Origin of the sequence: Bradyrhizobium sp. LMTR 3 (genome assembly GCF_001693485.1) — a bacterium.
Lineage (GTDB): Bacteria > Pseudomonadota > Alphaproteobacteria > Rhizobiales > Xanthobacteraceae > Bradyrhizobium.
In genome coordinates this window covers 224540-338599 of sequence record NZ_MAXC01000046.1, presented here as the reverse complement: position 1 = coordinate 338599, position 114060 = coordinate 224540, and the positions used below count along the sequence as shown (strand labels likewise).

103 protein-coding genes, 3 tRNA genes and 3 pseudogenes (1 of these 109 running past the window's edge) are annotated in these 114060 nt (G+C 60.0%); 53 read left to right on the top strand and 56 right to left on the bottom strand.

All coding sequences use genetic code 11. The features are described from left to right. Positions 1-1043 carry the 5' portion of an acyl-CoA dehydrogenase family protein gene (locus LMTR3_RS27725; RefSeq protein ID WP_065748143.1) on the bottom strand. It extends 190 nt beyond the left edge of the window, so 1043 of the gene's 1233 nt are visible here — the first part of the coding sequence; its start codon is at positions 1041-1043; its stop codon lies beyond the left edge, outside the window. Between the two features lie 306 nt (positions 1044-1349). Here LMTR3_RS27725 and LMTR3_RS27720 point away from each other — a divergent pair, with 306 nt between their 5' ends. Then, on the top strand, positions 1350-2042 hold the full coding sequence (locus LMTR3_RS27720; RefSeq protein WP_065748142.1) for a TetR/AcrR family transcriptional regulator: 693 nt from the start codon (positions 1350-1352) through the stop codon (positions 2040-2042). A gap of 838 nt (positions 2043-2880) precedes the next feature. Here LMTR3_RS27720 and LMTR3_RS27715 read toward each other — a convergent pair. Continuing rightward, positions 2881-4191, bottom strand: coding sequence for a CAP domain-containing protein (locus tag LMTR3_RS27715; protein WP_065748141.1), 1311 nt, complete (start codon positions 4189-4191; stop codon positions 2881-2883). 442 nt (positions 4192-4633) lie between these two features. On the opposite strand from LMTR3_RS27715, the gene LMTR3_RS27710 reads away from it, so the two are divergent. Next, the gene (locus tag LMTR3_RS27710; RefSeq protein WP_065748259.1) at positions 4634-4960 is read left to right on the top strand and encodes a hypothetical protein; all 327 of its coding nucleotides are present in this window, start codon (positions 4634-4636) and stop codon (positions 4958-4960) included. A 161-nt stretch (positions 4961-5121) separates the two neighbouring features. Here the strand turns inward: LMTR3_RS27710 and LMTR3_RS27705 are convergent, their stop codons facing one another. The 3 genes from LMTR3_RS27705 to LMTR3_RS27695 form a co-directional block, all read right to left on the bottom strand. Next, positions 5122-6348 carry a CaiB/BaiF CoA transferase family protein gene (locus LMTR3_RS27705; protein ID WP_065748140.1) on the bottom strand — a complete coding sequence of 409 codons (1227 nt, stop codon included), beginning with the start codon at positions 6346-6348 and terminating at the stop codon, positions 5122-5124. A 271-nt stretch (positions 6349-6619) separates the two neighbouring features. Continuing rightward, positions 6620-8986 (bottom strand): ABC transporter substrate-binding protein, encoded by a 2367-nt coding sequence (locus LMTR3_RS27700; RefSeq protein ID WP_245320013.1) that lies wholly within the window; start codon positions 8984-8986, stop codon positions 6620-6622. Between the two features lie 323 nt (positions 8987-9309). Next, entirely contained in the window at positions 9310-9684 is a 375-nt protein-coding gene (locus LMTR3_RS27695) for a YbaN family protein (RefSeq protein WP_065748139.1), read from the bottom strand. 673 nt (positions 9685-10357) lie between these two features. On the opposite strand from LMTR3_RS27695, the gene LMTR3_RS27690 reads away from it, so the two are divergent. The 15 genes from LMTR3_RS27690 to LMTR3_RS27625 all read left to right on the top strand — a co-directional run bounded on the left by LMTR3_RS27690 (position 10358) and on the right by LMTR3_RS27625 (position 28557). Continuing rightward, positions 10358-11551 carry a hypothetical protein gene (locus LMTR3_RS27690; RefSeq protein ID WP_141686838.1) on the top strand — a complete coding sequence of 398 codons (1194 nt, stop codon included), beginning with the start codon at positions 10358-10360 and terminating at the stop codon, positions 11549-11551. Between the two features lie 68 nt (positions 11552-11619). Continuing rightward, positions 11620-11880, top strand: coding sequence for a helix-turn-helix transcriptional regulator (locus tag LMTR3_RS36865; protein WP_084029845.1), 261 nt, complete (start codon positions 11620-11622; stop codon positions 11878-11880). After that, positions 11864-13255 (top strand): AAA family ATPase, encoded by a 1392-nt coding sequence (locus tag LMTR3_RS27685; RefSeq protein ID WP_176722003.1) that lies wholly within the window; start codon positions 11864-11866, stop codon positions 13253-13255. The genes LMTR3_RS36865 and LMTR3_RS27685 overlap by 17 nt, the downstream gene beginning before the upstream one ends. Before the next feature lie 256 nt (positions 13256-13511). Beyond that, positions 13512-14420 (top strand): replication initiation protein, encoded by a 909-nt coding sequence (locus LMTR3_RS27680; protein WP_176722002.1) that lies wholly within the window; start codon positions 13512-13514, stop codon positions 14418-14420. Positions 14421-15209: 789 nt separating this feature from the next. Beyond that, on the top strand, positions 15210-15431 hold the full coding sequence (locus LMTR3_RS27675; protein WP_065748136.1) for a hypothetical protein: 222 nt from the start codon (positions 15210-15212) through the stop codon (positions 15429-15431). Between the two features lie 480 nt (positions 15432-15911). Then, positions 15912-16577, top strand: coding sequence for a ParA family protein (locus LMTR3_RS27670; protein ID WP_084029843.1), 666 nt, complete (start codon positions 15912-15914; stop codon positions 16575-16577). A gap of 2 nt (positions 16578-16579) precedes the next feature. Continuing rightward, complete coding sequence (locus LMTR3_RS27665; protein WP_065748134.1) at positions 16580-16963, top strand: hypothetical protein; 384 nt, start codon at positions 16580-16582, stop codon at positions 16961-16963. A gap of 243 nt (positions 16964-17206) precedes the next feature. Then, a complete protein-coding gene (locus LMTR3_RS27660; protein WP_502686674.1) occupies positions 17207-18118 on the top strand; it encodes an AAA family ATPase in 912 nt (303 codons plus the stop codon). Beyond that, a complete protein-coding gene (locus LMTR3_RS27655; RefSeq protein ID WP_084029842.1) occupies positions 18118-20607 on the top strand; it encodes a S8 family peptidase in 2490 nt (829 codons plus the stop codon). Before LMTR3_RS27660 ends, LMTR3_RS27655 begins: the two co-directional genes overlap by 1 nt. Positions 20608-20804: 197 nt before the next feature. Next, a complete protein-coding gene (locus LMTR3_RS27650) occupies positions 20805-22589 on the top strand; it encodes a ParB/RepB/Spo0J family partition protein (protein WP_065748132.1) in 1785 nt (594 codons plus the stop codon). A gap of 119 nt (positions 22590-22708) precedes the next feature. Beyond that, on the top strand, positions 22709-23155 hold the full coding sequence (locus tag LMTR3_RS27645) for an MbcA/ParS/Xre antitoxin family protein (RefSeq protein ID WP_065748131.1): 447 nt from the start codon (positions 22709-22711) through the stop codon (positions 23153-23155). Beyond that, the gene (locus LMTR3_RS27640) at positions 23152-23865 is read left to right on the top strand and encodes an RES family NAD+ phosphorylase (protein ID WP_065748255.1); all 714 of its coding nucleotides are present in this window, start codon (positions 23152-23154) and stop codon (positions 23863-23865) included. The genes LMTR3_RS27645 and LMTR3_RS27640 overlap by 4 nt, the downstream gene beginning before the upstream one ends. Further along, entirely contained in the window at positions 23862-24677 is an 816-nt protein-coding gene (locus tag LMTR3_RS27635; RefSeq protein WP_065748130.1) for a restriction endonuclease, read from the top strand. The genes LMTR3_RS27640 and LMTR3_RS27635 overlap by 4 nt, the downstream gene beginning before the upstream one ends. Before the next feature lie 150 nt (positions 24678-24827). Beyond that, positions 24828-27854, top strand: coding sequence for a type ISP restriction/modification enzyme (locus LMTR3_RS27630; protein WP_245320012.1), 3027 nt, complete (start codon positions 24828-24830; stop codon positions 27852-27854). Between the two features lie 124 nt (positions 27855-27978). Further along, a complete protein-coding gene (locus LMTR3_RS27625; protein WP_065748128.1) occupies positions 27979-28557 on the top strand; it encodes a hypothetical protein in 579 nt (192 codons plus the stop codon). A gap of 88 nt (positions 28558-28645) precedes the next feature. On the opposite strand, the gene LMTR3_RS27620 is transcribed toward LMTR3_RS27625, so the two are convergent. From LMTR3_RS27620 to LMTR3_RS27580, 10 genes and pseudogenes are all read right to left on the bottom strand, one after another. Continuing rightward, positions 28646-29503, bottom strand: a complete 858-nt coding sequence (locus LMTR3_RS27620; protein ID WP_065748127.1) for a hypothetical protein — start codon at positions 29501-29503, stop codon at positions 28646-28648. Between the two features lie 29 nt (positions 29504-29532). After that, complete coding sequence (locus LMTR3_RS27615) at positions 29533-31389, bottom strand: hypothetical protein (protein WP_141686837.1); 1857 nt, start codon at positions 31387-31389, stop codon at positions 29533-29535. A 174-nt stretch (positions 31390-31563) separates the two neighbouring features. Then, a complete protein-coding gene (locus LMTR3_RS27610; protein ID WP_065748125.1) occupies positions 31564-35106 on the bottom strand; it encodes an ATP-binding protein in 3543 nt (1180 codons plus the stop codon). Between the two features lie 3 nt (positions 35107-35109). Beyond that, positions 35110-36384 (bottom strand): metallophosphoesterase family protein, encoded by a 1275-nt coding sequence (locus LMTR3_RS27605; protein WP_065748124.1) that lies wholly within the window; start codon positions 36382-36384, stop codon positions 35110-35112. A gap of 188 nt (positions 36385-36572) precedes the next feature. Then, complete coding sequence (locus tag LMTR3_RS27600) at positions 36573-39650, bottom strand: efflux RND transporter permease subunit (RefSeq protein ID WP_065748123.1); 3078 nt, start codon at positions 39648-39650, stop codon at positions 36573-36575. Beyond that, positions 39647-40861 carry an efflux RND transporter periplasmic adaptor subunit gene (locus tag LMTR3_RS27595; RefSeq protein WP_210184733.1) on the bottom strand — a complete coding sequence of 405 codons (1215 nt, stop codon included), beginning with the start codon at positions 40859-40861 and terminating at the stop codon, positions 39647-39649. Before LMTR3_RS27595 ends, LMTR3_RS27600 begins: the two co-directional genes overlap by 4 nt. 132 nt (positions 40862-40993) lie before the next feature. Continuing rightward, the gene (locus LMTR3_RS27590) at positions 40994-41851 is read right to left on the bottom strand and encodes a DUF3313 domain-containing protein (RefSeq protein WP_065748121.1); all 858 of its coding nucleotides are present in this window, start codon (positions 41849-41851) and stop codon (positions 40994-40996) included. Between the two features lie 5 nt (positions 41852-41856). Then, entirely contained in the window at positions 41857-42150 is a 294-nt protein-coding gene (locus LMTR3_RS40395) for an MBL fold metallo-hydrolase (RefSeq protein ID WP_502686673.1), read from the bottom strand. A gap of 61 nt (positions 42151-42211) precedes the next feature. Continuing rightward, a pseudogene (locus LMTR3_RS40390) lies at positions 42212-42700 on the bottom strand (MBL fold metallo-hydrolase); the annotation flags it as partial. A 374-nt stretch (positions 42701-43074) separates the two neighbouring features. Next, positions 43075-43956 (bottom strand): DUF3108 domain-containing protein, encoded by an 882-nt coding sequence (locus LMTR3_RS27580; protein ID WP_065748120.1) that lies wholly within the window; start codon positions 43954-43956, stop codon positions 43075-43077. A gap of 210 nt (positions 43957-44166) precedes the next feature. On the opposite strand from LMTR3_RS27580, the gene LMTR3_RS27575 reads away from it, so the two are divergent. Then, positions 44167-44790, top strand: coding sequence for an NAD(P)-dependent oxidoreductase (locus LMTR3_RS27575; protein ID WP_065748119.1), 624 nt, complete (start codon positions 44167-44169; stop codon positions 44788-44790). A 100-nt stretch (positions 44791-44890) separates the two neighbouring features. Next, positions 44891-45877: a hypothetical protein gene (locus LMTR3_RS27570; RefSeq protein ID WP_065748118.1), complete on the top strand. Its 987-nt coding sequence runs from the start codon at positions 44891-44893 to the stop codon at positions 45875-45877. Between the two features lie 43 nt (positions 45878-45920). Here the strand turns inward: LMTR3_RS27570 and LMTR3_RS27565 are convergent, their stop codons facing one another. The 5 genes from LMTR3_RS27565 to LMTR3_RS27545 form a co-directional block, all read right to left on the bottom strand. Then, positions 45921-46550 carry an FAD-dependent oxidoreductase gene (locus LMTR3_RS27565; protein ID WP_065748117.1) on the bottom strand — a complete coding sequence of 210 codons (630 nt, stop codon included), beginning with the start codon at positions 46548-46550 and terminating at the stop codon, positions 45921-45923. 175 nt (positions 46551-46725) lie between these two features. Further along, positions 46726-47076, bottom strand: a complete 351-nt coding sequence (locus tag LMTR3_RS27560) for a hypothetical protein (protein ID WP_065748116.1) — start codon at positions 47074-47076, stop codon at positions 46726-46728. Positions 47077-47169: 93 nt separating this feature from the next. After that, entirely contained in the window at positions 47170-48048 is an 879-nt protein-coding gene (locus LMTR3_RS27555) for an SDR family NAD(P)-dependent oxidoreductase (RefSeq protein ID WP_141686836.1), read from the bottom strand. 19 nt (positions 48049-48067) lie between these two features. After that, positions 48068-49261: an alpha/beta hydrolase family protein gene (locus LMTR3_RS27550; RefSeq protein ID WP_065748114.1), complete on the bottom strand. Its 1194-nt coding sequence runs from the start codon at positions 49259-49261 to the stop codon at positions 48068-48070. Between the two features lie 426 nt (positions 49262-49687). Continuing rightward, positions 49688-50335: a TetR/AcrR family transcriptional regulator gene (locus tag LMTR3_RS27545; RefSeq protein ID WP_065748113.1), complete on the bottom strand. Its 648-nt coding sequence runs from the start codon at positions 50333-50335 to the stop codon at positions 49688-49690. 101 nt (positions 50336-50436) lie between these two features. Between LMTR3_RS27545 and LMTR3_RS36860 the strand changes: the two genes are divergently transcribed. Beyond that, the gene (locus tag LMTR3_RS36860) at positions 50437-50700 is read left to right on the top strand and encodes an SNARE-associated domain-containing protein (RefSeq protein WP_084029839.1); all 264 of its coding nucleotides are present in this window, start codon (positions 50437-50439) and stop codon (positions 50698-50700) included. A gap of 443 nt (positions 50701-51143) precedes the next feature. Here LMTR3_RS36860 and LMTR3_RS27535 read toward each other — a convergent pair whose 3' ends face one another. The 3 genes from LMTR3_RS27535 to LMTR3_RS36855 all read right to left on the bottom strand — a co-directional run bounded on the left by LMTR3_RS27535 (position 51144) and on the right by LMTR3_RS36855 (position 54501). After that, a complete protein-coding gene (locus LMTR3_RS27535; protein WP_065748112.1) occupies positions 51144-52745 on the bottom strand; it encodes a tail fiber domain-containing protein in 1602 nt (533 codons plus the stop codon). A 351-nt stretch (positions 52746-53096) separates the two neighbouring features. Then, positions 53097-53765, bottom strand: coding sequence for a hypothetical protein (locus LMTR3_RS27530; protein WP_065748111.1), 669 nt, complete (start codon positions 53763-53765; stop codon positions 53097-53099). A 493-nt stretch (positions 53766-54258) separates the two neighbouring features. Then, positions 54259-54501: a hypothetical protein gene (locus LMTR3_RS36855; RefSeq protein WP_141686834.1), complete on the bottom strand. Its 243-nt coding sequence runs from the start codon at positions 54499-54501 to the stop codon at positions 54259-54261. Between the two features lie 156 nt (positions 54502-54657). Between LMTR3_RS36855 and LMTR3_RS27525 the strand changes: the two genes are divergently transcribed. The 3 genes and pseudogenes from LMTR3_RS27525 (at position 54658) to LMTR3_RS38015 (ending at position 56471) form a co-directional block, all read left to right on the top strand. Then, entirely contained in the window at positions 54658-55014 is a 357-nt protein-coding gene (locus LMTR3_RS27525) for a DUF6876 family protein (protein ID WP_065748110.1), read from the top strand. Between the two features lie 405 nt (positions 55015-55419). After that, positions 55420-55599, top strand: a pseudogene (locus LMTR3_RS36850) (tyrosine-type recombinase/integrase); the annotation flags it as partial. Positions 55600-55715: 116 nt separating this feature from the next. Then, a complete protein-coding gene (locus LMTR3_RS38015; RefSeq protein ID WP_141686833.1) occupies positions 55716-56471 on the top strand; it encodes a S1 family serine peptidase in 756 nt (251 codons plus the stop codon). A 268-nt stretch (positions 56472-56739) separates the two neighbouring features. Here the strand turns inward: LMTR3_RS38015 and LMTR3_RS40385 are convergent, their stop codons facing one another. Genes LMTR3_RS40385 through LMTR3_RS27500 form a run of 3 tightly spaced genes read right to left on the bottom strand, consistent with a single transcriptional unit; the run spans position 56740 to position 58535 of the window. After that, a complete protein-coding gene (locus LMTR3_RS40385) occupies positions 56740-57165 on the bottom strand; it encodes a twin-arginine translocation signal domain-containing protein (RefSeq protein ID WP_141686832.1) in 426 nt (141 codons plus the stop codon). Between the two features lie 7 nt (positions 57166-57172). Further along, positions 57173-58072, bottom strand: a complete 900-nt coding sequence (locus LMTR3_RS27505) for a hypothetical protein (protein WP_065748106.1) — start codon at positions 58070-58072, stop codon at positions 57173-57175. A 58-nt stretch (positions 58073-58130) separates the two neighbouring features. Next, positions 58131-58535: a hypothetical protein gene (locus LMTR3_RS27500; RefSeq protein WP_065748105.1), complete on the bottom strand. Its 405-nt coding sequence runs from the start codon at positions 58533-58535 to the stop codon at positions 58131-58133. Positions 58536-58826: 291 nt separating this feature from the next. Here LMTR3_RS27500 and LMTR3_RS27495 point away from each other — a divergent pair, with 291 nt between their 5' ends. The 3 genes from LMTR3_RS27495 (at position 58827) to LMTR3_RS27485 (ending at position 60281) form a co-directional block, all read left to right on the top strand. Then, positions 58827-59444 carry a tyrosine-type recombinase/integrase gene (locus LMTR3_RS27495; protein ID WP_065748104.1) on the top strand — a complete coding sequence of 206 codons (618 nt, stop codon included), beginning with the start codon at positions 58827-58829 and terminating at the stop codon, positions 59442-59444. 415 nt (positions 59445-59859) lie between these two features. Beyond that, positions 59860-60075 (top strand): hypothetical protein, encoded by a 216-nt coding sequence (locus tag LMTR3_RS27490; RefSeq protein ID WP_065748103.1) that lies wholly within the window; start codon positions 59860-59862, stop codon positions 60073-60075. Further along, positions 60072-60281, top strand: coding sequence for a hypothetical protein (locus tag LMTR3_RS27485; RefSeq protein WP_065748102.1), 210 nt, complete (start codon positions 60072-60074; stop codon positions 60279-60281). Before LMTR3_RS27490 ends, LMTR3_RS27485 begins: the two co-directional genes overlap by 4 nt. A gap of 50 nt (positions 60282-60331) precedes the next feature. Here LMTR3_RS27485 and LMTR3_RS27480 read toward each other — a convergent pair whose 3' ends face one another. After that, positions 60332-60844, bottom strand: coding sequence for a hypothetical protein (locus LMTR3_RS27480; RefSeq protein WP_141686831.1), 513 nt, complete (start codon positions 60842-60844; stop codon positions 60332-60334). A gap of 41 nt (positions 60845-60885) precedes the next feature. Further along, the gene (locus LMTR3_RS27475) at positions 60886-62268 is read right to left on the bottom strand and encodes a type IV secretory system conjugative DNA transfer family protein (protein ID WP_176722000.1); all 1383 of its coding nucleotides are present in this window, start codon (positions 62266-62268) and stop codon (positions 60886-60888) included. Between the two features lie 270 nt (positions 62269-62538). Between LMTR3_RS27475 and LMTR3_RS27470 the strand changes: the two genes are divergently transcribed. Beyond that, positions 62539-63126, top strand: coding sequence for a MobC family plasmid mobilization relaxosome protein (locus tag LMTR3_RS27470; protein ID WP_141686830.1), 588 nt, complete (start codon positions 62539-62541; stop codon positions 63124-63126). Then, complete coding sequence (locus LMTR3_RS27465) at positions 63050-64453, top strand: relaxase/mobilization nuclease domain-containing protein (RefSeq protein ID WP_176721999.1); 1404 nt, start codon at positions 63050-63052, stop codon at positions 64451-64453. Before LMTR3_RS27470 ends, LMTR3_RS27465 begins: the two co-directional genes overlap by 77 nt. On the opposite strand, the gene LMTR3_RS27460 is transcribed toward LMTR3_RS27465, so the two are convergent. The 3 genes from LMTR3_RS27460 to LMTR3_RS27450 all read right to left on the bottom strand — a co-directional run bounded on the left by LMTR3_RS27460 (position 64450) and on the right by LMTR3_RS27450 (position 66400). Then, positions 64450-64881 (bottom strand): DNA N-6-adenine-methyltransferase, encoded by a 432-nt coding sequence (locus LMTR3_RS27460; protein ID WP_065748097.1) that lies wholly within the window; start codon positions 64879-64881, stop codon positions 64450-64452. The two genes, LMTR3_RS27465 and LMTR3_RS27460, sit on opposite strands and share 4 nt — an antisense overlap. A 188-nt stretch (positions 64882-65069) precedes the next feature. Beyond that, entirely contained in the window at positions 65070-66188 is a 1119-nt protein-coding gene (locus LMTR3_RS27455; protein ID WP_065748096.1) for a tyrosine-type recombinase/integrase, read from the bottom strand. Between the two features lie 138 nt (positions 66189-66326). Then, positions 66327-66400 (bottom strand) — tRNA-Gly (locus tag LMTR3_RS27450). A gap of 356 nt (positions 66401-66756) precedes the next feature. Here LMTR3_RS27450 and LMTR3_RS27445 point away from each other — a divergent pair. The 3 genes from LMTR3_RS27445 (at position 66757) to LMTR3_RS27435 (ending at position 69677) form a co-directional block, all read left to right on the top strand. After that, positions 66757-67152 (top strand): YciI family protein, encoded by a 396-nt coding sequence (locus LMTR3_RS27445; protein WP_065748095.1) that lies wholly within the window; start codon positions 66757-66759, stop codon positions 67150-67152. Positions 67153-67477: 325 nt separating this feature from the next. Further along, on the top strand, positions 67478-68707 hold the full coding sequence (locus LMTR3_RS27440; RefSeq protein ID WP_065748094.1) for an ABC transporter substrate-binding protein: 1230 nt from the start codon (positions 67478-67480) through the stop codon (positions 68705-68707). A gap of 235 nt (positions 68708-68942) precedes the next feature. After that, on the top strand, positions 68943-69677 hold the full coding sequence (locus tag LMTR3_RS27435; RefSeq protein ID WP_065748093.1) for a Crp/Fnr family transcriptional regulator: 735 nt from the start codon (positions 68943-68945) through the stop codon (positions 69675-69677). 35 nt (positions 69678-69712) lie between these two features. On the opposite strand, the gene LMTR3_RS36845 is transcribed toward LMTR3_RS27435, so the two are convergent. Together LMTR3_RS36845 and LMTR3_RS27430 are read right to left on the bottom strand one after the other, a co-directional pair. Further along, a complete protein-coding gene (locus tag LMTR3_RS36845; protein WP_502686672.1) occupies positions 69713-69898 on the bottom strand; it encodes a GIY-YIG nuclease family protein in 186 nt (61 codons plus the stop codon). Positions 69899-70063: 165 nt separating this feature from the next. Next, positions 70064-70149: transfer RNA gene (locus LMTR3_RS27430), tRNA-Tyr, on the bottom strand. Between the two features lie 206 nt (positions 70150-70355). Here LMTR3_RS27430 and rlmB point away from each other — a divergent pair. Next, a complete protein-coding gene (gene rlmB / locus LMTR3_RS27425; RefSeq protein ID WP_065748092.1) occupies positions 70356-71183 on the top strand; it encodes a 23S rRNA (guanosine(2251)-2'-O)-methyltransferase RlmB in 828 nt (275 codons plus the stop codon). 56 nt (positions 71184-71239) lie between these two features. On the opposite strand, the gene LMTR3_RS27420 is transcribed toward rlmB, so the two are convergent. Together LMTR3_RS27420 and LMTR3_RS27415 are read right to left on the bottom strand one after the other, a co-directional pair. Beyond that, positions 71240-71635 (bottom strand): hypothetical protein, encoded by a 396-nt coding sequence (locus LMTR3_RS27420; protein ID WP_065748091.1) that lies wholly within the window; start codon positions 71633-71635, stop codon positions 71240-71242. A gap of 31 nt (positions 71636-71666) precedes the next feature. After that, positions 71667-72113: a hypothetical protein gene (locus LMTR3_RS27415; RefSeq protein ID WP_065748090.1), complete on the bottom strand. Its 447-nt coding sequence runs from the start codon at positions 72111-72113 to the stop codon at positions 71667-71669. 254 nt (positions 72114-72367) lie between these two features. Here LMTR3_RS27415 and LMTR3_RS27410 point away from each other — a divergent pair, with 254 nt between their 5' ends. Beyond that, positions 72368-74005: an alkaline phosphatase family protein gene (locus LMTR3_RS27410; protein WP_065748089.1), complete on the top strand. Its 1638-nt coding sequence runs from the start codon at positions 72368-72370 to the stop codon at positions 74003-74005. Between the two features lie 26 nt (positions 74006-74031). Here the strand turns inward: LMTR3_RS27410 and LMTR3_RS27405 are convergent, their stop codons facing one another. Next, positions 74032-75048, bottom strand: coding sequence for a helix-turn-helix transcriptional regulator (locus tag LMTR3_RS27405; protein ID WP_065748088.1), 1017 nt, complete (start codon positions 75046-75048; stop codon positions 74032-74034). Between the two features lie 211 nt (positions 75049-75259). Here LMTR3_RS27405 and LMTR3_RS39880 point away from each other — a divergent pair, with 211 nt between their 5' ends. The 5 genes and pseudogenes from LMTR3_RS39880 to LMTR3_RS27385 all read left to right on the top strand — a co-directional run bounded on the left by LMTR3_RS39880 (position 75260) and on the right by LMTR3_RS27385 (position 79619). After that, entirely contained in the window at positions 75260-75625 is a 366-nt protein-coding gene (locus LMTR3_RS39880; protein ID WP_084029834.1) for a helix-turn-helix domain-containing protein, read from the top strand. Positions 75626-75832: 207 nt separating this feature from the next. Further along, positions 75833-76501, top strand: a complete 669-nt coding sequence (locus LMTR3_RS27400) for a hypothetical protein (protein ID WP_245320024.1) — start codon at positions 75833-75835, stop codon at positions 76499-76501. 155 nt (positions 76502-76656) lie between these two features. After that, positions 76657-78084 carry a DUF1254 domain-containing protein gene (locus LMTR3_RS27395; RefSeq protein WP_065748087.1) on the top strand — a complete coding sequence of 476 codons (1428 nt, stop codon included), beginning with the start codon at positions 76657-76659 and terminating at the stop codon, positions 78082-78084. Between the two features lie 240 nt (positions 78085-78324). Continuing rightward, positions 78325-79049: pseudogene (locus LMTR3_RS27390) on the top strand (SphA family protein); the annotation flags it as partial. A gap of 294 nt (positions 79050-79343) precedes the next feature. Further along, complete coding sequence (locus tag LMTR3_RS27385) at positions 79344-79619, top strand: hypothetical protein (protein ID WP_065748086.1); 276 nt, start codon at positions 79344-79346, stop codon at positions 79617-79619. Positions 79620-79683: 64 nt separating this feature from the next. Here LMTR3_RS27385 and LMTR3_RS27380 read toward each other — a convergent pair whose 3' ends face one another. Further along, positions 79684-79908 (bottom strand): hypothetical protein, encoded by a 225-nt coding sequence (locus LMTR3_RS27380; RefSeq protein ID WP_065748085.1) that lies wholly within the window; start codon positions 79906-79908, stop codon positions 79684-79686. 367 nt (positions 79909-80275) lie between these two features. On the opposite strand from LMTR3_RS27380, the gene LMTR3_RS27375 reads away from it, so the two are divergent. Both LMTR3_RS27375 and LMTR3_RS27370 read left to right on the top strand, forming a co-directional pair. Beyond that, on the top strand, positions 80276-81025 hold the full coding sequence (locus tag LMTR3_RS27375) for a hypothetical protein (RefSeq protein WP_141686829.1): 750 nt from the start codon (positions 80276-80278) through the stop codon (positions 81023-81025). A 147-nt stretch (positions 81026-81172) separates the two neighbouring features. Then, positions 81173-82105, top strand: a complete 933-nt coding sequence (locus LMTR3_RS27370; protein WP_065748084.1) for an alpha/beta fold hydrolase — start codon at positions 81173-81175, stop codon at positions 82103-82105. 13 nt (positions 82106-82118) lie between these two features. Here the strand turns inward: LMTR3_RS27370 and LMTR3_RS27365 are convergent, their stop codons facing one another. The 4 genes from LMTR3_RS27365 to LMTR3_RS27350 all read right to left on the bottom strand — a co-directional run bounded on the left by LMTR3_RS27365 (position 82119) and on the right by LMTR3_RS27350 (position 85673). After that, positions 82119-82745 (bottom strand): methyltransferase family protein, encoded by a 627-nt coding sequence (locus LMTR3_RS27365; RefSeq protein WP_065748252.1) that lies wholly within the window; start codon positions 82743-82745, stop codon positions 82119-82121. Positions 82746-82758: 13 nt separating this feature from the next. After that, positions 82759-83811 carry an NAD-dependent epimerase/dehydratase family protein gene (locus tag LMTR3_RS27360; protein WP_065748083.1) on the bottom strand — a complete coding sequence of 351 codons (1053 nt, stop codon included), beginning with the start codon at positions 83809-83811 and terminating at the stop codon, positions 82759-82761. A 32-nt stretch (positions 83812-83843) separates the two neighbouring features. Continuing rightward, the gene (locus tag LMTR3_RS27355) at positions 83844-84356 is read right to left on the bottom strand and encodes an Mpo1 family 2-hydroxy fatty acid dioxygenase (RefSeq protein ID WP_065748082.1); all 513 of its coding nucleotides are present in this window, start codon (positions 84354-84356) and stop codon (positions 83844-83846) included. Positions 84357-84695: 339 nt separating this feature from the next. Beyond that, positions 84696-85673 carry an AraC family transcriptional regulator gene (locus LMTR3_RS27350; RefSeq protein ID WP_065748081.1) on the bottom strand — a complete coding sequence of 326 codons (978 nt, stop codon included), beginning with the start codon at positions 85671-85673 and terminating at the stop codon, positions 84696-84698. A gap of 150 nt (positions 85674-85823) precedes the next feature. Here LMTR3_RS27350 and LMTR3_RS27345 point away from each other — a divergent pair, with 150 nt between their 5' ends. Continuing rightward, positions 85824-86897, top strand: a complete 1074-nt coding sequence (locus tag LMTR3_RS27345) for a class I SAM-dependent methyltransferase (protein ID WP_065748080.1) — start codon at positions 85824-85826, stop codon at positions 86895-86897. A gap of 265 nt (positions 86898-87162) precedes the next feature. On the opposite strand, the gene LMTR3_RS27340 is transcribed toward LMTR3_RS27345, so the two are convergent. From LMTR3_RS27340 to LMTR3_RS27325, 4 genes are all read right to left on the bottom strand, one after another. Further along, on the bottom strand, positions 87163-88311 hold the full coding sequence (locus tag LMTR3_RS27340; protein ID WP_065748079.1) for a CapA family protein: 1149 nt from the start codon (positions 88309-88311) through the stop codon (positions 87163-87165). A 24-nt stretch (positions 88312-88335) separates the two neighbouring features. Next, on the bottom strand, positions 88336-89340 hold the full coding sequence (locus LMTR3_RS27335; protein WP_065748251.1) for a ribonuclease Z: 1005 nt from the start codon (positions 89338-89340) through the stop codon (positions 88336-88338). 273 nt (positions 89341-89613) lie between these two features. After that, positions 89614-90588, bottom strand: coding sequence for a Bug family tripartite tricarboxylate transporter substrate binding protein (locus tag LMTR3_RS27330; protein WP_065748078.1), 975 nt, complete (start codon positions 90586-90588; stop codon positions 89614-89616). A gap of 59 nt (positions 90589-90647) precedes the next feature. Next, positions 90648-91343, bottom strand: coding sequence for a sulfite exporter TauE/SafE family protein (locus LMTR3_RS27325; RefSeq protein ID WP_065748077.1), 696 nt, complete (start codon positions 91341-91343; stop codon positions 90648-90650). Between the two features lie 561 nt (positions 91344-91904). Here LMTR3_RS27325 and LMTR3_RS27320 point away from each other — a divergent pair. Continuing rightward, positions 91905-91979 (top strand) — tRNA-Thr (locus LMTR3_RS27320). A gap of 49 nt (positions 91980-92028) precedes the next feature. On the opposite strand, the gene LMTR3_RS27315 is transcribed toward LMTR3_RS27320, so the two are convergent. Further along, on the bottom strand, positions 92029-92751 hold the full coding sequence (locus LMTR3_RS27315) for an addiction module antidote protein (RefSeq protein WP_176721998.1): 723 nt from the start codon (positions 92749-92751) through the stop codon (positions 92029-92031). 1158 nt (positions 92752-93909) lie between these two features. Then, positions 93910-95400 (bottom strand): porin, encoded by a 1491-nt coding sequence (locus LMTR3_RS27305; protein ID WP_065748074.1) that lies wholly within the window; start codon positions 95398-95400, stop codon positions 93910-93912. A 384-nt stretch (positions 95401-95784) separates the two neighbouring features. Here LMTR3_RS27305 and LMTR3_RS27300 point away from each other — a divergent pair, with 384 nt between their 5' ends. Next, a complete protein-coding gene (locus LMTR3_RS27300) occupies positions 95785-96324 on the top strand; it encodes a MarR family winged helix-turn-helix transcriptional regulator (RefSeq protein ID WP_084029832.1) in 540 nt (179 codons plus the stop codon). 19 nt (positions 96325-96343) lie between these two features. On the opposite strand, the gene LMTR3_RS27295 is transcribed toward LMTR3_RS27300, so the two are convergent. Then, entirely contained in the window at positions 96344-97450 is a 1107-nt protein-coding gene (locus LMTR3_RS27295; protein ID WP_065748073.1) for an alpha/beta hydrolase family protein, read from the bottom strand. A gap of 386 nt (positions 97451-97836) precedes the next feature. Here LMTR3_RS27295 and LMTR3_RS27290 point away from each other — a divergent pair, with 386 nt between their 5' ends. From LMTR3_RS27290 to LMTR3_RS27280, 3 genes are all read left to right on the top strand, one after another. Next, on the top strand, positions 97837-98085 hold the full coding sequence (locus tag LMTR3_RS27290) for a hypothetical protein (RefSeq protein WP_065748072.1): 249 nt from the start codon (positions 97837-97839) through the stop codon (positions 98083-98085). Positions 98086-98268: 183 nt separating this feature from the next. Beyond that, complete coding sequence (locus tag LMTR3_RS27285; protein WP_065748071.1) at positions 98269-98691, top strand: hypothetical protein; 423 nt, start codon at positions 98269-98271, stop codon at positions 98689-98691. 534 nt (positions 98692-99225) lie between these two features. Then, positions 99226-99480: a hypothetical protein gene (locus tag LMTR3_RS27280; protein ID WP_028349117.1), complete on the top strand. Its 255-nt coding sequence runs from the start codon at positions 99226-99228 to the stop codon at positions 99478-99480. 86 nt (positions 99481-99566) lie between these two features. Here the strand turns inward: LMTR3_RS27280 and LMTR3_RS27275 are convergent, their stop codons facing one another. From LMTR3_RS27275 to LMTR3_RS27255, 5 genes are all read right to left on the bottom strand, one after another. Next, the gene (locus tag LMTR3_RS27275) at positions 99567-99806 is read right to left on the bottom strand and encodes a hypothetical protein (protein WP_065748070.1); all 240 of its coding nucleotides are present in this window, start codon (positions 99804-99806) and stop codon (positions 99567-99569) included. Between the two features lie 180 nt (positions 99807-99986). After that, a complete protein-coding gene (locus LMTR3_RS27270) occupies positions 99987-100700 on the bottom strand; it encodes an outer membrane protein (RefSeq protein WP_065748069.1) in 714 nt (237 codons plus the stop codon). A 178-nt stretch (positions 100701-100878) separates the two neighbouring features. Continuing rightward, the gene (locus tag LMTR3_RS27265) at positions 100879-101169 is read right to left on the bottom strand and encodes a hypothetical protein (protein WP_065748068.1); all 291 of its coding nucleotides are present in this window, start codon (positions 101167-101169) and stop codon (positions 100879-100881) included. A 121-nt stretch (positions 101170-101290) separates the two neighbouring features. After that, positions 101291-101713, bottom strand: coding sequence for a hypothetical protein (locus LMTR3_RS27260; protein ID WP_065748067.1), 423 nt, complete (start codon positions 101711-101713; stop codon positions 101291-101293). A 211-nt stretch (positions 101714-101924) separates the two neighbouring features. Beyond that, positions 101925-102173 carry a His-rich protein BRANT gene (locus LMTR3_RS27255; protein WP_141686828.1) on the bottom strand — a complete coding sequence of 83 codons (249 nt, stop codon included), beginning with the start codon at positions 102171-102173 and terminating at the stop codon, positions 101925-101927. Between the two features lie 295 nt (positions 102174-102468). Here LMTR3_RS27255 and LMTR3_RS27250 point away from each other — a divergent pair, with 295 nt between their 5' ends. Further along, positions 102469-103005: a tetratricopeptide repeat protein gene (locus LMTR3_RS27250; protein WP_065748065.1), complete on the top strand. Its 537-nt coding sequence runs from the start codon at positions 102469-102471 to the stop codon at positions 103003-103005. Positions 103006-103194: 189 nt separating this feature from the next. On the opposite strand, the gene LMTR3_RS27245 is transcribed toward LMTR3_RS27250, so the two are convergent. Then, a complete protein-coding gene (locus LMTR3_RS27245) occupies positions 103195-104769 on the bottom strand; it encodes a S10 family peptidase (protein ID WP_065748064.1) in 1575 nt (524 codons plus the stop codon). A 265-nt stretch (positions 104770-105034) separates the two neighbouring features. Between LMTR3_RS27245 and LMTR3_RS27240 the strand changes: the two genes are divergently transcribed. From LMTR3_RS27240 to LMTR3_RS27220, 5 genes are all read left to right on the top strand, one after another. After that, the gene (locus tag LMTR3_RS27240; RefSeq protein WP_065748063.1) at positions 105035-105706 is read left to right on the top strand and encodes a hypothetical protein; all 672 of its coding nucleotides are present in this window, start codon (positions 105035-105037) and stop codon (positions 105704-105706) included. Between the two features lie 25 nt (positions 105707-105731). Continuing rightward, positions 105732-107885 carry an adenylate/guanylate cyclase domain-containing protein gene (locus LMTR3_RS27235; RefSeq protein WP_245320022.1) on the top strand — a complete coding sequence of 718 codons (2154 nt, stop codon included), beginning with the start codon at positions 105732-105734 and terminating at the stop codon, positions 107883-107885. 124 nt (positions 107886-108009) lie between these two features. Beyond that, a complete protein-coding gene (locus LMTR3_RS27230; protein ID WP_065748061.1) occupies positions 108010-108789 on the top strand; it encodes an NAD kinase in 780 nt (259 codons plus the stop codon). Between the two features lie 235 nt (positions 108790-109024). Then, complete coding sequence (locus tag LMTR3_RS27225; RefSeq protein ID WP_065748060.1) at positions 109025-109570, top strand: response regulator; 546 nt, start codon at positions 109025-109027, stop codon at positions 109568-109570. Between the two features lie 21 nt (positions 109571-109591). Then, complete coding sequence (locus LMTR3_RS27220) at positions 109592-110170, top strand: Hpt domain-containing protein (protein WP_065748059.1); 579 nt, start codon at positions 109592-109594, stop codon at positions 110168-110170. A gap of 253 nt (positions 110171-110423) precedes the next feature. Here LMTR3_RS27220 and LMTR3_RS27215 read toward each other — a convergent pair whose 3' ends face one another. Next, on the bottom strand, positions 110424-111599 hold the full coding sequence (locus tag LMTR3_RS27215) for a DUF2336 domain-containing protein (protein WP_028349129.1): 1176 nt from the start codon (positions 111597-111599) through the stop codon (positions 110424-110426). Between the two features lie 275 nt (positions 111600-111874). Beyond that, positions 111875-112894, bottom strand: a complete 1020-nt coding sequence (locus LMTR3_RS27210) for a transglycosylase SLT domain-containing protein (RefSeq protein ID WP_065748058.1) — start codon at positions 112892-112894, stop codon at positions 111875-111877. A 274-nt stretch (positions 112895-113168) separates the two neighbouring features. Here LMTR3_RS27210 and mddA point away from each other — a divergent pair, with 274 nt between their 5' ends. Next, positions 113169-113954, top strand: coding sequence for a methanethiol S-methyltransferase (gene mddA, locus LMTR3_RS27205; RefSeq protein WP_065748057.1), 786 nt, complete (start codon positions 113169-113171; stop codon positions 113952-113954). Positions 113955-114060 lie beyond the last annotated feature (106 nt).

Here is a 114060-nt window from a genome sequence, read left to right as displayed (position 1 = left end):
GGCGCCGCCACCTTGATCATGGCGATCTCGAGTTGCGCGGTCTTGTTACCGACCTTGTCCATCATGTCTGCAGCCTTGAGGCACAGCAAGCGGTTCATCTCGATGTCGATGCGGGCTTCCGCGATGCGCTGTTCCCAGACCGAATGCTCGATGATCTTCTTGCCGAACGCGGTGCGCGACGACAGCCGGCGCACCATCTTCTCCAGCGCCTCTTCGGCCTTGCCGATGGTGCGCATGCAGTGATGGATGCGGCCCGGACCGAGACGGCCCTGCGCGATCTCAAAGCCCCTGCCCTCGCCGAGCAGGATGTTCTCCTTGGGAACACGGACATTCTCCAAGAGCACCTGGGCATGGCCATGCGGCGCATCGTCGAAGCCGAACACCGGCAACATTTTTTCCACCTTGATGCCGGGCGTATCGAGCGGAACGATGATCTGCGACTGCGCCTGGTGCTTCGCCGCGTTCGGATCGGTCTTGCCCATCAGGATCGCGACTTTGCAGCGGGGATCGCCGACGCCGGACGACCACCATTTGCGGCCGTTGATGACGTAATGATCGCCGTCCTTCTCGATGCGGGTTTCGATGTTGGTGGCATCTGAGGATGCAACCGCTGGCTCGGTCATCAGGAAGGCGGAGCGGATTTCGCCGTCCATCAGCGGACGCAGCCATTTGCGCTTCTGCTCCTTGGTGGCATAGCGCATGAATACTTCCATGTTGCCGGTATCGGGCGCGGAGCAATTGAAGACTTCGGACGCCCAACTGATGCGGCCCATCTCCTCGGAGAGCGGCGCGTATTCCAGATTGGTCAATCCCGCGCCACGGAATTCATCATCCTCATGCGAGGACGGCGGCATGAACATGTTCCAGAGGCCTTCAGCGTGCGCCTTCTTCTTCAGATCTTCCAGGATCGGAATCACCTTCCAGCGCTCGCCCGCCGCGTCCTGTTGCTTGTAGATCGGCACCGCGGGGCGGACGTGCGTGTTCATGAACGCGCGGACGCGATTCAACCATTCCTTTTGCTTGTCTGACATATCGAAATTCATGGGACGCTCCTCGGCTCTCGGCTTCTGAGATCGTTTGGCCGCACTGTCTGCCCGCTCCTCACGGCCGGCAAGCCGTTTTGCGAACCTGACAGTCCGGTCGGCTGGAGATGCGACACGTTCGCAAACGTTGTTGACATTTCCAGCCCTTCAAACGATAGTTTCATACAACTGTTTGAATTGCAACTCCTGCGTGGCTGTCATTCCGGGGCGACGCGGCAGCGTCGAACCCGGAATCCGGAGATTGTGGCGCGAGATTCCGGGTTCGCGCGTTCGCGCGCCCCGGAATGACGGAAAGAAGCTGTAGCCATGTCGAGCGATCGGACCCGGTCTGCCATTCTCGCCGCCGCTGAGCGGTTGTACGCCGATCGCGGCTTCGGCGACGTGACGCTGCGCGACATCGTCGCGGAAGCGAACGTCAATCTCGCTGCGGTGAATTATCACTTCGGTTCCAAGGACGAATTGATCGCGGAGTTGTTCGTCACCCGCAGCCTTGCCACCAACCGCGAGCGGCTCAACGCGTTGAAACTTGCGGAGGAACAAGGCGGCGGCCGCGCGCCGATCGACGCCATTTTGCACGCGCTGGTGGGCCCCACCCTGCGCGGCTGCCTCGGCCCCGACCGCGAAGGCTCGACGGCTGCGCGCTTCATGATCCGCGCATCCATTGAATCGGTGCCGCCGATCCGCCGCATCAAGAACCGCGAGGTCGATCATCTGCGGAAATTCATCGCCGCGATGCGCCGCTCGCTGCCCGGCCGCGACGACGCCGAGCTCTATTGGGGGCTGCATTTCGCGCTGGCGATGTCGCATCACACCATCCGGGAAAAAGAGCGGCTGATGAAATTGTCGGAAGGACAATGCGACCTCAACGACGTCGATGCCATCGTCGACCGCGTGGTTTCGGTCTCGGTGATGGCGTTGACGGCTGGCCAGACGCCGGCGAGGAAAGCGTCCGTCCGACCGGCACCGCCGCATGGCAGGCTGACCCGGCAAGACTTGTGAGCCGGACTCGTCAACGCGCTAAAAGCTCCCGTAGGATGGGTGGAGCGAAGCGATACCCATCAATGCCGGTGCGCGTGATGATGGGTTTCGCTTCGCTCTACCCATCCTACGATAGACGCACATTCGCGATCTCGCGGCACATGGCGCCCGAGGTTTGCAACTCATTTGCCCTCGTTCCAATTAGAGGGCGCAGGGAAGACCGGGTGCGCGCCGCACCCGCGGTCTCGTGTGCCGTTGCGCATAACGAAAACGCACACGAGCATACAGGTACAGCGGAAACACTCCGGCCTTCCCTGCGCAATGACTTTACGGCTTACTTCGTGCTCTCCCCGGAGAACGGCTCTTTTGCCTCCGTCGCTGCGCGAACATTCTCACGCAACTTGACGCCAGCACCGCGACATCAGGACCACACGACTTCGCCGTACGCCTCCGGCGCGTACGTCTAGCGCGCCTTCCGCGTCCATCGCATCTCACCGCACGTTCGTGACGATCGCGAGCCGCCCCTCAATCGGGTGAGACAGGCAGAGTTATGCGACTGATTTGCCCTGCAGGTTAAGCGGAATATTTTCGATTCCTGGGCTTGACACGATTTCTGAAAATCAGAAGTGATTTGCCCGTCGTGCTACCTTGTCGCAGCGGCACTTCGAGATTGTGCTTGCACGCGAGGCAAATCAGTCGGCGGTCTCGTAGGGTGGGCAAAGCGACCACGTCCGCCGTAGCTCAACGAGCGAAGGCGGAAGCGTGCCCACCATCGCGTGCACCGGATGCTGGAATGGTGGGTACGTCGCTAACGCTCCTTTGCCCACCCTACGCAACTGCGGCATCCAGGCGTTCCGGATCAAACGATCAGGAAATCCTGAGAGGTAAGCGCCAGCTTGGTCGAGAGCTCCGCGAACTGGACTGCGGCCGCCGAGCCTGTTCCGTCCGGATCGTAGCTGAGCGCGCCGGTGTCGCTGTTGTAGATGATCCGGTCGGTCGAATCATGGGCGGCCGCGCCGGCATAGAATGCCGAAGAGGACATCGTGCCGTTCCATCCGAACGCCGTGAATACCGCGTTGTCCAGCCGGATCGTATCGTCCACGGTCGAGAAGTCCGTGATCTTGTCGATGTTGGAAGCGCCGAGACTCGTATCGAAGACGAAGCTGTCCTGGTTCGCGCCGCCAGTCAGGACGTCGCGGCCGGCTCCGCCATAGAGACGATCGCTTCCGTCGCCGCCGAGCAGTGTGTCGTCTCCCGTGCTTCCGTATAGGTAGTCTCGCCCCGAGCCGCCCTCGAGCCGGTCGTTGCCGCTCTGCCCGTAGAGGCGGTCGTCACCGCCGAGGCCCTGGATTGTGTCGGCACCGGCCGTACCGTTGAGCGTCTCGCTTGATGCGGTACCGGCGATCACGTTCGACGCGGGTGGCGGCGGTTCGGAAGGCGGCGGCTGGGAGACGCCGCTTGTGGCCGGATCGATCAGATCGAGCTTGACGTTCGTGCTGCCGATCGTCGTCTGCATGGTGGTGGATTGAATGCCCGCCCCTGAGAACGTGACCGTGTAGGTCGCCGGCGGCAACGCGAGATCATAGCCGCCGGAGCCGTATGTTGTCGTGGTGTAGGTCGCGCCGGTGCTGCTCACGGCGGTGAGCGTCAGACCGCCGAGCTCTTCGCCCACATCGTAGAAGCGGTCGCCATCCTTATCGTCGAACGCCACGCCGGTGAGATATACGCTCGAACCGGACTTCGCGAAATCCTCGGTAATGAACGCGCTATCGCGGCCGCCGTAATCACCTGTCTCGAAGCCAAGGCCGACTTCGCGATAATTGGCATTGAGGATGTTGGCCCGATGGCCGGACGAATTCATCAGGTTTGTGTGCAGCAGCAGCACTTCGTCCTGCAGCCCGGCGGGCGATCGCGTCGTCGCCCACGCGATGTTCTCACCCCAGCTCCAGGAGCCGGTGAACGCATAGCCCGCGGCAGTCATGCGCTGACCCGCGGTCGATCCGCCTGAGCCTGTATGCGAGAACGTGTCTGTTCCGATCATCCATTGGCTGTGATCTTCACTGGCCTCGTTGAGATCGCCATCGAAGGCAAGCGGCTGAGCGCCCACCTTGGCACGCTCGGCATTGATCAGTTCAAGCAAATACTGCTCATAGCTACTCGGCTGCGCCATGACGATGTCCTCGCAGGTGATGACTGATGACGATGTGCTGAAGGACCATTCGCGATCGATCTGATTTGCTGCTATTGGCCTACTGTGATCAGTCGTTGATGTAACCGTGACCATTTATGGGAATGGTCATACGCGATTGAGCAACCTTCGGGTTCCAATCATCGAGAGATAGCGACGCGCACTCGACTGTCATCCCTGCGAAGGCGGGGTATCCAGTACGCTGCAGCCTATCGGTCCTATCACCAGCGTCTCTGGAATATTGGATCCTCGCCTTCGCGGCGATGACAACGGAATATGAGGCGACATTCTCGCGGTGCACCTGCGCGCGCGAGGTGAAGCCAGCGCACCTCGATGGTTCGGAACGCTCGGGCTAACTCGGCAGTTGTAGCTTCGAGGCAAGTCGACGCCTCACTACCGATGAAGATCACCGAGAGGAATGCCGATGCCAACGCAGCCGACCATCGCCCGCATCTGGCGCGGCCGCCCGCGGCCCGAGATCGCGGATAGCTATGAAGCCTATATCAAAGCCGAAGGAATCCCGCCGCTGGAGAAGACGGCGCTTGGCGTGCAGTTGTTTCGCGAAGATCGCGAACACGAGAGCTGGTTCACGACCATCTCCTATTGGCCCGACTTCGAATCGATGACCGCCTTCACCAAGGGCAAGCCGACGAAGGTGCACCATCTCGATCGCGATCCCGAGTTTCTGATCGAACTGCCCGAGTTCATCCAGATTCACCGGATCCTGGTCGACCGGCAGGGCCTGCGCTGAATCGACGCAAATAAGCCTCTCCCAGTCGTCATTCCGGGGCGTGCGAAGCACGAGCCCGGAATCTATTTCGCCTCGAAACGTGTGGCCGGATGGATTCTCAGATGTGCAATTGCACATCATGGCTCGCGCCAAGGAGCGCGCCCCGGAATGACGAAGAGAGATCAGACGATCTTCTTCTCCTTCAGCGCTTCCACCTTCGCCTCGTCGTAGCCGATCGTCGCCAGCACGTCCTTGGTATCCGCGCCGAGCAGCGGCGGAGCGCGATAGTCCTTCACCGGGGTGCCGGAGAACGTGATCGCGTTGCGGATCAGCGACAGGTCGGACTGCAGCGGATGGTTGACCTTGACCTGCATGCCGCGCGAGCGGACATGCGGATCGGAAAACACCTGCGAGAAATCGTTGATGGGACCCGAGGGGACACCGGCCTTCTCCAGCTCGTCGAGCCAGTAGGCCACCGGCTTCTTCAAAAACAGTCCGGCGAAGATCGCCATGATCTCCTTGCCGTGGACGACGCGGTCGTTGTTCTTGACGAAGCGCGGATCGGTGGCGAGTTCGGGCGCGCCGAGCACGGCGCAGGTGCGCTGGAACTGGCCGTCATTGCCGACCACCAGCATCAATTCGCCGTCGGTGCAGCGGAACACGCCGGCCGGCATGCCGCCATTGCCCCAGGTGCCGCGCCGCGGCGGGGTCTGGCCGTTGACGAGAAAGATCTGCGCGTAATGCGACAGCGCGGCGATCACGGTGTCGAACAGGCAGACGTCGACATGCTGCCCCTCCCCGCCATTGACCTTGCGGTGATAGAGCGCGGCAAGAATGCCGATCGATGAGTTCATGCCGGTCATGTAGTCGACGATCGAGGGGCCGACCTTCATCGGGCCGGCGCCGGGCTCGCCGTCGATATGGCCGGTGACGCTCATCAAGCCGCCCATTGCCTGCAGGATCGCGTCGTAACCGGCGCGCGGCGCGTAAGGGCCGGTCTGGCCGAAACCGGTCACCGAGCAATAGATGATGCCGGGATTGATCGCCTTGATCGATTCGTAGTCGAGCCCGTAGCGCTTGAGATCGCCGACCTTGTAATTCTCCATCATCACGTCGCAGCTCTTGGCGAGCTCGCGAATGATCTCCTGGCCCTCCGGGGCGGCGATATTGACGGTAAGGGATTTCTTGTTGCGGTTGGCGCAGAGGTAGAACGAGTTGTTATTGTTCTGCTTGCCCTCGGGATCCCTGAGGTAAGGCGGGCCGAAGGCGCGCGCGTCGTCGCCGCCGCCGGGACGTTCGATCTTGATCACCTCGGCGCCGAGATCGGCGAGCATCTGCGCCGACAAGGGACCAGCGAGCACCCGCGTCAGGTCGAGAATTTTGATGCCCGATAGTGGCAGAGCCGACATGAACTTCCTCCGAAAATTTTGGCGTGGTGGCGCGGGAACAGGGTCCGGCGCTTTGATGCTTGCCGATACACTATTTTGTGCGGCTGAGCCCTGCATTACCGGCATGACGCCATCCGTTCACCGCCCGCTGACGCGCAACGTAGCCGGAGCGAACCAAGGCTGGAGTCCTCGAAGGGATCGTACGGCATCCAGGCGGCAACGGGGGACCTTGCCAAAAATAGAACGGCCCGCCGAGGCGGGCCGCTCCCATCTTCAACCTTGGTTTCCGCAATTACCGGTTGCCGGCCTTGGCGCGGCTGGCACGCCACTCAAGGAATTCGCGATATAGCGGATCGCGCTCCTGCGGGGAAAATGCAGCGGCGGCTGGCGCGGCGACCGGCGCCGGCACGGCTCCCGACGCCGCCGATACGGCCGCGCCCGGAGGCATGTTGCGATCGAGCCATTCCTGCGCCGCCTTGAAGCGGGTCCAGCCGGCCACCGTCGCCCGCGGCGCCATTTCCCTCCACTTCGGATGGAACGGCGGACGCTGCAACTGCGCGACCTTGTCGAACATCGTGTCCACCAGCAGCGCCAAGCGGCGGTAGCGATCGCTGTTCGGCGCCCAGTTATACGACGCCAGCACCGCCTCTGCCGCAACCGTCTCGACGTAGCCGCCATCCGGCACAAGACCCGGGTAGTCCGTCGAAGAAAGCTTGGAAGGCAGATATTCCTCCTGCAGCGTCTTGGCGTAATCGACCGGGACCAGATGCAGGTTGCGATCGTTGACCTGGTTCAGCCATTGCAACGGCTTGCCTTCGATCGCAACGATTGCGTCGACCTCACCCTTGCGCAGCATGTCCACCGCCAGTCGCGGCTCCTGGTAGATCAGATGCGGCCGGATCCCGAGCCGCTCGAACACGTTGATCGCGGTCACGAAGGTCGAGCTGTCGGGCAAATCGACCACCACGGTCTTGCCGTCGAGTTCCCGCATGTTGGTGATCGTCCTCGGCGCGAGGACGTGCATTTCCTCGTTGAACATCTTGGCCACGTAGACGAACTGGTTGCGGATGTCCTTGGCGAAGTCCTTGCGGTCGAGATAGGAGAGCGTGTCCTTGCGCACGATGCCGGCGTCGACGCCGCGCAGCAGCAGAATGTCCGACACCGCCTGCACCGAGCCACGGCCCATCACCGGGAGGATGCGCAACGCCGTGCCGTTGTCGAGCACGGAGGCGAGATCGGCGCCGACCTGCGCGTAGGTCGAGCCGAACGAGCCGGTCATCAAGCTCACCGTATTGGCGTTGAGCTGGTTGGCCAGGTCGCGCTTGGTGGCGGTGCCGTACTTGAAGATCGTCTTGAAGGAATCGCTGACCGCGCCCGGATCGATGCCGCTTCGCACCGGGCCGAAGTGCTGCCAATTGCCATTGGTAAAGCGCATCATCCGCATCTGCTCGATCGGCGCGTGGTCGTACGGGCTGGTGTTGATCAGGATGCCCTGTACCATCATGGGAAGCTGGACACCCTTGATCGCGCGGGCCTGCTTCATGATGTTTTCGCGCGAGAGATCGTCGCCGCAGTTCTTGAGCACCTCGACCAGGGTCCTGCTGACCAGATAGCCGAGGACGGCCTGGCCGTTGGTCTTGCTCACGCTCGGGACATAACGCTGCATGAAGGCGCTCCACTCGCGGAACGCCACGTCACCGGCCGCCGCCGCGTCTTCGCCCTCCAGCCTGTATGCCGCCGACAACAGGCCTTCCGCATTTTGCGGGCCCGCCGGCTGAATCACGGCCGAGTACGAATTGGCGATCGACGCCACGAAATGGTGCGGCCGCCAGCCGAGCTCGACGCTTCGCCGGATCGCCATGATGGCGAATTTCGGCGTGGTGAACTCAATGAAGACGTCGGCATTGGACGCCTTCAGCTTGGCCATCTGCGCATCGATATTGGTGTCGGTGACCTTGTAGGGAGCCTCGGCTACGATCGCGACCTTGCCGCTCAGACCGTCCTTCAGGCCTTTCAGGTATTCCTTGCCCATGCCATCCTCCTGATAGAGGACGGCGATCCGGCTGCGGGGATGGTTCTCCAGGATATACTGCGCAAAAATTTGCGCTTCAGCCGTGTAGGTCGGCAGGAAGCCCATGGTCCAGGGAAATTCGCGCGGCTGGTCCCAGGCTGCTGCGCCCGACAAGGCATAAAGCTGCGGGACTTTCTTTGAGTTCAAATAGGGCTGGATCGCCGCGTTGGTGTTCGTACCGATGGTCCCCAGGGTGAAGAGAACCTGGTCGTCCTCGACGAGCTTGCGGGTCATCTCCATGGTTTTGTTGGGGTCATAGGCGTCGTCATAGGTGATCATATTGACCTTGCGGCCATTGATGCCACCCTCGGCGTTGACCTTGTCCAGATAGGCCGAGATGACCTTGGCGATGACGCCGTAGGCGGAAGCCGGACCGGTATAGGGGGCGGTGTTGCCGATCCGGATTTCATTGCTGCCCGGAGGCGCCGCGTACGCCTGATCGCTCATCATCGAGCCGGCCATCGCGGCCAGCACCAGCGCCGCTGCCGCATTGCGCCGAGGGATAATGTTGAGCCGGCGCATGGCGTCGCAGGCCGAAACCCAGGACAATTGTTCCATCCGCCAACGAGTGATGCCGATAGCTCCCATTACAGTCCCCCTGTGAGCCCATACTCTGCAAAATAATAAGCGCGTGATGCGAGCGGGCACCGTTTCAACCCTACTCGCCGACATTGTGTCTCAATCGGATTGATTTTGTGGCGAGTCCAGGCGTTCCGTAAGGCATGGTTACCGAGCGCGTATTTTTGCCCAAGAAATGCACGGAATTGCCGTTAACTCACCACACGCGCAATCAGCGCGTGTCCGTGTAGCCACAGATGCCTGCGGCGCATCACCTTGCGGATACGCTGTCAGGGACAATCTTGATTAAATTTTGACCGACGGAGCGGTGAAGGGAATCGAACCAGAACCCGCTAGATGCCGCTCCCATCGGCCATCGCCGGCCGCGAAACGACGTAGGCGGCACAGGCAAGGAACATGATCGCCACACCTACGGCAAGCGGCAATGACGGGTCGACGCTGTACCAGAACACGAGAAACCCGATCGTCATTCCCACGCAAGCCATGGCCTTGGCCGTCCGCGGGATGGCTCCGGCGGCGCGCCAATCCCGCAGCGGTTTGCCAAATGTCGGATGATCCAGCAACCATGCCTCGAACCGCGGCGACGAGCGCGCAAAACACGCCACTGCAACGATCAGGAAAACCGTTCCCGGCATCAGCGGCATCACCAGGCCGATCACGCCGAGCGCAACCATCACCCAACCGAGGCTGAAGTAGATGATGCGCATCAGACCTGCCGCCTGTCCGTCTCGTCAAACAAAGACCGCTCGCTTCCCGCCGACGCCATGGCTGGGCATCAGCTTGTTCGCGGCAGGCAATGAAATGGAGCGGGTGAAGGGAATCGAACCCTCGTATTCAGCTTGGAAGGCTGTTTCAATGCAAGAAAAAACATGTACTTAGCCTGATTTGGCTCTTTTTCGGCTCCAATAGCTGCTCTGGGACCAGCAATACGCCCCAAATCTACACCGTTCAGAGGGATCATATCCCTCAAGGCAAAACCCCCCTATTCTAGTACGAATCTTCGGTTCCATGTCTGCCACTAGGCCACTCAAATCTTAGCCGATGCCAACCGACCAGAAAACAAGCCATTCCGGTGCTTCCAAGCCCGCCGAGGGCGGCGGGACTCCTGTAGCAGCCGGTGGGCGCAAGGTCGTTTCTGCGCGCGCGTTCGAAGCTCACTGTACGGACGCGCTCCAGAGATCGGACATGGTGCTACACGGCGCTAAGATAGGCTCTATTCCGGGTTCTGGGGTCGTCCGATACAACAACATCTTAGCAGCGATCATCAATTTAGAACCGAATGAGCCTGTCCCTACCGATCGTTTGGTGAGACTGCTCCGCCGTTCGTCCCAAGCGCGCTCGATTGCGGCCTCGCTAAGAGCCGACACGGACATAGAGTCCGTGCAAGTACTCCTCGGCGCGTTAGAAGAAAATTTCTCGCGTTTAACTGCGAAGTTGGAGACTATGCATGGTAACAATGTAGAACAATCTTCCTCGCCTAAGGGCAGATTGCAGGAGCCGCCGCGCAAATCTACTGACAGACAACGCAGCGGCGCTCAGTCGCCCGCTACGCGGCGCGGCCAAGCTGCCGAGCCGAACGCGACTGATTACCTAGAAGAGAGACGCGGGGGGTGGTGGCGAACTCGTTCCGATGAATCTGCGCAGAACCCTGCGGTCGAGCAGTCTATGCGATTGTGGAATGCGGCATTAGATGAGTTCGACCGGCTACTTGCGCAGACTAACAAGAATCAGATTTCCGCTGATGTTATCCAACGGCTGGGGAGCAAGATCGACGATGCGGCGGCTTCCCTGCCCGCCTTGTCGATCAAGTACAGCACGCAAGTTCACGAAACCTGGAAAAGAGCAAAACAGTCCCAAGAGCACCTTGAGGCTGCCCTAGGCGACATGCCAGACCACGAGCTGGAGCGCATGGACTACCTCTTGGGCTTTGCTGAAATCTTCTCGCGGTCGATTTCTACTTTCGATACAATCTATGAGAACTCTTTCTCTGAAGGCGCATTGCAGGAGCCAAGAAGCAGATTTGAAATCGTCGCGCAAAAAGCGGCCGAACTTGCAGAAGACATCAAGTCACTGGAGGAGCCGGACCGCGCCCAGATTTCGAAGATGCTCAGAATCGAGTTGGGGTTGTCGTTCTCAGATGCCTCCTCATCCTCTGGCAACGCCCCGCTCGCCTTTCCCATCCTTCCTTCCTCCGAAGTGTTGAGCGAGAAGGCCCGTCGCAAAGCACCGAAGCAAAAATGGCCTGCTCGGGACCGCTCACTTAAGCAGACCCCAGTCAGCTTCATTCGGACCGTTTACAGCGATCGTTTGGGCCGCGGGTTCACACAGGCTGATCTCAAGGCTTGCGACAAGAGCTGCTATGATGCGCTTCACCAATGGCTTCGAAGAATCGATCCCGAAACGGGAAAGCAAAACCGTATTCCGCCGGATGTGGACCTTCCCTCGGTCGAAGACTGGAATGCACGCAGGGTTCGGCAACTCAGGATGCATCCCGGGAGCATTGATGACGAGGAGCGGCACCGGCTCTCCTACATTATTGCCGGCAGAACGTATCGTGGCAACGAGATTAAATAACCAAATTGGTTGTTGACATAATCCATAGCGGATCCTAACTTTGCGACAGCAAGGGATGGAGTTCTGCCATGGACGCGTCTTCTGTCTGCCTTCTGCACGCCGCCGATCTATACAAGTTGGGTGTTCGATACAGCCGTCAGCATCTGGACCGGCTCGAAAAGGCCGGCCAGTTTCCCCGCCGCGTCAAACTAACCCCGAACGGCCGGGTGGGATGGGTTCAATCGGAGATTCACGACTGGCTGAAGGACCGAATTGACCAATCACGCTTGGGACCTGCTAACGGATCGCCTTCGTCAGCTTATGGAGGCCAGCATGTCCGCGCCCGTTGACACTGTTCAACTTGCTGTCGCCGTTGAAAAGCCGACCAGCCCTCGCCTCACCGATCTGTTCGGCATGGATGCGGCCCGTCAGTTTGGTGAAAGCCTTTCGCTCGACCTGAAAGACTATAAGGGAGGCAAGATCCGGTGGTCTGACATTGATCCGGGGTGCCTGTTTTACGGCCCTCCAGGAACCGGCAAGACCACGGTCGCACGCGCGATAGCAGCGCACTGTCAGGTTGGTTTTATCGCGACGTCTTATGCCGCGTGGACCAAGGGCGAAAGCAGCACTGATACGATCAGTCAGATCAAGGAGACCTTCGAGGTCGCACGCAAGAACGCGCCCTGCATCGTTTTTATCGATGAGATCGACTCGTTCCCGCGACGTGGATATGGCGCGCACAATGCTGCCGTCTTCACACTTCTGACGAACGCGCTCCTGACCGAAGTGGGCTCTTCTCGCGGTGTCGTGGTGATAGCTGCGTGCAATGACATCTCCAATCTTGATCCCGCGTTGATGCGCTCTGGCCGGCTAGATCAAGCGATAGAGGTGCCGCTGCCTTCGCCAAACGATCTGGCAGGCATCGTGCGCTATTGCCTTGGCGCGGACGCACACCGGTGCAGCGACATTGATCGCCTCGCGTTGCTCTGTGTCGGCAAGAGTGGCGCTGACATCGCCAAGATGGTTCGCAAGGCCAGGCGCATTGCACGCGCACGCAAAATGCCGCTTTCGGATGAGCATCTTGAATTGGCCATCACCGAAGAGCTTCTTAAGCTCTCGCCCGCACAGCGGCGTGTTATCGCCGTGCACGAGGCTGGCCACGCTGCTATCGCCTACCGGCAAAAACCCGATAGTGAGATTGTCGTTTCCCTGGCCTCCGCTGCCGCGGCGCGGTCGATCGATCACGATGGCGCTTTGAAATCGCGTGAAGAGATCGAAGCGGAAATGATTGTCCTGCTGGCCGGCCGCGCGGCCGAGGAGGTCCTGCTGGGTCAGGTGACGGGCGGCGCTGGCGGCACGGAGAACTCCGACTTGGCGCGGGCCTCGCGCATGGCACTCGAAGGGATCGCGCGGCGTGGTATGTCTGCACAAGGCCATCTGTTCTGGTACGCCCCTAACGGCGCGCCGGGTCTGGTTGAAACGACGTGTGGTGTCGAGGCAGACGCGTGGCTTGGCGAAGCGTATCAGGCTGCGGTTGCGCAGGTACGGCATCATGCCGTGTTCGTGGCGATGATTGCCTATGCGTTGATTGAACGTGGCGCTCTCCAAGGTTCCGAATTTGCCCATATCGATCGCACCATGGAAAAGGTCGCAGAGACGCACAGCAAGGCAGACATGCTGGCGGCTCTGAATTTCCCTCATACCGAGCCCGTCGGCATCCAATGATGTGACTGAGCGAATGAGTGAGTCGTTGACTGACTCACTCTGACCGAGGGCGATCTCGCCTCTATCGACCATGCTATGATAAACATCCCCGCCGATAGGTCGAAAAGTGAGATTCTGGGCGGCCTCGGATTCGCACCGCAGAATTCCTCGCCTTCGGGGCAATCGAACGGTGAGGAATTGGGCGCGTGAGCGCAAGCGCGGACGAGCAGTGAGTTTATCTATTGACTGACTCACTTCCGATCTGCACGCTTTTGATGTGAATTCGACGACCGTTACGACCCTTGATGATGATGAAGTAGAGAAGCCCGCGCCAGTCAGAACCGGAGCTCACCTTTACGCAACCGATATCAAGGTCTCCGGCCAACCGCTCGATCCGGGCCATGTCGGCCGTATCATCAAGCCGCGCGAGCTAGTCGATATCATCGAATTGACGCCGCTGAACCGCAGTGAAACGATTTTATACAATCAGCTCCTTGCGCATGCTTGGAATAATATTCGCACGACGCCGGTCCACAAGGTTCTCAAGGCGAGCCTTCGCGGCAGCCACGAAAGCAACGATCGCCTTCACGACGCGTTCGACAAGCTCATGGGCGCCTGGGCCAAGATCCGCGCGCGCGACCAGCAAACCGGGGCCATGGCGACGTTCCGCGTCCATTTGCTCGGCAGCAATAAGGAAGAGGACCAGGACGACGGATATTTCTACTACACCTTCCCGCCCGATCTTCTGGCCGTCATTGCGCAGAGCAAGGCCTGGGCGACGATCAAGTCACACATCATGTATGCCCTGCGCTCAAAATATTCGATACGGCTTTACGAGATGGTCGAACGCCGCATCGGGCTCAACAAACAACATGAAGAGTTCACGATTGACGAGTTCCGATCCATGCTTGGCGTGCAGGAAGGAAAACTCGACCGCTACGCGGATTTCAACAAGTATTGCCTGAAGCCGGCATTGGGAGAGGTCAATCACCTAACCGACTTCGTCGTGCAGATAGCCGCCGTCAAACGTGGCCGGGCCGTCGAAAAGCTGCACATGGCCTGGTTCAAGAAATCTCCCGCCGACCTCCGGCAAGCGCATGATGAACGCGAAAAAAGTCGTATCGGACGCGCCGCGCGGTGGACCGGCCGTGTCGAGGTCATCAGCTTCGATGAAGAGCCCGTCTGACAACGACGCCCAATTCCTCACCTTTCGACTCGGCGGAATGCCTGTGTATGCGCGCTTTGAAACTAAGGCCGCCCAAAAACTCACTCTTCGCAATTCCCGCAGATACCGAACGCCCCTTTCCTCACCGCACGCCGCCCGATTTCTCACGCGACTCCGCCCGTTTCTTCACGCGACTCCGCCCAAAATCTCACCTAACTCGCCCCTTCCCTCACAATTCGAGCCGGAACGTATTGATTTACCGATCAAATCCGGGCGCTGAATCTGAATCCTTGAATCTAGAATTAAGAGAATGTCCCGGCGACTGCCTTGGTGAGCCCAAACATAAGGCTCGCTGGTCGCTCGCAAACGATGGAGTGACCGCAAATGCGGTCACAAGCATTGGCCCCCTCACCCTACGCTCACGCAAGCGTTCGCTTCGCCGCTCCTCATAACAATGGAATCCGCTAACGCGGATAACACATGTAAGGATGAGAGCCGAGATTGCATCGCTCACTCACGACCCATGGCGCAACGGAGAGGCTGAAAAAGGGGCTTGGCGGGTTAGTGCGTGTGGAACCAACCGTCGGGCCGCCCGAGATTGGCCTCGTGGATGGACCGCAGGCGCCAATGGGGCCGCGTCTGATGCGGCTGAAGCAGACCGCCTGCTACCCTCCCCGCACCCACACCGGAAACACATAGACGTCGCGATACAGGCGGCGACTCTTTAATGCGCATCGCGGCGCCGCCCAATCTCTCACCTTTGCAACGCAAGCTTGACGCTTCCGCGCCGGATCGCCACGCTTTACACCTGTGACCGACGACCCCGTTCTCATCGCCTACGCCGTCAAACGCTCTGCCCGCAGCAAGAAAGCGGCCTGGACGCGGATTGGCCGCGCCTATCCGCACGAGACCGGCGCGGGCCTGACTGTCATTCTCGATGCCGTTCCGGCCGACGGGCGCATCATTCTCCTTGAACGTGACGAGGCCGACGACGCCCGCCTCCTACGCGAGGCAATCCGCCGCCAAAAGTGAGTCGCCGCCCAATCTCTCACCTTTGCAGACGGGTCACGCGACACGATTCGTCCCAACCGGCACGCAAGGCAATTCGCGCAAATCCACAGTTGGGGATTTGAGGATTATTCGGGCTCACTAGCTCGCGACGTATGGCTCCAAAGACCATGGTGACAGGCGCACGCCTGCAAATGCTGGTTTGCGCACTTGCCCAAAGATTCACTTGTTCATCGAACGACACCACAGATTTGAACCGCCTGGCAACGTGGATGTCACCGTCCGGATTCTTTTCAGTCTGGCCGTGCAATTGCGCAAGTCCATGTTTGTGGATTTGTCCTGTTGTTGTGTTGGGCCATTGCACAAATACGTATTTGCACACTCATGCAGTTCAGCAGTTGCTCAAAGTCACGCTTGGAGGAATGAACGAATCCCGTATCCTTGAAGTCATTGCACGGGATTCCCCAATTTCATTTTTACCCAAATCCATATTTGAGGCTTTGCATGATCTTGACATTTGCATCATCGAAAGGCGGCGTCGGCAAATCGACCACATGCGCCGCGATTGCCGCAGCCATGGCCATCGAAGGCAGCCGTGTTCTTCTGATTGACCTTGACCAGAACCGCACGCTCGACCGTTGGGCGCGCCGCTCGCCGCTCGATAATCTGACCGTCGTTCCGACCGATCCGCAGAAATTCGGCGGCTTCTTCCGCGACAGCGAGGCGTCCGGCGACTTTGACCACATCTGCATCGATCTGCCCGGGACGAGGGAGGTCACGCTGTTCAAGGCGCTGGCCCGATCTGATCTTGTCATAATACCTGCGCAAGCATCGGAACCCGATCTGCGCGAAGCCTTGGTTGTTGTCGGCGATATCCGGGACGTCGGCGATACCACAGGCCGGAAGATTCCGTATCGTCTGTTGCTGACCAAAATCTTTCCGTTGCGGACGCGCGTGACGACCTACGCCTATGATGAACTTGAACGTCACGGCCTTCCGCTGTTCCGCACGGCACTCGTGGAGCGTTCCGCCTACCGCGAGATGTTCCTGAACGGCCGCCCGCCGACGGTCACCGAGCCGGAGAAGGGAGCCGGCGCCGAGATCGCGGCGCTGCTCGCGGAAATCCGGGCCATCGCGGCCGAGCCGGCTGCATTGCGGAAGGCAGGTTGATCATGAAAAACAACCGTCCCGCCTTTGTGCCGCTCGATACCGATCTCGACGACGAGCGGCTGGAATCCCTGGCGCGTGAGAAGGGCGTTGGAACGCTGCAAAAGCCGCAAAAGCAGGGTGAGCAGGGGCCTAAAACACCCTCGCCCGTTGAAGCCCTGTTGCCTGAACCGCCCGCCAGCGGCGCGACGCCCCGCGAGCGCATGAAGCCCTTGAACACCGAGCTGCCGGATTACGTCTGGACCGAACTCAAGATCCGGGCAGCGCACCGCCAGACGAGCGTGCGGCACGTCATCATGACAGCATTGATCAAGGACGGCATCACCATTGCCGAAGCGGATCTTGTGGAAGACGGCAGGCGTTTGCGCGGTCGTGTTGCGCCGCAATAGACCGAGCGTAGCGCCCGCCTCGATTCCCTGCTTAACCAGCCGTGGAGATGCCATAGCATACGATGGAAACGCTGATTCCGTGGACAGAGCGCACGGAGAACGTGAAGAGAACTATCCCGCAAGCGCACGTTGTGCCACTATGGGAACCTGAGAGAAAGCGCGGTTATGCCCACTGCCGACCAGATCAAGGCTTTGCTGACTTCCCACGCGGAAGGCGACTCGGCGCATTTCTATTCAATCGCCATGCAGATCGCCGCGAGCGAGGCCCGGCAGGGGAACGGCAAGGTGGCCGAGGAGCTTCGCGCCCTGATCGACAAGTCAAAAGCCCGGACTGCCGTGCCGTCTGCCCCGATCCCGCTCAATCGGCCGCGGGGGGAACTCGCCGACATTCTCTCCGTGTCCTATCCTAAAACCAAGGTCTCGGACATGGTCCTGACTGAATTGACTGAGGGCAAGCTCGGGCGGGTCATTCGTGAGCACAGATCGGTCCGCCCGATCCGCAGCCACGGCCTGGCACCACGCCGCAAGCTCCTGCTGGTCGGACCGCCCGGCACCGGCAAGACGCTGACCGCGTCTGCTCTTGCCGGCGAGCTCGGGCTGCCCCTCTTTGTCGTCCATCTCGACGGTCTCATCACAAAGTTTATGGGCGAGACCGCTGCAAAGCTTCGCCTCATCTTTGAGGCCATTGCGCAAACCCGTGCCGTCTATCTCTTCGACGAGTTCGACAGCATCGGCGCCGAGCGCGGCCTCGCCAACGACGTCGGTGAAATTCGCCGCGTGGTGAGCAGCTTCCTGCAGATGGTCGAGCAGGATCATTCTGATAGCCTCATCATCGCCGCTACAAACCACATTGCTTTGCTCGACCGTGCCTTGTTCCGCCGGTTCGATGACATCATTCGTTTCGAGTTGCCGAATGCATCACGCGCCAAACTCCTGCTTCAGGCAAAACTGGCGGCGTTCAAGCCGGGCAAAATCAACTGGACCGTCGCTGCAAAGTCAGCCGCAGGGCTGAGTTACGCGGATGTTGCCCGCGCAGCTGAGGACGCAATCAAGGACGTGCTCATCAGCGGGCGTGAAGCCGTCTCGCAGGGTGACCTCGTTTCCGCTCTGAAGGAGCGGCGCGCGACGCTGCGCAAGAAGGGGGCTGACGACTAATGGCCGACGATGGACCGCGTCTCCATCCTCACATTTTCACGCCACGCCCCGCAGCATCCGAGCCCTTCACCAGCCCGAAATCCGGGCGTGAGAAGCACAGCTTCCCGGCCCGTGGCCGTCAGGCACATGCGAACGCCCTGTTGCAGAAACTGGCGGCGGTAGAACCTGTCGCGGCCAACCGGGCCGAAGAGCAGAAGGCGGACGGCATCGACGAGGGCAACGGAATCACTGTCATCTTCGAAAGCACGCCGGGCTTCGATCTCAAATTTGAAAGTCTTGATCTTCAACAATCGGGGATCGAGCTTTGTGCCGTGCGCAAGCTACCGGGCGGCGAAATGCAGGCCGCGGTGTTTGTCCCTGATGGCAAACTCGGCGTGTTCCTCAACAAGATCACCGCCTACCGCGACGAGGACACGAAGCCGACCAAGAAGGGAAAGACCCGGCCCAAGAATGAAAATCTCGTCGCCAGCATTGCAGACATCAGGTTGGCGGCCCTTCAGGCTCTCTGGACGGACGCGCCGGAGCTATATCCGGATCCTCAAGCACAGGCGACGTTCGAGGTCTGGCTGAGACGGGGGGCCGATATCAATCACGTTGCCCGCCTGCGACAACATGCCGAGCGCTTTGGTCTGACGGTAAGCCCACTTGAAATTGCCTTCATCGACAGGACTATCGTGCTCGTGCATGGCACGGCGGAAAATCTTTCCCGGTCAAACGACATCCTGGGAATGATTGCGGAGGTCCGGCTTGCAAAGACTGCTGCCGACTTCTTCACGCGAATGAATGCGATCGAACAACAGGCGTGGGTCGACAACCTCAAGGGTCGGTGCACGCCACCCACCGATGGCGCACCCTATGTCTGTCTTCTCGATACAGGCCTCAATCGCGGCCACGCGTTGCTGACCGATGTTACGCACGACGACGACCTGCATACTTACAACCCCAACTGGGGTGTCACGGACGTATTTGGGCACGGAACACCGATGGCGGGTCTCGCTGTTTACGGCGATCTGACAGAACCTCTAGCAAGTGCGGAGACTGTCGCGCTTACGCACCGGGTCGAATCCGTCAAGTTCATTAACGAGGCTGATCCCCATGCGAGGGAGCTCTACGGCGCCGTAACGCACGAATGCGTAAGTCGAGTCGAGGTTAAACCCGATCGCAAACGCATCTACTGCATGGCTATCACAGCATCCGATACGCGCGACCGAGGTCGGCCCTCATCCTGGTCAGCGGCGATCGATGCGATGAGCGCGGGCCACACCGACGGTCAGCGGCGACTGGTGATCGTCTCTGCAGGCAATACGGTTCGCACGGAGCGCGGCAACTATCCACATTCCAATATGACGGATTCGATTCACGATCCGGCACAATCATGGAACGCTCTCACGATCGGCGGCATCACCGACAAGGCAATCGTCGATCAAAGCAGATACGCCGGATGGGAGGCCATGGCGGCAGCAGGAGACCTCTCCCCCTGCAGCTGCACGTCGGCGACTTGGACCGACGGGCGATGGCCGATCAAGCCAGACATTGTGCTCGAAGCCGGCAACATGGCGCGCCATTCTGATCATGCCGAGCCTGACTACATTGACGATGCGCTCTCGCTTCTGAGCACGCCACACGACTTTGGCGGCAAAAAACCGCTCGTCACGTTTGGCGACACAAGTGCAGCAACCGCCATCGCAGCGCGGATGGCCGCGATGCTCTGGGCAAAGTATCCGCAGCTCTCGCCCGAAGCAGTCCGGGCCCTCATGATCCATGCCTCCGACTGGACCCCGGCCATGCTCGCCCGCGGCGTGGATGGAGACGGCAAACCCGACCTCACCACACTGGTGCGCTGCTTCGGCTATGGCACACCGAATTTGCGGCGGCTTCTTTCAAGCGCCGACAATTCCCTGACCCTCATCGCGCAGGGCTCCATCCAGCCCTTTCACAAGGACGACGGTGACATCAAGACGCGCGAGCTGAAACTGCATGAGCTGCCCTGGCCACGGGATGTGCTCGAGCAGCTGCAGGACACCGACGTACAACTCCGAGTGACCTTGTCCTATTTCGTAGAACCCAACCCTGGCGCGCGGGGATGGTCGACCAAGTACGGCTACCAGTCACACGGTTTGCGCTTTGACGTGAAACGCGCCACCGAGACGCACGGCCAGTTCCAGGAGCGCATCAACAAGGCTGCCCGTGACGGTGAGCCGGATGACGCGCACAAAGAGACCGGCACCTGGCTCTTCAAGAACAATCACACGCTCTCAGCTCTGGGCTCGGTGCGTTCGAATATCTGGACCGGCAAGGCTGCGGATCTTGCTACGCGCGGCCACATCGCCGTTTACCCCACCTACGGCTGGTGGAACAAGCGCCCCAACCTCAACGCCTATGAGAAGTCTTGCCACTATGCCCTGATTGCCACCATCACGACGCCGGCAACAGACATCTACACGCCGGTTGCAAACGCGATCAATGTCCCGGTGGTGATCGAGACATAGGCGGCGATGGCGCTGCCAAGATCTCTTTCCGCGGTTGCTCTTCATCTTTGACGCGTCTAGCCGGGCGCGGCTGGCGTTCAATGCCCGCCCGCTCCATTCGCTTCGCTCCCGTGTTAGGCATGTGACCGCGGCGCCTTTGCGCCCGGCTCTCTTTTCCGCGTCTTCAGAGACAACCACTCACGGAAAGGAGAATTCTCATGACAGACGCAATCACCATCCCGCTGAACAAGCTCGTGCCCTGGCACGGCAACGTTCGCAAGACCGACCCGGCCAACGGCATCGATGAACTCGCGGCATCCATCGCAACGCACGGACTTCTGCAGTCGCTTTTGGTCCGCAAGGCCAAGAACGGCAAATACGAGGTCATTGCCGGACGCCGGCGTTATCTCGCGCTCAAGTCACTCGCCGAGGCCAAGGTCATCGCGAAAGACCACGACGTCTTGTGCACCGTAGTCGATGCCAAGGCGCAAGCGACCGAGCTCAGCCTGGTCGAGAACATCATCCGCGCACCGATGCACCCGGCAGACCAGTTCGAGGCCTTCCGCGACGTGATCGATGCTGGCGCTACCGTCGTCGATGTTGCTGCCCGGTTCGGCATTGCAGAGAACCTCGTGACGAGGCGTCTCAAGCTGGGTCGTCTCAGCCCGGTGATCCTTGATGCGTATCGCAACGGCGATATCGATCTCGAGCAAGCCGAAGCGTTCACACTGAGTGACGACCGCGAGGCGCAGGAGCGCGTGTTTACCGAACAGCCCGAATGGCAACGCGGCCCGGCGAGCATCCGCCGCGCCCTGACGACAGGCGAGGTACCCGCGACTGACCGGCGCGTGCGCTTCGTAGGCCTTCAAGCATACGAGGCAGCCGGCGGCGCTGTCCGTCGCGACCTCTTCGATGAGGAAAACGGCGGATACCTGCAGGATGAAGCCCTGCTGGATCGCCTCGTCGCCGAGAAGTTCGAAGCCCTCAAGGCATTCGTTGCCGACGAGGGATGGGACTGGGTCGAGATCGTCCCTGACGCCGACTACAGTCTCTTCGCCCAGTATTTCCGCCTGTACCCCGAAAGCGTCTTCGCAAGCGAGGCCGAACAAGCCGAGCATGAAACGCTCAGCGCTGAATACGACTCTCTGGTTGACGACGAGGAAGCGCACACTGAGCGTCTCGACGAAATCGACCGTCGTCTCCAGGAGATCAAGACGGTCGAACGCTGGCCCGCGGAGGCGCTGTCGACTGGCGGCGCGATCCTGAGCATTGACTATGACGGTGATCTTCGCATCGAACGTGGCTTGGTGCGCAAGGGCAGCGAGAAGGGGGTCAAACCTGCCCTTCGGTCCTTCGGTGCCAATGCCGCCTTGCCTGCCGCGTTGATCGCCGATCTCGCGGCCCAGAAAAGCGCGGCACTCGGTGCCGAACTGATGCGCCGTCCGGACGTGGCACTTGCCGCTGTTGTACATGCGCTGACGCTTCAGGCGCTTTACCCGCATGGCAGCGGGTCGAGTGTACTGCATGTTTCGGTGCATGTTCCTGCGTTAGACCGTGTCATGACTACGCCGGACCGTTCCGCCGGGCTCACGTCCCTCGACGAAAAGCGCACGGAGCTTTTGGCCCGCCTTCCGTCCGATCCCGCCTATCTGTGGGACTGGTGTCTTGAACGCAGCCAAGACGAACTCCTGGACATCCTCGCGTTCATTGCTGGTGTCAGCGTGAGCCTCTTGCGAGTGGACATTGGCGCAACCGCGCACGAAGGTCCCCTTGCGAGCGCGTTGTCGTTCAATATGCGCAGCTGGTTCGTACCCGGTGCCGACAACTACTTCGGCCGCGTCAGCCGGACGCGCATCCTGGCGGCGGTTGACGAGGCCACGGGTTCGCATGCGCCTGCGCTTGAAAAGCTCAAGAAGGCCGAGCTTGCTAACCGTGCCGCCCAGCTGGTTGCGGAGACGACCTGGCTGCCGGAGCCCCTACGGACGACCCCAAAGGCGGCCTAATGGCCGTTTTCCGGCTGCGCCACCCGGCGCAGCCGGTTTTCGGCCCTTTTCGGAACCGAATTGACAGCGACGCGTTAATATGTCTATAATTAGACACGATCTATAGAGATATACATAACATGAGCACCCATACCGACTTCGACCTTCCAATCACAGCTCCCGGCGTCCTGGCCCCAGACGCGCTTCGGGACGCAAAGGTCCGGGACCGGATGTCGCCGACTGCCGTGCGCATGTTCTTCAGGCTGGCCGACCTGTGGAAACTTGCCGTCGATCAGCGCCGTGCCTTGCTCGGAGATATCTCCCGCCCGACTTATCACAACTGGCAGGGCGGCAAGATCGGCACCCTCAGCCGCGACCAGCTTGAACGGATTTCCCTGGTTCTTGGCATCCACAAGGGTCTCAAGCTGCTCTTTGCGGACGAAGCGAGCGCAAACCGGTGGTTCACAAGCCCCAACCGTGACCTGCCCTTCGGCGGGCGTTCTCCGCTCGACCGCGCACTGCAGGGAAGCATCGACGATCTCTACGCGGTGCGCCGTTATATCGACGCATGGCGCGGCATGAAATGACGCTTGCTACGTCCCGCGTCCGGGCGACCACGCACCGCCTCATCGCCAGCCGCTATCCGCCTGTCGGCGTTTTCGACGACCTGACCCAGGACAGGGAGGAGCTTGCGATTGCCTTCCTGCTCGAATCAGCGACAAACGACCGGCTTGGCATCATCTCCGGCCGGCTCAACCTGCTGCCGCCTGAAGACATCGTGCAGGGACCGGGTGCAACGCTCGTGATGGGCGCTTTCCTTCACGCCGACCCCGCTGGCGGACGCTTCACCGACGGGCGGCTTGGCGCCTGGTACGCGGCATTGGACGTTGAAACGGCCATTGCCGAAACGCTTCACCATAGCACACGGCGCCTTAAACTCTCCGACGGCGCATTCCCGTCAAGCATCCAGATGCGCAGCCTTGTCGCGCGCATCGACTGCGCGCTGATCGATGTGCGCGGCCTCCGCAAAGAACGTCCCCAACTGTATGATGCGCAGGATTACGCCCAGTCCCAGGCATTCGGCGTTGCCCTTCGCTGGCCAAAGACTGGCGAGGGGGCCAACGGCATCGTTTATGACAGCGTACGTCGCCCGGACGGCATCAACGTCTGCGTCTACAAGCCCTCGCGGGTCAAACTGCCCGTCACACAGGCAGACCACTATGAATACCGGTGGGATGCGCGGGGCGACGTGCGCGTCCTTAAGATCACCAACGTTGAGCAGGGGCGCAGCGCATGACGCTGATTACGGCCATCGCACCCGGCACGTGGCGCGAACTTGAAAACACCGTCGCAGACATACTTCGCGAATGCGGCATGCACGTGCGACAGCAAATCAATGTCCCACTGCCCCGCGGCTCGGTCGACCTGGACGTGTTTGCTGAGGAGACAATCGAGGGCATCCGCTCGCGGGTTGTATGCGAATGCAAAAACTGGCGGACGAATGTGCCGCGCGAGAAGGTGCATGCGTTCCGGACCGTGATGGACGAAACCGGCGCAAACCGCGGCTACATCATTTCCCGAACCGGCTTTCAACAGGGCGCGGTTGAAGCCGCTGCTTCGACAAATGTGGAGCTCCTGACCTTCGAGCAGTTTCAGGAGCGCTACTTCGACAAGTGGATCACACGGCGCTGCCGGGACATTGAAGATGCCAATGGCAATTTCAACGTCTACTATGAACCCCTCGGGAGGCCGGGATACCACGCGCTGCAGAACGACGCCGAACGAGCTGCTTACGATGAGGTCTGGGAACGCTACGCTTTCGCGGGCGTCCTGCTGCTGCATTTCTCACCGTACTTGCGCATGGTTGGCCGACCGCCGCCGTTACCGCCGCTGCCCGTTGACGTTCGTGAACTGGAGAGGCAAGGCGTTGTTGTACCGCATGAGGTAAAGGCCGCGCGGGGTTATCGCGAGCTGCTAGCGCTGCTTGAACATTACGGCAGGATCGGCCTTGAAGAATTGCGCGCGGTGAATCCGCTCACGCGCGAACAAACAGCAGATAATCTGGTCGAGGAGCTCGATGCGCCAATGCCTCCGCAGAGGGGCCGTTAACACAACAAAGGACGACGAAGCTTGGTGCGCATCGGTGGCGCTGCTACGCTCGAATGACTTGGGGGATGTGATTTGAGTCAGTTTCTAATTCAACACTATTTGAGCAATCTTGACCGGATACGATCTGTATCGGGGGCCACCAGAGAATCCGTGGTGCGGGAAGCATTCAAGGATTTGCTCAAGCAATGGGGCCGACAGCACGATCTCGTCTTCATTGCAGAGCATGAGCACATCACGCCGGCCAGGGATCGATGTTACGTCGATGGCGCTCTTCTTCACGAGATACGCGTGCCGTTTGGCTATTGGGAAGCCAAGGACACTGCTGACGATCTCGACGCCGAGATCGAGAAGAAGAAGCGCAAGGGCTATCCTCAAGACAACATAATTTTTGAAGACAGCCAAAAGGCCGTTCTAATCCAGAACCGCCAAGAGACCATGCGCTGCGAGATGGCGGATGCGCCTCGCTTCGAGAAGCTCATGGGCCTCTTCTTCAGCTATGAGCGGAAGGAGATCGCTGAATTCCGCCGCGCCGTTGAGCAGTTCAAGATCGACCTGCCCGCCGTGCTCGGCGCCCTACGCTCCAAGATCGATGATGCCCACAAGTCCAACGCAGCCTATCAAGCGGCAGAAGCGAAGTTCCTCAAACACGCCCAGGAAACGATCAATACCTTGGTCGGCACTGCCGACGTGCGCGAGATGCTTATCCAGCACATCCTGACAGAAGAGATTTTCGCCAAGGTCTTCGATGAAAGCGAATTCCACACGCACAATAACATCGCCAAGGAGCTCTACGCTCTGGAAGGTACATTCTTCACCGGCGGGCTCAAGAAACAAACGTTGCGCGCGCTAGATCCGTACTATGCTGCCATTCGTTCTTCCGCGGTGCAAATCACCAGCCACGCCGAGAAACAGACCTTCCTCAAGGTCATCTACGAGAACTTCTACAAGGTCTACAATGCGAAGGCGGCTGACCGCCTCGGGGTCGTCTACACACCCAACGAAATCGTGCGCTTCATGATCCAAGGCGCAGAGTGGCTTTGCCACAAGCACTTTGAAAGAGGCTTGATTGATCGCAACGTCGAGATTCTTGACCCAGCCACCGGAACCGGAACCTTCATCACCGAACTGATCGACCATTTCCGAGGAGACAGGAAGAAACTCGCGTACAAATACGCCGAAGAGCTGCATGCGAACGAGGTCGCTATCCTACCCTATTACGTAGCCAACCTAAACATTGAAGCCACATACGCCGCCATCACGAACCAGTACTCGGAGTTTCAAAACCTCTGCTTCGTGGACACGCTCGACAACGTCTCGCCCTTGGGCCTCCGCGCTGGACATCAGCACGATCTGTTCGCTAGCTTTACGGAAGAGAACGTAAAACGCGTCAAGCGGCAGAATGCCCGCAAGATCTCCGTGATCATTGGCAATCCGCCTTATAACGCTAATCAGCAGAATGAGAACGACAACAACAAGAACCGGGAATACCCGAAAATCGACGAACTGATCAGGAATTCGTACATCAAGGCGTCGGAAGCTCAGAAGACCAAGGTATATGATATGTATGCCCGCTTCTTTCGATGGGCGTCCGATCGTCTTGACATCAATGGCGATGGAATTATCGCCTTCATCACAAATCGCAGCTTCATCGACCGTCGCACCTTCGACGGGTTCCGCAAGGTTGTCGCTCAGGAATTCAACGAGATATGGATCGTTGATCTTGGCGGAGACGTCCGGGCTAACCCGCGCCTGTCCGGCACCACTCACAACGTGTTCGGGATTCAGACCGGCGTCGCCATCTCTTTTTTCGTCCGGCGCAAGGGGCGCAAGGGTTGCGTCATAAGGTACGCACGGCGCGGCGAAGAGGATCTTGCAGAGGACAAGCTCGCCTACCTCGCAAGCAATCGCATCGATTCAATCGATTTCGAAGAGATCACCCCGGATAAGCACCACACCTGGATCAATCAAAACGAAAACGACTTCGACTCATTCCTGCCTGTTGCGGACAAAGAGACCAAAGCCACTAACAACCGCGGAAAAGATCGGGCGATATTCAAGCAATACTCTCTCGGCATATCCACAAATAGAGACGAGTGGCTTTATGACGAGGACAGGCAAACGCTTACGTCCAAGGTCAAGCTGCTTGCAGCTGAGTACCGCAAGCCCGTTGAGGACGACGATTTTCCCTCTACCATCAAATGGTCCGAAACCTTGAAGCGGCGAAAGAAAAGCGGCGCAGCTGAGCCATTTGATGCGGGACGAATACGGAAGACAAGTTATCGACCGTTTTCGCCCGTATGGCTCTACCTGTCCGAACTCTATATCGACAGGCCAGGCCTTTCCGACGTATTTTTCCCGGCAGGGCAATCCAACGTCGCGATATGCTTTAGCGATGTAGCGTCCAGGTCGAATTACTGCGTGTTAGCCGTTGATGGACCCGCGGACCTTCACTTCGGCGCGGCGATCGACGCTTATCAGCAGATCGCCCGGTTCCGATATGTTGATGGCGAGCGCATCGACAACGTGACAGACTGGTCGCTCAATCGCTTCAGAGAATTCTACGAGAAGGGGAAAGGCAAGCGAAAGCGTCCCATCACTAAGGACGCCATCTTTCACTACGTGTACGCAGTGCTTTACGACCCCATCTATCGCTCCTCGTATGCATCCAATCTCAAGCGCGAGTTCGCTCGAATTCCTTTCTATGCCGATTTTTGGACGTGGGCAGAATGGGGTCAGGCGTTGATGGATCTCCATCTAAATTTTGAGACGGCACAGCCACACACGCTAAGCAGGATCGACGTGCCCGACAAAAAGGCGCGAGCTGCGAAGGTTGACCCGCGTCCAATCCTAAGGTCCGACCGCGAAGCCGGCAGCGTTGCCGTGGACACCGAGACGACATTGAGCGGCATTCCAGCACAAGCATGGGAATACGTGCTTGGTAACAGGTCAGCCATTGATTGGGTGCTTGACCAGCACAAGGAAAAAACCCCGCGTGATCCCGTTATCCGTGAGAAGTTCGACTCTTACCGCTTCGCCGCACACAAAGAAGCAATGATCGACTTGTTGGGGCGCGTGACAACCGTCAGCCTCGAGACAGTGAAGATCGTAACTGCGATGCGAGAATTGGAACGCCCGGCAGTCCCCGGCATGAACACGGCGCGAGATATTGATTTATAAGCTAGCGGTCTGCACATGCGTTATTTTCCCTAATCTATATTATCACTCAGCGTATTTTTGCTTTGGAATAAGGGCTTAGCTTAGGCAAATCCACAATTGCGCATTTGTAACTTCAGAGGAATCAATGGCCCGCATCCGAATGCTAGGGGACGAGGAGCTACTTTCAGCGCATCAGCGCGTTGGCATGATTATCAATGCCGGCAGTCGCCTTGAAGAAGCTGTTGCTTATCTACAATGGCAGCTTACTGCCTTCTCTTGGGACAAGGACAATCCCCAAGCTACAGCTTCCGATAGGCAACTCGCTCTGCGCACCGAGCGCGCGAATTGGGACAAGTACGCTCATTTGAACGATCGCCTCCGGCTGACAACAAAAGCCTTCGACGCCCAGCACGTCGCGAATGTCGTATCAACCGATCGAAAGCTTAAGACCCTGCGAAGCCAATGGAACACACTCAGCGAACGAGCCCGAAAGCTTGGTGAAAAGCGAAACCTGATCGGACATACTTTCTTGACTTGGAGCAGCGGCAAGGTTTTTCGCGAGATCGGTCGACCATGGAGCGAGAGAGTCGAAGTTAGCGAAAAGGACGATAATGACCAGATCTCAGAGATTGGAGCACTGACAACGGAAATCGCTCTTTACACCACGGAGCTAGGTACCCTGCTGCCCTTCTCGGACGATGATCAGATCATCACGACGGTGTAACCGCCCTCACCTCCATCGTTTCTCTAACGAGACAACGTGTCGATGACGACCTCATATCAGCTCGGCACGCAGGTGGTCCAGATACGGATCAGGCCCTCCTAAATAGGGACGCTGCGCGTGCAAGCATCTTTTTCAAGCTGAAAACACCAGTCCAGAACTTTCGCTCAACCGTCGACTTCGGCTCTGAATCAAGTGCGCTATTCAATCTTTGCGCAAGATCGCAAACCGTACCGAAGTCGGAAAGCAATTGCGGATGAAAAACAATTCGTTTCGAGTTGTCTTCAGGTGAGTGCATCATCTCTGGCTGATACTTGGTAAGTGCCTGCTGCTCAGCTTTTAGCTTCTCGTACCTGTCATAGTTACGCCTCCGATGGGCCTTTGCCATTTGCTTCTCAAGCAGCTCATATTTCGGCACGTCCTGCTCCCGTATGGCCGCAGGAGGAATATAGAGCGGGATACGATGCGCGAGCGCGTGACGAAAATTTTCAAGATGATCGAACCAGCCGTCGAGTGATTTCAAATGCTTTTGAAAATCCGCCGGTAACGATCGCCTGACGATCCGACACTTTCTTCCCAAGCCAATTTTCGTGGGCGGTATTTCTTCTCCCTTGTCAGTCGTCAGCTTCTGTTCGCAAACCCAAATCCACGCCAAGTTATCCAGACAGGCGAAAGCATTAAATGTGAAAGCTTGAATGTGAATGACAGCATCTATGAGTTCCTCCATCGAGGGATGATCTTCACGCTCAGGCGGCAGCGTAGCGAACACCTTCTCGATGCAGTGAGACATCGTCTTCAGCCGCCGCGATACACCGTGGGCAGCGAATTCTTTTGCTCGCGGAACGTCGTAGTTCCGCGATAGCAGAGCATCAAGGACCTCACTCCGCTTGCCCGCCATTGCTTCATAATCGCTGGTGAGGCGATCGATTGCTTCCTGCGCGAAATACACGATCTAGGCCCCTCTACTATGATGGTTTCCTAAAAGCTCCAGTACTGCGCTGCTTCCCGCAAAATGTTCTCTGTGTAGTTCGGATTCTTACCTTTCCGCAGCTTCGCCGAAAGCCACGACTGCGGATCCCGATAAATTGGATCGTCTGACGTCGCTATCATTGGCTTCAGGAACAAGCAGCGCTCATACATAGCCTTGTCCAACTTGTCAGCTCGGGGAGACGCCTGTCGCGTTTCCACCTCATGTAGCCTGCTTTTTACCCGGTCGATCGCCGGATAAATCCTGCGATAAACGTTCTTATCCTTGGTGGGAACGGTGTACGACACAGGCGTCAGCAACCAGCTTCCCGCATGGGAATCGCGTGGGCGGGACGCCCACATCGTTTGGCGGCCCTTCGTCGACGAAGGGCCATAACGCGTTACCACTCGGTCAAATACATCAGTTGTGCCGTCGTCGAAGGCTATACTGAATCGGCCATTACGATCGGCCGTGACCTTTGAAATCCTACCCTGGCGATATCGGACATTCGGGAAGCTCATCAGCACCCGCATCAGCCAGACATTGTATGTCGAGAGTTGGCGTGTGTATGGGGTCGGCGTCGTGCCGTTGAGCGTAAGCCGCACACCGGGTCGGATTCGCTTATGGAGTTCACCCACGCGCAACAGCTTGCCAACGACAATTGTACCTGCCAGGGCATCAATGCCGCGGCTGATCGCGGCGTCGGCGAGCGGGCGGACAGCCTCCCTAGCCTGAAGCTGAACCTTAAGCGGAAGATCTAGAACGAACGTCTCACGCTCATCCCAATCGAGCCGCGCAAGGTCGCGCCGTGGAAAGGCAGCCTTAAGATGCGGCCGCAAGATATCCTCAATGGCTTTGAAGATCGGTTCATTGTGTGCACCCCCGCTGCGCAAAGACCAGTTGGCACTTTGCCAATTTTCCAACCTGAACCAAGTGTCCAACCACCAGCACACTTCTGAGATGACGCGGCCGTCATAACGTTCAACTTCCGGGCTCTGCAGGATGTCATCAAGCTTTGCCTCTTCCAGCCCGATATCCAACCTCGCTTCAAGATTGGCGCCGCTCGGCCAGAAGTTCTCGACCAGCGCGTGGCGGAACCCGCTCATCGCGTAATGCATGGCCTCGATCAGTCCACTGTCGCCACACCCAGAAACCAACACATCACAGGACTTTGGAAGATGATCATAGATCAGTCGGTGGCCAGATTCCCAATAGCTGTAATCGGCGACATCGTGAGGGTTCCCCTCCTCGCCGAAGCCGGTTGCGTCGATCAGCAGATCGACATCGATCGTTCTAAGGTGTGGCCTGGCCCGACTGCGAAGGTCAATGGTGAGACCTCCGACCCGTGGCTTGATGTGCCGCTTACTAACTTCCAGATTAAGGAAGGCGAAGATTGGCAGCTTGCGCCTATGGCGGTCGAACTCGTGCAGCCATTCGTGGGCGACACTGCTCGCAACGCCGCGTCTCCACTTGAATATGGGCGGTTCGAAAAATGGGGCTGACCATGCCGGATCGAAACGCTTTCCCAAATAACGCGAATTCAGATTCGGTGAAAGATGGCGGTGGCCTTTATCAAGAAACCGGTGGAGCAAGCACCGCTCCTTTTCGAAAATGTAGATGATCGCGCCCTCGGTGATGGCGATCGAGACAGCCAGCATAAGGGCCGAGAACGATCCACCGACAATCGCAACCACATCGCCGCGCTTGATCCTCTTCGTGTGGCCGAGTGCCCAGGCGAGATTCGTACACCGCAGCTGTTGATGAACGATCGATATATGCTCACGAGCGAACCCGGTGGCCGAGAAAATGCGGTCATTGCTTGCCGCCTGCGCCTCCTCGACCATCCGGCGGGCCGCTTCGTCGAGCAAGGCCCGATCCTTGGTGCTTATTCTACTCACGTCTTGTCTCTGCATGCACTTAGGAGACATCAACCAAGGCTAACCCTCCTCCTGATCAGCTATCCCGGTGACATTTCTCTGACTGTTCATCTTGGCAATTGCGATGCGAGCGGCCCCGGGAAGAGGAAGAGGATTGCTGGAACGCTATGCCACGTTTTTCAGGGGATCATCATGATGGTCAAGCACGGCGGTCGACACATTCCCGCCGAATGCGGTGCGGGCCACGCCAATCAGGTGCTGATGGTGGGTAAAGAACAGCACTTGCGTTTTTTCCGAGAGCTGGCGCAGCACTTTGAACCCGGCAGCCGCGCGTTCATCGTCATAATTGATAAACAGATCATCCGCGATGAACGGCACCGGCCCGGCATGAGCGAGATATTCTTCGACCGCGGCGACGCGCAGAGCCATAAACAATTGATCGGCAGCCCCCTCACTTAAGCCAGAAACCCCAACCGCGCTCCCATCGCGCCGGACACCTGCGAGATGAGGAACGTCCTTCTCATCGTATTCGAGCGCGAGCCTCTCAAAGGATCCGCCGGTCAGGATCGAGAACAGCTCTCCCGCCCGCTTAAGCAGCGGCGCCTGCTTTTCGCGTCGGAAACGTTCGATTGCCCATTGCAGGATGAGCGATGCCGAACGAACACGAGTATATTGGCTGGCAGCGTCTCTCATATCCGCGAGCGCGGCCTGACGGTCGGACGCAGCCTTTGCGGCGGCAGCGTCGCCGCCGAGTGCTTCGAAAACCCGCGCCGCGTCGTTGCGATGCTGGATGGCCTCAAGCTGGCGCTGTCTTTGATCCTTCAGGGATTGCGTTAGCGTCTGTTCGCGCGCCGCCGCCTGATCCAGGTCGCTGTTGCGGCACTCCTCGACAAGAGCTTCAATGCCAAGACCATCACCGTCCGCTTCGAGCGTTACATGCAGGCTTGCCTGTTCATCCTTAAGCCCGCGCAGCAAATCGGACTGCCCTATGGCTGCGCGCAATGCATCGAGCGTCACGCAAGCCGCCTGTTGCAGCTTCAGGATAATTTCCTGCGCGGCTTCTCTCGACTTGTCGCAGTCCTCTAATTTCTTTTGAAGGCCCTTTATGGCCGCCTTCTTTTCGCCGAGCGTTGCCTGGCTTTGCTTCGCCTCATTCAGCCGCGCCTGCATTTTGATAACAACGTCGTCAGCATCCGCGCCTGCCAAATCCGTTGCCACGGACGCGGCGAGTCTCGCTACCTCGTTTTCAAATGCTGTAATATCCCGTTCGATCTTGCCGATACGCTCATGCTGCAGGTCGGCAATTTTTGCAGCGACGTCGCGCATCTGTTCCAGAGCTTCGATCTGGCCTTGTATGGTTTCGACCGCCGCCTCTCCCAATAAGTTCAGCGCTGCCAAGGCCTCCTTCCATTGGCGTTCCCACTCGTGCTGCTCTTTCTCGGCGCTTTCGAGGGCCTTGGCCTTTCGCTCTGCGTCAGTTTTGATCTTGCGCTCCTCAAGCTCCAGCTCGGCGCGCTTTTGCGCAATCGTCTCCTGTGTCCGGATGCGCAGCTCCGCCGTCGCCAGCATGCCGTTGAGCGGCAAACTTTCCGCGGTGGCAGCCATAGCAGGGTCCTGCAGTATGCCAACAAGCTGCTTCCTGGCGTCTGCAATCTCCTGCTCCAGTGACGCCGACGACCGGAGGGCAGCGTCGCGCTTGACGACTTGGCCAAGCAAAACCGCCCTAGCATCGAGCCATTCGAGCATTTCATCCGGGTTCGATGGCGAGTCCGTAACACCCGTCCACATGTCAACCCATGCGGCGGTCAGTCCAGACCGCTCCAGGGTTAGCACTTCTAGTTCTTCTTTTTGCGCGTGTAGTCCGTCTTCCTGTTCAGCAATCTGCCGGGCCAGCACCATCGCTTCGGCCGTCGATTGCGCATTCTCAAAACGCTGATCGGCAGCTCCGTCAGCATGACCGATGCTCGCCTCAAATGCGTTCAGCAGGGAAGCGCCCTTCGTGAATTCCTGCTCGTCGGCATCTGGAACGGCGACGTTCTCAATGTGCTTTCGTTTTATGATGGACCAACCGGCATCACGGAGTTCCCGCAATCTCGTCAGCTCGGCTGCGGACACGATCCCTTCATCCGAGACAAGCCGGAGATACGCTTTGCGATTGTTCTCGACCATCCGGGCGGCTTCACGGATTGCGGCCGCGTGATTATGGATGCGGCGTTCCAGTTCGCGGGCAGCATCGCGATGCGCTTTGACCGTTGCGTTGGCCGGAATCCGTATGGCACGCAAACTTTCCTCATCTGCGACCACGGGATTCATCAACGCCATTTGCTGCCGACAGAGATTATCGGCGTCCCGCCGCTCTCTTTCGGCCGCCTGCAGGCGCGCATCCAGGTCACCGAGGGCGCGGATGGATTTCACGACGCCCGCCAACGCCGAAACATCCTGCGCGACACCCACCGCTTCGATGCGGATGCGAATATCCTCTACCTTCTCAAGCGCGTCCTCGACCGCTTTCCGTGCATTTCCTACCGCCGTGAAACGGCTGCCCCGTTCGGTCAACAACCCACGGACAACCGAGACCTTGGCACGTACGGGAATCCTGTTGATCAAATCCTCGACCGTTGGAGCTGTCCATTCCAGTTCGGTCGCCAAGCGTTTTAGCGCCTCTTCTGAGGCCGCGAGATCCGCGCGCCGCTTGGGTAAGTCAGCCTTCCCCGATGCGATCTGGATGCGGCGTTCGTAAAGCCGCTCTATTTCCGATCCGTGCTGCAGGAGGTTGTCATCGATGACCAGGCCAGCGCACTCCACGCCGATGGCCGCGATCTGTTCGCCGAACGCACCGATGCGCACGTCTGCAGCGGCATTATCGGAGGCCGCTTTCTCGAATTCGCTCGCGGCGGAGGCAGCGAGAACAGCAACACCGCCAAGCCCGGCGATTTCACGCTCGATTTCCGCCAGACGCCGCACGGCGCGATAAACGCGCCGAATGCGCGCGATTTTCGCAAGTTCTGTGACCTGACTTTCGATGTCCTTTTCAAGACCCGCGCAGCGCTCGCGCGCATCATCGAAAGCTGATTTCAGTTCCTGCCATTTGCTTGCCGTCACGGTGTGTTGCCGCAAGGCAGTATCCGCATCCTTGAGACGGTCTTCGGCCTGGTAATATTTTCGATGCCCCGCTTTGCGGCTGGCCCAGAGTCCTTCCGCCTCTTCCTGCATCGCCGCAAGGCGCCCGCGAAGTCCCGACAGGCCTGCCCCGGCCGCGAACAAGGTGGCGCCGACATCGTCCTTGGCCTGGATAATGTCACGCCCGCCGACGCGCAGGCGCTCATGATCGAGACAGAACATCCTGCAATAAAAGGCGCGATCAATCCCTCCGAGCAGCGGCCCAAGCGTCCCGTCGCCTGTGCTCAAGGGCAGATCGTCCCATCCCAGGATGGTATCTTTATTGCCCTTGCGCCGCCGAATGGCGAGCGTATTCGTATCGTGTTCCAACGTCGCACCAATCCGAAGGGCAGCGTTTTCATGAAGAAAGTTGCGAGGAGACTGACCGGGGATTCCGAACAGCAAATCTTCAATCGCCGACATTGTCGTCGATTTCCCAGCCTCGTTCTCACCGTACACGATGTGAAAATCCGGCCCGCCTGACGGAAAAGCGAGCGTCCGGCCGGTGAAATGCCCGTAGCGAATAAGATCAAGAGAACGCAAACGCATTGTTCAACGCCTCCCCGCACTCAGGCGTGCGTTTAAGTACGTGCCAGCCTGGCCGATCACCGCGGCAAAATCCTTGTTGATTGCGGCTTGAAGAAGCGCATCGTCCACATCGAGCGCAGCGTCATGCGGAAGCTTGCGAATGAGTTCGCCCAGTTCGTTCGCTAGTTGAACCTGCAATTCGGGATCGCCGGTTGCCTGCGACAGCAAAACGTTCAGATCGTTGAGCGCCTCCTGATCCATTGCCCCCGACATTGTCGATGCTGGCTGCGTCGCATTCGCCACGCTTGCGATCCACGCGATCTCTTCGCCCAGTGCCAGGGAAGCGGCCCGTGCCTCGGCCAGCAGCTGCGACTCTGACGCCAGCAACTCGCCATGGAGAGCGGTCGCACCCGTCAACTGGATGCGGCATGCCAGCAGCCGCCGCCCCTCTGCATCCATCGTGGCCGCATCAATCTTGTTTTTGATTTCATCTATGACGTCGCCAAACTGCGCGCACGCGCCAACCGCCACGTCGATCTGCGCCCAGCGGACGACGTCGGTGTGAAGCGGTTCAATACTTTGCAGAACGCCGTCCTCAACCGTGTTCAGGTAGGCTGACTTTGGACCTGTTTCGCGAATATGGCGGCCCTGCAGATTACCGCAGAAAACGACATGAGGATTCTCGTGCAGAACGCTGGCCTGATGCACATGCGCCAACGCCCAATAATCGTAGCCCTTGTTCACAAGCTCATCGATACTGCACGGCGCGTAATTCTGGTGAGGTCCATTCACGCCTCCGAGGGCGGTATGCAACACGCCGATATTGAAAAAGCCTTTGACCGGCGGGGGATAAACCGCCGCAAGGTTGTCTGTCGTCGCCGGCACTCTGAAGCTTTGGCCATGCAGTGCGACGCGGCATTCTTCCAGCTCAAACGTTTGCGGCTTTCGATAGCCAAACACCTGCACGTTGTCTGGCAAGGTGAGCCGCCGCGTGATCTGGCTTTCAGCATCGTGATTGCCGTGGAGCACGAATACGGGGATGTTCGCTGCGCGAAGACGCCCCATCTGCCGGACGAAAAAGAGACCTGTCTGAAAATCGCGCCAGTCGCCGTCATAAAGATCGCCGGCAATGACCATGAAGGCGACCTGCTCTTCAATCGCCCGGGAAACGAGATCTTCGAAGGCGGTTCTGGTCGCCGTCCGGATGCGCTCGGCGGCAGCCCCCTCCTGGCCGCTTAGCCCTTTTAGAGGACTGTCGAGGTGGATATCTCCGGTATGGATAAACTGGAAGGAACTCATCCGCGCCCCATCAGAATCGCTACAGTGAACAAAACATGAAAATCATGTTCTCGCAATGGGTGTGGATAACTATGTCCTTTTCCCCAGAGTTGAGGCCCATAACCGGAAAGGCGTGAATTTCCCGCGACTTAGCTGGAGGTCACGGCCGTGGACGCCCCCGGTAGCCCGGCCGGGCTCACTCGCTCGCGCTAGCGCTGCCCTTTGAATTGCGGTCGGTACGACAGACGGCGGCCAAAGCGGACGATCCACTGCTCAAACCGGTCGACGTAGACGAACGCCACAGGCACAACCAGGAGCGAAAGAGCGGTCGAGGTTAGCAGGCCACCGATGACGGCGATTGCCATCGACTGGCGGAAGCTCGCGTCGGCGCCGAACCCAAGGGCGATCGGCAGCATTCCTGCGATCATCGCGATTGTGGTCATGACGATGGGGCGGGCGCGCTTGTGGCAGGCGTCAATCAGCGCGTCGTGCATGGATAGTCCACGCTCGCGAATTCCGACCACGGCATATTCGACGAGCAGGATTGAGTTTTTCGCGACAATACCCATCAGCATCACGAAGCCGATCATGACGGGGAGATTGAGTTGGCTGCGCGCGATGAGCAGAGCGACGAAAGCGCCGCCGACAGAGAGCGGAAGCGCCGAGAGAATGGTGACGGGTTGGAGAAAGTCCTTGAACAGTAGCACGAGCACGCAAAACATCGACACAATGCCGATAATGATTGCCATGCCGAAACCAGTCGCGAGTTCTCCCGCGAGTTCGGAATCGCCGGTCCGGATGAGGCTGACAGAGGACGGCAGGTCTTTAATTGCGGGCAACGCCATCGCGGTCGCCTGCGCCGGTCCGAGCGCCATCCCGCCGAGATCGGCCTCGACAGTGACGTAGCGGCGGCGGTCGTACCGGTCGATTTGCGAGGGGCCGCTTTCCATGGAAATTGCGGCGACGCTCGACAATGGGATCGGCCCGTTCCGGCCATTCACCCGCATGTTGGCAAGCGTATCTATCTTCTGCCGCGCCGCGTCCGTTACACGCACGCGGATATAGACCTGACGACTATCAAGATTGAGCCGAGCGACCTGCGTATCGAAATCGCCACTGGTCGCGATCCGAACGACATCGCCAATCGAGGCGGTCGTGACGCCCCGCTCCGCCGCCCGCAGCAGGTCCGGGCGGACAATAACCTCGGGACGTTCGAGGCTGGCCGTGGACTTGATATTCGTAAATCCGCCAGCCCCCCGCAGATCCTGCTCGAGCGCCTCGGCGCTCGCCTTAAGTGCCTGCACGTTATCGCTCGAGAGAATGAACTGAATCTTCTCGCCCAGCCCGCCACCGCCAATGGCGAAGCGTGCGCCGGGTATACCAAGGAGCTTCGGTCGAACGTTGTTCTCAATCGTGACTTGCGGCTCACGTTCGCCACGGGGGGCCAGCATCAGAACCATGGCGCCTCTGCGCACCTCCCCTGCCTGCTGTGTTCCGGGCCCGAGTTGCTGCGAGTCACCCACTGTTGTGAATACACTGGCAATCCCTGGCACATCCTTCAGTACCGCGCGGATATCTTCCGCGACCTTGAGCGTGCTTTGCATCGGGCTGCCGGGCGGGAGCTCGATATTCACCGTCGTCGAGCCGCGGTCCGCCGGCGGGATCAATCCAGTTGGGATCAGCGGGATTAGGGCAAGCGACGCGGCGAAGAATAGGACTGTCCCAAACGCTGTTGTCTTGCGATGACCAAGGCACCAGCCAACGGTCCGCAGGTAAATTGTCATCAACGGGCCGTCCTTGTGCTCCGTTGATGGTCGTGACGAGAGCATATAAGCAGCCATCATCGGTGTGAGCAGGCGCGCGACCAGCAACGATGCCAGAACCGCAATCACGGCAGTCCACCCAAATTGTTTGAACAGCAGACCTGACACGCCGCTCATCAAGGCTGTGGGCAGGAACACGACCACCAGTGTGATCGTCGTTGCAACAACTGCGAGTCCGATCTCGGTCACGGCCTCACTTGCCGCCTCGCGCATCGGCTTGCCCATCGCGCGGTGACGCTCGATATTCTCGATCTCCACGATCGCGTCATCGACCAGGATCCCGACGATCACCGCGAGCGCGAGAAGCGTCACTGTATTGAGGGAGTATCCCAGCCACGACATCGCGGCGAAGGCAGGAAGGATCGACAGCGGAAGAGCGGCTGCGGAAATGAGCGTTGCACGCCAGTCGCGTAGGAACCACCAGACGACAAGGATCGCCAGCAATGCCCCCTCGTAAAGCATGTGCATCGAGCCCGCATACTGCTCGCGTGTGTAGTCGATTGAACCAGATATCAGCTTGATATCGAGTGTCGGGTCGGTCTTCTGGAGCTGCTCCATCGCTCGCCCGACGGCATCGGCAATACCCGCCTCGTCGAAACCCTTGGCGCGATATACCCGAAATCCCACGACGTGCTTGCCGTTCAGTAAAGCAACCTGCGTACGCTCTGCGATAGTATCCCGAACATCGGCTACCTGATCCAGGCGCACCTTGGCCACGCCGGGAACTGCGATCGGCAGGGCCGCGAGATCAGAGGCCTGGCGCACGATTGCGGTCGTGCGGACAGCCTGCTCGTTCTGACTCAGTTGTGCGCGCCCGCCGGATGATTGCTGCTGTACCTGACGGAGCGCCCGCGAAACATCTGCAGCGGTGACGCCGAGGGCGGCGAGACGCACGGGATCGACCTCGACACGCACTTCCCGCTGCACGCCGCCGACCCGCTCAAAGCGGCCGATGCCAGGCACGCCGAGAACGATCTTTGCGACGGTGTCATCCACGAACCATGACAGTGCTTCTTCGTCGAGCCGCGTGGACGATATGGCGTAGATCAGCAGCGCATTGCTGCCGGCTCGCTGAGCGCTGACAATCGGAGGCTGGACGTCCAGGGGCAGGTCTGACCGTACACGATCGACCGCATCCTTGGTTTCAATCAAGGCCTCCGAGAGATTCTTTTCAAGCACGAATTCGACCCGGATGGCGACCTGGCCGTCTGTGACCGATGTACGCAGATGCTTGAGGCCGCCGAGCGTCGCAAGCGAGTCTTCAACTTTCCGGGCGACCTCCGTCTCCAGTTGGGAAGGTGCCGCCCCCGGCTGAACCAGCGTGACGTTGACAACGGGCAGATCGAGATCCGGAAAGCTCTGGATCGGCAATGATCGGAAGCCCCACAGACCGGCGATCGCCAGAACTGCGAACAGCATGATCGCAGGTATCGGATTGCGGATCGACCACGTTGCGAAATTCATCGATCGCTTTCATCCTGAGCGGTCGCAGACACGCGATCGGCGTCGCTATCCCCGGCCAATCGCACGATATCGCCGTCCTTAAGGAAGCCTGCGCCCTGGACAATGACCCGATCATCGCCAGCGATACCGGAAGTGATCTCGACATCCCTGCCCTGCCGGCGGCCCGTAGTCACCGCCTGAAGCGTCACGCGCGGTCTCAATTCTCCTTCCGCCGCGACCTTGAGCACGTAACTGCGTCCGTCTCGAATGACTACGCTTTCAGCAGGGATCACGCGCGCCTTGCTCTCGCCCAGGATAACGCTGCCGCTGACATACATGCCGGCGCGCGCGCGGCTGCCGGGGTCGATATCGGCATAGACCAAGCCAAGACGCGACTGCGGGTCCAGAGACGGAGCCAGCTGGCGAACTGTCGCCATGGCGGTGCCGCCGTTCGGCAAGGTCAGTGCGATGCGCTGCCCCGGTGTGATTTGTGTGAGCTGTGCCGCCGTGAGTTCCCCACGCCATTCAAGCCGGTTTTGCCTGATCAGGCGGAACAGTTCCTGGCCAACCGGGACAACAGCGCCGAGGGTCGCCATACGCGAGCTAATGACGCCGTCATCTGGCGCCACAACTTCGGTATATTTCAGCTGCAATTGCTTGGCTGCGAGCAGCGCCTCCGCGGTCTTTGCTTCGGTCTCACGCTGCAGGGCATCCTTGTCGCTGATCGCGTCGCTTCCCCTCAACCGCTGTGCCCGCTGCCGGTTGGCTTCGGCCTGATCGTATTGCGCTTTCAGCTGCACTTCATCGGCGCGCAACAGGCTGGGATCGAACCGCGCGAGCACTTGGCCCTGCCGGACCTGGTCGCCGACGTTCACGAGGACGTCGGACAGCTGATAACCGCCGATCTGCGCGCCAACGCTCGCTTCCTGCCATGCAGCGATTGCGCCCGACGCTTCTATCGCCATGTCCCATTTCAGCGCGCGGGGCATTGTACTCGTGGCCGTCAAAGCGGGAGCCTGTTGAACGGGCACGGTGACCGGCGACGCGCGGCGCTGCACGATGGCAATCACCATCGCGGCAGCCGCGACGAGCGCGATGGCGGACGCGGCAAGTTTTGCAAATGTCATGCTCCGGCGACGGCGAGGAAGAGCCGATCGGGCAAAGGTCGCCGCCGCGGCGGGCGAGTCCATCGTATCGGCAACAATCCTCGGGCGCGGCTTGGACAGTGACAAACGCTTCTCCTTTATTAGATTGATTACTCTATTTAATGAACGCGATCTTTGAAGTCAACGCGCCGCAGCAGCTCGCTTAATGATGCTATGGAAAATCCGCCTGCTGGCGCATCGCAGCGGCCAACAAGATTCTCACTGGTTGGCTGCCTGGGCTGGTGGCGCAGCGCCACCCTTGTCGGTCCAATCCGGCGGAAGCCCGATTCTCTCACCGATCATTCCAGCAACGCCTGGGCTCCTGCCAAAGGCCTCGCACGCGACTTGTTTGGGCGCTCCACCCAAAGCTGTGTTCAGGCTCTGCGCCGATGGCAGAGATGGCCCGGCCCCAAAAGGCGTGCTGCCGGTTACAAGCAATTTGCTGAAGTCAGCACCAAATGCTCCTGCAAGGTCATAGGCATCGCCATCGGTCGATACCCTGCCTGCACTGGTGAAGGAATTCGCGCCGCGCCCCCAAACTATGGCCGCCTTTTGTCTCCCTCGTGGATCGCGAGCTTCCGCTTCTACCGACAAGCTGCCCAGTCCGATTGGAATGCGCGGAACCGGCACCGGCACGCCAGGAAGGAGAATGGACGGCACGACGGACACAACCTTGGACGCGCCCGCGGCAGTGGGGTCCGTCGGCGCTGCACGAGTGATAACCGCGTGGACGACCAGGTCGGCCGGGTCTGTAGAGCCGACGATCTGGAACCGGTCGCTCAGTCCAAAACACAATGCCCGATCGACGGCATTGCCCATAAGCCGGCGCTGATCTTCCGTGAATGAAGCTCCGGCCACCGCCGCGGTAGAGAAGCGCGTTTCAGCGATCCGCACTGTCTTGGCAGCCAGGACGTCATCCTTGTCGACGTGAACGACAGATTTTGTCAGAACACCGTCCGATGTTTTCAGATTGTCGTAGGTCGCAAGAGAGCCCGCCCGATCGAGCGGCGCCGTCGCGCATCCCGCCGTCAGTAGGGACAATGCTGTTATAAGCGTCGCCGCTCGACTGGATTTCATTTCTTTCAACCTGGACTCAAGGCGGACAGTCTCTGCCGTTGGACTTCGGTCGCGCGATAGACCCGGGTCTCACCCTCCTGAAGCGTGATGAATGCGCCCTCGTCTAAGCCTGTCGCCTTTATGGCGGTTGCCAGGTCCAACAGCGGTTGATCGATCGCTTCGGAGGACATCTGAAACGTCCCGTGATGCATCCCGATGCTTTGGCTCGCGCCAAGATCCAGGTGCGCCTGGACGGCTTCGGCGGGATTCATATGCATCGGCGTCATGAACCACCGCGGCTCGTAGGAACCGATCCCCAACAGCGCGATGTCGGGAGACCCCAGTCTTCTCCTGATGTCCGAGAAGTGGGTGGGAATAGCCGCTATCGCCGCCAAAATAGACGCGCCGATCGCCGTCCTGGATCAGATAGCTGCCCCATAGACTTCTTTGACGATCCCGGATTCCGCGCGCCGAAAAATGCTGGGTCGGCGCAAAGGTCACCTTGCAGCCCGGCCCGATCTCGAAGTCTTCCCACCAGTCAAACTCGTGGACGTGTGTAAACCCGACAGACCGCACCAGATCGCGATCGCCGGCCGCCACCAGCACAACCGGGGAGAACTTCGCGTGAAGGCGACGCAACGTCCCTATATCCAGATGATCGTAGTGATTGTGGCTGATGAGAATGACGTCAATCGGCGGCAGATCATCAAGCGCCAAGCCGGGCTCTCTCACCCGTTTCGGGCCGAACCACCCGACCGGGCTTGCACGGAGCGACCAAATCGGATCGCTCAGAATGTTCAGACCGGCGCACTGAATCAGGAATGTCGCGTGGTTCACGAACGTTACGGCGATATCACCGGTATGGCGCATCGCGTTCAGTCCGCGTGCTGCCGTGTTTTCTACAGAGGTAGGCCACCGACTGCGCCCTTCAAAAACCATTCGCCACGCGCTTGATATGCGCGGAGCAAATCCTCTTGGAAGGGTAGGATTGTGGAAGCGCTGCCCGTCAAAGTGATCCGAGAGCGGCCACGCACCGGACGCCCCGCGCAAACCACCCTGCACGGGCAATTCCTGAGAAGGCAGTCCATGCGCCTTCTCGCCGCGGTCCTCACTCGCTGCAGGTCGCAGGTGCTCGGGGTCTGTAATACCGTCCAAAAGAAGCTCCGTTCTCGATAGAACTATGATCGATTGCTCTGTCTATTTATCAAGCCTGTTCATGCCGGAGTCGGGATTCGGCCTCGGGCTTAGTTTGATGCCGCGTTTGTAAATTGCGTGAGCCGCACCGCGAGTGTCGCGTAACCTATCTTTGCCGACAGCGAGACAGGGATGTAAATCTTCTGCTCATTCGCGAGCCCGAACGTCAATTCCGTCTCGCCGAGCATTCTGTTCGGCGGCCTGCCCTCAGCACTGCTCTCACCGGCGACTTCTCCTGCGATGGGCGCGATCTGCAACTGACATCCCACGAGCGGCCCCACATACGGGCCCTGAGCCATCGTGCGCGCTTCTTTCGTTTTCAGGACCAAGTTAAATCGGCGCAAGCCGTCGAAGATCTGGACCGTACGATCGCAAATGCCGACTTCTCCCCTCCCGTTGGCAGTGAGAGCGGGTGCCAAGAGAGCGCTCACGGGATCGACGATATTCTTCAGATGCTCCGGCGTGATCGGGGGGCCTCGAGACCCCGCCGTGATCGGAGGATCGATGGTCATTGCATTGACGGCACCATCCGCCATCACGAGGTTAACCTTTTGCGCCCGTCGGCTACCCTTGTGATCGAGATTGAACAGGGTCGGAACGAGGCGGCCACTCTTGTAAACACCGCTCGACACCGCCTCGCCAGTCGCTGATCCCATCAGGTGCGCCGCGCCAGAAGTCCGATAGCTGACCCGGATCGAATAGGTGTTGCCACGTACTGCGATCACCGAGTCGGCCCGCGCAATGGTGAGGCCGGCGAGCGTGACCTCATACCTGGCCCGTATGTCGCTGTCCGCGGCAGCGGAAGGTACATGGGTCAAAAGAAAAATAGCGATGGCCCGGCATAACGTAACCGCAAACCGGATCGCCGCGGCGGCCTTGCACTGAGCGGAATCCCCTCCCCTGTCGCACCCGCCTGCCACGTCCGACTCCACGATCGACCCTCCTTGATAATTAGAGTATTCGCTCTATCTATTATCAATGTGGTCACAGAATGGCAACGCCAATGATAGACAGATTGCTCTATTTTTTGCTATGCGTCACTCTGACCAGACCACTAGTCCAGTCCACTTAGGACATCGGCGCGACAGTACGGGCCGCCAGGTCGGCGCCGGCGCTCGCCCCACATATTCAGGAGATATCCCATGAAAATCGCCATCATCGGCGCGACCCGCGGCATTGGGCTGGCGATGGCCCAGGCGGCTCTGGCCGATGGCCATGACGTCACGGCGCTCGCCCGGACGCCCCGACGCATGCCACTGAGCCACGCAAACCTGCGCATCGTCGCAGGCGATGCCCAGGACCCCGATGCTATCGCGAAGGTCGCGGAGGGGCAGGATGTCGTTTGTGATTGCCTGGGCACGACCAACGTCACCCAGAAGATATCCATGTTCTCACGCTGCGCCGAGAATCTCGCGAAAGTGCTGAAGCCCGAACAATTGCTGATCGCCGTCACCGGTATTGGAAGCGGCGATAGCAGAGGACACGGCGGCCTTTTGTACGACTACCTATTTATGCCGATTGTCCTGCGCAGGATGTATGCCGACAAGGATCAGCAGGAACGGATCATCACATCGAACCTTTCCCGTTGGATCATCGTGCGCCCCGGCTTCCTGACCAATGGCCCGCACACGGGGCATTATCGCGCGCTCACTGACTTAACCGGCATCCGCGGCGGCAAGATTTCACGTACCGACGTTGCCGACTTCATGCTTTCGCAGGCCAAGTCACCTCAGTACATCGGGCAAACGCCTCTCCTGATCTATTGAGGGTCGGCACAGCGCGCGGCAGGTGCCGTTATAGGAACACATTTCCCATAGATAGATTGATTACTCTACTAATAGCGACGTTCATTCCCGGAGAGTCGTGATGAGTGATCAGCAATCCCAGCCTGCCAGCGGTGAAACTGTGATCCTTGGCGCCGGCCCCGCCGCTCCTGGCATGCCGGCACCCGGCGCGCCGGCGGCTGCCTCAGATGACGTGGAGACAACGAGAGTGTCGCCCGATCAGGAAGAAACTTCACCAAAGCCAGACGCGCGCGAGCCGGAGACCATCGAGATTGAAGCGCCAATCCCTGAGGCCTCAGGGGGCGAAGCTCCCCCGGTCGACGCCGGAAAACAGGAAGCACCGCGCTTCTCCGGTAACGTGACGATACTCTTGCCTGGCGACCGTCTCGGCGCCGACGCAAAGTCTGGGTCAGCAGAGCCATCGCCCGGCAAACGCCGTTTCGGGGCGGTTGCCGCCGTACTGGTGGCGTCCACAATAGCGGGTGCGTTCGGCGGGGCGCTGGCAACCGCAGGCATTGGAAAGTTGATCACGGTGGAGACCGCTTCGGGTGCGCCGGCGAAAGGCCATCCGCTGGAGGGCTTTGCAGCGCGGATCGATGCCGATATCGCCACGCTGAAGAGGAGCATCGAACATGCTGCCGAGGGGGACATCAACCGATCCAACAGGGCCGGCGACCGGCTGGACAAGATCGAGAGAGCGCAGGCCGACTCTGCCACGAAACTCGCAAAGCTCAGCGAAACCGTCGAGAAGCTTCGCGCCGCCCAGGCATCGGCGACGATGGCTGCTGCCGCGCCGGCTCCCGTAAAGGACGTGAACGGGTTGATACCCACCGCCGCCGCACGTTCTCCTTTGACTTCGCCCAAGCCCGAAATTGCGCGGCTGCCGACGGTCGAAGGTTGGGTATTGCGGGACGTCGTCAACGGCAGCGCACTTATCGAGAGCCGCGGCGGCATATATGAGGTCTATGCTGGCGACCCCGTACCCGGCCTCGGCCGTGTCGATGCCATTCGCAAGCAGGATGGCCGCTGGGTGGTCATCACCAGCAAGGGCCTGATCCTCTCGCGCTGAGTATTGCTTCCACTCCCTAGCGCCGAGCCGGCGTTTTCGAATCCTACTTGTAACTTTCTATCTTTATTTTGTCTTTCTGAACGCCGGCCTTTTTGAGGGACATAACGGTGAACGCGATGAGTCCGCTTGATCCGCATACATAGAAGATCGAATCACCATACTCCCTTGCTACCTTCGTAAGCGCGCCCGCGAACGCGTCCCGGCAGACGGGGCTGTACTCCGATACAAGGGGCTCAAGCTCCTTGCGATACAGGAAGTCGCCTCGCTGCACCTGGACCAAAGCAATGTCATGATTGCCTCTCTTGCGTGCTTCAATGATCATGGAGCGGAAGGGCGTCATCCCCACGCCGCCCGCTATGAAAACCAAGCCGCCGCTTCCTGTTTCGGGCAGCGCGACGTGCGCGCCTGTACCAAAGAGCCTGATCCTGTCGCCTGGATTGAGCGCGCTCATCCTTTCCTTGAATTTGCTCTTTGATCCAACATGCATGCTGAACATGACCTCAGGATCCCCGGGAACTGAAGCGAAGGACATCTCGCGGATCGAAAGGTCCAATAACCCGCCGGCTGCCAAGTGAGTGTACTGCCCAGCCTTGTAGTTGACGCCGGTCGCTTCGAAGAAGAACGAGTAAACGTCATCGTATTCATGAACCTTTTTCGTAAACGCAATTTTCATCTGAATAACTCGACGTTGTTGATCAGGAGGAGGAGCTGGCGTGCACTTCCAAATCGAAGCGTCTAAGCGACGCGCGGTCGCGGAAGATCGTGACTCCCTGTTTTCGGCGACAGGGTGTGTGGGGCGGCCAAGGCTGCTGTCGTGCTAACGAGCACTGCCGCCCCATCCCGAAACCTTAGCGGCTAAGCTTCAGGTCAGGTTTATCACCTTCCCAAGCCTGGAAGCCTCCAGCAACTTCCTGGAAGCGAAGGCACTTTGACATCATAGTGCCGGAGAGACACATCGCGTCGCCTTTGACCGACCACGTAACGGACTGCGAAAACAGGGTCCCCTGCACGCCTCCAGTGCCGTCCTTGTTGAGGGTGAGTTTGAAGCTCCTGCCATTCGGCGCATTGGCTGACCACGGAGCGCCGTCGGCGATCATGGCTGTTGCCTTCTGTGCTGGCAGGAACCGCTCCGCAGCGAGCGCAGGGATTGCGGCAAGGACTGCGACGGCGGCCATCGCGAGCCTGAGATGTGTTTTCATGGTTTTCCTTTCTTCATTGATTTGCCTTAAGCAGCCGGGCTCTTGCCGTGATCATCACGGCGCGTGCCCCATCTGCATTTCGTGGATCGCCTCTTATTCGATGCCGAGCATCGCTGCGCTCTCGCGCCAAAGCCGGTCCTGCGCCTCTTGGCTTCGCGCCAATTCCGAGGGATCGGGAAATGTCGGTTCGCCCTTGACCAGGGAGACGTAGATTCGGCCAGGCGGCGGGCTGATTGCACCAAGAGCTACGTTGGCGAGCATGTTTCCGGAGTGCTCCGGTGTGTTCATGACGAACTCGGGACGGAAAAGGCCAATGAGAGGAAAAACCGTACGCGTCAGAGCTTTGACAAACGCTCTCTGCAAGGCCGAGGCGTCACGACCTGCAACGCCGCCAGTAAGTCCGGGATTGAAAGCAACGACGTTTATCTGGCGGACCTTCACCTCGTCGAGCCGGGCCAAGGAGAGCGCCGTCATCATGTTGCACAGCTTTGAAGCCGTGTAGGAGCGTATGCCCGCGCCAGAACCATTCGGGGTCGGGTGGGCCCATTCCTGCAAGTCGAGCGACTTGGGCGCGATTCGCTTGAACGGAGGATTGTGCATGTTGCTCGAGGTGATCACCAGGCGGCTATGCTCGGCCATATGCGGCAGCAGGAGCTGGGCCAGCAGATAGTGGGCAAGGTGGTTCACCGCGAAGGTCAGACCATAGCCGTCTGCACTGCGCTGCTTGGCGTTGGAACCATGGAGGCCGGCATTGAGCACCAGCAAGTTAATCCGGGTATCCCCGAGCCGGCGTGTCAGCGCATCTGCAAATGCGCGGACGTTGGCGAGCGACGCGAGTTCGAGCGGAAGGACCTCGACGCCCTCCGGCACCGTTCGTCCGCTGCCGCGGGCTCCTACGAACACGCGTGTGTTGGACTGGGCGACGATTTGCGCGAGCGCGTGCGCGCCAAGCCCGGACGTGGCTCCCGTCATGACAACAACGCGCTGCGGTCTAGCCTGGCCCATAGTTCACCGTCCCATTCCGGTCCGTGCAGCTTCCGCTGGCCCACGCAGCAGAGCCCATGAGAAAGCCCGTGCGGCGCGGCGCACAGCGCGCTGCAGCGGGACCCCGGCCCTCGCCGATCGCCATCCGCCCCTCGGCGCTTACTTCGGTGATGGTTGCCGTCGCCGGCTGCAACAGCTTCTGTGCGGGCGTCGTGGCGGCCATCATCGCTGCCGGGGGCTCGGCAAGAATGCTCTGCCAAGTGCTGTGCCAATGGCTCAAACCGTTCACTTGGCCCGCGAAGGCGTAATCAAGGAAAGCGAGCGTCAACTCTGCTGTGGCCTCCTTGACTCGCGGATTGAGCGCCGGGCCTCCGACGAGAGGCCGGTCAGTGAACATGCTGTGAGACCCACCTTGAAACACGGCCAGCAGTTTTCGAGGATTGGCGACGGCGTTGAAGATTGCGACGCGATCGCTGGCAGGCGAGTAAAAGCCCGGAATTCTTATGACATCCTCGGTCGACGTTACGTGGAGTGTCGGAACGGTAACATTGGCGAGCACACCAGCCAGATTTTTCTCGCCGTAGAACGGTGGCGCAGAAATCACGATCGCGGCCCGATAGCGCGGATCTCGGAACTGGACCCATCGTCCGTTACGGATGACCCGCGCGCCGACCGTCAGTAGTGTGGTGTTGGCTCCGTACGAATGTCCCGCGGCGACAATCCGGCGGGGGTCAATGACGGCGGCATACGGACTCGCGCTTGAGAGAATGCTGTCGAGCGCAAAGCGCAAGTCGATGGCCCGCGCGGCCGCTTCGCCATCCTGGGCCGCGGTCTGAAGACGATTCACGACTCCAAAGGGATTGCCGAACCAAACCCCGGAGTCGCTACCGGTATGCTGGACATGCAGGCTCGCAATGCCGTACGCAGCCCATTGTCTCGCAAGATAGGTGTAGCCATTTCTGGTACCCCCGATGCCATGCGAGAACACGATCAACGGCACCCGCCCGAACGACGCAGCGGCCGGCCAGTACAAGCGCGCAGGAACCCGGCGCCCCCTGGAGGCGTCGACCCAATCGAAATCGACGGTCTGAAAAGGCGCAACTTCTTGCTGCGTACGTGCGGCCTGTGCATCCGCGTCTTTCGCGGGAGGCGCTGTCGCGATGACGCAAGCCAGCAATACGGCGTTGAACTTGCGTCTCATGCCTTTTGCTCCCCGAGAGATGAACGTGTTTCGATAGTGCCTATGGGCCTCGCCCGAGGCCTCATCCCGCGTCCAAGCATCCGCGGTGTAGAGGGCCGCTGCACGCCGGCCCCTCTTTCAATCGACGCAGTTGCGGCTTCACATTGATAGATCATACGCTCTATCAATTATCGAGCGAGAGCCTGCCTGTCAATTAAAATTAGACTGATCGAACTATTTTAGGATGTCGCAGGCGACCTCGACGGAAAGGTGCAGAGCGGGAATGTCCCGCAAAGTGCTTTAACCGTCGTGCTCAATATGTGTCGAAAAAGAGTCGAGAGAGAGACATCGCGGACCCGCGTCCTCCTCGCCAAAAGTGCCTTGAACCCTCGAACGTATGACCTCCGAGCGCGGTTGCTCGCTGCAACCCTCCGGCCGGCGACTTGACTAAGATCTAGCGCGCGCCACTGTCTTTTTGGCCCGGGGCGGTTCTGCTCCCGCGCTTTCCATGGGAGTCATAAGCAAGTGGACCAGGAGTTGCCGGAGAACAGGCATGGCCTTTCCCGCCTCCTTCGGGTTTTGCATCGCGACCACCTTCGCGCCGTGCATAAGCGCCATGATGGTCGTGGCCGCGACTTCCAAATCCAACTTGGCCTCGACCTCACCCCGCGACTGGCCATAGCGAAGCATCTCCACAAGGATCTCGCGGATGCCTCGGTTGTGGCTGTTCACGATCTTGCCCATCTCCGGATTGCGCTTGCTCTCCGCCATCATATCGAAGATCAGCGCCATAGCGGCCGCCCCGCCCGGTTGACCTTCCAGCTCTGGTGCGAGAGTCTCTACGATGGAGCGCGCGCCCTGGATGCCGGCCTTTAATTGTTCCGTGACCTTCTCGAGCCTTCCCTCAATCAACGCGGCGACAATCGCATCCCTGGTGTCAAAGTAGTGATACAGGTGTCCCGGGCTGATTCCGGCTTCCGCGCAGATTTCAGCCGTCGACGCACCTTTCAGGCCGCTCCGAAGAAAGCAGCGCATTGCAGCGCCCAGGATTTCCTGACGCTTTTTTTCGTGTTTCACAGGGTCGAGTTTTCGCATGCCTACTCTTTAAACTGGAGTAATCGGTCTATCAACTGCCCTTTGGTCTGAAACCCGCTGACCCACTGGATCGGCGCCTCCACACACGGCTTGGCCACCACATGGGCAAACGCTTTGGCGATGCCGCCTTATGCTGCTGGAAGACAAATCAAGCCATGGCTCTGCCAATTGCCTTCGCAATTGGCGCGACCGAATCAATCGTTGGTGTCGGTTTCTTCGTTCCCAGCACCGCCCTCCCTATTGCGACCTCGGCCGCACTCGTGGCAAGCGGAAGCGACGTGCGCGCGCTCTGGCTCGCGGTGACATTTGGCGCATGCTTTGATGATTGGATCTCGTATGCAATCGGCTACTTCGTTGAGCATTAGCTTAAGGAGAGCTGGCCGCTCCGCAACAACAGGCAGCTTCTCGACGACGGCCATCGCTTCTTCGAGCGGTGGGGCTGGATCAGCCTCTTTGCTTCCCGCTTCATGAGCCCGCTGCGCCCCCTTACGCCGCTCGTGGCCGTCATACGCGAGATGCCGGTGCTTCAATTCGCCGTGGCGAGTTTTGCCGCCGCAATGCTGTGGGCGAGCATTGTGCTGGGACTCGGCACCTTCGGCAGCAGTTGGTTTCTCGGAGCCGGCTAGAGCGCAAGTGTGCGAGCTGGGTAGCCAGGTGCGCAAGGGTGAGGAGTCCTCGCTCGTCGTCTTCTACAAGGAGTATCTGGCGCAATGGCTCAAGCTAATGAAGGACGACAGCCCCGCGTCATCTTCACGGCTTCGGCGAAGGCGTCGGAGGCGGTTGCTCACCTGAAGGGATGCAGTCGCGGTTAGCGGGCGGCCTTTAAAGCATCGACCTCGCGGCGCAGGTCTTCGTAGTTGTCGTTGGCGGCTTTGAGCTCGGCGCGCAGCGACTCAACCTCGGCATACAGACTGTCATTCTTTTCCTTCAACGCCTGCACACCAACAAGAGTGACGCCGACGCCGTCCATAAGCGGAATATATTTATCGCTGTCCCCTGTTCCAAAGGCTTCATGCCAATCCTCCGCGACTGGTCCGATATGGCGAACGGAACCAGGTTCATGCCGGTATTTCCATTCGTCGATTTTGAGATGTGAAATCCGATCTAGCACGGAACTCTTGTCCAATGCCCTGAACCCTTCCTTGAAAGTGCGCGACGACGCCCCTGCGAGGACTCCCGAGGCATTCCAAAGGCTGATGGCGCTGGCTACGTTCCAGCTCGCCGTACCATTGTTTGAAGCATACCAGGTCGCGCCGCTGCCGCCGCCAAAGGCGAACACCGCGTTCGATGCGTTGTATCCGTCGTGGACCCAGGCGCCATCCTTGAAATAGAGGCCAGACCCGAGATACGTCATTCCACTCCAGGGCATAATTGAAAAAACATCATTCGCGGCGGATGTGTAGGCGACAATGGCACTGTCGTTGCTTCCCATGCCAGTGCCGTCAACGCTCAACGGATTTGTAGGCCCTGTCGTCCCGATGCCGACGTTGCCGCCGTTCGGCTGCAGCACCAAATTCCGGAACGCTGTCCCCTGCTTAATCGCCTGCGCCCAAGCATAGTCCGTATCATGCACACCGAAGGTCAGCGCCTCGTCAGTTCCCGCACCTGTACCCGTCGTCAGTCGGAATAACGGGGTGCTGTTGTAGGCGGTTGATGCACCAGTGACGTCAAGCTTTGATTGCGGCGTTGTGGTCCCAATACCCAGGCGGTTGTTGACGTTGTCCCAAACAAGGTTAGCGGAGCCGCCGAAGACGCCGCTGTTGTTAAACTGGACTTGTGTGTTCGCTCCACCCGGCGTCCCCGAACCGCCACCACCGCCCCCGATCAGGAAGCCAGAGAAAGTGGTGCCCACGCTGCCGTTACCAAAGCTGTCACTAGCCCCAGTCGATGCATAGCCGCGCGCCTCCACATAGTCCGTAGTGCCGTTCATATCCAAAATAACTGTCGCTACCGGTCGGTCACCGGCGCCTGAGGTGTGCGAGTAGACTTGATTGACCCCGTTCTTATAAATCAGCGCTTGGCAGACTGAACTGGTGCTGCAATAGGTGGCTGAACGGAAGAAATATTTTCCGGCGACGGTCGGCGTATAGCGATCTGTCGTCAGGTTGAAACTATTGGCGGTATCAAACGTCTTCGTGTCCATATCCAGAACGATGTTGACACCTGCCGTCTGCGCCGTTGCTGCGCGGTAAACCGAGAAAGATGGCACGGAAGCCGAATTGCCGCCGCCCACGGTCGTCCAGTTCGTGCCGTCACAGGTCTTAAGAACGTCGTTCGTGGTGTCGTAGACGAGACCGCCTTCGACCCAGCTCGTGCGGGTTTGCGGGCCGACGAGATCGTTGGCTGGCGTGCAGTCGGCATACGCAGCGGTCGAGACAAACACAAACAAGAGCAGATATAGAAAACGCAATCATCCTCATCGCAAAAGCGAACTCATAGCCACCAACCGCAATGGCTGGTGGCCGGGACTGCAAAACCGCTCATTCACAGAAGACGGCACGGCGCTCTTTGGCCGCGAGGCTTGGACGTACAACGCCGCCTCCCGGCCATACTGCCGAGAAGCGACATGATTTCCAGCTCATGTCTGCCGCTACGATGATGGGTTTTGAAGCCCCGGTCGGAAATCCGACGCGTGTACAATGGTAAAGGCCCTACTGTCTGTCGGTCAATAGGCTTCGAAACGCGCATCGTTTTCCATAGCGCAAAAGTATCGCGCAACGTGGACGAAGGCTCTGCGCTCGGCAAGCCGCGCGCGGTTTAATCAACCGGCTTTCCAGAAGGATGCTGCAAATATGTCTATGGGAGTCGCGTTGCATTTCGGGCAGTGCCACATGTTGGCTGCCATCTGCGCTCCGGTCGAACGCGCATCGCAATGCATGCAGAACCATTCGGCGGAAACGCCGCCGAACAGCGGATGCTTTACACAGCCATCCTTATCCGGCTGCATTGAAGCAGGTCCCCAATCCTTCGCGATTGCCTCCCGCACTCCGTCAGCAGCTTCCATGGCAATCTTCATGACTTGAGAAAAGAACGCTTTATCATCGAGAGGATTTGGCTTTGTGTACGTCTCGATTTCGGCAGGCTCGGACGGCGCATGCCCAAGATGGATTCCCCAGCCGCTGCCGCTGATAAGAACCTCATCGAAGTAGACGCTAAGAGTGTACGGCTCGCCCGCGATCTCGCCTTCGGTCGTTTTGACCTTATCGAAGCCCCTGATCGGGGATTCTATAATGCTGGACTCGTTTATATCGACGACGTCCCAAGGTTCAGGGCGCCATCCTTGGTCCCAGGCCTTCATAAGGGCCTTCCAGTGCGGATGCCCTTTCTGCCTCGCTATGATGTCTAACGCATCGTGATGGCGAATTTGATGCTTGCGCGAGAGGCGCTTTGCAAAAATACGGAATTCGTCGAGTTCATTTTGGATAGTCATGATCCATTCCTTAGATGCACGGATCTGACTAGGTGCCCACTGCCAATCAGTCCGCCCAATCGGGAACGGTCATGATGCAAATTGAAAAGCACTGCTAAGCTTCGCGAGCGGTGGGCACACTGGCCTGTGCTTAAGGCCGAGGAAATTCTACCGCATTCCATGGATTCGTCAATAAAGCTGGGTGTCTTTGGCCGCGTCCTAAAGGCCCGGGCTCTACTCGCTTTCGCTCACCGAGCCAGCCGATTGCCGCGAAGGCGCGGAACGTCTGTCCCGGCCATCCGGTGACGATCCCTCGCGCAAGGGAATAATGAGCCGCTCGCCGGAGGCACTCGCATTAGAGGCCCGCCGTTTCGGCGTCGCTATCACTGCCTCGAACGCGGGTGCCTTTTTAACCGGTCTCACGGCTGCACTCGGTCCCGCGTCCCGCCAATGGCGGCGCTATGCTGACGCTCCTGCGGGTGCCATTTTGCCGTCCGGCGTTGATAGTCAAAGGTCACTGGAGGCGCGCAACATGCGCGCGCATTTGATCCAGAAGCTCAACCATTCTCGCGAGAAACTCTTCGGCATCTTCGATGGAATGGCCTTGCGCGCTTAAGCGCGCAATCAAGGCGCGCTGCCGCTCGATGCGCAGCTCTTGTTCGGCGACATGGCGCCGGGCCATCTCAATCTCGGTTTCACCGTGAGGCATTTGCTTTCTTACCACGAAAAATGGGGGCGTGCCGCCCGTTGCCGTCAAGGCCAAGCCCCTTAGGGGCAAAAGCGTCAGCCCGTGTCGTCGCTTCGCTCCAGCCCGCGCCAGCCTCCGCTTTCGGCCTGTGACAGCTAACCCCCGCTCATTGCCGCGTGGCTAGTCGGTTTGCATGCGCAACCCGAAAACCAAGGAGCGAAAACAATGACGGACAAAACACTCACGCAACTCAGGCAATTTACCGGCAGCGAACACTGGTTTCGCCACGCGCTCAATCCAGCCGTGACGTTCACCGATGGCGCAAAATACGTGGCCGACGAAGCGGGGGCGTACTGGCTCCTCGATGAAATCGCCCTCGCTCAAATCGGCGTCCCGGCCGTCAGGGCCGAAGCGTTCCAAGTGTGGATTCTGAAGGTCGACGGCAGCCGCGCCACGCTAACCTGCGGCGACGGCAACGACGCAACGGTCTACACCAAGGAGATTCCCTTTACCGATTTTCCTGCTCCGGGCATTACGCTATGGTTTACCGATAAAGTGATCCTGCTGCCGAGCGAATACTGATTTCTGGTAAGCGATCGGACTCAGGTAAGGGGGCATCAATGATGTCCCCTTTCTCGTCTGGAACACCAATTGCGCACTGTGAGGAGATCGAAACAACATGTCATTGCAACGTGACCCGCAAACGGGCGCCATCACCTACAAAGGCGAGAAGGTTGGCGAGCATACTTCTAAGGACGGCCAATCGACGGTGCGCATCGCCATTGAGTACTCGACGGCTGGTCCTGCCGCCGCGCGGTCTCGCCACAGGCCCTTCGCAGTTGCCCGAGAACCAACCTGAAAAGCGAAGCCGCCCCGTGATCGTCCGCGAATTGCCCGTGCCGCAATCCCTCGTCAGGACGCTCAGACGGGTTCACCGATTGACCGCAGGCGGGGCATCGGCGGCTCTGGAGCTGGTCGCGCAGCCACGCGTGGCAGCTCGTGAAATCGGTCATGGCGCAGGCGAGCATTGCCGAAGGCATCCACGCGGTCCCGAAGGGCTTGCGGCACGGTTTTGGGCTGCATGCCATCCGCTCGGGAATCCCGCTCAACCTCGTCCAACGGTGGCCTGATCATGCGCGCATGGAAACGGCAGCGATTTATGCTTAGGCGATGGGTAACGAAAAGCGTAAGTTTGCGGCGCGGATGTGGAATTCTGGATCAATACGAGAATCGACTAACGAGTGAACCGACAGATCCCTTGTTGCAAAGAGAGACATGTTCTCATGACGCCCCGTCAATTTACCCTGAAGGCCGAGCTTCCTGTGGGTCGAGCGTTTCAACAGGCTTTTGACGGTCAGGTACAAAAACTTCGAAATGCCGTCATACCGCTCGTTGCCCCGCACCGTGGACAACCTGCGACCGTTGGAAGCGCGGTCCTCCTGAAGCTCAAGGATATTCGATACCTCATCACGGCCAATCACGTTCTCGAAGATCATCCCGGTTCGCTTCATTACTTCGGGAGCAGTGGAATAGTAACGCCGCTCACCGGATATTTCACAATAGACAAAGCTCTTGATGTCGCCGTGACGGCGCTTTCCACGACGCAGATCGACGAACTGTCCCGTTATCCCACGTTGTCAGAGAATGATATTCGGCCAGCGCCGCCTCAAGGAAACAAGCAATATGCGGCGGTGTTTGGCTATCCACACACAGCATCCAAGGTCCTGAGAGGCACGACTGACGTCAAGACCGATATGTTCTCGATGGCCAATTTCGTTCTAAAGGAAACCGACGGAAAGATCTTCATAAAGTTTGATAAGCGCAAGAACGTGACTGCTGGTACGCGTCAGCAAGTGACTGCCCCTGATCCGTATGGAATGAGCGGCGGGGCAATCTTTGCTGTGCCAGTGTCAGTCGTATCGATTGTCCCGGGTGGAAACGTTCGCCTTGCGGGGATTGGCACGCATTGGAGGCACGGTCAAAAGGCTTTCCAAGGAACAGCCATCGAGAAGGTTTTACAAGTAATCGAACGCGCGTAATTCGTTCCCGGTATTCGAACTGCCACGCGTGGCCGCCGAAGTGCATTGTCCTCCGTTGCAGCAATAGCCACCAAGTCGATATTAAACACGCCTGGTGGCCGGGAGTTCAAAACCGCTCACTCACAGAAAGTAGCGGCGCGGCGCTTTGTGGCCGCGATGCTTGGGCATACAACGCCACCTCCGGGCCATACTGTCGAGAAGCGACATGATTTCCAGGTGTCTCGTTGCTATCGGTCAATACACTTTGCGCTTTCGTTTACGAACGCTTCTACTCGCATCCTCTGTGTCTACGACTGGGCGGGAAGCGGTCGCGGAAGCCGACCGACCCACCAAGCTCGTTCTCATAAACAGCCAGCGCTGCCTCTTGAAATCGAGCTTCGCCATCATTCGCGGCGATTGGCATGCACAAGGTTTCGGCTGCGGCTTGTGCGGCATGCCGTGCTCGCGACCGCGCCCGAATCTCCGACGCGGCGAAGAAGCGGCCAATTCCCTCGCTTCGTATTTCTTCTAGGATGCGCGGGCGAGCCAGCCGGGACGCGATGCGCGCTCGACGGAATTCCACTACCGCGTGCTCAAGCTTATCCGCAAGAAGCATGAATTCCGGGCGCGGTCCGCCGTCTGGCGGCAGGCCTGCGACGACCAAAACGGACGCCGCAGCAGCCTTCATTACATCGCGTCTGCTTGTTTTTGACATGAGCGGGCTAAAGCTTCGGCGGTGCGCCGCGTGTGTCTTGTTGTAGCTTTTGGACGTAGTCCGATAGAAACGCGAAATCGGCGGTCAGGTTCGTCTTCGTGCGGTCATTGTCGCTGAGTGTGAAGAAGAGAATGCTGGCGTGGTTGCTGGATATGCCGGTCTGCACACTCATTTCCAGCAAAGCGTCGCAATCACCCGTCTGATTGACTTGCTTCAATCCGGCGGCATGATCGAGGCCGTAGCTCGACAGGCACGAGGTGACCGAGGGGTTGGACGGCGCGTACGGCTTTCCATCGTTGAACTGGAAGCGGTACTTCATGCTTCCTGCATTGATGACTTGCGGCTCGAACTGCATCTTTTTCTTGAGCTGCGCGAGCGTATCGGACATCAACGGCTGATCGCCGTCCCGCCCGTAGGTGATCGACCGCGTCACGCCAACGATCTGATGCCCTGAGGACGGAGCGCTGAAGTAGACGGCGATAGAGTCGCTGATCTTTCCATTGGCGGACGGCAGCTCTCGGGAGAGTTCGATCTTTTGCACGAAACTTGCCGATATCGTCGAGTTCGCGCCGGGAGATTTGAGATTATAGACGCGTCGCTCTTCCCGCATCGGGGGCGACCCGCTGCGTTGTCCGTCCATCTTTGCCGCCATCCGCTCCGCCGCACTTCCGCCAATCGGCTTCGGCTGGATACCTTCGGAAGCCAGTTTCTGAAGCTTGGCTTTTGCTTCGTCGTACGTGTCGCCCAGTTCAAGCCCCAGAATGTCGGCGCGGTCGCGTGGCATATTCTGACCCTTAGGCACGTTGACGGTTTGGGTCCATTTGATTTCGTCCTGCTGCGCACCTGCACCGCTGGTTGTCGCAAACGCAAGCGCAAGCGCGATCATCGATCGTTTCATAAACGTCATTCCTATTCCTGCAAAATATGGGAGGGCTGGCCACCGTTCCCGACGGCCAGCCGCGAGATCACCAGCTCGTATGCTGCCGGGCGTGGCCAGGCGATTCATAGTTGCCCGGAAAGCACCGCGAGACGCAAATCAGCGAGACCGCGCCGTCCGATCCGCGCTGCCAGTGCCACTGCGTCTCGTAAGCGCTTGCCATCTCGTGTGCGACGAGATCGACTTTCAAAGGCTCCGTCACAAGCTTGCGGCCCGCTTCATCGACCTGCTCGACGAGGATTTCGTCGGAGGCCATTTCGAAGTGCTTGTGCAGGAGATTGACCCCGAAGCGGTCGAGGCAATCGAACTGCTCAAGCACGCCGCGCACGGCATCGAGGCAGGCGCGGTCGCGTTCGTCCAGAGGCTGAACGTCGTGAATATCCTGCAGATGATTCCACTGTGCGATATCGGATCGGGAGAGAGGTGCGTTCATAGGACATGACTCCACTGTTGAGGATGGTCCGCCCCCGACGTCCCAGAATCAAAAAAGCCCTGAGCTATCTCCCAAGGCTTTGATGCAGCGCTCCGAGGTCACTCAACAGAATTGCCTATTCTGTCGCATTGGCCATAACGCGCGGATTGATCCGTTGATCCGGATTCCACGACGTGGTATCAAAAAATCCAGGTCGCTCCGGAAGCCCCGGATTTCAAGCGTCCCAGACCATTCAACAGAATAGGCAAGACTGTCGCCCCGGTACCGGCACAGCCCCGGTAGGAGCGGCCCATGCCCAAACCACGCAAAATTTCCGGCGGTTGTCTCTATACGCCCACCGGGCGCCGCAAATATCTCTCGCCGAGCGAGCGCGCCCGTTTCATTGCCGCCGCCTGGGCGTGCCCCCGCAGCGATCTTGGTACGTTTTGTCTGGTCCTCGCCTACACCGGATGCCGCATCTCGGAATGCCTTGCCTTGACCGCACAATCCTTTGACGTCACCGAGTGTTTCGTTGCGGTCCGTAGTCTGAAGAAGCGCAGCCATGCTGTCGTCATCCGCGAAATCCCCCTCCCCGACGATGTCATGGCGGAAATCGTGCGCGTGCATGGCCTCGCTACCGGGGAGCAAGCACGCAAGCTGTGGACATGGTGCCGGTGCCGGGCCTGGCAGCTGGTCAAGGCGATCATGACCGAAGCGCATATCGAGGCCGGCATCCACGCGACGCCGAAGGGATTGCGTCACGGTTTTGGACTCCAAGCGATCCGTAGCGGCGTGCCGCTGAATTTTGTTCAGCGCTGGCTCGGGCACGCCCGCATGGAGACCACGAGCATCTACCTGCAGGCTATCGGACCCGAAGAGCGTGAAATCGCCGGACGTATGTGGACGCTTGCGGTCGCTGCGCCGCACTGACACTGCCCCTGCATGCATTTCCGTGACGTCTGCTGATCTCCTGCCGGAACGGAAGTCCACCTGATCGGGAGCTCACCATTGCCTTTCCGGCCTTGCCGCCGAAACCGGTCTTACGCCACCACCTTCCCCCCACTTTCCGCATCGACGAAGCTCGGACGCAACCTTGTGGTTTGCTGACGGTCTCTTCTGTCTCCGGCTTTTTCGGCACGAAGCCTGCCGGCCTTGTTTGTGGGGTCTAAGCGGGACCGAACGCTAGAGGATCAACGCGGCTCGCTTCCGCGCCTTCGGCTTGTGCAGCTCCGCCCCTTGCGGCGCGCTGACGCGCGGCGTGTGACCTTGCGTTCATGGTCCCGCTTTTCACGTCCCCACAAGGCCAGCATGTGGCTCGGCCGAAACAACTTATGGAGACTTAAAAATGACCGACAAGACAAACGAGAAAAAGCGCCCGACACACGCCATCTACCAGGTGCGCGGCGAGAAGGAAAAAAGCTTCTGGACCCGCATCGGCTCCGCTTGGCCGAACAAGAACGGCAATGGCTTCCAGCTGATGTTCGATGCTTTCCCGCTTAACGGCCGCATCCAGCTGCGTGAGATCACCGAGAAGACCGGTGAAGAAGCGAGCGCAGCGTGAGTTCGGTGGCACGCACCGCGGCGCGAGGGCATGCCCTCGCGCCGTTCACGGGCCCGATTGCAACTGACGCATTCGAAGCTGCAATCGGATTCGCGATCTGCCGGCCTGACGATCTCTTCGATCTCGACGGCGATACCTTGCTTCGCTACCGCAACGGCTGCGTCGAGGCATTCGACTCCGACACCCTGCGGAATAGCATCGACTGATGTCACGGCGGAAGCTGACGAACCAGCTTCCGCTCGTCTTGCGACCCACATCACCGCGCTCCCCGGGCCCGGGCACGCCACGCGATTTCGTCGCGGATCTCCTGCAGGGCGGCGGTGAGTTGCACCGAGACCAGATGGGCGTCGTCTGGATGAAGCGCCTTTGAAATGCGCACGATGCGGCCTTCCTTGCTGAACATGGCGACGCGATGAACAACGCGGGGCCCGCCGTGAGGGCCCTCGTCACGGATTTTCTCGATGGTGCCGATTTTTACGTGATGGCCATCGATAGCGCGCAGCCGCCAGAATTCGGGCACGCCGTGTGGCATCCGCATTGCACCATCGAGATCGAAGATGAAGGACCGCGGACGAAACACGACCTTGGACAACTTATAGCCAGCGTACCCGAGCAGCGCGCTTCCGCTCAGAAGCAAAAGGCCGCCGAGGACATGCGTCTTCATAACGTGAAACGATATGGTCGCGATACCGACAGCCACCAATATGAAGCCAGCCGACAGATGCGTGATGAGGTCGTTATGCTCCCCCCATTCATAGCCGGCCGCCACGAGCTTGCCATCAATGTCGTGCTCCCTGATTATCTGATGGCTCATGCGGTCTCCCTCCCTTCCGGCTCGAGCCGATTCATGTAAACGGGCGGGCTGCCGGGCACGATGACGAGTTGGCGACACGCCTCCGCCGCGAAGTGCTGCCGGAGTTCGAAGTTCTCAAGCAGGCGTACGTTGCGCACGTGCTCCCTGCGGCCAAGGTCACCCTGGCTCATCTGCCCGCCTGATACGCGGATATCCTGGGTCTCGATGATCTGGGTATTGCCCAGCATGCGGGAGAGATACTCAGTCGTCGTCAGGTCCACGTTGCCGAAAGCCTGAATGATGCCGGCATTGCCAAGGAAGGTCTCCCAGGATTTCGGATAGTTGGTCTGAAGCTGCGTCAGGTCCTGCAGGACTGACCACAGCTTTACCCCGAAGCCAGCCATCAGCCCGGCCGCCGTCTCAAGGCTGCGCATATGGCCGAGTGTCGGAAACTCCTCCAGCACGAACCACACCGGCAGCCTGCCGCGTGGCACGGGCGCACGTTCCAGGACAGAGAGTGCCTGCTGCACGATCAGGCGCAGCCACCTGAAATGCGTCCCCATCCGCATGCCGGGCAGCACTAAGAAGATCGACAGCTTTCCTGTGTTGAGGTCCGCGAGCCGGAAGTCGCTGCGCTCGGTGATGTGCAACACATCATCGAGCGGCGCTGTTTGCTCCTGCACCGTCGAGAGGATGCTCTGCATCTCCCGTGGACTCCCGGTAAGCTTTCCCAGAAAGGTCGAGCCGATATTACTGATGATGCCGTCGAACTCGGGAGTATTTGCCATGACGGTGAGACGGCGCTCCATCTCAGGCGGCGTCGAACACAGGAACCGCCTTAGGCCACGCAAGGTTGGAAGACGTCGCTCGGCAAGCGTCAGCAGCACGTCGCCGCGGGTGAGATTCTTCCCGGCATCGGTCCAATGCGGATCACGTGCGTTGTTGATGATAAGCGCATCGGAACTTTGAGATACGTCCGGAGCAATGTGACGGATCCTGCCGAGCCCAAGCTCCGAGAAAGGGTTGTACGAGGCCGACTCCTGCCCGAGCTCTTCGAATGGGTCGAGAATGTAGACGTGTTGTCCCATCGCCCGGCGGTACTCCGCACATGCCGCAGCCAGCTCGCCCTTCGGATCAAGTACGACCACAGAGCCCGGGTAGCGGCGCAGGTTCGGGATAAGTACGCTCGATGATTTTCCCGCCTGCGTACCAGCGATTGTCATGACGTGCCGGCCGTCCTTACGGCCGAGCCAACGATCGCCCCAACGACCAAGCAGAACGCAGCCCGGCGACCAGGTCCAGCTGTCATCAAGATCAGCCGGATCACACCACACTTGCGACGGTGACGATTCGCTCGCGCCGCGGATATCGGACCCACGCGGTGGAAAATGATGATGCATCGATTGCTCCCGTATGCAGCGCATGGACCGCACGCACGCGCGGCTGTTCAGAGACTCGAATTGCGAACGAGAGAAGCGCGACACAAGAGATCAAAATAAAAATCAAAAAGTTAGGCGACACAGCGAGACAAGATAGTACGCGAAGAGACTTGGCGAGTGCGGAAGTTACGAAAAGTGAAATGATTGCGCGGAGCAAAGTTGGGAATAACTGAAGGGAGAGAGATTCAGCGATGAAGCAAACGCCCGTACAAAGTTTTGGGGTAGCGAGATGTGGATTTGATTTCGAAATCCAAAAAACTTGGTTTCGAAATCAAATCCCTCTCGCCCAGGGGAGCCGCTCCGCTCTTCCCCGGGACCCCTTCCTGTCAGGGCTCACGCCCCGAACCCCATCCTCTCGGAGGCCACCTCGTGCCAAGACCCCGTACTCACTCGCATGCTGCACGCACTCAAACGATCACCGTGCGCGTTACTCCGTCCGAATATGCGCGTCTGCAGGCCGAAGCCGCACAGGCGGGCGCAAGCGTGTCGGGGTTAGCCGAGCGTTACGTCACGCGCGGCACGGTGCGGGTGGAAGCCTCGAGGATGCCGGCGCCTCTGGATCCAGCGCTGATCGCGGAGCTGAAACGCATCGGCAACAATCTGAACCAGATCGCCCACGCGCTGAATTCGAACCTGCCGCCGGACACGCTGTTCACGGCAGGTAACCTGCGCGATCTGATCCACACATTGATGCGCGATGAGCTGCTGTTGCAGCGGCTCCGCGATGCAAAGGAGAGAGGTGATGATTCCGCGCCTGCAAGCCCGCGGCAAGAGTTTCAAAGGGTCGTGTCGGTACGTCCTTCACGATCCCAAGGCTGAAACTCAAGACCGCGTCGCCTGGATGATGACGCAGAATCTCACCAGCGAACCAGAGCATGCCTGGTTCGAGATGCATGAGACGTGCCAGAACCAGGCCAAGCTAAAGGCGAATGCCGGGCTTTCGGCACGCGGGCGGAAGAACACCACGCCGGTGCTGCACTACACGCTTTCCTGGCATGCGGACGATGCGCCGACGCCAGAGCAGATGAAAGCGGCAGCAATCGCGAGCCTCAAACAGCTTGGCCTTGAGGGGCACGAAGCCTTGATCGTGGGACACCACGACAAGAAGCACCCGCACCTGCATATCGTTGCCAACACCGTGCATCCCTACACGGGTCGAACGGCCGCGCTGAAATTTACCAAGGAGCGGCTGTCCGAATGGGCTCTCGAATATGAACAGGAAATTGGGCGGGTGCATTGCAACGAGCGCCTGCGCAACGCGGAAGAGCGTAAGCGTGTGCGCCGCTTGCGCAAGGAAGAGCGGCTGGCGCAGGAATTCGCTCCCGCTGCCGCAAAGCCATACGTGCCGATCAAAGATCTGTCCCCCAAGCGCCGCGAATGGCTGGAGAAGAAAGCCGAGAAGGACCGGCGGTGGGAGCTGCGCAAAGAAGTCGCCAAGTCGAACAAGCTGGCGCGTGACGTCACATGGGAGCGCCAGCGGCGGGAGCGGGATGCACTTGATGACCTGAGCCAAGCCAGGCACGATGCCATCCGCGCGCGCATGCGGGAAGAGGCGCGGCCCAAATGGCGTCAGCTCTACCGCAATCAGGCCAAGGAAATGCGCTTCGTGACCGAGCGCGCCAGTCATCCGTTCGAGCGGGCCGTGTTCGTGTTCCGCAATCGCGAGCGGCTGGGTGGCGGCAAGCCCCTCACCTTCCGGCAGATGTTCCGCCATATCGTTTCCACGAACAGCCTCGCCAAGACACTCGGCCGCGTTCATGAGCGCGAACGGCAATCACTGGCCCGCGACGAGAAGACGAAGACCCGCGCCCTGACCGACAAGATCTGGCAGAAGCACAAGGCCGAGTTCAGCGCGCTGAAGGAACGGCAAACAGCCGAGCGCGAGCAGCAGAGGGCTCAACACGACGCAGCAATCGACAAAATCATGGAGGGGAAAGCGAAGACGGCAGCTGACCTGAAGCCTTCGGCGCTGCCGGAGCCTGCGAAGGACCGGCCGGTCGGCGACCTTGAACCTCACTTTAACGACGCTGCCTGGCGGTTGCTGATCTTTGCCGAACCTGAATCGTCACGGGCTGAACAAGTCAAGCGGGACATGGAGGCGTGGCGCCGCACCCATTCAGGACAGGATTTTGGCCGCGAACTCTAGGTTCGCGGCGGTCGGCCGAAAATGACAAGCATGGCAGAGAATCGCGAACGGCTTCCCCCACCTCCGAATTCAGTGCAACCGCCGAGCAGGTAGAATTCCTGCTTGCCGCATATGTATTCCTGAAACAAACGCGCATCGATCCGCGCCGGCAGGAGAGCAACCGTGGTGTTGCCGTTTTTCGTCTCGTCGAAGGCCCGCTTGATCCAACTGCCGACATCGCAGCCATAAGGCGGGTTCATCCAGTTATTTGCCGACCAAGGTTTCGCGAGCCCATCCTTCGTGTAGAAGCGCTCACACTTTGCGTTTTGGGGGGTTGCGCAGACGTCGAGCAGGAATGGCCCGTAACGCTCGTCGATGACGTCAAAGTAATTCTGCGGCGCGGCCCATTCATCAAAGGCGCTGACAGAGACTGCTACGTTGGCAGACATGGGAGATATCTCCTGATGAAAGAGACATCTCAATTACAGCCGATGGTTTGTCGTGCAACGGGACGTCATGTTTAGGAATGTGTCACTTTGCACCACGCCGACCCGTGCGGAGACAACTTCACCGTGAGAGAAAATGTTCGGCGAATTGACGCAGCGACGCGATGTGACCCATTACGACATGCTGCATTTCATGCCCGACGAGATGTTCGCGGAATTCGCGAAGGCGCCAATATCGCGGTCAATCTGGTTTCCCAGGTTCGTAATGCTTCCTGCATCTCCTTGTCGTATTTCGCCTTGTTATAGCGCAGGGCAATCGGCGAGAGCGACCCGGTGATGTGGTTCAGCAGCCGCTCGATGACATGCGGCGCCACGCCCAGTGTCGCGAGATTGGTCGCAAAGGTCCTGCGCAGATCGTGAAGGGTCCAGTCCACGACGCCCGCAACCTTGTCCAGCCCGTGTTTCGCGGCGGAGAAACCTGCGAATGGCGTTTGCCGTCGACGCGCGGGAAACAAATACCCTTCCGAAGCCGTCATAGCCTGCAAGATTTTCTTGACCATCGGACCGATCGGGAACGTGTGTCGCCGCCCGTTTTTGACGATTTCGGGCGGCAGCGATATCTCGCCCTTGTCCAGATCGACATACTCCCATTTCAGAGCGGCGATTTCACCGCGGCGCTGACCGGTCAGGATCAGCAAGCGGACAATCTGCCCGAACTGTCCCTTTGCCTCCCGGTATATGCGCTTCAGCTCATCGTCTGTCAGGACACGGTCGCGCGCCACGTCGCGCGACGGTGCCGGCATCGTGCACGGATTCTTGCAATAGCCTCGCGCCTCCGCCCACCGGAAGAAGGTCCGCGCCACCTTGAACGCGTGTTGCGCTTCAGAGGGCGTCGGCAGCAACCCGTCCAGAATGGCGGTAATCTGGCCCGTGGTGATGCCTGAGAGCTTTTTGCGATCAAGCGAGGCGAAATGCTTGGTCAGCAGCCGCTCGGTTTCCTTGCGCGTGCGCTCGCGTTGGTGCTGCGCGCAGTGGGTGCGCAGAAACAGCTCCCGACCATCGGCGAAGGTTGAGAGCGAATGGGCGTCCAGAGGGCTTCCAAGAAGCACCAGTGCCTTCTTGCGCGCCTCGGCTAACGGCAATGCGGGGTAGTGACCAACCCGCGTGCGCAGACGCTCACGGCCGCGGACAACGATCCAGGTCTTCCTGTTCTTGCCGACTCTGATGCCGAAGGCCGGTGTCTTCTCGTCGAAGTAGGATCCCGGCTTGAGATTTCGAATCGTCAGCTCGGTAAAAGCAAGCTTCGCCATTCTTGGCTCCGTTTTGGCTCCGGAAACCGATGAGACGCCGTGCTACGCGGCGCGTCGTCATGTTCCGTCCACGAGAGCCAAGCTAGCAAAAATGGCAATTGTTTCAACAGGTAACGAGACGATTTGAGACAAGAAGTTTGGAGCGGGTGAAGGGAATCGAACCCTCGTATTCAGCTTGGAAGGCTGCTGCTCTACCATTGAGCTACACCCGCGCTGGCGTTGACCTAACACGACGCGCAGGCGGCCTCAACCGCCCCGCCGCCCCTGTCCGCATGTCCTGTGCGGACCTCTCGACCGGTCCGTACCCCTTAACAGGGGCCGATTCGCCGCTTATATTCGGATTTCCATCAACAACGAAAGGAGGTGATCCAGTGTCTTATACCAAGCGCTGTCACCTCGCTGGGATCGCCCGCTAGGCTTGCCTTTTTGGCCTGGCATCGGGGCGCTCTCAGCCCTGGACCAGCGAGCACAACAGTTGGGGCGCGACGGGAGTTCTCCCGCCGCGCCTTTTTATTTCTTAAACGTCCTCGAAAGGCAGCCAGTCCTGCCCGCCAGAAAGGAGAAAGCGATGCTCTACGCCATGCTGGCCTATCACGTCGAAGCCGAGGTCACATCCTGGACGCCGGAGGAGGACGCGGCCCTGATGAGCGAACTGCTGGCCGTGCATGAGCGGCTCAACGCAAAGAAAGTGCTCGGGCCGGCGGCGCGGCTGGGCGGCACGGCGGAAGCCCGCACCTTGCGCGGACCGGGCGCGGGAATGGTCATCGACGGACCATTTGCCGAGACCAAGGAGCAGTTGCTGGGTCTGTACGTGTTGAATTGCGCCAACGAGGAGGAAGCGATCGCGATTGCCCGCGACCTGCGGCGCGCCAATCCATCCGCCGTCTACGAAATCCGCCCGATCAGGCTCTATCTCCCCGGCGAAGCGCTGCCGGAAACCACGCAAGAAGGCGATCAAGGCTAAGGCTTCGAGGCGACGAATTTCCGGATCAAAAGCGCGGCGAATTTCGCCGGGGGTGGATGGCCTCCAAGGGAACAAAGGCGGATGCGTTGACACAACCGATCGGCAGCGTACGCTTGTCGCATCGCGTCTTGCGGGAACTTGCGCTAGCCTGCCACTAGCTAAAGCCGTTTTCGGTATGAGTCGGTCGGGACATAGGCTCATCCATTTTGTCGTAAGAAAAATGACGATCACGTTGCCGCTGCTCTCGGCGCTTGATCCAGATCAGGCTACGCGCCTCCCGTAGGTCTCGAAATCTGGCTGCACTCTTTGTAACGGAGTTCATCCGATGCAAACCAGAGTCCGAACACTGATCGCTCTTGTCCTGGCACTTGTCCTGGCACTTACGTCATTGAGCGCAATCACCGAGCGAGTGCGCGAACCAGGCGTAACCGACACTGAGATTCGCATCGGGAACGTTATGCCCTATAGCGGGAGCTTGAAAGTCTTCGGAGCGATTGGAAAAGCCGAGGCGGCGTATTTTGAGATGATCAACGAACGCGGCGGGATCAACGGCCGTAAGGTGCGCTTTATCTCATATGATGACAAATCCGATCCATCGACCGCGCTAGACCTTACGCGCAGTCTTATCGACAAAGACGACGTCCTCTTGATGTTCGGTTCGTTCGGAACGCCGGGGAATTTTGCCGTTCGCGCGTACTTGAACGAAAGGCAGGTTCCTCAACTCTTTGTCGCCTCCGGAGACGATCATCTGAGCGATCCATCGTTGTTTCCGTGGACGATGGGCTGGCAGCCCTCCATTCGGGAAGAGGGGCGCATCTACGCCAACTACATACAAGCGTTCTACCCCGGAAAAAGGATCGTAGCTCTTTGGCAGAACGATCATTTCGGCCGAGAACTGTTCAAGGGGTTGGAAGACGGGCTCGGTGACGTCGCCCGGATGATCAGGGTCGACATCGCCTACGATATCGCAGATGAGCATCTCGACACGCACGTATCGATCTTGAAGCGATCAGGAGCTGAAATTTTTGTGTTTGCGGGGGCACCTGCAAATGCAGCGAAAGTCGTCCGAGTAGCGGCGGATCTCAATTGGCATCCGGTGTTCATCTTGAACCATATGGCTTCATCGATCGCGACGGCGCAGCCCGCCGGTCCGGGAAGCGCCTTAGGCGTCATTACAGCCGCCTTCCTGAAGGATGCAAATGATCCGGCTTGGAAGGACGAACAGGCCATTAGGGACTGGCAGGCATTTGCTGAGAAATATCATCGCGCCGGAGGCAAGGACGATAGTGCTGCCGTCTTCGGCTATGCCGCCGCCGAGACGTTGGCACAGGTGCTCAAACAATGCGGCAACGACCTGTCTCGCGAGAACGTCATGAAGCAGGCAGCGGCCCTTCAAGACTATCAAGGCTCAATGTTGCTACCTGGGATCAAAATCAGTACTGGACCTGGAAACTTTCGGCCGATCAAACACCTGCGACTAATTCAGTTCGACGGCCGCACGTGGCTGCCGATTGGCGACGTGCTCGAAACGGCTTTCTCCAACGCCCAAAAGTAAGTGGCGCACGTTCGAGCCGGCGGCGGCTCCAGGGGCTGACGTTTCACGCTGGCGATGAGGCTGCGGATGCCCAGGGGCACCGGCATGCTGCACCGCAGCGAACCTCAACAAACATTATTGACTCGCTATCGGGGCCACCGACCCCCACATTGAATACACCACCGACACAACCAGTGCTCGTAGGCGTCGGTGGCAGAGAGTGTTGTGCTCCCGCCTGCAAAGGAAAGGAGATACGATGCCTCATTCAGCCAATCGTATTCTGTCCCGAGCAAGCCCTGTCGATCTCGAAGACCTCCGGCCGCATCTTCGCATTGTCGAAATGCAACGCGGCAAGGTCGTTGTGGAGAGTCGCGCGCGCGTCAATCAGGTGTACTTCCCGCACGGCGGCATACTTTCGTGCGTTGTTGAACTGGAAGATGGTTGGGCGATCGAAAGCGGCATGATCGGAAACGATGGTGCTTTCGGAGCTGCACAAGCGATCGATAGCAAGGCGTCGCTGCATAAAGTGGTGGTCCAGGTATCCGGCCTTGCGAGTGTCGTGGATGCGGAGCACCTCAAAGCGGTTGCCCTGTCTTCTCCTGACCTGCTCGCCCTGCTCATCAAGTACGAACAATTCCTCCTCGGACAGGTGCAGCAGACGGCTGCCTGCAACGCGGTTCACAGCGTCGAACAGCGGACGTGTAAGTGGCTGGTCAGGATGTGCGATCTGGTGGGCACCGAACTGCCGGTGACGCAGGAATTTTTGGCGCAGATGATGGGCGTGAGGCGAACCAGCGTCACCGGTGTTGCCAGCCACCTGCAAAAGGAGGGCCTGATCTCGTACAGCAGGGGCAAACTAAGCATCCTGGACCAGGATCTCCTGCAGCGCCGCGCGTGCGAGTGCCACCGAACTGTTCGGGATCTGTATGCTACGGAGTTCAATGACACCGAACGACCAGCGCTTCCGGCTCGACACAGCGCCTGTACTTGAATTTCGGGGTGGTGGCATGCTGCTGGCGCGGCAGTCTACCAGAGCCGTTTTCTGGCAAAGGCGTGCCCGGAGCCGGATTTCAGATAGCGCTCGAATGTGCGAGCCTTCTGTTCGTTAGAGAATGCAATGTATGTAACCAGCTTCCACGGGAGAAACTTCGAGGTATGCGGAGATTTGCCAGCATTATGGTCCGACAGTCGCCTCTGAACGTCGGACGCCATCCCGACGTACCGCCGGAAAAGCTTTCGCTTTGTAACAAGTATACATAGTGCATCCGGGGCGGCCCTCCTTCGCCAAGGCTTCGGAGGGCATCCTGCTTCGGAGGGCATCCTGCTTCGCGGTCAGGCAGGCTGCGATCCTGCGAAGCGCCTTGGCGCGAAGCAGGATGGTGGGGAAGGAAGGACTCGAACCTTCGAAGCCATACGGCGGCTGATTTACAGTCAGCTCCCTTTGCCACTCGGGACACTTCCCCGTCCAACAGCGTCACCGAACCGACCGCCCGAGTGGCGGAGGACCGGACCCAAGGATGACGCTGAGGCCGAAAGCCCGTTTCGAACCGGCTGCGACCGGCGCGTTTATGGGCGAAGCGGGATGGCAAAGTCAACCAACGCGGACCACCAAAAATGGGTTCGATCAGGCCAAATTGCCATATTCGGCCCCCCGTGACACAAGCTCCCCATGAGCGATCGCGACCGAAAACCGCCGTTCCGCCGCGGCGGCGGCAAACCCTTCGAAAAAGGGCGCAAATTCGCCCGTCCGCCAGGCCGGCGCGACCGGGAAACAAGCTCCGACGGGCCGGCGATTCTCTATGGCTGGCACACGGTCTCGGCTGCGCTAGCCAACCCGGAACGGCGGATCCGCAAGCTGTTCCTGACCGAAAATGCCGCCCGGCGGCTGGCGGACGAAAATATCGATACCCGCGTTGCCCCGGAAATCGTCCGGCCGAACGCGATCGACCAACGGCTCGGCCCGGATGCCGTGCATCAGGGGCTGTTGGCCGAGGCCGATCCCCTGCCCTCGCCCGATATCGATACGCTGCCGCAGGACGGCATCGTGCTGGTGCTCGACCAGATCACCGATCCGCACAATGTCGGCGCCATCATGCGCTCGGCGGCGGCCTTTGCGGTGAAAGCGATCGTCACCACCGCCCGCCACAGCCCGGAGGCTACCGGCGTGCTCGCGAAATCCGCCTCCGGCGCGCTGGAGCTGGTGCCGCTGGTGACCGTGCAGAATCTCGCCCGCGCGCTCACTGAACTGAACGACCGCGGCTTCTTGACGGTCGGGCTGGACAGCGAGGGGACCGAGGACCTCGCCGCCGTGCCCTTGCAGCAACCGCTGGCGCTGGTGCTGGGCGCCGAGGGCAAGGGCCTGCGGCAACTGACCCGCGAAACCTGCCGCGCGGTGGCGCGGCTCGACATGCCCGGCGAGATCAAGAGCCTGAACGTCTCGAATGCCGCGGTGCTCGCGCTCTATATCGGCGCGAGCCGGCTCGGACTGATGAAATGAACAACGCCCGCTCGCGGGAAGCGAACGGGCGCTGAAGGCTTCAGTTATCGATCAGATCAGTAGTAGCGGCGGAGCACGGGCCGGCCGTGGTAATAACGCCCCGTGTAACGGTAACCGTTCCGGTGGTAGTAGCGGTGCGCGCGATAGCCGTAGTACGGACGGTTGTAGCCATAGCCGTAGCCGGAGATCGAGCCTTCGCGATAGACCGGATAAGGCGCGAAATTGCCCGGACCGGTATAGGTCGGGCCCTGGTTGACATAGTAATACTGCTGCTCCGGATCGGGCAGACGCTCGCGCACCCAGCCGCCGCAGGGGCCGCAGCCGGCATAGCCGTAAGCCGCGACCGGCGCGACATAGACCGGCGCTCCGCACGGGGCGTAACCGCAGGCCATCGCGGGGGCTGCAGCCATGACGGCCGCTGCCGCGATCAATCCTTTAAGTATCTGACGCATTACTCTCTCCTGTTCGTATTTGCTGGTCTTCTTAACGTGGAAGGTGATGCGGCCATCGCCTGTCATCGCGCGGCGCGTAGATGATTTCGGGCGGATCGACGGGCACGTTGGACTGCGCCGGCAACGGCGCCGACTGCGCCGACCAGGACTGGTGGTAGCTCTCGGCCGGTTGCGGCAACCTTCGATTCGCCGGCGGCTCGACTTCCAGGCGCCCGTAACCGGGCTTGCGGCCGGCGCTCGGATAATAATGACCGACGCGCGGGACCGGATCGACATAGCGGCCGCCATAGACGGTCGGCTCGACATGGGTACCTTTGCCGAGGCCCCAGTCCCCCTCGACCACCGCATAGGATGCATCGACGCCGTTAATGATGACGGGAACGCCGGGACGGCCCGGAATCACGATCTCGAAGCCGCCGCCGGCACAGGCGGTCGACGTCGTCGCGATGAAAAGTGCCAGTGTGACGCCGATGCGCATCGCTTGGGATCCGGTTTTTCCAACGTCCCAATTTAATCCAACAGGCCGGTTCAGGGGTTAAGGCCGTCGGCCAAATTGCCGGTAAGGCTAACGCGCAACCGTGGATCGCCATTCAATTGCGAGAAATGACGCTATCCAAACGTTAACGCCTCGGGGATCGGAAGGCCGACCCCGGGGGCCGCCCGCTCGATTGTCATTTGCGCCGACATATCGCACCATCCAGCCCCCTCCCAACGCCAGCCGAAATGCCTGAGATGACAGCCAAAACGCCTGCAAAGAACGTGCTCTGGATCATGTGCGACCAGCTTCGCTACGATTATCTCGGCTGCACCGGGCACCCTGTGCTGAAGACGCCGAACATCGACGCGATGGCCAAACGCGGCGTGTCGTTCTCGAACGCCTACGTGCAGTCGCCGATCTGCGGCCCGTCGCGGATGTCGTTCTATACCGGCCGCTACATGCGCTCGCACGGCTCGCACTGGAACGGCTGGCCGCTGCGCGTCGGCGAACCGACGCTCGGCGATCACTTGAAGAAGATCGGCGTCCGTAACGTGCTGGTCGGCAAGACGCACATGGCGCCGGACCTCGAGGGGCTGAAGAGCCTCGGCATACCCGCCGACTCGATCATCGGCGTGCATGTGTCGGAATGCGGCTTCGAGCCCTATGAGCGCGACGACGGCCTGCATCCGACGGGACGGCCGCGGCCGGCCTACGACAATTATCTGCGTCAGCATGGCTACGACGCGCCCAATCCCTGGGAGCACTGGGCCAATTCCGGCGCGGCCGAAGACGGTAGCCTGCAGAACGGCTGGCTATTGGTTCACGCCGACAAGGCCGCACGCGTGCCCGACGAGCACTCCGAGACACCCTACATGACGCGGCGCGCGATGGAGTTCATCGCGGAAGCCGAGGACGACGGAAGGCCATGGTGCCTGCATCTGTCCTACATCAAGCCGCACTGGCCCTATATCGCGCCGGAGCCCTACGCCAGTATGTATGGGCCGCAGGACGTGCAGCCGGTGATCCGTTCGCAGGAAGAGCGCGCCAACGCGCATCCGGTGTTCGCCGCCTATATGGACATGCGCTATTCGCGCAACATGTCGCGCAACGAGGCACGCGAGAAGGTCATCCCGACCTATATGGGGCTGATCAAGCAGATCGACGACCAGATGGGCGTATTGATGCAGTTCCTCGAAGCGCGCGGCCTGCTCGACACCACCATGATCGTGTTCACGTCGGACCATGGCGACTATCTCGGCGACCACTGGATGGGCGAGAAGGACCTGTTCCACGAACAATCGGCGAAAATCCCGCTGATCGTCATCGATCCCTCGCCTGCCGCCGATGCCACGCGTGGCACGATCAGCGATGCGCTGGTTGAGGCGATCGACCTGGCGCCGACCTTCATCGACTATTTCGGCGCCACGCCGCCGGATCATATCCTGGAAGGACGTTCGCTGGTGCCGCTGCTGCATGGCGCGCCGCCTGCCGATTGGCGCAAGGTGGTGTTCTCCGAATACGACTACGCCATGCAGGACGTCCGCGTGATGCTGAACCAGCCGATCGAGCGCTGCCGCCTGTTCATGGTGTTCGACGGCCGCTGGAAATACATTCACGCGTCCGGCTTCCGCCCGATGCTCTACGACCTCGAAACCGATCCGCAGGAATTTTGCGATCGCGGCGCCGACCCGGCCTGCGCCGACATCGTGGCGAGGCTGCAAGCCGAGCTGTTCGATTGGGCGCTCCATCCGAAGATGCACATCACCACGCCGAATGCGAAGATCGCCGCCTATGCAGCCCAGCAACTGCAGGTCAAGAACGGCGTTTTGATCGGCATCTGGGACGAGGCCGAGCTCGGCGCCATCAGGGAGAAGATCGGGATCAAGCCTTGAGAAGAAGCGGTCTCTATCGCCCTAGCCTAGGGCACGGACTCGTTAGCGCGCCTCCATCTATCGCGAAACTGTCGTGGGGTGCATCCGGCGATCCGACGGAAAGCGCGAGTAAAGTGAGCAGGGTCAGCGTAGCCCGACGAGAACGCTACGTCGATGATCTTACTCTCAGTATCGCTCAGGAGTTTTATCGCATTGTTGAAGCGGACCTGTTCGAGCAAACCCGAATATGTAAGTCCCGCAAGCGAAAGTTTCCTCTGCAGACTCCTGACACTCAGTCCAATCATCTCAGCCGCCTGAATTATCGTAGGACCACCTTCATCAAGGTAGGAAGGCAGGCTCAACTTGAGAACGCCAACGATGTCCTTCCCGAACGACTGCGGCTCGTTCTCAGATGCCTTCGACGAGGCGGCATCGGCAAGATTGGGAAGGCTCAAAAGCTGCAGCGGCACTTCGATCCATGAGGCCGTTTGACCTGACAAGAAGCGGGTGCTCGGCCAATACGACTGAACTTCAATGCTGGGGGTATAGATTGCTTCAAAGGCGATCACTGCAGGAGTCCAGTTCGCTCCAGCGAACTGACGGACGATGTGCATGACGAATATGTTCTGAAGCCATTGGGACATCTCAAGATGTGAAATGCCTTCCGTTCCAAGCAGCTTGCTACAGATTTTCAAGCTCTCGCCGCATGGCTCTAGCCATAGATGGAGATTTGTATCTTCGATCGGTGCCCACTTGCACGCCTGCTGAAGAGCAACCAGTAGAGTTGGCGAATGGCGGATTCTGGCGCGCAAAGCTTCGCTCAGATGAGCGAAAGACAGACGCTGAGACGCTCGAAAAGCAATCTCTGATATTCCTTGTTTTCCCTGGGCAGCCGTCGCGAAGCGAACGGCCGGCAGCAGCGGTACGTAGTGATCCGCTTTTTCTTCCAGGCACGTAGGAAGCTGAAATTTGGCCAGAAGCGCGGAAGTTGGTCCGCCTATCTCAGAGTGAATCTCTGCGAAAGGCATGAGGAATTGGCAACGAGTCAAAGGAATGACGGTCATTATTATTTTACCCCCTTTGTCGCCATCGCAAGATAGCAGGCCGCCAATTTTCTTTCCTCGTCTTTGACGTGTGCATCGGGGGTAAGGCTCTCGACCAATTTCCTTCGAAAATTTTGGCAGCGGATGGCCAGACTAGTCCCCGAAACGGCTCTAGCGTTGCAGAATTGGCTGTTTTCCTGGAGGGAGCACAGGCTTCACGCCTCACCAACCGATGAGAGCTGTCCGTTTGCCTTCACTCCAAGCGGTCCGAGCGGCGATTGTCGCGTCGCTGCGACACGGTGACGCAACCCTCGATAGTACGGCTCGCGCACTCAAGATCAGCGTGCGCACTTTGCAGCGCCATCTCGGTCGAATGGGCACAAGTCACAGCGAAATGCTCGCGGAGGTCCGGCTGGACATGGCTTGCCGTTTGCTCGTGAATTCAAGCGAGCGCCTGTCGGATATCGCTAAATCAGTCGGTTATACCAACGCCAGCAGCTTCAGCCGCACTTTCGTGCGTTTGATGAAAGTTCAACCCGTTGTTTACAGACGGCAGCAACTTGCCCGTAAGCATAGGCAGGCGCCATCACACCGTTGAACTATTTCCAAAGGATTGGCGCGAAATGGCAAGACGCGCGATCTGAATGGCGCAAAATGTTTAGCGAAGCTGCTTGCTGAAACTAATTGCCAAGCTCCCAAGGAGCCGCTGCTTGTCGATGAAGCCTGCAACGAATGCGGGCAAGTTTGGGAAAGCCGGTGGTCCGCCGATAAAGAAAACAACCCGCTTTCAAGGGAGAGAACCACTATGATACTTCGTGCAGCCCTGATTGCAGTTTGCGCCTCCGGATTGGTAGTCCTCCCCCAAGATCTTTTTGCTCAATCGGCATCCGAGAACAAGCCACACATCCCGCTTGAGAAATCCATCGGCCAGGCCAAGCCGGAAGTCGTCCCCTCCCTCTTCGTCCTCAATTCGCGCGGCGCAAGCTTGAAAGACGGAAAGCTTGTGCTGACGGGAATTTCACCGAATGCAATCGTGTTTGCGGATCGACCGGTTCGCGCGGCCGGTCACGATCTTACGGCGCGAATTGTCGAGGACTGGGGTAACGGCAGCGACAATTTTGCGAAGGATCCTCCAAACGCAACAGTTTCCGGGTTCAAGAAAGACGGATCATCGGTGGCCGACGCAGTTGTGGTGCTCAAATCGCCCAAGCTTGAAGGCGACAAGCTGACTTTCGATGTCGATGTGCTTGAAGGAGACCTTGCGGGAACTGACGGACCGGCATCGATCTTTATCGACATCATTGGTCGACCGTTTACGCCGATGTCGTTTGCCGGCGTCGCCCGCCGAACGGCCTGGCGCGGTGCTTTCTATCGTGGTGCTGCCGTTGCTGGAGCGGCTGCCGTGGCAGGAGCTGCGGCCTATCCATACTACGCGCCACGGTGCGGATACTATCCTTATCCGCCTTGCTATTGAGCCGCAAATGCTAGCGGCATCGCAGCCGTAGCAGCACAGCGCATCTCCTCCTGGACCACCCTGTCATGAGGAAACCGCCAACGCCTTAGCAGCAAAGGGAGCCCAAGTCTGAAATCGCTATCCTTCATTGCGTTTGTTTGAGGAAAGGAAATACCATGAACATTACCCGTCGATCCCTCGCATTTGGTGGAATGGGACTGCTGGCAGGTGCGGCCGCAACACGATCAGCCTTTGCCCAGGATTCTTTCTTTGGAGTGGGTCAGGGCCTGGAGGATTTCTGGCTCGCGAGCGACGCCTACATATTTGGCTATCCGTTGGTGACGATGGAGATGACCCGCCGGATCATCACCAACGTCGCCGAACCCGTTGGCACGCGAGGGCCGATGGGCCACATCATCAAGCTGCGCCAATATCCCGACGCCTCGTTCAGGGATGTCACGGCGCCGAACGCGGACACTCTCTACACGACTTCCTTTTTCGACGTCGGGAAAGAACCGTGGGTCCTCAGCATCCCCGACATGAAGGGACGCTATTTCCTGATGCCGATGCTGGATGGCTGGACGACGGTGTTCCAGGTCCCAGGCAAGCGCACCACCGGCACCGGCGCACAGACCTACGCAATCACCGGCCCCGGTTGGAAAGGCAAACTGCCGGATGGCGTCAAGGAGTACAAGTCGGCTACCAACATCGTCTGGCTGCTCGGTCGCATTTACTGCACCGGCACGCCGGAGGATTATGCAGCCGTGCACAAGCTGCAGGACGAGTGCAAGCTCGTTCCGCTCAGCTCCTACGGCAAGCCGTACACGCCGCCCGCAGGCAAAGTTGATGCATCGATCGACATGAAGACGGCTGTTCGCGAGCAGGTGAACCGCATGGACGCGGTATCGTACTTCAAGCTGCTGTGCGAACTCATGAAGACTAATCCGCCATACGCGGCGGACGCACCCCAGCTTGCCAAGTTTGCGCGCATCGGCATCGTTCCCGGGCAGGATTTTGATGAAAGCAAGCTCAAGGCGGACTTCCTGAAGCGCGTGCCGGAACTGTCGTTCGACAGGATCATGCTCCAGTTCAAGATCAACAAGGCGATCAAGGACGAGAACGGCTTTGCCTTCACGACCAAAACCGGCATCTACGGTACCGACTATCTGATGCGGGCCCTCGTAACCGCCATCGGCCTCGGCGCCAACCGTCCGCAGGATGCGGTCTACCCGACCTCGCAAAAAGATGCAGAGGGCCACAAGTACAATGGCACACACAAGTATGTCATGCGGTTTCCCAAGGGCCACCTGCCTCCCGTGGAGGGATTTTGGTCACTCACCATGTACGACAGCGGCTACTTCTTTGTGAACAATCCGATCAACCGCTACTCGATCAGCGCGCGGGAAAACCTGAAGGAAAATCCTGACGGCTCAATCGACCTCTACATTCAAAAAGACTCTCCGGGCAAAGACAAGGAATCAAACTGGCTTCCTGCGCCTGCGGGAGATTTCATCCTCATGCTGCGCATGTATTGGCCGCAGGAAACGGACCCGTCGATCATCAACGGCACATGGACGGTTCCCGCCGCCAAGAAGGTCGTTTGAGAATTTGAACTCATGCCGGCCCGAGGGGTGGGTCGGCATGAGCCTAGGCGCCTTGGCGCTTGCGCTGTGCCGCCGCGAACAGCCCGATCAGGCGGGCAGCACGAATCGTTGCACGATAGGCTCAAAACATAGGGAGGGATGTGATGTGCCTTGCTGATCGTCGGACAGAGGGAAGATAGACGAAGTATATCAAAACCCGGAATCCGTCTCCCATTCAGAAATTCAGTCATCGCCATTGCGATGACGTCACTCTCGTCTGCAACGGTCTACGCCGATGAAGGCGGCGTTTCATATTGGCTTCCCGGCCGCTTCGGCAGCCTTGCAGCGACCCCGCAGGTGCCCGGCTGGTCGATGGCAGAGGTTTACTATCACACCAGTGTAAGTGCCTTCGGCAATGCAGCGGCTGCCAGGGAAATCCACGTCGGCAGAATCCCCGCCACGGTGAACGTCGACCTGAACCTTCATCTGAACGCGCACGCCGATCTCGTGCTGCTCAATCCGACCTATACGTTTGCAACGCCAGTGCTGGGTGGACAACTCGCCATCGGCGTGACCGGACTGTTCGGACGGTCGAGCGCAAATCTTGCCGGAACGCTGACGGCGGCCGTCGGCCCGCTGGCGGTAACGCGCACGGGCAGCTTCGGCGATTCGATCACCTCGGTCGGCGACCTCTACCCGCAGCGACACTCAAGTGGAACGCCGGCGTGCACAATTTCATGACCTATGTGACAGGAGATATTCCGACGGGAGCTTACGATTCGAGGCGCCTCGCCAATCTCGGCATCGGTCACGCCGCCATCGACGCCGGCGGCGGCTACACCTACTTCAATCCGCAGGCGGGGCACGAATTTTCTGCGGTTGCCGGGTTCACCTACAATTTCAAGAACAATGATACGCAGTACCAGAACGGTATCGACTTCCACCTGGATTGGGGAGCTTCTCAGTTTCTATCCAAGCAGCTTTTCGACTGGGCCCAGCATCCGAAGATTCACGTCACGCGATGCCAAACGCAAAGATCGCCGCCTATGCCAACCGGCAACTGCAGGTAAACAACGGCGTGCCGATCGGCATCTGGGACGAGGCCGAGCTTGGCGCGATCAGAGAGAGGATCGGGATCAAGTCATAAGACCGGTGATGCGCATTGCGCGACGGAATCCCAGCAAGAAGACGTCAAGTGAGCGTGAGACGTGAGGCATTTCACAGTTGAGAATCGCGAGTTGATCTAAGGCCGTCCCAAACCCGGATTCGGGAGACGAGCCATGCCATTATTCAATAGCCAGATCGATTGGCGGGGAATGGGCACCATCGTGGTGGTCGGGCTTTTCACCCTGTTCGCCCTTACGTTCGCCGTTGTTAGTTACGTGGAATCGTCATCGAATGCCGACGTGGTCGAGCTGATGAGTGCGACCGAGTCGTCGGCTTCTGATCCGAACCATTCCAACGAATCTGCAGCTCAGATTCAGTCCCTAGAGGACCGAAAGAGCTGCTCCCTCGGCAAGAAATCGCTACCAACTCAACTACTGCCCTTGCCGTAATCTACACTGCAGACCAGTTCGATCTCGCGCGCTTACGACGCTCGTCGTGCGCGACGGGACGATCTCATCCGCGGCCGATAAGCTCGACCGGAGTACGGTAGAGCTCGTTACTATCTCCGTCGGTGACACGCACAGCACATCCCGTCGAACACAGTTCAGGACGAACGATGCAAAGCTCGCTCGCGAGGCTTTCAGCCTTATCGATCGCGTTTTCTGTGTTTTCGAGATACATGCCGCCCTGGTTTTTGAACTCCGCGCCGATGACGAGATCAAAATTGAAGTATGGCATTGGTGCCCCCTGCCAAATTCCAGCCGCATGGAATCTAACCTGAGTCTGGTGGGTTCCATCATTTCAATTCTACTTTTGACATCTGATTGTGCTCGTCTGTTGCGCTTCGGTACCGCGACCGCACCATCGCGTGCACACCACTCGACGCGACACCTGCTGGCCGAGCCCCAAGTGGTCGGACCATCGCAATAGTGATTTGCGCGCGATTGAATGAAAGAGCGGCCTTTTGAGTCCGGACGACCAGTGTTGCGGCGGAGACACGTCGGGTTGGTAAATTGCGGCCGCTCACGCCACGTTTATTGCAGTTCCGAGCGCGCGGGCGCTACGGTCGCCCGGCGAAGCACTTCGCAGCCCTTCGAGGAGCGCAATGAAGCCATATCGCGGCGATATCGAATCTGTCGGCTGGTCATCCTTTCTCTGCCTGGCATCGTTGCGTCGACTGCACGCGATAGCTATCGCGGCCTTGCTGCTCCTGGCGATCGGCGCCAGCCCCACACAGGCAAGGAGTTCCGCGTCGGCAGCCTCGACTGCTCATGTTTACCTGCTCCGCGGCGTGCTCAATATCTTTTCTCTGGGGCTCGATGACATTGCGGTAAAGCTGCGAGCGCAAGGCATCCCGGTCACCGTCGCGAACTTTGCCTCCTGGTCGTCGCTCGCCGACGAAGCCGCCGCCGGATACAAGAGTGGCCGAATCAAGACGATCATTCTGGTCGGGCATTCCTCGGGCGCGACCGCGCTTCCCGACATGGTCGCCAAGCTGGATCAGCTTGGCGCTCCCGTTAAGCTCGCCATCGGCCTGGATTCGGTCTTCCGCACCAGCCTCTCGGGACGCGTGGGACGCTATATAAACTTCTACATCGCCAACGGCGCCGGCACGCCGGTTCAGAAAACCGGACAATTCCAGGGTAAGCTCGAGAATGTGAACGTGCAGAACGTGCCAGGCGTCGGGCACATGTCCATCGAAAAGAACCTGATCATGCAGCAGAAGGTGATAAGCGAGATCGACGCTGTCGTCTTCGGCCGATCCGTACCAGCTTCGGGGGCGCAGAGGCCGCGGCAGCCGGAAGCGGCAAGCACGGCGAGGTCCGGCACGGCAAGCGCCGCGGCGGTACGTTAGTACTTCGAACGCCGTCGCCGAAGCGACGAGCGCCGCAAATTCTGCCAATTCCTCGACGATAGATCACCCGCTAGAAGCGCCGGGTGGCGTGGCCCGCCGGCCTTCAAGGTCCGGCACCTCTACGCCTAAATCGCGAGCGGAATGTACATGAAAAGTCCGACGCTGGTTGCAGCCGTGGTGATCCGTGCAGCCCTTTCCGTCTGCATCTTGTCGGCCGTTTGCAATCTGGCGGTCGCCGATCCGGTCGCACGCACGACCAATGCTGTCGCAACCGCCGCGCCCGACACGCCGCCAGCCGCGGCCCAGCCGCAGGCGCGCGTGTACCTGTTCCGCGGCGCGCTCGGCCCGATCTTTTCGCGCGGGATGGACCGCCTGACCGATCGTCTCCAGGAAGCCGGTATCCGGGCTGACGTCTACGAATTCACGATTTGCCGGCTGATTGCGGATCAGGCGATCCGCGATTTCCGGAACGATCCTGCTCCGATCGTCCTGATCGGTCATTCGATGGGCGGACTATGCGCCTTGACGTTCGCCGGCATACTGAAGTCCGAAAACATGCAGGTAAGCCTGGTGGTCACCATTGATCCGGCTCAGGCAAGCCCAAAGGTGCCGCTGAATGTCGAGCGTTACATCAATATTTTCCTGTCCGACAGCATACTGGGCGGCGGCGATGTGGTGGCGGAGCAGGGTTACCAGGGGCACTACGCGAGCTTCGATTTGAAGCAGCACGGGGAAGTCACCCACATCAACATCGACAAGATGGATTCCATCCACGAGCAAGTGGTGACAGCAATTGCGCAACTTGCGGCGACGCCGGCCAAGGGAGAGGCGGTGCCGCTGCGCTACGTCGTTCCTCCCGATGCCCCGCTGGAGCTGTGGGACAGCGGCACGCAGCAACTCGCCCGTTCGGGCGATACCTTGCAAAGGCTTGCGGCACTGAACCAGGTACCGCTGTGGTCCCTTACCCAGGCCAATCAGTATTCTGACAGTGCACCACTGTCAGTCGGCCAACGCGTCCTGGTTCCGCGCCGTCTTGCTCCACCTGTCGCGACATCAGCGGTCTCGCGACGGAAACGGTAGGTGTAGAGCGACGTCAGGTGCGCGGCAGGAACGGAATCAGCATCGGAACGCGACGGCAATACGATCCATAGGCATCCGCACCGAGTTCCGCCGTGAGGAAGCCCTCCTCCATGCGGGCCTTCAATCCCATCCCGAGCGAAATCAGCGCCGCACCCAGCATCGCGGTCACCGTTCCGACCGCTATACCCGTCACCAGCATCCCGGCGATAAGCCCGGTATAGATCGGGTGGCGCACCAGCCCGTAGGGGCCGGTGTCGATGACCTGATGGCCCTCCTTGTGCGTGATCGCGTTCGACCAGAATCGTCCGAGATGAATTCTCCCCCACCATGTGAATGAGATTCCCGCGAGGACAAGGCACGCGAGCACGTAGATGCCAAGGCTGCCAAACTGCCAGAGCGGCTTTTCGCCCAGGACCTTGCCAGTCAATGGCAAGAAAAGGATGGCCCCTACGAGAATGGGGGAGCGGTATTTGAGCGACTCCCAGGTCATCACGTGTTTCTTCGTTTGACCGGACCAGAACGACGCCAAAACCCAACTCATGACCCACAAAATCCAGATGATGGCGAGCAACTGTGTGGGCCAGGTAGTGGTCCAGCCACTCAAGGCGAAAGCCAACCATTGACCAGGATCGTTCAGCATGTCGCGGACCACCTTAAGCGATTGGATCTACTGCCGAACACGCGCTCGACGTGAAACGAGTGCTCGGCATTGAGTCCCATTCAGGTTGGTTGTGGCCGGCATCAAGCAGATGCGCAATGGTTTCACGCAATACGGGTTCGACGGGACCCGGCGCATAGCCGAGCTCTCGCTGCGCTTTTTCGATCGACAACGCCCCCGCCCGCAAAGCGATACGAACGCCTTCGGCCGTACCGGACGGAGGCCGGCGCGTCACGTGATCGGCGATGAACTCCAGCGTTGCAGTGACCATTTCGGCGACCTTGCCGTTCACTTGAATGCACCGGAAGCGACGGCCGCTGATATCGGACATGAGTTCGAGAACCCGTCTTAGCGGCATGCTTTCGCCACCGAGAACGTAGCGATGTCCGGCCTGTCCGCGCTCCATGGCAAAGATCAGCCCTTCGGCGGCGTCGCGCACATCGACGAGGTTCACTACAAAATCAAGGTGCAACTGAAGACGTCGCTTGAGAAAATAGCGGAGCATCGCCGTCGGCGGGGTAACGTTATGGTCATAAGGCCCGACGGGCATGGTGGGACAGCCGATAACCACCGGGTATCCGGATGCGGCCGCCTGCATGGCGAACCGGTCGGCGAGCATTTTCGATCGCGTATATGGACCCGGCATGTCGTCCGGCAGGAGCGCATCGTCAGCGACAGGAACCATCGATGGCGAGGCACGGAACAGAATGGATTCCGTCGAGCAGTGCAGGAAGCGCTTTATGCCGCGCTTGCGCGCCGTCTCAATGACGATCTCGGTGCCGCCGAAGTTGACGGCGTGAAAATCGGCTTTCCGCGGCAGCCACATCCCGGGCAAGCCGGCCAGGTGGTAGACCTCGTCGACCCCGTCCATCGCGCGGTCAACCAGGTCCCGATCAAGCACCGATCCCCTGACATACTGAACCTGCGGCAACGCGCCAGGGGGTGGCTGAAGATCGAGCACCCTCACCTGCCGACCTCGCGCTATCAGCGCCGCGACCAGGTGCTTTCCGATGAATCCGCTGCCGCCTGTGACCAGTATGCGCGTCATGCTACGGGGCACTCAAGCTGAACTATTTGAGATCAAGATGCGGCGCCTTGCGGATGCACTTGGATGATGGTGGCGAGATCGCGCCGAAAGCCCAGCGCGATAAACAGTTTTGCCATGACAAACATCGGGCCCAGCAACAGATGAGTCGGATTGTCGACCAGCGCCGGCTGCCGCCGCTCGAACACGCGGTGCCCAATAATCTGCGATGCGACGCCAACGACAATCAAGATGGCCGTAAGTGACCACATGCCGGCAATCGTCACATGATCAACGATCGTGGCAGCGGCCGAGAGCAACACAACCGCGGCTCCGAGGATTCCGGCACCAAGCGCGAAATCGAGCAGAAACCAGTAGACGAGCACCGGTATGACAGCAATGGTTGCCGCGCTGGTTTGGAACCCGAATACGGTGATGGACCACAGGCTGAGCGGAAGGATAGCGGCCAGGAACAGGAACACGATGCCGAACACATGCATTGCGCAGTTCCAGGGGTCACGATGATACTCGACGTAATCTGCAAGCTGCCGCCGAAAATACGAACTCATGCGGTGCTTATCCCCCTGCTATCGGCAGACGCGGCCAGACGGGTCGACCAAAATCCCGATCGCACCTGGCTTCGATGCCCCAACTTCCATCAGAGACAGAATGGTAGTTAAACTAGGAAATCATCATCAAGTCAAAACGCGGACTCGGCACGTTTGACACTCCCTTGAGCCCGGTGCCAACGTTGACAAATCATGCAGTAATTCAGGCGATTAGCGTCGTACAGGGTCTCGGGAACCGCCACGAATTGCGATAGTTTTCCCGCGGGTGTTGCCGTTCAGCCAACCAGTCACGATCGTTTCGTGAGCCCCTTTACCCCGTGAATCAGTGCAATCGCGCGCCTACTCTGGCGACATCTGCGTCTGCCGCCAGGCGGCCGGTGGCGTCCCTACGGTTCTGCGAAACGCACGATTGAAGGCGGCTTCGGAATCGTAGCCAACCGCCTCCGCCACGCGGGCGATCGGATCGCTTCCAGAAGCCAGCAGACCGGCAGCGAGTTGCATGCGCCAGCGCGTCAGATACTGCATCGGCGGTTGCCCGATCAGGAGGGTGAACCGCTGCGCGAACGTCGATCGCGACAGCCCCACGGCCTTCGCGAGATCATCCAATGTCCAATCCGCCGCTGGCTCGCCATGCAGGAGATTCAGCGCTTGACCGACGTGTCGATCAGCCAGGCCGGCAAACCAGCCGGTCTGTTCGGGGCCAAGCGATTCGATGTGGCATCTGATTGCCTCGACGAAGAGCAGTTCGCCCAGTCGGGCCAGCACGCCCTCCCCGCCGGTCCGGCGCCCCTCCGATTCAACCCGTGCGGCATTGATCAGGTAACCAAGTCCCGAATTCTTCCGATATGAACTTCCCTGCAGATGCAGGACCGGAGGCAGCGCCTCAACCAGCGGATTGAAGGGACGCGTGTCGCAGCCGAGAAATCCGCACAGGATGCGCGCATCGGCGGGTCCGTTGTCACCGAGGCGCATCATGAGCGGAAGCTGACCTGCTCTCGCTTGACCATAGACGCTCAGATCAGGAATCGACCGCATGCCCGGAGCGCTGGAAAGCACATGTGCTGCACCTTGCGGAAATGCGATGATATCGCCGGCCTCGAGCCGCACGGATGGCGCATCGATCAATCCGCCCCAGCAGCGACCATCGACCACCACGTGATACTCGATGACGTGCTGTGCCCCCGGCAAGACGGCTGAAGCGCAGGCGGCCGATGCCGGCGCCTCGGCCACCCACGGTGCGCGGACGTCAAGATGGAAGAACATCGCGCTACTGAGTCGTACGGCGCGCAACACATCGGACAGCGCATCCGCCCCCATAGTCGCAGCTCCAATCGGACGTTCGGTCACGCGTCTTGGACGAACGGCAAAATAGGAAGGATTCAGACGCTCAGTCAAGCCATCCGGCAGTCTGGTCATTTGCCGCACCCCCGCGAGGACCTATGTCCCATCGCGCCAAAGGAGGCAGCCATGAACATTTTGGTCAGAGAATTAAACGAGCAGAAGCTGGACGTATTTGTTACGCGGATATTGGGCGACCTCGGCGCCGCCATGATTGCACCGCTGGTGCGCATTGGTGACGAACTCGGACTGTACAGCGCGCTCGCCGCGTCGGGACCGGTGACGCCGGAAGAACTGGCGCGCCAGACCAGAACGGTCGAGCGCCTTGTGCGCGAATGGCTCAGCGCCCACGCCGCCGCCGGCTATCTGGACTATGACGCTACGACCAAGCGCTTCTCCATGAATCCCGAGCAGGCCATGGTGTTCGGCAATCCTGACAGCCCGGTCTACATGCTGGGCTCGTTCGAGGTTTGCCAGGCCGTGATGGTTGACCAGCCCAAGGTGAGCAAGGCTTTCCGCAACGGCGGCGGCTCCGGCTATCACGAGCGGTGCAATTGCCTGTTCAGCGGAATGTCACGCTTCTTCGGCGTGAGCTACAAGGCCCATCTGGTGCAGGAATGGCTTCCCGCATTGGACGGCGTGGTCGAAAAACTCGGCCGCGGTGCGCGGGTCGCGGATATCGGTTGCGGCCATGGCATCTCGACCATCCTGATGGCGAAAGCATTCGAACGGTCCAGATTTTTCGGAATCGACAACCACGAAGATTCAATCGCCTGCGCCCGCGACGCCGCGAAACGCGACGGCGTCGCAGCCAGGACGGAATTTGATGTCGCCACGGCCAAGAATTTTGTCGGCGGCAATTTCGACCTGATCTGTTGTTTCGACGCGCTGCACGACCTTGGTGATCCCGTCGGCGCGGCGAGCCGCATTCTCCAGGCTCTCGCCCCTGATGGCACGTTCATGGCCGTGGAGCCGCTTGCAGGAGACCGGCTGGAGGACAATATCAATCCGGTCGGCCGCCTCTATTATGCCGGCTCCACCATGATCTGCACGCCGGTCTCCCTGGCGCAGGAGGTCGGGCTCGCGCTCGGTGGGCAGGCAGGACCAAAGCGGTTGGAAGCGGTTCTGCGCGAAGCCGGGTTTAGCCGTGTCCGGATCGCAGCCGAGACACCTTTCAACATCGTGCTCGAAGCGCGGCGATAAGACTGACCGCGTGTCGCTTCTTAGGCCACCGGGAGCACTGCTCTCCGGTGGCAAAGGTGCCTAATCATGACGCAGACGTTACAAGCAAAACAAGGCAATCGAGGACTTGGCCAGGGAGAACTTGGCCAGGGAGGACTTGGCCAGGCCGGCTGGATCCTCGATCATTGGATCGCCTCCTTCCTCGCGGCGGTAGAGCGCGCCATTCGTCGTCGGCGCACGAAGCATCGGGCCAGGACGCAGCCCGCGATATCTACTGCATCCAGCGTTAGGTCGCCGCCCGAGGCCCGATTACGACAAGCTGCCGTTCGGAATCAGGAATGATCCTGGTTCCGAACTGCTGACATCTCCCGTCCAGTGTCCGCTGGATCCATTCGATGTCCTGCCGCGCTGGAATGGAGAGACGAAAGTTCTTGATCTGCAGGGGAACCAGTTTGAGCGCGTGGAGGTTTCCGCTGGTCGGATCCAGGTCGGCGAAATACATCAAGACGAGGTCGTCACGGTAGCGCTCGTAACCACTGATGCCTTCATAGTCGTTCAGGAAATCACCGCAGCCATAGAGAATGAGGCGGTCTCGATAAATTTCGATCGCGCGCGGATGATGAGAAGAATGCCCGTGAACGATCGAAACGCCTGCCTTGTCGATGAGGGCCCGGGCCAGAATTCTCTGCTCGTGGGGAATGTGATATCCCCAATTGGATCCCCAATGGATTGAAACGACGACGAGATCGCCCGGCCTCCTGAGCGCTATGACCTGGTCGGCGACATCAGATGCACTCGCCTCGGAGAGATCAGGCAGCAAGTTGACGCCTGGAGCGTCTGACGTCGCGGCCCATTCGAGCGGGATGCCGCTCGATGTCGATCCAAACGAAAAGATCAAGAGCCGCGCTTTGCCAAGGTTCAGCACCGCGGGCGCGCGCGCTTCATGATCGTTGCGTCCCGCGCCCGTTGCCTTGACGTTGAGTTTCTGCAGAGTAGTCAGCGTCGCCAGCAAACCGGCGCGGCCCCAATCGAGCACATGATTGTTGGCCAATACGCAGCAATTGATCTCGGCCGCCACGAGACATTCTGCATTCTCGGGGCTCATGCGGTAGTTGATGCCCTTGTTCATGCGGTCGTTGCTGCGGGTCACTGCCGTTTCGAGATTGATGATCCGCGCATCCGGCTGCATGCGCTCCAACTGACCTAGCGCAGCGCCCCAAACATAGGACGGCCCGTTTTGCCGCGGAATGGGTCCGTTGGCCTGCTCGGCGAGCAGCACGTACCCCTCCGCCGATCGCACGTAATGTTCGTAAATCTCGGGGCTACAGGGGTGCGCCAGCACCTGGTCGATGCCGCGGCCACACATGACATCTCCGCACAGAAAGAGCCGTACCAATTTCCGATGCCCAGCCGGCAAATGTCTTTCCTCGAGCATGAAAATACCGCTCAGGTTCTTGCGTCAGATGGGCCCCCTGAACGCTGTCATCACCTCGGCCAGCATGCGCTCCTCCTCTCCCGCATAGCGCGGAGAGAAGTGAAACGGCTCGACACGGCGCACATTGGCTTCCCGCGCCATTTCTCCGGCAGCCGTCGTTGTAAGATGGGCCCGCTCGCTCGCCAACGCAGCATCCGTCCTCGCGAATGCCGCCTCGATGAAGAGGATGTCCGCATTTTGAACGAGCGCCACGATGGCGGCGCGATTGGCTGGCGTGTCGGCAACATCGGTAACATAGGCAATTTTCTGGCCGGCAGTGACCGTCAGGAGGTCACGCAGGTTGCCGAGCGGCTCCAGGCGACTGTCCGAAGCTGCCGCCCCGTCGATCCGTATCAAATGATCGTCCGGCCGGCCTTCCACAACCGCCTGCTTGAGCCACTGCAACCACGGACCGACCGGAAGCCCGCGCTCGGATAGTCGATTCTTCCAAATGTTGACATGGGCCGCTTCCTGCAAGGCAAAGCCCAGGCAGGGTGTGCCATGCTCGAGGATGGCGGCTGAAACCCGGCAGGTCCGTTCGTCAGACAAGACGCCGTCAAGAATTGTCTTCGACACCGGCGGTTCCGCGGCAAAGGCCTTCTTCAGCCGGAACTTCCTGGTCGAGATGGCGTTCGGCGTCTGAAGTTCGCTGACAACGAAGACCAGATCGGCGTCGTAGCTTTCGACCAGATTCCATTGATAGGCCTGAAGCTTGTGAAAGACGCGCTCGGCAAAGCCGGCCGGGCCGTAAAGATGTACAGTTTTCTCCAGTCCTACGAGCAAACGGAGCAGATGATCGAAGCCCACGAAATGATCGATATGTGCATGCGAAACGAAGATCTGATCGACGCGTCGTATCTTCCGCGGTGACAGTGAAGCGATTTCCCCGAGATCGAACAGCACGCTGTGCGTCTTGAACAGCGTCTCCACATAGACCGTCGGGTCGCCGTAGCGACCGTTGACCAGGCTCGGATGGAAGATCGGTCGCATGACAAAACTATGCAGCAGGTTTTTCACGCGGCTTGCGCGCCACTCTACCTTCACCGCCCAAGGAACCCTCCTTGTTTACCAGGTTGATTTTGGTCAATGCTCCATGAACTTAAGCAGACTTTTGCACTCCGCATCGGCTAGGTCGAACGACGGCGCTGCAATCTCATCACACTCGTTCAACGACGCGGCTGGGACGACTACTAAGGACGGTGACGAGTGAAAATGGCCCCTTTCAAGGGGCCATTTTTCGTCGATGCAAGTAGAGTGCCCGCCCTAATTCGTGATCTTGTACCCCGTCTCCTTCACGATCGGCTGCCAGAAGGCGTTATTGGCGGCGAGCTCCTTCGTCAGGCCTTCAGGCGTCGAGCCGACCGGGATCAGACCGATCGCTGCGAGCTTTTCCTTGACCTCCGGCTTGGCGAGCGCGGTGGCGACTGCCTCGCTCAGCTTTTTCGCAAGATCCGGCGAGGCGCCTGCCGGCAGCCACATGCCGTACCAGGCGTCCGCCACCAGATCGACGCCGCTCTCTTTTAACGTCGGCGCGTCGGGCAGGAACGGCGAGCGCTGCGCGCTGCCGACCGCGAGAATCCGGACGTTGCCCGCGCGATGCTGCGGGATGGCATCGGTCAACGTGGAAATCGCGAACGGCATGTGGCCGCCGACGAGGTCGTTGATGATCGGTGCGCTGCCGCGATAAGCCACGCGGGTCAGCTTGACGCCCAGCGCCTGCTCGAGCCGCGAGCCGGCAAAATGCGGAATGGTACCGTTGCTCGGCACGCCGAACGTGGCCTGATCCGGATTAGCTTTCAACCAGGCGACGAATTGCTTGAAATCCTTGACCTCGGCCGGGACGGCTTTGCCGACGAAGACGCAGAATTCGAACCGCACGAGCTGGCTGACCGGGACGAAATCCTTTATTGCGTCAAAACTCGGCGTGGTCTCGACCATCGGCAGCAGATACATCGTCGGCCCCGTGGTGACGAGGATGGTGGTGCCGTCGGGATTAGCCCCCTTCACCGCCTTAATGCCGATCAGCCCGTCGCCGCCGGTGCGGTTCTCGACGATGATGTTGCGATCGAGCAATGGACTGATGTGCTGCGCCAGCAGCCGGCAAAGTGCATCACCGCCGCCGCCGGCGGCAAAGGGAAAGATGATTTTGGTCAGCGGCCCGGCCTGCGCGAATGCCTTGCCCGTTATCGCCGCCAGCGAACACGCGGCGCTTCCGGCCAGAAAATCTCGGCGCTTCATTCTATTTCCTCCAAACACTTTATAATTGTTCACCGAACCTACGCTGAGACGGTACCGCGTCAGGTCAGCACCGTCTCGACCACCGTCATAATTCCGATCGCGATCGTGGCCAGCCCCACCGCGCCCTGCAGGCCGCGATTGGCCCAGGTCAGCCAGCGCGCGGAGACCGCAAGCGGCACCGCGATCGCCGTCGACAGCGCGCCCATGCCGATCATCGAGCCGACGCCGAACAATGCGATATAGCCGAGCCCGACGGCAGGGCTGGAGGCCTGCGTGACCGCGAGCACTAGAAGTGCGGCCGAGCCCGCCATGCCGTGCATCAGGCCGACCAGCAGGGTCCGCCAGCGGAAACCATGTTCGTGAATGTGAGCGGCGCGGGCGTGCGGCGTGGTTTCGCCGGCATGGCTATGGGCATGGAAATGCACCGTGCCGTCGCCATGACCGTGCTGATGAAAATGCACCCGGTCGCGCCACAGCCGCCACAGCACATGCGCCCCGAGGCCGACCAGCATCAGGCCGACGGCGGTCTCGAGCGGCCGGGCAACGCCGTCCGGGATCGCGCGGCCAAGCAGAATGGCGGCGCCTGCAAAGGCGAACAAGGTAAGCGTATGGCCGAGCCCCCAGGTCAGCCCGTGCTTGACGATATCGGCGACATGGCTGCGGCGCGCGGCGATGCTGGAGACGGCGGCGATATGATCGGCTTCGAGGGCATGCTGCATGCCCAGCAAAAACCCCAGCCCCAGAATTCCGAACATACGCCCCCTGCTCGCTGCATCAGTTGAAGTTCGCCTCAAAGATGAACTTCTGACTTTGAATTTGACGCGTTTTCTTCACGCGAACCGGGTGCCCCACTTCGCGTGAAAACGCTATGAAATACCAGTTGGAAGCCTTTGTCAGGTCAAGACTTCATCGACCAGGCTGTCATCGACGCCCAGGAGCGGCGGTCGGCCTGTTCGTTGTATAACGCGGTACGCACTATCGAGCCATCGGCAGCGGGATTGGTGAAACCGTGCAGCGTGTTGCCGTAGGCGATGACCCCTGCCAGTCCTTCACCCCGCCCGCCTATGCCCGCCGCAACGGCTTTGTCTGTATCCCCGGCACCTGGTTCCGCGGCAAGGACGGCTGCAGGTATCTCTGCCAGCGAGCAAGCGGAACTGAGCGCGAAAGGGCGGCCGGAAGGGCCGCCTTTTTCATATTCCGGGTGCGCGAGAGCGGTGTTGAGGTTCTAGCCCTTTGCGGACAAGTCTGCTATTCGAGCCGCCGAAGAGCGGCCCTGCGCGGCGGGTATTTTCGCCGCGCACCGATCGCTTCGATTCGCCGGTTTAGCTCAGCGGTAGAGCAGCGGTTTTGTAAACCGAAGGTCGGGAGTTCAATCCTCTCAACCGGCACCACTTAAGAGCGTCAGGCGGACGAAAACCGTTCGACCGAGCCAAGACCCGTTCAGGCCTCCACCATTGCCGGGAATTCCACGGGAAGTTGTTGGGGGAACACCATCTCTGCCGGTTCCCCAAGCTCTGCCGACTTCCCAAGCTCTGCCGATTTCCCAAGGCTCCGCGTTGAATAGGGATCGAGCGAGGCCTTCCGTTTGCTTACCCGCTCTACACGTAGCTGCAATCCGAACGCCCCGAGAATCGTCAGGACGGTCGTAAATTCGGGAGAACGATCGGCCATGAACGAGCGGTAGAGACGTGTTCGGCCAATCTGTATTCGCCGTGCGAACTCAGTAACATTCTCCTGGGCCCGGATGATCTCACCAAAGGTAGAGCAAATGGCACGAAGATTGGATGTTGCAAGGGCAGGATTCAAGAGCTCGGCCACTCCCGCCGGACTGCTGTAACGCAAATGGCCATGCACTGGCTGTTGAGAACTATATCTTTCGAGCGTAGATGCGGACGGTTGCACTGTAACCAGCCTCAGGCGTAGTGCCGTAATCACCTTCGTCACCGTGGAAAGCCGCGGCCCCCTCTCCGATACAAAGGCCCCGTAGAGGTGTGCCCGCTCTATTCCTGATGCGATGGCGATTGCCGTGACGTTTTGGGCCCGGACTGCTTCACCGAGAGCCAGGCAGACCTGACGGCTATCGGTGGTTTGAAACGCCTGATTCAGGAATTTTTCAAGCTGAGCCGTACTAGCGTACTGAGAGCGACGCGCCGTCTTGGCCATCTGGTGCCATCCGAGTCTGCACTCACGGGCGCAATCAGAAATAGCCCTCCAGAGGCCGAAAAACCTCTGGCCGGGCATGGCCAGAGGTTTCGGAGGTATTTCTGAAGATGCTGGTGCGCTTCTCCATGAGAGGCCGCCAACCTACTTGGCGGCTACGCTTGATGAGAATACATGAGTAAATCATGTATTTGCAATAGGTATTTTTACCATATAAATCGGTGCGTTTTGCGGAGGAGCCCTTCGCTTAATTTCGATGATGTGCGGGGCGTCAAAGGCTTCACACCGACGCCTTGACGCCCGATGTGGACTTCAAGCGGTGCGACGGGCGTCTGTTGGAGCGTTGTCGCTCGGACGCAATGAGAAGTGTATGTGCCGGGCGATGGCCAATCGCCGGCACTGAGAGATCTAGCGCACGATCGGCAGCGGCCTCTGCATGGTTCGCACTCTCGTCACCAAACAGAGTCGAGGTCGAGGGCTTACGGTGACGCTCGTAGCGAGGCACCCTGCATATAGTGAAAGTGAATCCCAGTGCATCCAGGAGACTCAGGGCGGTGCTGAACCGAGGCACGCGGGGATAAACAAAAGCTCTATAGAATGTTTCGCGGCACCTGATTGTCTTTTTCGATAAGCCGGCGATGTTGTCCTGCTTCCGCAACACCTCAGCGAACACTCCGATGACGGGACGCACGTTCGAGCTGTTGAGCGCCTCGGTGAGTCTGCGGGCGACTTCAGGGTCAGGATAAGCCTTCTCAAGAACGCCTCCTTTGGGTGCCGAAGCGTCAGCTATTGGCTTCCCATCGACTTGCCCCTTGGCTGTCACAGCAAGGCGAAATCCCAACACTTCGAGCACTCTCATCATCGTCTCCAGCCCTGTTCCCTGCCGGCGACGAAAGGCGCGAAAAAGCGTAGTCCGGTTCACCTTCGCGAGTTGGCAAAATTCCGCGATGCTCGACTGCCTCGATATTTCGTCGTCGATCGCCTTGCAGATCGTACGCAAATTGTTTGTGGCGAATGCGTTCTGTAACAGACCTAGGTTGCTCAACGCCTGACCTTTTGAAAAATTGGGTGGGTTTGAGAACGGTGTCCTGGCTGAGCTTTCCAAAAAGAAACCCCCGGCAGTGAAACTGCCGGGGGTTATTGCGATAGTTCAACTCAGGATCAGAAGTTGCGCTGAACGCGAACGTTGAGCGAAACGGCGTCCTGATCCTTGTACTCGTACCTTGCGATCGGCTTCGGAGCCACCGCGGTCATGGTCGCAGCACCACCGAACTTCTGGTCGAGGTGGAACCACATCACTTCCGCCGAGAACGTCAGGTTCGCAACGGGGGTCCAACGGGTGATCAAACCGAGTTGCGAGATGTTGAAGTCGGGGTTGCAGGAATAGTCAGCGCTCAGACCCTTGCCGACGTTGTAGTTGGCACACCATTGACCTTTCGCGGTGGCAAGGTCGAGGGAGTTGCCACCATACCGCACTGCAGCCCAAGACCCGAACAGGCTGGTCGACCAGTAGGGATCCCAGTTGTGGTTGAACGCGCCGCGGATGCCGTACGCGTCAACCAGCTTGATATCGCCGCCGGGCATGTAGACACCGTCGGCAGTCTGGCCGAAGCCGATGCTCTGGTAAGAGTCCGCACGGCCCGTGCTGCCAAACATCGCGAAGCTGGGAGCGGTGTTGAGCACGTTCTTCGTCATACCCGTGGCATAGGAGACGTCAACCTTGATGTCGTCGCCGGGGCCGGTGGGCAGGTTCTTGAGCTGCAACGCAGCCATCACCGAACCGCCCCACTTGGATTCGGGGTGGCCAGAGATTTCCGACAGGTTGTTCGCAGCACCGGCGGTCAGGAGGTTGTAGGAACCGCTGACTTGATGCGCCGCGGCCGAAACCTGGAACAGACCCCACGCCTGGTCGACGCGGATGTTGCCGACGATGTCCGGAGAACGCGCACCGCTGTAGGCGTTCGAACCTGCCGCGATGGAAGTGGACGGGTTGGTGACACCCAGGTTCAACAGCGAAGTACGGCCGTAGTACGGGTCATCCAGGCCGATGCTGGCCGACACGCCGTTACCGAACTGCGCGGTGTACTGGATGTTGTTCGTGCCGACGACGTCGTCATGGCCGCCAAGCAAGAACGAGGAATTGTTGCCCGGATAACCGTGCCAAGGCGTCGCATAGGCCGAAGCAGACTTACCGAAGGTGAACCCGGCGAACTGGATGAACACCAAGTCCACGCCGAGAGTCTGCGTGCCAGCCGCAGCCGGACCTTCTCCGGTCGACGAGTTCAAATTGAAGTTGGCCTGACCGAAGGTACGAACGACGCCGTACTGAGTGGCAGTGCGCGTATCTACGCTGAGCGCCAAACGCGAACGGGCAGCATAGTAATCGCGCAAGCGATTCTGCTGACCAAGATTGCCGTTCCACGCCGGCTGATCGAAGATGCCGCCGTTGAACGTGGTGTCGACGCGCAGGTAACCACCAATCTTCATGCAGGTGTCGGTGCCGGGGATGTAGTAGAAGCCAGCGCCGTACAGGGAGCAGATCTTCACGTACTCGACCGCTTTGGCCTTGACGGGAAGATCGGCGGCCTGCGCTCCACTCACGGCGATGAGAGCCGCCGCTGAGCCGAGAACAAGGCTCTTGATCATAGTCATGTTAAACCTCCAAGTTGCTCTGCCAGGACGAGGACGGACCTGTGGCTGTTCCCCCAGGAAAGATCCGCCCTCGCCTTTGAAAAACCGCTCAGTCGTTTCGCGTCTTCGGACACACCCGCATGAACGCGAGGGACTTAAGCGAACCACCTGCAACGGGACGACCCAGGACCCCCCTCGGCCGTCTTCAGAACTATGCATGTGCAACTTACGTAATCAAAACAGTTTATGAACTCAGCTATCTCTATCCTGTTCGACTGTGTCGCCGTGGCAACACCGAGTGCTCGCAAAATCGTGTTCAGGGAACCGCCAGAAAGGCGTCCACTCGGATGATTTTGTTAGGTAAATCAGTTAAGTTAGTGGACGCTGACTCGGGTGGGAGAAACCATGGCACAGGAACTCCGCAAGGGATCGGACTCATCGAGCCGCGGCAGTCGCGGAGGGCCAAATGAGGTCGGCGGAAAGAATCAGGACATCGTCCGGCAATTCGCCTGGGAGATCGCCGCCATCAACGTGCACCTCCAGGAGATCCGTTACTTCTGGGCAAAAGCCCTCGGCATCAGTGGCCCGCAATGGATGATCCTGATGGCTCTGGCCGATCTGGATCAAGGTGAGGGCGTCCCGGTGAAGGTCGTCTCAAAGATGCTTCACGTAGACCCGTCGTTCGTCACGACTCAGTCGAAAATGCTGGAGAAGAAGGGTTTCATGCGCCGGAGGACGTCGGCAGACGATGCAAGGGTCGTGCAGATGTCCTTGACGGACAAGACTTATAAACAGATTGCAAACCTGGCCGCTGAGCAGGAGGCCCTCAACAACTTCGTCTTCGCGGAATTCAGCGACCGTGAACTCAGCGAGCTCACCGCCAAACTCGCGACCCTGAAGGGCCGCCTTGAGAAGGCGAGCCTGAAGATAGCGATGGGCATATGACCTGCCCTACGGTAACGAGCTAGGCCGGTACCGACTCAAGGCGATCGGCCATCCAATCAAAAATGAACTCGTTGGCGAGCGTGGGATTATCGCGATGCCCATGCGCGGCAGCAGTTTCATAACTGTCGAAGATTTTTAGTGAAATGTCGGGCTGGCTGGTCTTGAGTCGTTCGAACAGACCGGTCACATGGTTGCTTTCGAGCCAGCCCTGCTCACCCATGGTGATCAGGACCGGGCAGCGAAATTTTCGCTGCGGCCAGCCTCCTTCGCTTCCTTTACACGCGGAATCCGGCGAGAGGCGGTCCATCAAGAAGGCGCGCTCGTGCATGTCCCAGATTCCGCCGTCACAAACCGCGGCGGCGAAACGATTGTCGAGAGCGACGCCACGCGCCACAAAGGACGATCCCGAGCCGTCGCCGAGAATTGCTACCCTGTGTTCGTCGATGTCACCCCTCGTCGTGAGGTAATCCATCACGCAGCTTACCGACATTTCGAGATCGGGACGGCCCACTATCTCGTCGAATTTGGCGCTGGTGCCGGATCCGAGGAGATCCACGGCCAGCAGCGACAGTCCCCTGTCGCGGGCGTAGCGCGCCACCTTGAAGAGATATTCTTCCTTCCGATGCCCAGGATCGCCCATGCACACCACGACAGGCGCTCGATGCGAAGCGGCCGGGGCAGGCAAAAAGTAGCCTTCCAGCGGATAATCTTCCTGCCAGGGAATCTCGACGACCTCGCCGGCGGGAGTGAGATGCGCAATGTAGCGGCGGGCGCAGGCCCGCATGGTTCTGAGCACGCATTGCTGTTTCTTGTCGGCAGCGTCGAAATCGAACGCTGATGCTTGATAATAATTGATGGCGCGGAGCCAGTTGCTTTGTGCGGTCAGCACATGACCGCGCTCGAAGGCAGCGTTGGCGCGCTCGTTGCTGATATCAGCCATCCTCAGCCATTCCCGATACCAGGAATCGCCGCCATCCTTCGGGTCAATCCGACTTGCGACGAGGAGGCATTCCGCGATCAGCGAGCCCCCTTCCTGAGCCAGGCCGAGCAGCCTCATGAACTCGATTGAGAACTCTTCGCTGTCTGGCCATGAATCCCAACCCGCCGGACCAAAATGGATCTTCATGCCAGAAGCAAACCTGTGAGCCTCAATTGATAAAATTAGTTATAGATTGTAATTTAAATCGGGAGGTCGACATCCTGCAAGCCCCTCTATCGGCCTATGCCGCAGATATGGTTAGCCCGACCGAACGGCGCCCAGAAGTGCTTGTTGGCCTCATCTATGGGGCAAACGTGCTGCTTTTTCAGGCGTTTGCTTGCCAAAGGCGCAACAGCCCGTAGTTCTACGGTGCTGAAAGCGCCACGTGGCGCATTGTCAGCCGCGGCTTCTGGCCTGGACGAAGTAGCAGGTCAAAATGTACCAGCCCATGCGCCACCCTGCGGATTGTCGGATCGCACACTCACTCTCTGACTGATCAGGAAACCAACCACCACCTCCCGCGTTTTCCCGGCATGAGAATTCGCGAAGAGAACTGCAACATGGTGCTGCTGGCTATCGTCGCGTGTTTCAGCGTGGCGATTGCAGGTGGCGCTACGCTGCTTGGATTCGACGACAAGCCGGTCCGGGTCGCCGACCGGACCACAACCGGCGTCGAGCGTTCGCCGGCAGCCGACCAGCGGATCATCTATGTCGGCGACCAGCCGCCGGTACGCATGATCGGCGCGCCCTTTGTCCCGAACACCAATCCCCGCGAACGCTAGCGCCCCGCCTCGCGCGACCACGCTTGCGGATACCATCGCCGCGTGATGTGCACGTTGGTGGTCGCGAACTGTCACCGTTTTGTCACCTCGCGCGCAAAAGAGCGGCAGTTATCCCCAGTGACGTCCCCACCCGCTTGATTCCACAAAAGCCGTTTGGTGGAATGACTTGGGCCGAGGTGTCTCATGAAATGGATGAGGGAACGCGATCTCCTGATCGCGCAGACGATGGCGTTTGTTCAATCGGTGACCGGCAAGCCGCCGGAGGCCGAGAAGACGATCACGACGCCGGTCACCGTCCTCTCCGTCCAGGCATCCAAGCCCACCCGTCCGGCCGCGCCGCTTTCTGACATCCAGGCCCTGCTGGCTGAGACGATGCCCCTTGCCCAGGCGCCGAAGGAAGCGTCGAGGGAAATACCGAGGCCGGCCCCTCTCGCGCGTCCTGACCTGCGGGACGACATCCAGTCCGAGATCAAGGCACGGGTCGCGAATTTCCGTGCCCATCAGGAGCGGTTCAACCGCGAGCGCGAGGCCTATTGCACCGAGACCATGGCAAAGGTCCACGCTGCGCTTCGCGAAGGCGAGCCGCCGGCACAGCCGGCGAAGTAGAACGCGCCCGACCCGTTCCCCGGATGCTGCGCAGCAGCCATCAGCGCGTTCACGCGCGTCTTCGACGCGCTATGGCTTGCGGCGTGGTGCGCTGCTGATCCGGGGTCCAGTCTGCGATGGGTCCCGGCTCTGCGAAGCGTCACGTCGTGACGCATCGCGTCCAGGACACGAAGCTCCGTGTTGTCATCCTGTGTGGGAATCGGCCGATCGCCCCGATGTTCAGAGCCAGGCATAGACCAGCGCCATGTTGGCTGCGCAGGCAGCCAGCAGGCAAACGGTCAGCGTGAGTTGGACACGCTCGCAGGAGGTCTGGAGGCTCGTTCTCATGGCCGGAAACATCCGGCGATTCTGGCGACTGAGTCTCGGGGATTCTTTTTTCGGGAATTTACGGCTCGTTAAAGACTCAGAGACTCCACGAAAATGGGCCGAAACGAGCCAATTTGCTCCTGAAACAGCCTGTGGAATGGCCGCATGGCAGCCAAGCCTGAAACCCGGCCCACGCTTCCGCGTTGACCGTTTTTACCGGAGCCAACAATGCCCTACGCGCTGTTCTCAAAGGATGCCAAGCTGAGCAAGGCCTATCCAACCGCAGCCGACGTCTGGAAGATCGCCCAGAAGAGCGGTCTCGTCGTCGACGTCATCTCCGGGCGAGACAACAAGGGTCCCCGTCCGGTGCTGGACCATGACTACGAGATCAAGCCCTGCCAGCTTGAGCCGCACGAAGACCCCGCCCGCAACAAGGCCGACGCCGAACGCGACGCACAGACGGAATTGCAGCTCGCGTCGTAAGGTCGGCCGCAAGCGACCGACACACGACAGGCCTCGGCGAACGGGTCCCATTCGCCGGGACAATATCCGAGACGGAAAGTCGGATCCTACGGCGTCGCCGAGACCAGCGATGCCTGTTCCGAAGCAAGGGTGACACAGGCCTTGCGCCGCTGCAGTCCCCTGATCGCACCGGTTACCTTGCGCACCTTGCCGACCCCGCACGAGGGATCCTGCACGAAGGCGACTTCATAGGGAGCAAGGATAAACGGTTCGGATTTCAGGACAGTTTGAGCAAGGCACGGATACGCCGCTGCGGAAAAAATCAGCCCTAACGCAAAAGCACGCATGTTCGTCGTCCCACCAGCCGGCCGGGACCATAATATCGGATCGTGACGAAAAGTTGCATTCAGCGCGAAATTTTTTTCGCTCCTGCCAAAAAACTACCGGCGCGCGCTCGCCTCGACATCCGCCAAGCAAAAAGGCCGGCGTGAAGCCGGCCCTTGCGCGTCAGGATACCAAAGTCGGTATCAATATTTGGAACCAGCGGGACCACCCCAGCCGAACCGGTAGTTCACGCCCACCTTGGCCGTATGCTCGTCGTTGCGGAAGGTCCGGCCGTTGATATCGGCAGGACCGGACGTGAAGGTCGTGTCGCCGAAATTGTAATACTGGTACTCGGCCTTGGCCGACCAGTTCGGGGCGAACATGTATTCGAGGCCGCCGCCCACGGTGTAACCGTCCTTGTGGTTGCCGTTGGTGGTGAAGCCTGCGGGCACCCCGGCCACCGATACGCCGAGATTGTTGCTGTCGCGCCAGGCGTAACCGCCCTTGGCGTAAAGCAGCGCCGGACCCCAGGTGTAGCCGAGCCGGCCGGTCACCGAGCCGATCTGATCGGTGTTGGAGGTCACGAGCGTCCCGCCCGGAAACAGCACACCGTTATTATTGTTGCTGGGCAGCCAGCTATACTGGGCTTCGGCGCCCAGCACCCAGTTCGGCGCGAACTGATAGTCGAAGCCACCCTGCACGCCGCCGAGGAAGCGGGCGTCGCTGCCCTGCAGGGAGTTGTCACCCGCGAAGGCGCCACCGGCATGGCCGCCGATATAGAACCCGGTCCAGTTATAGACGACTTGAGGCGCCGTATAGGCAGGCGCCTTGGTGTACGGCCGGGGCGGCATATCCGCCGCAAAGGCTGGAGCCGCCATGACGGCCAGCGCGGCAGCCCCGAGCAGTATCTTCTTCATCCTATTTCCCCGTTACGAACGTCGCGGATACCAATCCAAACAACGTGACTTCATTTAGGTTGCTTTACGGCAAACGCCCGCGACCGGATGGCGCGCCACTGTGATGGCACAGCAACAAAGCGTTTTAGTTCCCTCGCACGTCAGGCTTTTTCCCGGGTTAAGGAAGTGATTTCCCCGCTTAGCTGGTGTCCGGGATGACTAAGGCAAGGTTCAACCCTCGCCGAAAAGTGATCCGATTTCGTTCACGGTTCCTTCTCGGGAACATCAGATGACGGCCCGCGCCGGCAGTCGTCGCGACTGCTGGCGGCAAGACCCGTCCGCCTTCAAGAGCGAGCCGCTTCGACGACGGCGCCCCGGCATCGCCGGACTGCGCGAACAGCGCCCCGCTCATGGCAAACCATGCGGCCGCAAGGGTAGCTGCCACGGTGCCGAGGAAGCGGCGGCGGTCAGGTGTGATGGGATGGGACATCGTTCTTTCTGCGCTCTATATTTCACGCGATTAGATCGTATACGATATAAATGGCCGAGCACAGTGTGTATGGGCGCGAAGCATCCCACTCTCGTGTGGGGCTCACAGCGCGCGCGCAAATCTAGCGCGTCAGTTTCTCCAGTTCCGCAAATGGCGCGTAGGCCAGCCCCGCACAGAGCTCCGCGCCGTTTTCGATGATGCGGTCGAGCCGGCCGTCGACAAAAAGGATGGCGCGTTCGCGCGGCTCGCGGTAGCCGCCGTCGGATTCGCGCGGGCTGAACCGGAGACAGACGACATAGCGCAGCCGCCCGCCGACCACGCGCTCGATCGGTTCGGCCATCACGGCACCGCGTACGCCGACGGGATCATTGAGATAAGTCTTCAGGAACGCCAGCACTTCCGTGCGGTAATTTTTCGGAAAAGGCTGGCTGGAGACGCCGCGATCGTCGGTAAACGTGATCGGCTTGCTCTCGTCACTGGCGGCGCAGGCCGACAGCGCGAGCGGCAACAATACCACCGCCGCAATTTTGACTGAACTTCGCAAGCGAAATGCTTCCCCGCCCCGTTGGCCGTCTCTTAGACTGCCCGGCGGCGAAATGGAATTCGCATCTCGGTTACTGGTCCCGAACAGATCGAAGCAGCACCAGCCCACGGCCATCGGGGAAGCAATGGCACGTGGGCTGGTCCGATATCCGCCGACGCGGGGGCAATGGGGAAGCGAAACGCGCCGGCGGATCAGATTCGATCGCGCTGGTTCAACTGCGCTTGGCAGCCGGCGCGGCGGGTTTGACCGCGGCAGGCGTCTTTGAGAGGCCAACCTGTTTCTTGTGGCTATGATGTCGATTGTGCTTGGCGTTCAGCGCCTTCGATTTTCCCTGCTCGGCCTTGGTGACCTGCGTACTCTTGTTCACCGGAGCTTGCGCGGTCTTGCCCGCAGTGCCGGCAAACACGGGCGCGGCGAGAACGGACACGGCAACGAGCGCTGCAGAAAAGGTCTTGAGCATGGCTGTCTCCTCTTCCATGGGGACCTGCGGGCTCTCCGGTCCGAATGGCCGGGCTCGCCGATCGTGCGTGCGACGTTAGGCACGGCGCAGTGAACCCGTCCTGAATCGAACGTGCGGACTTCGTTCATCTCCATGGCAGGTTCGCCATTTTTTGAACGCGAACTGCGGCCGCCAAATCAGCAGAATCCAAAATCGGAAGAATCGAAGGCGGATGGCGGGAATGTTCTCAACTGCCGGGTGTTCACATCAACGGCCTTCGGTGTAGGATTGTGGAACAGGCCATCAGGAGAGATGCATGAACAAACTAGCGATCAGGCTTTTGACGCTCGCAATGTTGTCGCTTACGCTCGCGGCAGCTCCTGTCGTCACCGCCGTCTACGCAAATCCCGACAACGAGCCGCCTCCGCCGCCGAAGAAGAAAAAGAAATCCAGCGAAGCCCGCCCGGCCATTGAACAAACCGCATTCGCCGACGGCTATCGCGCTGCTTACGCCGCGATCTACGAACGCCACGACTATGCGTCGGCGATCGAGCAGTTGAAGGCGCTCGGCCGTGACGACTCGGCCGCCGTCGCCAATCTGATCGGCTATTCCTATCGCAAGCTCGGCGACTTCAAGGTCTCGCAGATCTGGTACGAGCGCGCGCTGAAGGCCGATCCGAACCACGTCAAGACCTGGCAGTATTACGGCCTGTGGCAGGTCGAACAGGGCAACCGCGATCAGGCGCAATATCACCTGAACCGGATCGCGCAGCTCACCGGCACCTCAAGCGAGGAATATCGCTCGCTCGCCGCCGCGCTCGAAAAGCCGCCGGGGACGGGATTGGTGTACTGAGCCACCGCTCTCTCCCCGTCATTGCGAGGAGCGTAGCGACGAAGCAATCCATCTATCCGTTATGCCGCGATATGGATTGCTTCGCGGAGCCTGTCATCGGGCGGGCATTCGCCCGACCCGTTGGCTCGCAATGACGAAGAAAAAGCCGGAGCAGTTGCAAGGACTGCGCCGGCTTTTTTCTTTCCGAATTTACTTCATCACCCTCTCAACTTCCGCGCGGAATGCCTGGCGCGCGCCGTCGCGCGAATAGAACATGTGGCCGCCGGGATAGACGACGAGTTTGACCCGGTCCGATCGCGCATAGGCCGGCAACTGATCGAGAATTACCTTCGAGGCAAAATAGGGCGTGGCGAGATCGAAAAGCCCGTGACCGACCAGCAATTTCATTTTCGGGTCGAGTGCGAGAATCTGGCGAAGCTCCGAAACCGACTCGGCCGGACCGCGACCGAAATCCCAGGCCCTGTACACGGCTGGGTTAAGCAGGTGATACGAGCCATCGGGGCGCCAGTTGAGTTTGCGTGTGGTGAGGTCGACGGCCGCGCTCGTCAACGGCGCCGTCAGGGAATCGCCGGAAGGATCGCCGAAATGCGCGGAGTTCGAATCCGGATAGGGATCGAAGCCTGAGACCGAGCCGTCATAACGTCCCGTCACACGGCCGTTGCGGCGGTCGAATTCTCTGCGGAACTCGCCGACTTCGAAACGCCCTCCGAGCCTGCGGCTCACTGCTTGATCGATGCCGGTGAGCGAGGCCACCTTGTCGGCAAGCCGCGTCGCCGCCTCGCGGTCCGCCTGCCCCTTGACGAGATCGGTCACAAACTCGCCTTGCGCGTAGCGCTCGACGTCAGCGAGATCGGCGCGCGTCACCGGTCCCTTGGCTTCGCGTGCCACCGCCGCCATGCTTGGCAGTGTGTTCATGTACTGCAACAGGCTCGAGCCGGAGAAATCGCGATAGTCGAACAAGGGTGAGACCAGGATCAGCCCGCGCACGCCGACGCCCTGCCGGGTCTGCAGGTTGCGAACGATTTTGGGTCCACGGATGCCGCCATAACTTTCGCCGGTCACGAATTTCGGCGAGAGCAGACGATCATTCTTTTCCAGCCAGCGCCGGATCACGAGTGCGATGGCGCTGACGTCGCCGTCGATGGAATAGAATCGCTTGCGCGTGTCCTCGCCGGTCGCGACGAAACGGCTGTATCCGGTGCCGACGGGATCGATGAATACAAGATCGGTAAAGTCGAGCCAGGTCTCGGCGTTGGGCAGCAAATCGGGCGTCGCCGACGACACTGCGCCCTCACCCGTGATCGATATGCGCCAGGGTCCGGCGTCGCCTAACTGCAGCCAGGCCGAGGACGCGCCCGGGCCGCCGTTGAACAGAAATGTCACCGGCCGGCTTGCGCGATCGGAGCCGTCGAGCTGGTAGGAGGTAAAGGCGATATCGGCCTGCGGCTCGCGCTTGTCGTCGAACAGCCGGATCGAGCCGGCGGTGGCGGTGAAGTTGAGCGTGCGGCCGGGCAACGTCAGCGTTTGCCGGGTGGTGGAATCCGGAGGCAGGCGATGTTGTTCGGCTGCCGACGATGGCGTCGCGGCGGGGCCCCGCCCTGCTTCGCCCTTCTGGCCCGACGGAGACGGCGATGGCGTCGCTGCGGCGGGCGGCTGCGAAGTCGGCGGACTCGCCTCCTCGGCGCGTACGCCGGTCGCGCAACACAGGACCAGAACCGCGGCGGCCAGACGCATGGGACGCGTTGCCGTAAAACGAGAAGCCATGCCATTCACTCCCAATCTGCGCGCCCCGCGACTGCGACAGCGCTGTTGGTACACAAGGGCAGGAAACCCGCGGAAATCACAATCCCGACAGCATCGCGTGAGAGAGTTGGAATGCCCTGCACTGCGCCCGATGGTTGTCCTCGGCGGCCGTTAGGTGATATCGGTCGGTTCCACTGGCCTACCGGCCAGATATTTTGATCTATCCATGAAACCATTCGGGCGCTGGCGCGACTAACGAACCTGCGCTTTTTTATGGGGTCTTAGAATGAAACGTTCGATTGCTGTTTGTCTCGGCCTGCTGGCGCTGGCTTCTCCGGCGGCCGCAGATTCGCCGGCCGCGGTGGTCGAAGACATCAAGGGCAAGGTCACCGGTGCGGAATTCATGGACTATGTGACGCCCAAAGCGGTCATCAAGATCGGCGACGGCGGCTCTGTCATTCTGAGCTACCTGAAGTCGTGCCGGCGCGAGACAATCAGCGGCACCGGCACCGTTGTCGTCGGCACCGAGGAGAGCGCCGTTCACCTCGCCGAGGTCAAAGCCGAGAAGACGAACTGCGATGCCAACCAGGCCAACGTGACCACGCGCGAAACCAGCGGCGTCGCCGCCACCGTGCTGCGCAGCGTCGACAGCAACAAGGCGGCTTCCCTGCCGCAGCCGCAGCTCACGCTTTACGGCGCCTCGCCGCTGGTGGAAGCCAAGGGACGCGGCAAGCTGATCATCCGACGTCTCGACGCGGCGGGCGAACGACAGCAGATCGACCTCGGCGGCACCCAGCTCAAGGGACGCTTCGTCGACTTTGCCAGCGAGAACGTCGCGCTGGTTCCCGGCGGTCTCTACGCCGCTTCGTTCAAGTCATCGCAGATCGTGTTCCGGGTGGACGCAGATGCCAAGCCCGGCGCGACACCGATCGTCGGCCGGCTGCTGCGGCTGCAATAGGCGTGCCGGACCGTCCAGCTTGAGGATAAGACGCAGCACGCGCGACAGGCTGGCGATCGCCGCCATCGCGCTGGTTTGCGCGGCGGCCTCGGTTTCTCCTGCGGCCCGACCGATCCGCGGGCTCTCCATCGATATTCTCACGGCGCTGCGCTGGGAGGTGTTTGGCCGAAGGCAGGATCCCGCCGCTTCGGCCGCGGTCGTCGTCGCGATGGACGAGGAGAGCCTGCGCACCGCCCCTTTCAAGGACGCGCCGATGCTGACCTGGACCGGCGAGATCGGCCGCGTGCTGTCCGCAACGCTCGAAGGCGGCGCCAAGGTCGCCGGTTTCGACATCGTGATCCCGAAATCGATCGAGCAGTCGGAGATACCGTTCGGCCAGGGCACGCTCGGCGAAAAGGTCCGCGGATTCGACCGCGATTTTCTTCGCGCGCTCGCCGGAGCGACGGCGAACGGCAAGGTGGTGCTCGGAGAAGTCCTGGGCGGCAACCAACCGGTCGGGCCGTCGCCGGGACAGCGCGTCGCGGTGCGCCAGCAGCAGAACATCCGCCCGCTCAACGATCACGTCGACAGCGACGATATCCTGCGGCGCATGCCGCTGAGCTTCACCGCCAACGGGGCAAGGGTGCCCGCGATGGCGGTCGAACTGGCCTCGCGGGCGCTCGGCGCTGCACCCGAGTTCGATGAGCGCGGCCGGCTGACGCTCGCCGGCTACCGGGTTCCCGGCCGCGTGCCGAACACGATGACGCTGAATTTCGAAGGCGGCAGCGATGACATTCCGACCTTCTCCTTTGCCGATCTGCGGGCGTGCGCCGTCAAGAACGACAAGGACTACTTCCGGCGCTGGTTCGGCGGCAAGGTCGTGATCTTCGGCACCGTCCTCGATATCGAGGACCGCCGCTTCACGTCCAAGCGCTTCGCAACCGGCATCGAAGGCGCGCGCACCCCGCGCTGCACGGCCGAGAGCACGCCGGTCACCGCAAATTTCAAGAAGAGCACGATTGCAGGCGTCTATGTCCATGCCACCGCGGTCAATAACCTGATCGCACGCAATGGCGTGGTTGAACCTGGGCCGCTTCCCCGCTTGCTTATCGCGACATTGATTGCCGCACTCGCCGCGGCCGCCGCCTGGCTGTTCCGGCCCGTCATCGCGTTCGCTGCCTGGACGGGCATGATCGTGCTCGGCGTGGCCGGCGCGACGGTCGCCTTCAACCACGCGCTGGCGCTGCCGCTCGTCGAACCGATTCTTGCGAGCCTCGCCGCATTGTCCGCCACCATCGGTTTTCGCTTCGTCGTCGCCGACAAGGACCGCCGCCTGCTGCAGAAGAGCTTTGCGCTCTACCTCGCCCCGCACGTCATCAACCGCATGCTGTCGTCGAGCAAATTGCCGGAGCTCGGCGGCGAAACCCGCAACGTGACGGTGTTTTTCTCCGACATCGAAGGATTTTCGCTGATCGCGGAAAAGATGTCGCCCGACGCCCTGATGGAGTTGATGAACGAATATCTTTCGGCGATGACCGACGTCATCGAGAGCCATGGCGGATATGTCGACAAATATATCGGCGACTCCATCGTGGCGGTGTTCGGCGCGCCGGCTGACGATCCCGACCATGCTGCGAACGCGGCGCGCGCCGCGCTGGACTGCTGCACACAACTGGTGGAACTCAACGCCTCCTCCACCGTGTTTCGCGACTGCAAGCTGGCGCAGCGGATCGGTATCAATTCCGGCGAGGCGCTGGTCGGCAATTTCGGATCGCGGCGGCGCTTCAACTACTCCGTGATGAGCGACGCGGTGAACCTGGCCTCGCGGCTGGAGGGCGCCAACAAGTTTTACGGCACCACCGTGATCGCGTCCGAGACGACGGTTGCGCTTGCCGGCCAAGCCTTCGCCTGGCGCGAACTGGACGCCATCAGGGTCAAGGGGCGCACCCAGGCGCTCAAAATCTACCAATTGCTGGCGCTGTCGGCGGGGCTGGCGCCCCAGCAGCAAACGGTGATCGCCAACTACGCCGACGGGCTGGCGCACTGGCGGGCCCGCGAGTTCACGCGCGCCGCCGAGTGTTTCGGCCGTTCGGCCGATATCGACCGGCCGGCATCGCTGTTTGCCGCGCGGGCCCGGGAATTGGCCCAAAACCCGCCGGGCGACGACTGGGACCCGATCCGGACGTTGCAGGAAAAATGACGGCCCGATGACCGCCGGTTTAGGTTACCGGCGCGAAAGTCCCTCGCGGCCATCTCGACAAGCCTGTCCAAGGTGTATAGACGAGCGCGGCGCAATCCGGCGCCAGGTATGAGTTCGTCGTCCGATGGCCACCCCCAAGCGATACGACCGGATCGCCTTCGTCGCGAGCGCAGGCGCCGAGGCGCAGACCGCGCTGGCGCAGCTCGTCAAGCTCTACGGCAATCATGACGCCGACGACGCCGACGTCGTGGTGGCGCTCGGCGGCGACGGATTGATGCTGCAGACGCTGCACGCCCACATGCGCTCGGGCAAGCCGATCTACGGCATGCACCGCGGCACCGTCGGCTTCCTGATGAACGAATTCACCACGCACGATTTGCATACGCGGCTGGCGGCGGCGCGGGAATCCCTGATCAATCCGCTCTTGATGCGCGCGACCGACGTGCACGGCGTAGTGCATCTGCATCACGCCATCAATGAAGTCGCGCTGTTTCGCCAGACCAACCAGGCCGCGCATCTGCGCATCCTGATCGACGAGCACGAGCGGATGGCGGAATTGATCGCCGACGGCATCCTGGTGGCGACGCCGGCCGGCTCCACCGCCTATAATCTGTCGGCGCAGGGACCGATCCTGCCGATCAACGCCGCGCTTCTGGCGCTGACCCCGATCAGCGCGTTCCGCCCGCGCCGCTGGCGCGGCGCCCTCCTCCCGAACTCCGCTTTTGTGGTGATCGAGGTGCTCGAGGGTGAAAAGCGTCCGGTCGCGGCCGCCGCCGACCATGACGACGTGCGCGACGTCCACCGCGTCGAGGTGTTGTCCGACAAGACGATTTCGATGCGGATGCTGTTCGATCCCGGCCACAGCCTCGAGGAACGCATCCTGCGCGAGCAGTTCGGATATTAACACTGTCGTCCCGGCCCTTATGCGCAATTGCGCATCAGGAGCCGGGACCCATAGCCACCGGCTTCAGTTTTTTTGCGAGCTGACCGTTGCGCCGCTCTTTTCCAAAAGCGGTCGTCACGGAGTATGGGTCCCTGCTTTCGCAGGGACGACGAGTTCAGGAGCTAGTTTTGCAACCATTCTTTAACCGGCGCCGCGATATGGTTAACGCCAGTATACCGTTTGGCCGGGCCGGACCATGTATCGCATTGACTTCAACAAGCTGCGGTTTCTGATTTGCGACGACAATCCGCATATGCGCCGCATCCTGCGGACGCTGCTGCATTCGTTTGGCGCGCGCGAAGCCTATGAAGCCGAGGACGGCGCCACGGCGCTCGAAATGTACAGCCACTACGTGCCCGACATCGTCATCACCGACTGGGCGATGCCGATCTTCGACGGCCTCGAACTGGCGCAGATGATCCGGCAGCCGGAATCGAAGGGTAACCCCTACGCGCCGATCATCATGCTGACCGGACATTCGGAGAAGCGGCGCGTCACGGTCGCGCGTGACGCCGGCGTCACCGAATTTCTGGCCAAGCCGATCTCGGCCAAGGGACTCTATCAGCGCATCCTCAACGTCGTCGCCAACCCACGCCCCTTCATCAAGACCAAGACCTATTTCGGCCCCGACCGGCGGCGCAACACCAGCAACGCCTATATCGGCCCCGAGCGGCGGGTCGGTGGCGAGATGGAAGTGATGCAGCAACCGTCGTTGCTCGACAAGGCGCGGTCGAACGTTTAGCGCGGGCCTGGAGAGACCATCATGGCGAAAGAAAAGCCGGGGACGATACAGGTCAAATCGTTTGCCGATCATCACGTGATCACGCAGCCCAATCCGTTGCGCAAGGTATTGCTGCGCGTTCCCGAATCCGATCTCGACGATCCTGTCGGGCGCGCGGAAAAGGCGCTTGCAGGACTATCCGGCGAATTCAAGAACTGGATGACGATCGAGGCGGACCGGCTCTCGGCCGCGCACGAGGCCATTCTCCGCGACGGCTTCACCATCGACAACCGCGAGGAGCTGTTTCGCGCCGCCCATGACATCAAGGGCGATGCCGCCACGTTCGGCTTCCCTTCCGCCGGCGCCGCCGCCGAAAGCCTGTGCCGCATCATCGAACACGCACCCGATCTCGACCAGGTCCCTCCCGAGCTGATCACCCATCACATCAATGCCATTCAGGCGATCGTGCGCGAACGCACCAAGCTCGACACCGCCACGATGGCGAGCACGCTCAGCAATCAGCTCCGCGGCGTCGCGGATGAATTCCTGCTCAAGGTCAACCGCGACCGCCCCGAGCATCTCGAAGCGATCCTGGCGCCGAGCATCGTGCCGGCGGAGTGACTTGCCGCTCTCTCCCCGTCATTGCGAGCCAACGGGTCGGGCGAATGCCCGCCCGATGACAGGCTCCGCGAAGCAATCCATCGCGCCGCATGCGCGGAACGATGGATTGCTTCGTCGCTCACGCTCCTCGCAATGACGGTGAGATAGATCGTAGGGTGGGCTAAGCGAAGCGTGCCCACCATCTTCAACGACGTATCTGAGGCTGTGAATGGTGGGCACGCTTCACTTTGCCCACCCTACGAGATCTCGAACTTTACGCCGCGATCAGATCGCGCACGGCTGGCACGAACGCTTCGTCGGCGACCAGCTCCTCGCAGAACAGTCGGGCTTCCTCGCGTGCGGATTCGGTTGCGAACCGCCGCAGCAGGATCAAGAGCGGCTCGGCGGCCTTGCGGTCGGTCTCGCAATGGGTCAGCACGCGCTCGACCATGCGGCGGCGCAGCCTCGCGGCGCCGCCGATCGTGTCGACAAAGCCGGTCTCACGGCTGACCTCGAGCGCGATACGGAAGGCGCCGAACGTGGATTCGGGAAGGCCCGCGCGGATCAGGAGCGCCTGCAGGCTGGCGCCGCCGCGGTCGTGCAGCAGCGCGGTGACGCGGGCCAACGGCAGGTCGGCCAGCTCGGCAAGTGCGGCATCGAACAGTTCGAGATTGCCCGACAACAGCGCGCGCAGGATCAGGCCGGCGGTCAGTTGCCCGGTGGCGCGCAGGTGCCGCACCAGGCCCAGCATGTCATCGCCGCGCGAACGCGCCGCGATATTTACGGCCGAGCGCTCGCGCGCTTCGCTCGCCAGCCGCCCTGCCCGGTCGGCGCTCAGCCAGTTCCGCGCGACGACGAATTGCGCCAGCGTCTCGGAGAGTTTCGCGACCAGCGCCGCGCGGGTGGCAGCCGGCAAGCCTTCCAGCACCAGCATCGCTTCCCTGATCGCGGCGAGATGGCCGTGACGTTCGACGATACGGTCCCAGGAAAACGGCGCCAATTCCGCATAGGCGTTCTCGATCAGTTCGAGCGCCGCGGCGGCTGAACCTACTTCGGCAATCGCGGCGGAGACCGAGGGCGGCAGGTTGATGCGGCGGGCGATGGCGCATTGCGTGTCGCTGTTGCCGGTGGCGACGATGTCGACCAGGTCGGCGTCGATCAGAAGCGGCGAATGTTCGAGCACGGGAAGCGCGATCGAAGGCTGGTCGAGCGAGAGCGCCTGCACGATCGCGGCCGGCGCATCCGAGCTGCGCGCGAAGACTTCCGACATCGCTTGGCGCACCAGCGGCGACGGATCATCGAGCAGCATCAACAGCGCGCCTTCGGCGGCGATGCGATCGTCTTCGCTGAGATCTGAAATCAACCAGGCCCGCGCCAATGCCCGCGTCGCCTCTGCCCGCTCGCCTGCCGGAGCGGTACGAATCCAACTGATGAACTGCCGAACGATCATGGTCCTGGCTTTACGCAACCTGAAACGACACCGTGACGCGGTGCCACTATTAGAAAAAATAAACCATGAGGCTTAACAAAGGGTTCACCATAAACGGCTGGTTTTATTGACGTTTTGTTAAGGGTGCGAGGGCGGGCTACTGAGCTACCCTCATCCTGAGGAGCGCGGAACGTGCGTCTCGAAGGATGAAGGCCCGACTGGGGCCGCATGGTTGGAGACGCGCTAACGCGCCTCCTCACCATGAGGGGTGAGCCGTCGAACATGCCGCTACAACATCAGCTACTGAACGTGCCGTTGCGGTCGCTGAAGAGATCGAGTCTTCCGGGTGCGCGGACTTCGGGCTTATGTCCCGACAATGCGGTGCTCGCGGAGGCAACTGGCGACGAATTGCTGCCCCACAATTCCTGCACCGCCGGCGAAATCGGCTGCGTACGTTCGCCGGCCTGGAACAGCGAGCGGAAGATCGGCTCCGTTGACGCCGAAGCGGCCTGCGCCGTTGCCGCCACTGGAGTCACCGCGCGCTGATCCGGAAAGCTCGACAGATAAGCTGCGTTGTCGATCGCCATCGCGCTGCGTGCGGCGCTCGCGACGGTGACGCGCCGTGGCAGATCGCCGCCGGCCGCCGCCATTGCGGTGCGCGTCACCGGCGAAATGGTGGCAGCCGCATAGCGCGTGCTCAGCACCGAATAGACCTGCGAGACGCTGCGCGGCTGCCCCGAACGGTCGTAGAAGATCGATTGATTGGCCGCCGCAGCGTTCGGAAACATCTGCACGGCTGACGCGTTCGGATTGTCCTCGGCGTTCTGGATCAGCTTGCCGGCGCCGCCGACGCCCATGAAATGCGCCATGTAGAGTTCGGCATCGGTCGGCCGGCGCCCGATCTTGCCGGTCAGCTTGAAACTGTTGGATTGCGTCAGCACCCCCGCCATCGATGAGGCAGCGTCGGGATCGTCGCGCAGCCGCATGATCGCGGCGCGTGCCGCGGGATCGTCGACCGAATAGCTGCCGGACGGATTTCTGGTGATGGCGTCGGCATATTTGCCGTAGCCGAGATGGGCACCCGCCTCCTTCACCGTGCCGAGCCAGGTCTGGTCGATGAACTGAAACAGGCCGCGCGCCGACGAGGTGGTTGCGGCGGCCTTCGGGTTGAAATTGGATTCCATCTTCGCGGTGGCGAGCAGATATTCGAAGCTGGCGCCGGTCGTGGATGCGGCCTGCCTGATCGAGCCCGCGATCCTCGCGCGCGCGGGATCGACACCTGCCGCAGCCGTGGCGCTTGATGTGTCGACCGCCATATCTGTGGTGCCCCCGCTCCTCGCGAAACCTCGCGGGCTCGTGAACGCCGCCAATCCGGCGCCTCACCGACCCAGCCTGCGACCTTTATGGTTAATGCCGGGTTAAAATGCCGCATTTCCAACATAAAGCAGGAATGAACTTTTCGGTCGTTCGACCGACTGAATATTTGACGTTGGATCTGACCGGCTCGCAGACGAGGAGAAATTCCGGGCAATCACGACCGTCCGACTGAAAGCAAGGCCTTTCGCAGTCTTCCCAGAGAGGATCAAGATCATGACAGACCATGTACTCCACTCCCCTCCCGCAAAGACCATAACCGGCGGCTTGACGGCTGTGCTGTACGGCACGCTGACGTACCTGCTGTTTCTCGGTACATTTCTTTATGCGATTGCCTTTGTAGGCAACTTGCCGGTACCGAAGACCATAGACAGCGGCACCGCCGGGCCGCTCGTTCCTTCGCTGCTCATCAATGTCGTCCTGCTCGGCCTGTTCGCAATCCAGCACAGCGTGATGGCGCGTCCCGCCTTCAAGCGCTGGTGGACAAGAATCGTGCCGCAATCCGTTGAACGCACGACCTATGTGCTGTTGGCCAGCCTCGCATTGCTCCTGCTCTACTGGCAATGGCGGCCGATGACAGCCATCATCTGGTCGGCGACTGATCCGGTTGCGGCAATTGTCCTTCAGACGATTTCCTGGATCGGCTGGACGGTGGTGCTCGCCAGCACCTTCATGATCAACCATTTCGAGCTGTTCGGCTTGCGCCAGGTGCTGGCGCGGCTTCTCGGCCGCGAGTTGCCTCCGGCCGAGTTCAAAACGCCGATGCTTTACAAGGTCGTTCGGCATCCGCTCTATCTCGGCTTCCTGCTTGCGTTCTGGGCGACGCCGACGATGACGGTCGGTCATCTGGTGTTCGCCATCGCCACCACCGGCTACATCCTGATCGGCATATGGCTGGAGGAGCGCGACCTGATAGCGCTGTTCGGCGACCAGTACCGCCGCTACCGGCAGCAGGTCTCGATGCTGATCCCGCTGCCGCGAAACAAGGCGAAGGTCGGGTGACATTTGTTTCACAGTGCCCGGCCCAGTCCGGGCATCGGTTTTCCGGCCGGTAGAGGGTTGAAACGGCAAGGCTGGCCTTCTCAACCGGAATGCATGTAGCGTCTTT

Coding starts and splice junctions, on each gene's coding strand:
- LMTR3_RS27270 (WP_065748069.1), bottom strand. CDS start 100,700: ATGAAGAAGATACTGCTCGGGGCTGCCGCGCTGGCCGTCATGGCGGCT.
- mddA (WP_065748057.1), top strand. CDS start 113,169: ATGACAGACCATGTACTCCACTCCCCTCCCGCAAAGACCATAACCGGC.
- LMTR3_RS27335 (WP_065748251.1), bottom strand. CDS start 89,340: ATGCGACCGATCTTCCATCCGAGCCTGGTCAACGGTCGCTACGGCGAC.
- LMTR3_RS27295 (WP_065748073.1), bottom strand. CDS start 97,450: ATGAAGATCCATTTTGGTCCGGCGGGTTGGGATTCATGGCCAGACAGC.
- LMTR3_RS27565 (WP_065748117.1), bottom strand. CDS start 46,550: ATGAAAATTGCGTTTACGAAAAAGGTTCATGAATACGATGACGTTTAC.
- LMTR3_RS27710 (WP_065748259.1), top strand. CDS start 4,634: ATGCCAACGCAGCCGACCATCGCCCGCATCTGGCGCGGCCGCCCGCGG.
- LMTR3_RS27220 (WP_065748059.1), top strand. CDS start 109,592: ATGGCGAAAGAAAAGCCGGGGACGATACAGGTCAAATCGTTTGCCGAT.
- LMTR3_RS27665 (WP_065748134.1), top strand. CDS start 16,580: ATGAAAAACAACCGTCCCGCCTTTGTGCCGCTCGATACCGATCTCGAC.
- LMTR3_RS27635 (WP_065748130.1), top strand. CDS start 23,862: ATGACGCTGATTACGGCCATCGCACCCGGCACGTGGCGCGAACTTGAA.
- LMTR3_RS27445 (WP_065748095.1), top strand. CDS start 66,757: ATGCTCTACGCCATGCTGGCCTATCACGTCGAAGCCGAGGTCACATCC.
- LMTR3_RS27370 (WP_065748084.1), top strand. CDS start 81,173: ATGAAAAGTCCGACGCTGGTTGCAGCCGTGGTGATCCGTGCAGCCCTT.
- LMTR3_RS27345 (WP_065748080.1), top strand. CDS start 85,824: ATGAACATTTTGGTCAGAGAATTAAACGAGCAGAAGCTGGACGTATTT.
- LMTR3_RS27435 (WP_065748093.1), top strand. CDS start 68,943: ATGCCTCATTCAGCCAATCGTATTCTGTCCCGAGCAAGCCCTGTCGAT.
- LMTR3_RS27685 (WP_176722003.1), top strand. CDS start 11,864: ATGTCCGCGCCCGTTGACACTGTTCAACTTGCTGTCGCCGTTGAAAAG.
- LMTR3_RS27340 (WP_065748079.1), bottom strand. CDS start 88,311: ATGCTCGAGGAAAGACATTTGCCGGCTGGGCATCGGAAATTGGTACGG.
- LMTR3_RS27505 (WP_065748106.1), bottom strand. CDS start 58,072: ATGACGTTTATGAAACGATCGATGATCGCGCTTGCGCTTGCGTTTGCG.
- LMTR3_RS27250 (WP_065748065.1), top strand. CDS start 102,469: ATGAACAAACTAGCGATCAGGCTTTTGACGCTCGCAATGTTGTCGCTT.
- LMTR3_RS27215 (WP_028349129.1), bottom strand. CDS start 111,599: ATGATCGTTCGGCAGTTCATCAGTTGGATTCGTACCGCTCCGGCAGGC.
- LMTR3_RS27365 (WP_065748252.1), bottom strand. CDS start 82,745: ATGCTGAACGATCCTGGTCAATGGTTGGCTTTCGCCTTGAGTGGCTGG.
- LMTR3_RS27385 (WP_065748086.1), top strand. CDS start 79,344: ATGCCATTATTCAATAGCCAGATCGATTGGCGGGGAATGGGCACCATC.
- LMTR3_RS40385 (WP_141686832.1), bottom strand. CDS start 57,165: ATGTCAAAAACAAGCAGACGCGATGTAATGAAGGCTGCTGCGGCGTCC.
- LMTR3_RS38015 (WP_141686833.1), top strand. CDS start 55,716: ATGACGCCCCGTCAATTTACCCTGAAGGCCGAGCTTCCTGTGGGTCGA.
- LMTR3_RS27375 (WP_141686829.1), top strand. CDS start 80,276: ATGAAGCCATATCGCGGCGATATCGAATCTGTCGGCTGGTCATCCTTT.
- LMTR3_RS27640 (WP_065748255.1), top strand. CDS start 23,152: ATGACGCTTGCTACGTCCCGCGTCCGGGCGACCACGCACCGCCTCATC.
- LMTR3_RS27440 (WP_065748094.1), top strand. CDS start 67,478: ATGCAAACCAGAGTCCGAACACTGATCGCTCTTGTCCTGGCACTTGTC.
- LMTR3_RS27400 (WP_245320024.1), top strand. CDS start 75,833: ATGATACTTCGTGCAGCCCTGATTGCAGTTTGCGCCTCCGGATTGGTA.
- LMTR3_RS27600 (WP_065748123.1), bottom strand. CDS start 39,650: ATGAATTTCGCAACGTGGTCGATCCGCAATCCGATACCTGCGATCATG.
- LMTR3_RS27490 (WP_065748103.1), top strand. CDS start 59,860: ATGACCGACAAGACAAACGAGAAAAAGCGCCCGACACACGCCATCTAC.
- LMTR3_RS27720 (WP_065748142.1), top strand. CDS start 1,350: ATGTCGAGCGATCGGACCCGGTCTGCCATTCTCGCCGCCGCTGAGCGG.
- LMTR3_RS27645 (WP_065748131.1), top strand. CDS start 22,709: ATGAGCACCCATACCGACTTCGACCTTCCAATCACAGCTCCCGGCGTC.
- LMTR3_RS27625 (WP_065748128.1), top strand. CDS start 27,979: ATGGCCCGCATCCGAATGCTAGGGGACGAGGAGCTACTTTCAGCGCAT.
- LMTR3_RS27420 (WP_065748091.1), bottom strand. CDS start 71,635: ATGCGTCAGATACTTAAAGGATTGATCGCGGCAGCGGCCGTCATGGCT.
- LMTR3_RS27655 (WP_084029842.1), top strand. CDS start 18,118: ATGGCCGACGATGGACCGCGTCTCCATCCTCACATTTTCACGCCACGC.
- LMTR3_RS27380 (WP_065748085.1), bottom strand. CDS start 79,908: ATGCCATACTTCAATTTTGATCTCGTCATCGGCGCGGAGTTCAAAAAC.
- LMTR3_RS27610 (WP_065748125.1), bottom strand. CDS start 35,106: ATGCGTTTGCGTTCTCTTGATCTTATTCGCTACGGGCATTTCACCGGC.
- LMTR3_RS27360 (WP_065748083.1), bottom strand. CDS start 83,811: ATGACGCGCATACTGGTCACAGGCGGCAGCGGATTCATCGGAAAGCAC.
- LMTR3_RS27230 (WP_065748061.1), top strand. CDS start 108,010: ATGGCCACCCCCAAGCGATACGACCGGATCGCCTTCGTCGCGAGCGCA.
- LMTR3_RS27415 (WP_065748090.1), bottom strand. CDS start 72,113: ATGCGCATCGGCGTCACACTGGCACTTTTCATCGCGACGACGTCGACC.
- LMTR3_RS27495 (WP_065748104.1), top strand. CDS start 58,827: ATGCCCAAACCACGCAAAATTTCCGGCGGTTGTCTCTATACGCCCACC.
- LMTR3_RS27650 (WP_065748132.1), top strand. CDS start 20,805: ATGACAGACGCAATCACCATCCCGCTGAACAAGCTCGTGCCCTGGCAC.
- LMTR3_RS27275 (WP_065748070.1), bottom strand. CDS start 99,806: ATGCGTGCTTTTGCGTTAGGGCTGATTTTTTCCGCAGCGGCGTATCCG.
- LMTR3_RS27550 (WP_065748114.1), bottom strand. CDS start 49,261: ATGAGACGCAAGTTCAACGCCGTATTGCTGGCTTGCGTCATCGCGACA.
- LMTR3_RS27290 (WP_065748072.1), top strand. CDS start 97,837: ATGAGAATTCGCGAAGAGAACTGCAACATGGTGCTGCTGGCTATCGTC.
- LMTR3_RS36860 (WP_084029839.1), top strand. CDS start 50,437: ATGGGCAAACGCTTTGGCGATGCCGCCTTATGCTGCTGGAAGACAAAT.
- LMTR3_RS27705 (WP_065748140.1), bottom strand. CDS start 6,348: ATGTCGGCTCTGCCACTATCGGGCATCAAAATTCTCGACCTGACGCGG.
- LMTR3_RS36845 (WP_502686672.1), bottom strand. CDS start 69,898: ATGGCGTCCGACGTTCAGAGGCGACTGTCGGACCATAATGCTGGCAAA.
- LMTR3_RS27280 (WP_028349117.1), top strand. CDS start 99,226: ATGCCCTACGCGCTGTTCTCAAAGGATGCCAAGCTGAGCAAGGCCTAT.
- LMTR3_RS27240 (WP_065748063.1), top strand. CDS start 105,035: ATGAAACGTTCGATTGCTGTTTGTCTCGGCCTGCTGGCGCTGGCTTCT.
- LMTR3_RS39880 (WP_084029834.1), top strand. CDS start 75,260: ATGAGAGCTGTCCGTTTGCCTTCACTCCAAGCGGTCCGAGCGGCGATT.
- LMTR3_RS27350 (WP_065748081.1), bottom strand. CDS start 85,673: ATGGGGGCGGATGCGCTGTCCGATGTGTTGCGCGCCGTACGACTCAGT.
- LMTR3_RS27300 (WP_084029832.1), top strand. CDS start 95,785: ATGGCACAGGAACTCCGCAAGGGATCGGACTCATCGAGCCGCGGCAGT.
- LMTR3_RS27285 (WP_065748071.1), top strand. CDS start 98,269: ATGAAATGGATGAGGGAACGCGATCTCCTGATCGCGCAGACGATGGCG.
- LMTR3_RS27305 (WP_065748074.1), bottom strand. CDS start 95,400: ATGACTATGATCAAGAGCCTTGTTCTCGGCTCAGCGGCGGCTCTCATC.
- LMTR3_RS27715 (WP_065748141.1), bottom strand. CDS start 4,191: ATGGCGCAGCCGAGTAGCTATGAGCAGTATTTGCTTGAACTGATCAAT.
- LMTR3_RS27700 (WP_245320013.1), bottom strand. CDS start 8,986: ATGGGAGCTATCGGCATCACTCGTTGGCGGATGGAACAATTGTCCTGG.
- LMTR3_RS27210 (WP_065748058.1), bottom strand. CDS start 112,894: ATGGCGGTCGACACATCAAGCGCCACGGCTGCGGCAGGTGTCGATCCC.
- LMTR3_RS27405 (WP_065748088.1), bottom strand. CDS start 75,048: ATGACCGTCATTCCTTTGACTCGTTGCCAATTCCTCATGCCTTTCGCA.
- LMTR3_RS27315 (WP_176721998.1), bottom strand. CDS start 92,751: ATGGCCAAGACGGCGCGTCGCTCTCAGTACGCTAGTACGGCTCAGCTT.
- rlmB (WP_065748092.1), top strand. CDS start 70,356: ATGAGCGATCGCGACCGAAAACCGCCGTTCCGCCGCGGCGGCGGCAAA.
- LMTR3_RS27460 (WP_065748097.1), bottom strand. CDS start 64,881: ATGTCTGCCAACGTAGCAGTCTCTGTCAGCGCCTTTGATGAATGGGCC.
- LMTR3_RS27465 (WP_176721999.1), top strand. CDS start 63,050: ATGATTCCGCGCCTGCAAGCCCGCGGCAAGAGTTTCAAAGGGTCGTGT.
- LMTR3_RS27255 (WP_141686828.1), bottom strand. CDS start 102,173: ATGCTCAAGACCTTTTCTGCAGCGCTCGTTGCCGTGTCCGTTCTCGCC.
- LMTR3_RS27455 (WP_065748096.1), bottom strand. CDS start 66,188: ATGGCGAAGCTTGCTTTTACCGAGCTGACGATTCGAAATCTCAAGCCG.
- LMTR3_RS27265 (WP_065748068.1), bottom strand. CDS start 101,169: ATGTCCCATCCCATCACACCTGACCGCCGCCGCTTCCTCGGCACCGTG.
- LMTR3_RS36865 (WP_084029845.1), top strand. CDS start 11,620: ATGGACGCGTCTTCTGTCTGCCTTCTGCACGCCGCCGATCTATACAAG.
- LMTR3_RS27330 (WP_065748078.1), bottom strand. CDS start 90,588: ATGAAGCGCCGAGATTTTCTGGCCGGAAGCGCCGCGTGTTCGCTGGCG.
- LMTR3_RS27695 (WP_065748139.1), bottom strand. CDS start 9,684: ATGCGCATCATCTACTTCAGCCTCGGTTGGGTGATGGTTGCGCTCGGC.
- LMTR3_RS27560 (WP_065748116.1), bottom strand. CDS start 47,076: ATGAAAACACATCTCAGGCTCGCGATGGCCGCCGTCGCAGTCCTTGCC.
- LMTR3_RS27605 (WP_065748124.1), bottom strand. CDS start 36,384: ATGAGTTCCTTCCAGTTTATCCATACCGGAGATATCCACCTCGACAGT.
- LMTR3_RS27545 (WP_065748113.1), bottom strand. CDS start 50,335: ATGCGAAAACTCGACCCTGTGAAACACGAAAAAAAGCGTCAGGAAATC.
- LMTR3_RS27355 (WP_065748082.1), bottom strand. CDS start 84,356: ATGAGTTCGTATTTTCGGCGGCAGCTTGCAGATTACGTCGAGTATCAT.
- LMTR3_RS27395 (WP_065748087.1), top strand. CDS start 76,657: ATGAACATTACCCGTCGATCCCTCGCATTTGGTGGAATGGGACTGCTG.
- LMTR3_RS27555 (WP_141686836.1), bottom strand. CDS start 48,048: ATGACGGGAGCCACGTCCGGGCTTGGCGCGCACGCGCTCGCGCAAATC.
- LMTR3_RS27575 (WP_065748119.1), top strand. CDS start 44,167: ATGAAAATCGCCATCATCGGCGCGACCCGCGGCATTGGGCTGGCGATG.
- LMTR3_RS27525 (WP_065748110.1), top strand. CDS start 54,658: ATGACGGACAAAACACTCACGCAACTCAGGCAATTTACCGGCAGCGAA.
- LMTR3_RS27500 (WP_065748105.1), bottom strand. CDS start 58,535: ATGAACGCACCTCTCTCCCGATCCGATATCGCACAGTGGAATCATCTG.
- LMTR3_RS27530 (WP_065748111.1), bottom strand. CDS start 53,765: ATGACTATCCAAAATGAACTCGACGAATTCCGTATTTTTGCAAAGCGC.
- LMTR3_RS27410 (WP_065748089.1), top strand. CDS start 72,368: ATGACAGCCAAAACGCCTGCAAAGAACGTGCTCTGGATCATGTGCGAC.
- LMTR3_RS27570 (WP_065748118.1), top strand. CDS start 44,891: ATGAGTGATCAGCAATCCCAGCCTGCCAGCGGTGAAACTGTGATCCTT.
- LMTR3_RS27670 (WP_084029843.1), top strand. CDS start 15,912: ATGATCTTGACATTTGCATCATCGAAAGGCGGCGTCGGCAAATCGACC.
- LMTR3_RS27325 (WP_065748077.1), bottom strand. CDS start 91,343: ATGTTCGGAATTCTGGGGCTGGGGTTTTTGCTGGGCATGCAGCATGCC.
- LMTR3_RS27475 (WP_176722000.1), bottom strand. CDS start 62,268: ATGCATCATCATTTTCCACCGCGTGGGTCCGATATCCGCGGCGCGAGC.
- LMTR3_RS27590 (WP_065748121.1), bottom strand. CDS start 41,851: ATGAAATCCAGTCGAGCGGCGACGCTTATAACAGCATTGTCCCTACTG.
- LMTR3_RS27245 (WP_065748064.1), bottom strand. CDS start 104,769: ATGGCTTCTCGTTTTACGGCAACGCGTCCCATGCGTCTGGCCGCCGCG.
- LMTR3_RS27225 (WP_065748060.1), top strand. CDS start 109,025: ATGTATCGCATTGACTTCAACAAGCTGCGGTTTCTGATTTGCGACGAC.
- LMTR3_RS27660 (WP_502686674.1), top strand. CDS start 17,207: ATGCAGATCGCCGCGAGCGAGGCCCGGCAGGGGAACGGCAAGGTGGCC.